Raw genomic sequence first — 114,831 nt, 5'->3', positions numbered from 1 at the left:
CGGAGCGGCCTCGTCTCCGACGGTGGCCCTGTCGGAGACCGTGGCGCTGTCGGCAGCGGTGGCGCCGCCGGAGACGGCCTCGCCGTCCGGGACGGTCCTGCCCGAGGCGGTGCCGTCCGAAGTGATCTTTCCTGGGGTGACGCCCTCCGAGATGATCCCGGCGGGGGCCGCGGCCGGAACCGCTCCGCCGGGCTCCCCGGTGACGGGGGCGCCCTCCACCGGCTCGGCCTGGTCCGACGGGTGGGCCGGATCGACCGAGTCTCCGGCCGTGCCCGAGCCCTCGGCCGCGAGCGTCGCCGAGGCGGGCCGCGACGTGGCGTCCTGCCCGGTCTCGCCGTCGTTCTCCGCCTGGTCGGCCTGGTCGGACGGGTGGGCCGGATCGACGGGGTCCCCCGCGCCGTCTCCCACGCCCGACGCGGCCAGGGCCGCGGCCGGTGCGGCGGCGTCCGCGTCCTTGTCACCGTCCTTCGCCGAAGCCGAAGCCGGATCCGCGCCCGCGCTCTCCTCGTCCCCGGAAACGGCGGCCCCGCCCGTGAGGTCGGCGGGATCGGTCACCGGGGTGACCCGCTCCTCGCCGGTCTTGTTCCTGGTGTACCAGAAGTAGGCCATCGCCCCGATGAACACGATGATCGAGGTCCACTGGTTGAGCCGCAGGCCGAGGATGTGGTGGGCGGTGTCGATCCGCAGGCCCTCGATCCAGAAGCGGCCCACGGTGTAGCCGGCGACGTAGAGCGCGAACAGGCGGCCGTGGCGGAGCATGAGCTTGCGGCCGATCCAGATGAGGACCAGCGCCAGGCCCAGGTCCCAGATCGACTCGTACAGGAACGCGGGGTGGTAGGTGTCCTCACCCGGCACCGTGCCCGGCCGGTCGGGGTCGATCTCCAGGCCCCACGGCAGGTCGGTGGGACCGCCGAACAGCTCCTGGTTGAAGTAGTTGCCCCAGCGGCCGATGGCCTGGGCCACCGCGATGCCGGGGGCCACGGTGTCGGCCACCGCGGTCAGGGAGATGCCCCGGCCGCGGCAGCCCAGCCAGACGCCCACGCCACCGAGCGCGACGGCGCCCCAGATGCCCAGGCCGCCGTTCCAGATGAAGAGCGCCTCGATCGGCTCGTTGGGCGCGTCCGGCCCGAAGTAGAGCTGCCAGTCGGTGATGACGTGGTAGAGGCGACCACCGACCAGGCCGAACGGCACGGCCCAGACGGCGAGATCCACGATCGTTCCAGGGACACCGCCGCGGGCGCGCCAGCGGCGCTCGCCGATGGCGACCGCGACGACGACGCCGAGCACGATGCACAGTGCGTAGGCCCGGATGGGGACCACGCCGAAGAGATGCCAGACCCCCTGGGAGGGGCTGGGAATCGAGGCGAGGGGCATGTCAGGTGACGTTACCGTGTCGCGCGCTACTTGGCGGCATCAAGAACGGCCTGGCGTAGTTCCGCCGGTTTGAAAGCCACCGCGGTGTCCATCTCGGTGCCGTTGAGTTTCAGCGTCGGGGTGCCCGTGAGCTTCTGGCTCTTGAGGACCTCGGCGCTGTAGGCGAGGTGCGCGGACGCCTTCTCCTGGCTGGTCACGCACTTCTCGAAGTTGGGGTCGGTCACCCCGGCGTCCTTGCCCCAGGCGATCAGGTCGGGGATCGCGAAGCCCTCCGCGGTCTCCGACGGCTGCTCCTCGAACAGCTTGTCGTGGAACCTGCTCCAGGGGGCTCCTCCAGGGATGCAGCGGGAGGCCGCCCCCGCGCGCAGGGAGTTACCCCGGGTGACGCCCTTGTTGGTCTGCTCCGAGAAGATCGTGATCGGGTGGTAGACCACCTTGGCCTTGCCCTCGGCCGCCAGGTTCTTGATCGTGGCGCCGCTGGTCCTCTCCAGTGCCTCGCAGGCGGGGCACTGGAAGTCCTCGAAGACGTCCAGGACCGGCTTCTCCACGCCCGCCTTGGCCATGACCACCGAACCGTCCGAGGTGACGGTGACCGGTGCGAGCGAGGCGCCGACCTTCTCGGACCTGCTGCTCTGGGCGGCGAACCACCAGCCCGACCCGACTGCGGCGACCGCGACGACGGCGACCGTCCCGATGGTCACCATGCGCTTACGCCTCTCCTTCACCAGCTGCTCTTCGCGCTGCGCCTTGATCCGATCACGCGCCGACTGCTCCCGCGCGGCCTTGCCCATCAGACAGTCTCCTTCTCCTGGTGCTCCTCCTCGTCGTCACCGCCGGTGTCGCCGTCGGGATCGCCCTCGGGGTTGCCGTCAGAGTCGCCGTACGGCTCCTGTCCCGGGGTGAGGCCCAGGGCGGAGTCCAGCGCGAGGCGGCCCGGAGGGAACCAGGCGACGAGCACGCCGAGCCCGAAGAGACCGAAGTCACGCAGGATGTCGATGAGGTAGTCGGGCTCCACCCCGGCCGCCAGCTGACCGCCGCCGCCGAAGCAGCCGCAGTCGATGCGCAGCCCGCGCGCCCACGCCGAGGCGATCCCGATGACGAACGCCAGCATGAGCAGTGCCGAGATGACACCCGCCGCCCGGGTGAGCAGCCCGACGACCAGCAACACCCCCACGACGATCTCCAGGATCGGCAGGCCGTAGCCGACCGCCGTGGCGAGCGATTCAGGGAGCAGTTCATATGCCTCGACCGCCTGAACCGAGAGCACCGGGGTGCCGATCTTGCCCCAACCCGCGACGATCAGCACGCCCGCCAGCACCAGCCGCGAGACGGTCGTTACCCAGGGTAGCGCCGAAATCACGAAACGCGACCTATTGGGCGCGGGGTTGTCAGAGGTCACGAGTACCATTCTCCTATTCCAGGCCCGGGCGCGGACGTCTCCGGCGAACGCAAGGTATCCGAAGGAAACCTCATCACGGGCTGGATAAGCGTCGAATAAGCCTGTCCGACAGGCACGAAACCCGGCCGCGACCCCTCGTGGGAGGGATCGCGCCCGGGCGGGTCTCCTCAGCCTCGGACGCCCGCCGCCAGCTCGGCGCCCAGCTCGCGGACGGCCGCCAGACCCGAGGTCTCGTCGGGGGCGTCCAGGACGCGACGGATGAACGCCGACCCCACGATGACGCCGTCGGCGTAGCCGGCGACCTCGGCGGCCTGGCGGCCGGTGCCGACGCCCAGGCCGACGCACACCGGCAGGGAGGTGTGCCTGCGGGTGCGCTCGACCAGGCCCTGCGCGGCCTCGCCGACCGATTCGCGGGCACCGGTGACGCCCATCAGCGACGCCGCGTAGACGAAGCCGGTGCAGCTGTCGACGACGGCCTCGATGCGGGCCTCGGTGGAGCTGGGCGCGACCAGGAAGACCGTGTCGATCCCGGCCGCGGCGCTCGCCTCGCGCCAGGGGCCGGCCTCCTCGGGGGTGAGGTCGGGGGTGATGGTGCCCACCCCGCCCGCGCTCGCCAGGTCCCGGGCGAAGCGGTCGGCGCCGTAGCGGTCGATCGGGTTCCAGTACGTCATGACCAGGGTGGCGGCGCCGGTGGCGGCCACGCCCTCGACCGTGCGCAGCACGTCGGCGATGCGGGTGCCGTTGGTCAGCGCCCGGTGGACGGCGTCCTGGATCGTCGGACCGTCCATCAGGGGGTCCGAGTAGGGCAGACCGATCTCGATCACGTCGCAGCCCGCCTCCACCATGGCGGTGGCGACGGCGATCGCACCTTCCTTGCTGGGGAACCCGGCGGGCAGGTATCCGATGAGGGCGGCGCGGTCGTCCGCCTTAGCCTTGGCGAACACCGTCTGGAGAGTCGTCATCGTTACTTCCGTTGCGGTTCGTCCCCTCCGGGCCGCCGGAGAGGAAGCAAGTCGGTCGTCAGAGGTTCAGAGGTTGAAGTACTTCATCGCGGTGCCCATGTCCTTGTCGCCCCGGCCCGAGAGGTTGACCAGGATCGTCGCCTCGGGACCCATCTCCCGGCCCAGCTTGAGGGCTCCGGCGAGCGCGTGCGAGGACTCGATCGCGGGGATGATGCCCTCGGTGCGGGCGAGCAGCGCGAAGGCGTCCATCGCCTCGGCGTCGGTGATGCCGTGGTAGGTGGCGCGGCCGCTGTCCTTGAGCCAGGCGTGCTCGGGGCCGACGCCGGGGTAGTCGAGGCCGGCCGAGATCGAGTGCGACTCGATCGTCTGGCCCTCGTCGTCCTGCAGCACGTAGGTGCGCGAGCCGTGCAGCACGCCGACGGAGCCCGCGGTGAGGGTGAGGGCGTGCTCGCCGCTCTCCAGGCCCCGGCCGCCCGCCTCGTAGCCGTGCAGCTGGACGTCCTGGTCGTCGAGGAAGGCGTGGAAGATGCCGATGGCGTTCGATCCACCGCCGACGGCGGCGGCGACCGCGTCGGGCAGCCTGCCGGTGAGCTCCAGCATCTGGCGGCGGGCCTCGACGCCGATGATCCGGGCGAAGTCGCGGACGATCTCCGGGAACGGGTGCGGGCCCGCGATGGTGCCGAAGAGGTAGTGCGTGCGGTCGACGTTGGCGACCCAGTCGCGGAACGCCTCGTTGATGGCGTCCTTGAGGGTCTGGCTGCCGTTGGTGACCGGGACGACGGTGGCGCCGAGCAGCTTCATGCGGGCGACGTTGAGCGCCTGGCGCTCGCAGTCGACGGCCCCCATGTAGATCACGCACTCCAGGCCCATCAGGGCGGCGGCGGTCGCGGTGGCGACGCCGTGCTGGCCGGCGCCGGTCTCGGCGATCACCCGCGTCTTGCCCAGGCGCTTGGTCAGCAGGGCCTGGCCGAGCACATTGTTGATCTTGTGGGCGCCGGTGTGGGTGAGGTCCTCGCGCTTGAGGACGATCCGGGCGCCGCCCGCCTGCTCGGCGAAGCGGGGGACGTCGGTCAGCGTGGTCGGCCGCCCGGCGTAGGTGCGCAGCAGGTGGTCGAACTCCCGCAGGAACGCGACGTCGTTCTTCGCCCTGTCGTACTCGGCCGCGACCTCGTCCAGCGCCGGGATGAGCGCCTCGGGCACGTAGCGTCCGCCGAAGACGCCGAACTTGCCGTGGATGTCGGGATCGTTGCCGTGGGCGGCGTTCCCCGCGAGGTCGGCGGTGGTGATGACGGTTCCCTCGTGCGTTGTCACTGCTTACTGCCCCTCGGGTCGGGATGCTGGGTGGGCACCGGCGGTGACCAGGTCGACCACGGCGGCTCGCGGGTCCTTGCCGGTCACCAGGCTCTCGCCGACCAGGACGGCGTCGGCGCCCGCCCTGGCGTAGGCGAGCAGGTCGTGGGGGCCGCGCACGCCCGACTCGGCGATCTTGATGACGCCGTCGGGGATCTTGGGAGCCAGCTTGGCGAACACCTCGCGGTCGACCTCAAGGGTCTTGAGGTTCCGTGCGTTGATACCGATGATCTTGGCTCCGGCGGCGAGCGCCCGGTCGAGCTCCTCCTCGGTGTGCACCTCGACCAGCGGGGTGAGCCCGATCGACTCGGCCCGCTCGATCAGCGAGACCAGCGCGTTCTGGTCGAGCGCCGCGACGATCAGCAGCGCCAGGTCGGCGCCGTAGGCACGGGCCTCCCACAGCTGGTACGAGGTGACGATGAAGTCCTTGCGCAGCACCGGGATGTCGACGACGGCGCGCACGGCGGCCAGGTCGTCGAGGCTGCCGCCGAAGCGCCGCCGCTCGGTGAGCACGCTGATGACGTGGGCGCCGCCCGACTCGTAGTCACCCGCCAGCGCGGCGGGGTCGGCGATCGCGGCCAGAGCCCCCTTCGACGGGCTGGAGCGCTTGACCTCGGCGATGACCGCCACCTGGTCGCCGCCCAGCGCCGCGTACGCGTCGCGGGGGGCGGGCGCCCGCCCGGCCCGCTCCTTGAGCTCGGCCAGCGTCACCCTCTCCTGCCGCTCGGCCAGATCGGCGCGGACTCCTTCGAGGATCTCCTCGAGCACGCTCACTTGCCCTCCTCGCGAAGCTCCGGGGCCAGGTTCGCGAACGTTGCCGTGTCCGTGGTTCGCTCGCTCCGCTCGCTCACGAGTTAGGCCCCTCCCGAATCGACTGCCCTTGTTCCGCCGATGCTATCGGCCCTGCCGGGGTCGCTCCGCCACGGGGTGAGACCTATCGGTGACTATGGGGCCAGGAATTCCCCAAAAGGAAGATTTCGCGCTATCCAAAACACGACCATCAAAGCGAGCAATAACCACACGTACGCCGGGCGCATGGATTTCCCCGCGGGCACGCCACCGGACTCGCCGCCCGACCAGGCACGCAGCGTCCACCGGCCCCAGAGCGCGACCAGCACCGGGATCACGAGCACGACGAACGGGTTGAGTCCCAGGGCCGTCACGGGATCGCCGTGGACGAGCGCGTACACCGTTCGCAGGCCGCCGCAGCCGGGACAGTAGAGGCCGGTGAGCATGAGGAACGGGCAGGTCGGGTAGTGGCCGGGCTCGTTGGGGTCCACCGCCCCCACGAACGCCACCGCCGCGCCCGCCGCCAGCGCGGTGCCGAGCGGCGCCAGCACGGCCACCGCACGCGACCCGCGCGAAACCCCGGTCTTCCCTGTCACCACGCCGTCACCACGCCGTCACCATGCCGTCCCCACACGGTCACCGTGCCATTCCCGTGCCGTCTCCGTGCCGTCTCCGTGGCCCGTCAGCACCTCTCACCGGCCACCCTACTCACGGCCTCGCCCCGCCCCCGGGACTCCGGGGCTCCGGACGCGAGCCCCGCGTGAAACCGGCACCGGACGCCCGGCCCCGCGTCAGTAGTTCAGGCCGCTGCCGGCCAGGGCGCCGAAGCCGATCAGCCAGACCAGCAGCGCCAACCCCACCCAGCACAGGACGCCGAAGTAGGACAGGACCAGGCCCGCGATGGCCATGCCCCGGCCCTCCTCGCCCGTCCGCTTGATCTGTCCCAGCGAGATGTGTCCGAGCACCACACCCACGATCGAGGTGAGGCCGCAGATGAACAGCCCCGCGATGCCCATGATCAGCGCGGCGACGGCCATGCCGTTGTTGCCCCTGTGGGGCGGCGGCGCGCCGTAGCCGCCGTAGGGGTCGTAGCCGCCGTCGGGCGGGCCGTACCCTCCGTACCCCTTGGCGCCGTAACCGCCGGGGGAGCCGTAACCGCCGGATGGGTCGTAGCCACCCGAGGAACCGTAGCCGCCACCTCCTGGGGGCTGGCCATAGCCATCCGAGTGATTGCCATAGCTCATGAATGACCCCCAATTATCCGAGTTGCGGGCGAAATCCTAGCGAAAATGCTCCAGGAAGGAGAGGATCCGTTCACGGTTGTAAGCGCGTTGTGAGCAAGTCGTAGCCGAAAGCGCTCATCCTCGACACACTTGAGGCACTTGACGTTTCCGGCGGCCCGGCGTTCCACCGGAGGTCGGCGTCCGCGGAAATCGGAGCCCACCAGGACCGGCGCTCGCGGAGATCGGCCTCGCCGGAGGCCGGCGCTCACCGGGGGTCAGCGTTCGCGGGGGTCCGGGTCGGCCGTCGGGTCGGTGCCCTCGTCGATGGCGTCCCACAGTGCCCGCTCGCTGGGAGCGCTCTCGGTGGGGGCGGGACGGTTCGCGGTGCCGGCGGGACCGGGCCCCTGCCGGTCGTACCGGCCGGACATGCCCGGCCAGCGCCCGCCGCGCAGGATCGCCGCCACGCCTCCGGCGAGCAGCAGGAGCCCCCCGGCGGAGGCGAGGATCGGCCAGACGACGGCCGACGCGACCTGCGGGGCGGTGCCGGCGGACATCGGCGCCCGCTCGGCGGCGATCCGCAGCGCGGCGCCCGCGCCGCTCCCCCACCAGGAACCGGCGATCATCCCGGCCCCGCCGAGCGCCATCACCGCTCCGACGAGCCCGCGCCACACGCCTCCCGTGGCGAGGACGGCGACCACCGCGGCGAGCGCGGCCCAGGCGGCGGGGCCGAGCGCGGGGACCAGTTCGGCCGCGGAGACCGCCACCTCGCGGGTGTCGTACGTCACGGTGAACCAGTCGCGCCCGGCGGCGAGGAGCACGAGGGCGGCGCCCGCCACGCACACCGCGAGCCAGGTCCACAGCTCCCGCCTGGCCGTCACGCCCGGGTCACCGTCAGCTCGTCGGCGTCGAAGCAGGTCCGGTCGCCGGTGTGGCAGGCGGCGCCCACCTGGTCGACCTTGAGCAGGATGGTGTCGCCGTCGCAGTCGAGCGCGGCGGACTTGACGTGCTGGACGTGGCCGGAGGTGTCACCCTTCACCCAGTAGGCTCCGCGGCTGCGCGACCAGTAGGTGGCCCTCCCGGTGGTGAGCGTGCGGTGCAGCGCCTCGTCGTCCATCCAGGCGAGCATGAGCACCTCGCCGGTGTCGTACTGCTGGACGACGGCGGGCACCAGCCCGTCGGCGGTTCGCTTCAGCCGGGCCGCGATGGCGAGGTCAAGGGACATGCGGCAATTGTGCCGCAACCGGGGAGAGGGGTCGTGCCCGGCTCCGCCGTAACCGGTCAGGCCGGGCGCGGCGGCCGGAGGGCCGGAACCGGGAAAGGAGCGGGGACGGAAACACGGAGGGGGCACAGGGGCGGCCCAGGGGCGGCGTGGGAGCCGGCTCAGTGGCTGCGGTCGTCGTCGAGCACGTCGGCGGCGTGGACGACGATCCTGGGGTCGGGGGTGCCGACGATCTCGTGGTCCTTGTTGTCGTACTCGAACAGGCTCAGGACGTGGCGCATCGCCTCGATCCTGGCCCGCTTCTTGTCATTGCTCTTGATCACCGTCCACGGGGCCTCCTCCGTGTCGGTGTGGATGAACATGTCCTCCTTGGCGGCGGTGTAGTCCTCCCACTTGTCGAGCGACTCCAGGTCCATCGGCGAGAGCTTCCACTGCCGCACCGGGTCGACCTGGCGGATCACGAACCGGGTGCGCTGCTCGCTCCGCGAGACCGAGAACCAGAACTTCACCAGGTGGATGCCGTCGCGGACGAGCATCCGCTCGAACTCGGGGGCCTGCTCCAGGAACTCCAGGTATTCCTCGGGGGTGCAGAAGCCCATCACCCGCTCGACCCCGGCGCGGTTGTACCAGGAGCGGTCGAAGAAGACCATCTCACCGGCGGCGGGCAGGTGGGAGATGTAGCGCTGGAAGTACCACTGGGTGCTCTCGCGCTCGCTCGGCTTCTCCAGCGCCACCACGTTCGCGCCCCGGGGGTTGAGGTGCTCCATGAAGCGCTTGATCGTGCCGCCCTTGCCCGCGGCGTCGCGTCCCTCGAAGAGGACGACCATGCGCCCCCCGGTGTCCTTGATCCAGTACTGGAGCTTGAGGAGCTCGATCTGGAGGAGCCGCTTGAGCCGGTCGTACTCCGCCCGGTCCATCCGCTCCCCGTAGGGATACTTCTCCCGCCAGGTGTCGACCGGGCTGCCGTCCTTGCGGACCAGCACGGGATCGTCGTCGTCATCGTCGTTGACCCGCAGATCGGTCAGCTCGTCGAGCAGGTCGCTGCGGTCTATCGCCGCGTGGACGTCCACCACGGGGAACTGGCCGTCCGACGTTTCCCCGCCAACCAACTCTGCCATCGGTCCCTTCCCTCGGGCGGGCGTGGGGCCCGCCTCTGCCCTGCCTCTACCTCGCCCTGAGCAGGCTAATCCTTCCTGAGCGCCCCTTTCTTCGCGGGTGATCCGTCCCGTTCTTTGCCGGTCGATCCGCCCCGATTAAAAACCTACTAAACAAGTAGGTCTTGACGGGATTGTGAACGTGTGTTGAAGTGATGCCGTGCGCCCAGAGTTCCCGCCGGTGGCGGGCGAGCACCTCGCCCCCCGCCGCGCCCGCCCTCTCCCCTGTCGTCGCTGACCCGCGTCCTCCCCTGTCGTCGCCGATCCGCGTCGCCACCGCCCTCCCGATCTTCCGGCGCCCCTCCGGTCTTCCGGCGCTGCGCACCACCCCCACGCCCCCACGCCCGGTACGACCAGCCAGAAAGGCCTCAGCCATGCCCGTCGAATTCTCAGGCGCCGACGGCGGTGACACGCACGATCCCCCCGCGGCCCCCGCGGCCCCCGCGGCCCCCGCGACCCACTCAGCCCTCGCGATCCCCGCGAACGCCGTGACCTCCGTGACCTCCCCGGCGGCGCCGTCCTCGATGACGGGCCGCCGGGAAAGCGGGCCCCGCGGGTACGCGTGGAGCAGGGCCCGCCTCGTCCCCGCGTCCGCCCCCGGCGGGTCCGCCGGGGGCGCCGGAACCACTGCCGGACCCCGCGTGATCCTGGCCGCCACTCCCCCCGCGGGCGGGCCCCCCGGCGACCCGGGAGACGCGGCGGCCGACGAGCGCCCGCTGAAGGTGGTCACCACCCGTCACCCCGGGCGATGGGTGGCCGCCCTGGGCGTCGCCGTGCTGCTGTCCATGGCGGTCAGCGCGCTGGTCACCAACCCGGCCTGGGAGTGGGAGGTGGTCGGGGAGTATCTGTTCGCGCCCTCCGTGCTGCGGTCGGTCGTGTTCACCCTGGAGCTGACCGCGCTGGGAATCGTCTTCGGCTTCCTGCTCGGCACGGTCCTGGCGCTCATGCGGCTGTCGGGGAATCCGCTGCTCAACTCGGTCGCCTGGGGCTACATCGCCCTGTTCCGATCGGTGCCGCTGATCCTGCAGCTGCTGTTCTGGTACAACCTGGCGTTGCTGTACCCGAGGATCTCCTTCGGCGTGCCGTTCGGCCCGGCGTTCTTCGACATCGGGACGATGGACCTGATCGGCCCGGTCACCGCCGCAGCGCTGGGCCTCGCACTGCACCAGGCCGCCTACGCCGCGGAGATCGTCCGGGCCGGGCTGCTCTCGGTGGACCACGGCCAGCGGGAGGCGGCCGCGGCGCTGGGCATCCCCAGGACCAGGCAGCTGTTCCGGATCGTCCTGCCGCAGGCCATGCGGTCGATCGTGCCGACCGCGGGCAACGAGATCATCGGCCTGGTCAAGGGCACCTCGGTCGTCTACATCATGGCCCTGCCCGAGCTCTTCTACCAGGTCCAGGTGATCTTCAACCGCAACGGCAGGGTCATCGCCCTGCTGCTGGTGGCGACCATCTGGTATCTCGTCATGACCTCCGTGATGTCCGTCGCGCAGCACTACGTCGAGCGGCACTACGGGAAGGGCCGGGCATGAGCGCCGCGATGGTCGAGCTGCGGAGCGTGCACAAGAGCTTCGGGTCGCTGGAGGTGCTGCGCGGAGTGGACCTGCGGGTCGCCGCGGGCGAGGTCACGGTGATCCTGGGCCCGTCGGGATCGGGAAAGTCCACGCTTCTCCGTACCGTCAACCACCTGGAGAAGGTGGACAGCGGCTCGGTGAGCGTCGACGGCGAGCTGGTCGGCTACCGCAGGTCCGGCGACAAGCTGTACGAGCTGCCCGAACGCGAGATCCTCCGGCAGCGGACCAAGATCGGCTTCGTCTTCCAGAACTTCAACCTCTTCCCGCACCTGACCGTGCGCCAGAACGTCACCGAGGCGCCCCGGTCGGCCCAGCGCAGGCCGAAGACGGAGGTGGACGCGCTGGCGACCCGGCTGCTGGAGCGGGTCGGGCTCTCCGACAAGGCGCACTCCTACCCCCGCAAGCTCTCCGGCGGGCAGCAGCAGCGGGTGGCCATCGCCCGCGCCCTGGCCCTGGAGCCCAAGGTCATCCTCTTCGACGAGCCGACGTCCGCGCTGGACCCGGAGCTCGTCGGCGAGGTGCTCGACGTGGTCAAGGGCCTCGCCGGGAGCGGGACCACCATGATCGTCGTCACCCACGAGGTCGGTTTCGCCCGCGAGGTCGCCGACACCGTGGTCTTCATGGACGAGGGCCGGATCGTCGAGCGGGGCACTCCGGCCGAGGTGCTGGACGCCCCCCGGCACGAGCGCACCCGTCTCTTCCTCAGCAAGGTCCTCTGACCCCTCGCGAAGCCCCTCTCGCGAAGCCCCTCTCGCGAAGCCCCTCTCACGAAGACCCCTCACAAAGCTCCTCCCTGAGGCCCCTTCGCGAAAACCCTCAAAGTCCCCTCACGAACAACCTCCCGCACCACCCACCACCCACCGCTCACCCGTCACCCCCGCACCCACCACCCGAGCAAGGACCGACATGTCGTTCATATCGAGGCTCGCCCCCGCCATCGCCGCCCTGCCACTCCTCCTCGCCGCCGCCTGCGGCGGTGCCGGAACCTCAGCCGGTACGACGGACAGGGCGGAGGCCGCCCCGGCCGCGGCCCCGTCGGGAACCGGCGGGGTGAAGATCAACATATCTCCCGAGCAGAACCGCGTCCGCGCCGAGAAGGTGGAGGCGATCGCCGCCAAGGTCCCCGAGGCGATCCGGTCCAAGGGCGCGCTCACCGCCGGATTCAACGGCGAGGGCGCGCCGCCCCTGGTGTCCCTCGCCGACGACGACACCACCCTGATCGGCGTGGAGACCGACCTCGCCCACCTGATCGCCGACGTGCTGGGCCTGCCCCTGAAGGAGGAGAACACCTCCTGGGAGAACCTGTTCCTCGCGGTCAAGTCCGGCAAGTACGACCTGGTGCTCAACAACGTCACGGTGACGGAGGAGCGCAAGGACATCTACGACTTCGCCACCTACCGGGTGGACCAGCTAGCCTGGCAGGTCGGCAAGGACAGCCCGATCACCAAGATCGAGAAGGCCGCCGACATCGCCGGGCTGAACGTCTCCGTCGGCTCCGGCACCAACCAGGAGAAGATCCTGCTCGAGTGGGACGCGCAGAACCAGAAGGCCGGGCTCAAGGCCGCGAACATCCAGTACTACCAGAAGTACGGCGACGTCCTGCTCGCGCTGAAGTCCGGCCGCGTCCAGGCCTACCTGGGCCCGAACCCCACCATCGCCTACCAGGTCGCGGTGGGCGGCGACAGCAGGATCGTCGGCACGCTCTCGGGCGGCGGGTCGGTCGACGGCCTGATCGCGGTGATGACCCTGAAGGGCAACGGCCTGGTCCAGCCGGTCAACGAGGCGATCAACACGCTCATCGAGAACGGCAAGTACGCCGAGGTGCTCAAGCGCTGGGGCCTGGACAACGAGGCTCTGCCCACCTCGAAGATCAACCCGCCCGGCCTGCCGAGGCAGCCGAAGTGACGATCGACTCCGCGAGGCCCGCCGCCCCGGGCACCGAACGTCCCCGTCCCCCGGCCCCGGAAGCCTCCCTCCAGGTGCGGTACGTGGCCGTCCGCGACCCCGAGGTCAGACCGCTCCTGGAGGACCTGCACCACGAGTACGCCAGCCGGTACGGGCCCAACGAGGAGATGAGCCGCTACCCCGACGAGCGGTTCACCCCCGAGCACGGGGGCGCGTTCCTCGTCCTCGTCGAGCACGGGCGGACCGTCGCCGGTGGCGCGTTCTTCCGTCACGACGAGGAGACCGCCGAGCTCAAGCGGATCTGGGCCCATCCGGACCACCGCAGGCGCGGCCTGGGCGTCGCCGTCGTACGGGAGCTGGAGCGGGAGGCCGCGCGGCAGGGCTACCGCAGGATCTACCTGACCACGGGCCCCCGGCAGCCCGAGGCGGCCGGGCTGTACCTCGCGACCGGATACACCCCGCTCTACGACCTGGGGGCCGACCCCGAGAAGGTCGGCCCCCACCCCTTCGAGAAGATCATCCGTGGGTCGGCGTGAACCGCTAGGAGCGGGCGGCCGAGACCCAGGAGGCGTGCAGGTCCGCGTAGACGCCGGGCCGGCGTACCAGCTCGGCGTGCGGGCCGCGCTGCACGATCCGGCCCTTGTCGAAGACGAACACCTCGTCCGCCGCCTCGGCGGTGGAGAGCCGGTGGGCGATGGAGACGGCGGTGCGGCCCCGGGTCGCGCCCTCCAGGGCGCGGGCCAGCCGCACCTCGGTCGCCGGGTCCACCGCGGAGGTGGCCTCGTCCAGCAGCAGCAGGTCGGGGTCGGCCAGGTAGGCGCGGGCGAGCGCGACGAGCTGGCGCTCGCCCGCCGACAGCGACTCGCCGCGCTGGCCGACCCTGGTCGACAGGTCGGCGGGCAGCCCCTCCAGCCAGTCGGTGAGCCCCAGCTCGGTCATGGCGAGCCGGATCTCCGCCTCGGTCGCCGAGGGGCGGCCGAAGGCGATGTTCTCCGCGAGGGTGCCGTCGAACAGGAAGCCGTCCTGCGGCACCATGACGATGCGGCTGCGCAGCGAGGAGAACCGGACGGTCCGCAGGTCGTGACCGTCGACCGTGATCCGCCCCGAGACCGGGTCCATCAGGCGGGTGAGCAGCTTGGCGAAGGTCGTCTTGCCGGAACCGGTCTCCCCCACCACCGCGATCCGCGAGCGCGGCGGGATGTCCGCCGAGACCCCGTGCAGCACCGGGACCCCTCCGGGATAGGAGAACCCCACGTCCTCGAAGGAGACCGAGATGGGACCGCGCGGCAGCTCCACCCCCTCCGGGCCCGGGTCGGCGACGTCGGCGGGGGTGTCGAGCACGCCGAGGATGCGCCGCCACCCGGCGACGGCGTTCTGCGCCTCGTTGAGCACCTCGGTGGCGATCTGCATCGGCGAGACGAACAGCGTGATGAGGAAGAGGAAGGCGACCAGGCGCCCCTCGGTGATGTCCTCGGCCAGCCCGAGCCGTACCCCGACCAGCACCACGGCCGCCAGGGTGACGGCGGCGACGATCTCGGTCAGCGGGAACACGGTCGCGACGATCCGCTGGGTGCGGGCCTGCGCCGCCATGTTGGCGTCGATCGCGACGTCGAGCCGCTCGGCCGTACGGGCCTCGGAGCCGTGGGCCCTGATCACGGCCGCGCCCACGACCGACTCGCTGACGGCCGAGAGCATGTCGCCGGTGCGCTCGCGGACCCGCGTGTAGGCACCGGAGAGCCACCGCTGGAAGCGCGGCAGGACGACCATGAGCGGCAGGAAGCACAGCCACACCAGCAGGGCGAGCTGCCAGGAGTAGACGAACATCAGCCCGGTGGCGACCAGGAGCTGGCCCAGGGCGATGATGATCATCAGCCCGCCCCACTGCATGAACACGCTGATCTGGTCGACGTCACCGGTGACCCGGGAGACGAGGGCGCCGCGCCGCTCGGAGTTCTGGGTGAGCACCGACAGGTCGTGCACGTGCCGGAAGCCGCGCACCCTGAGCGTGGCGAGCGAGGACTCGGTGGCCCGGTAGAGGCGGACGTTCATCAGGTACGCGCACAGCGCGGTGAACACCACGGCGGCGGCGCACAGCAGCACGGCGGTGCGGACGTAGGCCACGTCCGGGGCGCCCTCCGCGAGCCCCGTGTCGATGGTCTGCTGGACCGCGATCGGCACAATGATCTTGCCGACCGTGGCCACCACGGCGAGCGCGAGCGTGCCGGCCAGCCCCTTGCGGAACTCCGGCGTGAGCGACAGGCCGTGCCTGACGGTGGCCAGCCCCGATCGCTCGACCCCCTGGAACGAGCTCACCGGCACCGTCCCCCCAGCCCCGGTTCCAGGTTCAGATCCAGCTCCAGCGGACCGCGGCCCCGCGTCGGCCCGGCGGGGCGCTCCCCCGGCCGGTAGTGCTTCCTCACGCGCTGACCTCTTCCTCTTGCTCGGCTTGCTCGGCGTCGAGCGCCTCGCGCTCGGCGCCCTGGCGTTCGTAGGCGGTGACCAGGTTGCGGTAGCCCTCGCAGCGGGCGAGCAGCTCCGCGTGACCGCCCCGGTCGACGACCCGGCCGTGGTCGAGGTAGACGACCTCGTCGGCCAGGGCGATGGTGGCCATCCGGTAGGCGATGACGACCACGGTTGAGACCTGGGCCGCGTCCCGCAGCCCGTACAGGATCCTCGCCTCGACCTGCGGGTCGACGCTGGAGGTGGCGTCGTCCAGGACGAGCAGCCGCGGGCGGCGCACCAGCGCGCGGGCCAGGGCGATCCGCTGGCGCTGGCCGCCCGACAGGGTGGTGCCACGCTCGCCGACCCGGGTGTCCAGCCCCGAGGGCAGGGCGCTGACGAACCCCTCGGCCTGGGCCAGGCGCAGCGCCGCCCAGACGTCCTCGTCCCCGATCGGCCGGCCGAGGGTGACGTTGCCGCGTACGGTGTCGTCGAACAGGAACGTCTGCTGCGGCACCAGCGCCACCGCGTCGCTCACCCCGTTCCTGGCGACCTCGCGCAGGTCCGTGCCGTCCACCAGCACGGCGCCCTCCGCCGGGTCGACCAGGCGGACGAGGGCCTGGGCGAGCGTCGACTTGCCCGAGCCGGTGGGGCCGACCAGGGCGACGGTACGGCCGGGCCCGACCTCCAGGCTCACCTCGCGCAGGACGGGGAACTCGCCGTCGCCGTACGCGTAGCCGAGGTCGCGGACCTCCAGCCTGGCCGGTTCGGTGCCGGGCAGCTCGACGGCGCCGTGCTCCATGGAGCCGGTGGCGTCGAGCACGGCCTGGATCCGCTCGTAGCCGACGACGGCCCGGGGCAGCTCGGCGAGCACCCAGCCCAGCGCGCGGATCGGGAAGGCGAGCAGGGTGAACAGGTAGGCGACCTGGACGAGCACCCCGGAGCCGATCGCGCCGCTCTCCAGCCGCATCGCGCCGATCAGCAGCACCGCGAGCACGCCCAGGGTGGGCAGCGCCTCCAGCATCGGGTCGAACAGGCCGCGGACCCGGCCCACGGCGATGTTGGCGTCGCGCAACTCGCCTGCCTTGGCCTGGAACCTGGCGGTCTCCTCGTCCTCGCGGCCGAGGGTCTTGACGACCAGGGCGCCGTCGAAGCTCTCGTGGGCGATCTCGCTGACCTCGGCCCGCAACTGCTGGGCACGGGTGGCCAGCGGATTGAGTTTGCGCTGGTAGACCAGGTTGAGCACGGCGATCGCGGGAAAGACGAGGAACCCGACGAGAGCGAGGATCGGATCGGTGATCACCATCGCGACGGCGGCGGTCACCAGCATCACGACCACGCCGACCGCCATCGGCAGCGGGGCGAGCGGCGCCCAGGCGGCCTCCACGTCGGACCCGGCGTTCGACAGCAGCTGCCCGGTCGGATGCCTGTGGTGCCAGGCGAGGGGGAGCCTCAGATACTGGCGGGTGACGTCTCGGCGGGAGCGGGCCTGCATCCGATACTGCATGACCCCGGCGAAATACCGGCGTCCGGCCACGCCCAGCGCCTTGAGCAGGGAGACCCCGAGGATGAGGAGCGCGCCGAGGGTGAGCGTGCCCGTCGTGATCCGCCCGTCCCTGAAGGCCGGGAGCACGACGTGGTCGGTGGCCCAGCCCAGCGCCCACGCCGCGGCGACGGTCATCACGCCGTACAGGGCGCTGGACAGCACCGCGGCGGAGAAGATCGACTTCTCCGCCCGGATGGCGACCCCGAGGACCCCGAGTCCCCTGCGCATGACTGCGGTGGTCATCTTGCTCGCCACGCGGGGGGTGTCCTTTCGACGGGGAACGTTTCTACCTAAGTCCCTATCACTCTGGATCATCCGGTTATTCCCGAACCACCTTCGGTTAGTGTCACGTTCACACCTCCGGTTGCTCGCACAACGGCTCGTTAGGATCTGAAATGAACTACGCCCGCGCCGAACGATCCGCGCTCAGCGACCTGTTCGCCCAGCTCGGCCCGGACGCGCCCACGCTCTGCGAGGGCTGGACCACCTTCGACCTCGCCGCCCACCTCGTGGTCCGCGAGAGCCGCCCCGACGCCGCCGGAGGCATCCTCCTCAAGCAGCTCGCCGGGTACACCGCCAGGGTGCAGGAGTCCGTGAAGACCAGGAAGGGGTACGCGGGCCTCGTCGAGCTCGTGCGTTCCGGGCCCCTGGGGCCCTACCGTCTGCCCGGCCTGGACAAGGCGGTCAACACGACGGAGCTCTTCATCCACCACGAGGACGTGCGGCGGGCGCAGCGGGTCTGGGAGCCCCGGGAACTGCCCGCCGAGCTGGAGGAGAGGTTCTGGAAGCAGATCCACGGCGGCGCCCGGCTGTTCCTGCGCCGCTCTCCCGTCCGGGTGGTCCTGCACCGGATCGGCGGGGGTGTCGCGATCGGCGGCCCCAAGGACGGGCCGCAGGTCGAGGTGACGGGCACGGCCGGGGAGCTGCTGCTGTTCTGCTTCGGCCGCCAGTCGCACGCCAAGGTCGACGTGAGCGGCGACGAGGAGGCCGTGGCCAAGCTGATGGACGCCTCCCTGGGTGTCTGAGCCGGGGATCCTCCCCGGACGTCGTCTGGCCGGGGATCCGAGCCGGGGCCCGAGCTGGGCCTGAGCCGGGATCTGAGCCGGGGCCTGAGCGCGCCCGAACGGGACCGCTCCCCGGAGGTGGGGAGAAGATCGCAGGCGGCGGCCCGGACCCCGCGGTCCGGGCGGCGGCACGCCGCCGCACCGGCCCGGCCGCCGGGCGACCACCGTCCGGCGGCCCGGCGCCGAACGGCCGTCGATCAGCCGACGGCCGACCGGCCGGTCAGGCAGTCGGCCGGTCAGTTGGTCAGTCGGCCGGTTGGTCGGTTGGTCGGCCGGTCGGTTGGTCGGCCCGAGAGCCGGAAAGCCGGAAAGCCGGAAAGCTAGCGGATGCTGTCGCCCCGGTCCCAGCTCCCGGCCTTCGCCAGACCTCGAGCGATCATGTAGCCGACCGTGAGGATGGTGATGTACCTGATGGCGTGCTCCGCCCCGAAGGGGTCGCCGTAACCGCGCGCGTCGCCGCCGACCGCGAAAGCCGTGATCACGATCGCGATCAGGATGACGATGTAGGCGATGAACTCGGTTGTCTGGAACGCTGGTTTTGTTTCCGTGCCCAACCCGCGAGAGCCGACGTTCCGCGGCCGATCACCTGGCTGGCCTGATCCGACGGGCGATGTCATCGTCCTCACTCCTCGCTTCTGAATAATTACCTATAGTTACGATACATCGACCAATTCCCCTCTTTTTGTAACGACAAACGCCGCACCAGCCGCCTAGGCGCCGCCCGTCCCGCGCGGTGACCTGGGCGGGAGCGGGAAGAACCCGCTGGTGCGGCGGACGTAGTCGGCGTAGCCGGGACGGGATCGCGACAGCTGGCTCTCCAGCAGCGGCTTGCCCGTCTTGCCCGCCAGGAAGTACGTCATGAGCACCGGCGACAGCACGGTGAGCACTCCCGGCCACTGGTCGGCGGCGACGAGGAACAGGCCCCACCACACGCAGGCGTCACCGAAGTAGTTGGGGTGGCGGGTGTAGCGCCACAGCCCCGTGTCCAGCACCTTCCCCCGGTTTCCCGGGTCGGCCCTGAACCGGGCGAGCTGCTGATCCCCGACCGCCTCGAACAGGAACCCCACCAGCCAGAGGACGGCCCCGGCCCAGGCGATCCAGCCCGGCGGCTCCGTGCCGAGCATGGCCACCTGGACGGGGAGCGAGACGAACAGCAGGATGACACCCTGGGTGAGGTAGACGACGCGGACGGCGTACAGGGTCCGGTTGCCGGTGGCACGGCCGAGCATCCGCTCGTAGCGGGGGTCCTCGCCCTCCCCGACGTTGCGCCGCCCGATGTGCAGGGCCAGCCGGACCCCCCAGACCACGGTGAGCGCCAGCGCGAGCAGCCGCCGGGCGGGATCCCCGTCGGACAGCGCGTAGGACACCATGGCGACGAGCGCGAACCCGAGCCCCCAGGCCACGTCGATCACCGAGTGGCGCCCCACCCGCAGCGCCGCGGCCAGGGTGAGCGCCAGCAGCACGGCGACGGCGGCGGCCGAACCGAGCAGGGACCAGCCGAGGGCCGACAGGTCAAACATCTCGTACCTCCGATCGCCCGGACGAACCGGGCACGGTGGGCGACGCGGAGCCGGTCGCCGGATCGGACCCCGTGGAAGGCCTGGCGGGTGACGCCGCAGGAGGAACGGCGGAGAACGCGGAGCCGGGCGGCGCTCCGGACCCGGCCGAAGACCCGTCAAGAGACCCGGCAGGAGACGACGCGATGGGAGAAACGGCGGGGGGCGCGGAGCCGGGCGGCGCGCCTGGCCCGGTGGGCCGTCTCAGCAGGATCTGGTGGACGTCCATCCTGCCCTGCTCGAAGGCGAGGGCGCCGCCGACCAGATAGAGCCGCCACACGCGGGTCATCTCCTCGCCGACCATCGCGACGGCCTCGGCGTGACGGGACTCGAAGGTCCGGTACCACTCGTTCACGGTCGTGACGTAGTGCCCGCCCATCGCCTCGGCGTGCTCGAACACCAGTCCCGACGCCTCCAGCAGCCCGATCGTCGCCCCGACCGGGCGCATGTGCATGTCGGGGGCGATGTACGTCTCGATGAACGGGCCGCCGCCCGGGTGGCCCGCGCCGCGCGACATCTGCTGGACCAGCACCCGCCCACCGGGCCGTACCAGCCGGTGCAGGGCGGCGGCGTAGACCGGGTAGTTGTCCTGGCCGACGTGCTCGCCCATCTCGATCGAGGCGATCGCATCGTAGGGACCGCCGGGAGCGCCGGGAGCGCCGGGAGTACTGTCGACGTCGCGGTAGTCCCGCAGCCGCACGGTCACGTCCAGCCCCTCCGAGCGCGACTCGACGAACGCCTTCTGCTCCCTCGACAGCGTCACCCCGGTGGCCGACACCCCGTACTCGCGGGCGGCGTGCAGGATCAGCGAGCCCCACCCGCAGCCCACGTCGAGCAGGCGCATGCCGGGCCGCAGGCGCAGCTTGCGGCAGACCATGTCGAGCTTGCGGCGCTGGGCGGCGGCGAGGGTGTCGCCCGGCTCGAAGTACGCCGAGGAGTAGGCCATCGACTCGTCCAGGATCAGCGAGTAGAAGTCGTTGGACAGGTCGTAGTGGTGGGAGATCGCCGCCCGGTCCCTGCTCCGGCTGTGGGCCCTGCCGCCGAGCCTGGCCTCGGCGGCAGGCGGCGGCAGCGGGCGGCCGAGCGCACCGCGCACCCTCACCAGCGCCCGCGCGGCGCGCAACGGGGCGACCGCGCGGGCCATACGAGCCGTGCGGGCCCTGTGGGCCGTGGCCCAAACCCGGCGCAGCCCGTCGGCCAGGTCGCCCTCCACGTCCAGTTCCCCGGTCACGTACGCCCTCGCCAGGCCGAGCTCCCCGGGGCTCCACAGCAGGCGCCGCAGCGCGCGGGGCGAGCGCAGCACGACGGCGGGGGCGTCCGGCGGCCCGTACGCGCCGCCGTCCCAGGTGCGCAGCCGCAGCGGCGGCTCCCCGCCGAACAGGCCGCGCAGCAGCGGCGCGAGAACGGCCGCGGCGCCGGTGGCCGCGGATGCGGGGGTGGATGCGGTGACGGTCATGCTTCCCTCCCGAGGGTGAACTGCCAGACGTCCAGGTAGCGTGAGCGGAAACCCGCCTCCGAGTAGGCGAGGTAGAGCGTCCACATCCGGTGGAAGACCTCGTCGAAGCCGAGCGCGCCGATGGCGTGGACGCGCTCCAGGTAGCGTTCCCGCCACAGCCGGAGCGTCTCGGCGTAGTCCTCGCGCAGCGAGAGGCGGTCCACGACGCGCAGGTTCCCGAGGTTCTCCTCCACCGCCCGCACCGAGGGCAGCATGCCGCCGGGGAAGATGTACTTCTGCACCCAGGTGTGGGTGTCGAGGGTGGCCAGCATCCGGTCGTGCGGCATGGTGATCGCCTGGATCGCGATCCGGCCACCGGGGGCGAGGAGTTCCTCCAGGGCGCGGAAGTAGACGGGCCAGTAGCGCGCGCCGACCGCCTCGATCATCTCGACGCTGACGATCGCGTCGTAGCTGCCGCCCACCTCGCGGTAGTCGGCCAGCAGGATCTCCACCCGGTCCGACAGGCCCGCGTCCGCGGCCCGCGCGGTGGCCAGCGCCCACTGCTCCTGCGACAGCGTGACGGTGGTGACGGCCGCGCCGCGCGAGGCCGCCCGCAGCGCGAGCTCGCCCCAGCCGGTGCCGATCTCCAGCAGCCGGGTGCCCGGCCCCACCCGCGCCTGGTCCAGCAGCCGGTCGATCTTGGCCCGCTGGGCGTCCGCGAGCGTCGCCCACGAGGCGGGCCCGTCGAACAGGGCCGCGGAGTACGTCATGGTCTCGTCGAGGAACTCCGCGAACAGCTCGTTGGACAGGTCGTAGTGGCGGTGGACGTTGCGCCGGGTGTCCTCCTCGGCGCCCAGCTCGTCTCCGGGCATCCTGCGCACGGCCAGCCGCCGCAGCCGCTGCAGCGCGGGCGGGACGAGCGTGGTCAGCCGCTCGGCCATCACGGTGAGCACCGCGACCAGGTCGTCGGCGTCGTCGGCGTCGCCTGCCTCCCAGTCGCCCGCCATGTACGCCTCGCCGAAGCCGATCAGCCCGGAGGCGCCGAGCCTGCGGTGGAAGTCGCCGGGGCGGCGTACCCGCATCACCGGGCCGCCGGTGCCGAGCCGCTCACCGCCGGGCAGTTCGACCGTGAGCGGCAGCCGCCGTACGGCGCGCAGGAAGAGCCGGCGGGCGAGGGCGCCACGCAGGCGCGAGGCGGGAACGGCGGAGACGTCGGGCCAGAGCGCGGGGGCGCGTCCGGTCGTCGTGGTCATCTGGGTCCTCCGGGGGGAATGATCTTCAGGCCGCGCAGGTACAGGGAGACGCCCTGGCGGCGGATCCTGGCGCTGCCCGCCAGGGGGGCCATCGGGTACCGGGCGGCCAGCCGGTGGAGCCAGGCCCCGGTCGCCGGCCGGCGGCGCCCGCGCACCCCGGCCACGAAGGGCGGCAGCCCGTCGCGGTGCAGGACGACACTGAGCGCGAGCCGCTCACCGGGCTCGGGGAGACTGAGCCGGTAGCGGCCGTCCACGCCGTTGAACGGCGAGACCCGGAACTCCTTGGCCACCTCGCGCTCGCCGGGGCGCAGCAGGTAGCGGTGGCGCCCGCCGTAGGTGTTGTGCACCTCGGCGACCACGGCCGTGCCTTCGGCGGTGTCGCACCAGTAGACGCTCAGCGGGTTGAACACGTGGCCGAGCACCCGGGCGTGGGTGAGCATCCTGACGCGGCTCGCGGCGATCCCGTGCCCGGCGAGGAAGGCGTCGACGTTCTGCCTGATGCTCAGCGCGGGGTCGCCCGCGTGGTCGCGCGCGTGGAACGCGGCCAGCCACCGGTCGCGCGGCATCCGGTCCAGGTCGACCAGCCACATGTAGGAGCCGTAGGCGAACTCGTTGCGCACCGGCGCCGACCGGACATGAGTGATCACGCACTCGTACAGCGCGCTCTCGTACGGCGCGCTCTCCAGCGCTTCCGGCGTCGCGGGGACCTCCGGCGTCGCGGGAGCCTCCGGCATCGCGTGCGTCTCGGGGACCTTGGGCGCCTCGCGCGGCGCGGGCGTCTCGCGCGGCGCGGGCGTCTCGCGCGGCGCGGTCACCAGCGCGCCCCGAGCGCCTCGGCCGCGCGCACGCCCGAGCGGCAGCCGTCCTCGTGGAAGCCCCAGCCGTGGTACGCCCCCGCGTAGGCGACCACGTTCCCGCTGAGGCCGGGAAGCCTCTCCTGGGCGGCGACCGACTCGGGGGTGTAGATCGGGTGCTCGTAGACCATCCGGGCGATCACGTGCTCGTCGGGGATCTCGTCTCCGAGGGTCACCAGGTGCGGTCGCGGCGCGTCGAGCCGCTGCAGCCGGTTCATGTCGTACGTGACCCGCACCCCGCCCGCGCCCGCCGCGCCCTCTCCGCTCTGCCCGCTCCCCCCGCTCCCCCCGCTCTCCCCGCTCTCCCCGCACGATTCCATCCGGTAGTTCCACGAGGCCCGCGCCCGCCGCGCCCCGGGCAGTACCGAGGGGTCGGTGTGCAGGGTCGCCGGGTTGCGGGAGTAGCGGAACGCGCCGAGGATCTCGCGCTCGTCGGGGGTGGGGTCGGCGAGCAGGCGCAGCGCCTGGTCGGGATGGGTGGCGACCACCGCCGCGTCGAACCGGTGGACGGCCCCGTCCGCGTGGAACTCCACCCCCTCGCCGGTGCGGCGCAGCGCACGCACCGGGGCGGAGGTGCGCACCGCGGTGAGGGACTTGGCGATCCTCTCGACGTACTCGCGCGAGCCCCCGGTGACCGTACGCCACCGCGGCGAGCCCGAGACGCCGAGCATGCCGTGGTTGGCCAGGAACGCGAACAGGTAGCGGGCCGGGTAGCGCCCGGCGACGGACGGGGGGCACGACCAGACCGCGGACACCAGCGGTGTCGCGAAGTGGGCCACGAAGTACGGGGAGAAGCCCGCGACGAACTCCCCCAGCGTGCGGTCGTCACCGCGCTCCAGCGCCTCGCGGGCCAGCCGGTGGAAGCGCGGCACCTCGGCGAGCATCCTCAGGTACGCGGGACGGGCCAGGCTGGAGGGCCGCGCGAACAGTCCCGGCGCCTTCCTGCCGCCCGCGTACTCCAGCCCGCAGCCCCCGCACGAGACCGACATGCTCATCTCGGACGGCTGGGTCCGCACGCCCAGCTCCGCGAAGAGCCGGACGAGGTGGGGGTAGGTCCGCTCGTTGTGGACGATGAACCCGCTGTCCACCGCCAGCGTGCGGCCGTCGCCGGACGGCACGTCGTGGGTGTGGGCGTGCCCGCCGATCCGGTCGTCGGCCTCGAACACGGTGACGTCGCCGCTCCGCCGCAGCACGTACGCCGCGGTCAGCCCGGCCACCCCGCTGCCGACGACGGCGATCCTGCGTCTTTCCATCAATGTCCTCTCACCTGGGGGTTCGGTCGAAGCTCTCGTTGGGCCGGCCGAGCCGGAACCGCGTACACCGGCGTCCCGGGACGCTCAGACCGTCTGCCGGGACAGCCCCGCCGCGGCTCCGCGGAAGGCGTCCGTCACCGGTCCCGCCCCGGTCGGCCCGTCGAGCGACAGGAGGGTGAACTCCGCCGCGAGCCGGTGCCAGAGCGCGGCCCGGCGGAGCATCGCGTGCCCCTCCCCCGCCACCTCGATCGCGGCCACCTCGCCCGCGGCCCCCCGCTGGGAGGCGGGCGCCCCCGCACCGGGGACGAGCCCTCCCGAGGTGGGCGCCCCTGCGCCGGAGGCGAGCCCTCGCGAGGCGGGCGTCCCGGCACCGGGCCCCGGTTCTCGCGAGGCGGATCCCCCCGCGCCAAACGTCCCGCTCCCGTGCGCCCGCACGGAGCCGCGCCGCAACCGCTCGGCGTAGGCCCAGGTGGCGCGCGGATCGGTGACGGTGTCGCGGTCGCCGTGGGCGAGCAGCACGCGCGTGCCGCCGAGGTGTCCGGCCGGCTCGCCCGCGGGCAGCCAGGGCGCCAGCGCGGCGACCGCGACCACCAGGGGATGTCCCACCATCCGCAGCGCGGCCCGCGCGCCCATCGAGTGACCGATGAGCACGGCCGGCACGCCGAGCCCCTCGACGAGCTCGTGCAGGTCCGCGACCGGCGAGGCCTCCGCGCCGTTCCATCCGCGCACCCGGAACCTGGGCCGCGAGACCACGACGTCCCGCCCGCGCACGGCACGGCGCACGGCCCGCTCGAAGGGAATCATCCGCAGGACGGCGAGCTGGGTCGGCGTCGTGGGCTCGTGGCCACGGGCACGCCCGCCGTGCAGGACGACAACGGCACCGGCAAATCGGGTCATACAGGGCCCCTCGGGTCGGTTCGACCCTTCATTCGGAGCGGCCAGGTGATCGGATGCCCCAAATTACTAAGTTCCCTTAGTTTTTTCCGCGGGCCCGACACCTCGCCCGCCGGGGCGTCTCCTGGCGTCACCGGGGATCGGACAAGGGGGCTCCCGGCCGCCGCCGGTGGGCAAGGCCCCGCACTCGCCGACACCGGCCGGTCATACCGGACTTCCGACCGCGAACGACGCGTCCGGGCGGTCACCGATCGGTGGTGGGCGGCAAAAACAATCCCCGTGATCGGCGTACGCGCGGCGCCGGGCTAGCCCTACCGGTATACCTGGCAGTGAAGATTGGACAGGAGCGTCTCGCGACCGCACGATGGCGGATGTGACCTATGCCAAACTCGCGACCAGACCGCGGCTCGCCGCCGCGTGACGGGTATGATCATCAAAATCCGGGAGCCACCCGGGCCGCAGATGCCAAAGATCGATAAAATTCGGGTATATACGGCTGGGATTGGAACTGCCAGGAGGCCCCCATGCAGGTCAAGAAGATCCTCACCTACCTCGCGGTAGCTTTCGTGGTCTTCTATCTGTTCACCAAGCCCGCCGAGGCGGCGAGCGCGGTCAACGGAGTCTTCGACGGGATCATAAGGGGAGCAGACCAGTTGGCTCTGTTCTTCACCCGAGTGCTCACCTAACCGCCCGGCGGGGGTCCCCCGCCCTGAACCGCGCCACCCGCGTTCCCGGCTGACCCACAGGGGAGCGCGCACCCCGCACCGAACGCCATGCCGTCGGCCCCGCCGATCCCGGAAACGCATCCGGCTCCGCTGATCCCGGAACCATGCCACCACGATCACCGGAAGCCGCCACGGCACCCCCGCCCCCGCGAGCCCAGCCACGAGGTCACACCCGCGCCCCGCCGCCCGACGTCGCGCGGCCCCGCCGTACAGAGTGGTACGGAACGCCGTACAGCGTGGTACGGAATCAGGGCGGTACGGACGACACTCATATGACGTGACACGAAGACCACCCGTACGGCGAACGCCCTGACCCGATCATGGATGACCACGGAAGACATCACGGCACTCCCTTGATGATCTTTCCGGCACCCTGTGGGGAAGTCCGTTTCTCGTACGGGGGATCGTTCATGCGTGGCAAGCGAGGTTTCCCCGGGACCGGGGCCGTCGTCGCCGGGACCGTCGCGTGCGGCGTGCTGGCGACTCCAGGAGTCGCCTTCGCGACCCCGCCGCCGTCCCCGCCCCCGAGCCCGACGCCGCGTCCCGTCCAGTCCTCCGCCCAGACATCGGCCGGCGGCGGGTCCGGACGACCTGCCGCGGGAAACCCAACCGCAGGAAGCTCCGTCGCGGGAAGCTCCGTCGCAGAGAGCCATGCCTCGGGAGGCCCCGTCGCGGGCGGTTCCTCGTCCCTCTCGGCCTACCCCTCCCTCGGCCACTTCGGCGTCGCCGTCGGCCGTCCGCTGAGGGGAAGGATCACGCTGGCCAACCCGACCGGCGGGAGGCTCGCCTTCAGGGTGGTCGACCCCACCCTCCTGCCCGCCGGGATCACGCTCGACGCCGACGGCCTGCTCGGCGGCGCCTCCCGGGTGTCCGGAACCTGGACGGTCCCGGTGGAGGCGTGCGTTCCCTCCGGCGGCTGCGCCACCGGCACGGTGACGATCACCATCACCTGCGAGTGCGCCCGCTCGCTCCCTCCGTCCCCCTCCCTCACCGGCGCGCCCTGCTCCGCCGGTGACGTGGTCACCGAATGACCGCGGACCGCGACCTCGCGGCCACTCCGGACCACTCCGGAGCACACCGGAGCACTCCGAATCGCCCGGGACCACCCCGGAGCCCCCCGGACCGCTCCCGGTGCTTCCCCTCCCCCCGAGGACGTGTTACGCAGGAGGCATGGGAGATCAGCAGGCCATGACCGGCCCCCACCCGCTCGACACCGCCGCGGCGCGTCGCGTCGTCGAACGCGCCGACACCGAGGGCGTCGAGCTGGTCCGCTTCCTGTACGCCGACCACGGCGGCGTGATCAGGGGCAAGGCCACCTCCCGCCCCCGGCTGGCCGAGCGGCTGCACACCGGCATCGGGCACACCGTGGCGATGATGGCGATGAACATGCTCGACGAACTCCAGGACGTCGAGAGCCTCGGTCCGGTGGGAGAGGTCCGTCTCGTCCCCGATCCGGCGACGTTCGTCCACCTGCCCTACGCTCCCGGCGCCGCGGCCATGCTGGCGGACCTGCGCCAGGTCGACGGCTCTGCCTGGCCCGTCTGCCCGCGCACCTTCCTGCGCGAGGCCGTCGCCGCCCTCGCCGCCGAGGGACACGCCCTCGTCGCCGCCTACGAACCCGAGTTCACCCTGGGCCGCCGCGAGCCCGCCCCCGCGGGCGGCCTGGACCGGCTGGTCCCCGCCGACGACAGCCTGTGTTACTCCTCCGTCGGTTTCAACCAGCTGCACGACTACACGATGACCCTGATCCGCGCCCTGGAGAGCCAGGGACTGCGGCCCGAGCACTACCACCCCGAACTCGGCCACGGCCAGCACGAACTGTCGATCCGGCACGCCCCCGCCCTCCGGGCCGCCGACAACCACGTGGTCTACCGCGAGACGGTCAGGGGCGTCGCCGCCCGCATGTCGATGTGGGCCTCCCTCGCTCCCAAGCCCCTCGCCGACCAGGCGGGCAACGGGGCCCACCTCCACCTCTCCCTGTGGGATCCCGGGCTCCGGGCCAACGCCTTCGGCGACCCCTCCGACCGGTACGGCATGTCGGCCACGGCCTATCACTTCATCGGCGGCCTGGTCGCCCACCTCCCGGCACTCACCGCGCTCACCTGCGGCTCGGTGAACAGCTTCCGGCGCCTGACACCGAGGTCGTGGTCGAGCGCGTACGCCTGCTACGGCATGGACAACCGCGAGGCCGCGGTGCGGATCTGCTCGCCCACGGGCCGCGACGCCGCGGCGTCCGCCAACCTGGAGCTCAAGCCCTCCGACTCCTCGGCCAACCCCTACCTGTCGCTGGGCGCCGTCATCCACGCGGGCCTGGACGGCCTCCGCCGCGGCCTCGACCCCGGCGACCCCGTCGACGTCGACCCCGCGACCCTCCCGGCCGGACGCGTCCGCCGCCTCCCGGCCTCCCTGGACGAGGCCCTCGACGCCCTGGAGGCCGACGACGTCCTCATGGACGCCCTCGGCCCCCTCCGCGCCTCCGCCTACCTCGCCGTCAAACGCTCCGAGGCGAGGTCCTTCGCCGCCCAGGACGCCGCCTACGAGATGTTCCACCACTTCCGGGTCTTCTGAATCCTCCAAGCCCTAATATCGCCACACATCCCCACATATGCGGGAGTACGCGATAAAAAACAGAACCGGAACGGCCCTGGCACTCGTCCTCCTGCTCGGCGGATGCAGCCTCGGAGACGGACGGGACGCGTCTCCGGCCCCGTACGTGACACCGTCGGCGCTGCTCCCCGAACCGCCGCCACCGCCACCGCCACCACCGCCACCCCCACCGTCGCCGTCCCCCCGGCCCGCGTCGCTACGGTCGCAGGCATCACCGCCCCCCGAGGGAAAGGGCGGCCGCGATCCCGGCGACGTCAACGGCGACGGCTTCGCGGATCTGACCCTCGTCATGTCTCACGACTCCTGGTCACCCGACCTCGTGATCGTGTACGGCTCGAAGGGCGGCCTGAACCCCCGGACCAGAACGGTGGTGCCCGGCATCCATCTTGAGTTCGGCGGGTCCACGAGCACGGCCGACCTCGACGGCGACGGCTTCGCCGACGTCCTCGTCCACGGCCACGTGGCGAGGGCGGGCAGCCCCCCGGACATCCCGTACATCCTGTGGGGCGGCCCGGAGGGGGTGGATCCGGAGGCGCCACCGACCGCCGTCCGAACCCCCGTACCCCCCGACAACTTCCGCGCGGAAACGGTGCCGGGCGACTTCGACGGCGACGGCGCGGCCGATCTGGCGCTGTGGACGCCCGCGACGCAGGGAGCGAGCGGGAACGAGCTGACGATGAAGAACCTGGCCGTGCTGTACGGGCCGTTCACCCGGGAGGGCGTCCCCCACCGTCGCGTCGTCCATCCCTCGGAGGTCACCCTGGACTCCGGCGGCCTGGTCGCGGGCAGGATCGGCGGAAGGCGCGCCACCGACCTGCTCGTGCGCGAGTCGAACGACGGCGGGCAGTCGGCGTCGTGGCTCCTCAGGGGCGGCCCCGGCGGGCTGCCCCACCGGAGCCGGCGGCTGAACGAGGGCAACGCCGTCGCGTTGGGGGACTTCGACGGGGACGGCAGAGGCGACGTCGTGGTCGCCGACAGCGGCGGCCGCAACAACGAGCCGGGGTACGAGACCGAGCCGCCCCACGTCGACGGCGTGATGACCGTCTACTTCGGCGGGGCCCGGCGCGTGCCACAGGTGTTCAGGAACTTCAAAGCCGCGCGGACGACGGTGGCAGGAGATTACGACGGCGACGGGACCGACGACCTCGCGATCGCCCGTCTCCCCGACAGCGTCGAACTGCTCCAGGGCGGGGGAAGCGGGCTGCGACGCGGCGGGAGGACGATCCGCCGGCTCGGACCGGCCACGGACCCGACCGGCCAGAAGCTGCGCCCCGACGAACGCCCGGCGTTTCCCCGAACGTCGGCCGACTACGACGGCGACGGCCGGGACGAACTGCTGCTGACCTGGTCCCCCGTCAATCACCTCCCGGAATGGGGCTCGGCGCTGTCCCTGTGGTGGGTGACGGACGGCGACCGCGACGAGAACATCTTCAGTACCAGCGGGTGGTGAGGCACCGGGACTCGACGAGACCTCGGGGCGTGGTGACCATGGCTACCGGTGAGTCATGGCATGGCCGCGAGGGTCATCCCTTGGCGGTGAAGACGATCTCCACTCTGCGGTTCCTCGCCCGGTTCTCCTCCAGCGGCCGGCCCTGGACGACGTTGGGCACCCGGGGCCGCCTCTCGCCGAAGCCCGCCACCTGGAAGGCCACCCCCGTCAACGTCCCCTGGAGGGACCGGCGCACGGCCTGCGCCCGCCTGAGCGACAGCGCGGCGTTGTAGGCGTCGTCGCCCTGGTCGTCGGTGTGCCCCTCGATCCTCACCGTCCCGCCCGCGGAGTCCGCCCGCACCTTCGCGGCGACCCGTCCCAGCCGCTGCCGCGCCCGCGGCGTCAGCACGGCCGTATCGAGCGCGAACAGCACGTCGCCGGCGAGCGCCACGGTGACCCGCTCGCCCTGCCGCGACTCGCTCTCGGCGCCGTCGAGCGACTCCACCTCGGCGACGACGTCCTCGACGGGGGCGACGACGTCCTCCACCCCGGCCACGGCGTCGTCCCCCGGATCCGCCCACGCGGCCGTCGCGGGGCCCGCGAGCAGGGCGAGCCCGAGTGCCAGGATCGTGAGGCGCTCAGGAGATCGGGACATCGGTGAACACACCCAGCACCTTGAGGTCCACATTGATCTTCGTGACGTCCGGCGGCGGGGCGGCGAACGTGGCGTGCAGGGGCAGCACCTCGCCGGCCTCGGTGAACACGTCGTAGTCGGAGCACAGGCACTTGGCCCGGGGATACTTCCCGGTGCGCGCGACGACGTACCGCTTGCCGTTGACCGGGTCGACCAGGCTGATCCCTGCCACGGTCAGCCCGAGGCCGCCCGGGGTGTCGCCCATGTCGCTGTTCATCTGCCACCGGTCGTCGCTGTTGTTGGTGACCCTCCAGGTCAGCGTGGACAACCGGCCCTGGCGCCTGAGACCGGTGATCTCCACGGTCAGGTCGGCGCCGCTCGCCTTGACCTCCCTGCGGGCGATCGCCCGCTCGGGCTCGGCGGGCACGTCCGCCTGCCCGGAGGGCTCGGCGGGGTCACCGGTCTCCGTGACCTCCGTCGTCTCCGTGACCTCCGTGACCTCCGTGACCTCCGTCGTCTCCGTGACCTCCGTGGCCTCCGTCGGCTTCGCGGTGGCTGTGGGGTCCATGGGGTCCGCGACGTCCGACGTCCCCGTCACCCGTTCCTCTCCGCCTCCCCCCTGCTGCCCGGGAAGCATCCCGCAGCCACTCACCAGGGCCGCCAGCACCACCGCGACCGCCCCCGGCGTGAACCCTCTTCGCACAGCATCCCCATTCCCCGTCGTGGATCGCGTCGAGCCCGACCGTACGCGGGCCACCTTCAGAACCCGCATAGAGCCGCGTAGAGCCGCGTAGACCCACGCGGACCCGGACGGCGCGCTATACGCGCAGGCCACGGCGCCGCGACGCCTCGCGGGCGAGCTCCTCGGCCTCGGCGAGGCCGTGCCGGTCACCAAGAGCGTCAAACTCTCCCACAGCACCCGATACGGCATCAACCGCCTCAGCCACCTCGTCGAGATCCAGCAGGGCCGCCGCCAGGGCCAGCAGCGCCCGCGCGGCGCCCCGGCGGTCCGCGTACTCGCGGAACGTCCCGAGCGCCTCCTCCGCGGCCCCGCGAGCGGCGTCGGGTCGTCCCTCGGCCAGGGCCACCCTGGCCATGAGCACCAGTCCCGCGGCCTCGGGGAGCCGGTCCCCCAGGCGCCTGACCAGGCCGAGGCCGCGTTCGGCCCGCTCACGCGCCTCCGAGGGGCGTTTCCGGTCCAGGTAGAGCCCGGCGAGGTCAAGCGAGACGGCCGCCTCGCCGCGCGGATCGCCCAGCTCGCGGTAGACCGCGAGGCTCCCGTGCAGCAGGTCCTCGGCCCGCCGCGACCCGCCGAGCGCGCGCAGCGCGTCGGCCCGGCCGCGCCGGTCCCCCGCCGCCGAGAACGCGGCCAGGCAGGCGACGAAACAGGCCTCCGCCTCCGGCCGCCGTCCCTGGGCGAGGCGCACCAGGCCGAGCCGGTGCCGGGTACGGGGCACCTCGTGCGCCTCCGCCAGCGGAAGCGCCCGCTGGAGGAGGTCGGCGGCCTCCTCCAGGCGGCCCTCCGTACGGTGCAGGTCGGCCAAGGAGCGCAGCAGCAGCGCCTCGCCGTGACGGTGGCCCGTGCGCCGCGCGGCCCGCAGGCCGAGCTCCACGACCGCGTGCCAGTCCTCGCGGTGCCCGCCCAGCTCGAAGAACGGGGTCAGGTAGAAGGCCAGCCGCCAGGTCGCCTCGTCCAGGCCGGCCCGCTGGAGGTCGGCGACGGTCGCGACCAGGAAGCCCCGCTCGGCGGCGAGCCAGCGGGCCGACTCCCGCAACCGCGCGGTGTCCAGGTCCGCGGCCTGCTCCGCCGTACGGGCCACGGTCCGGCCGGAGCCCGGTTCGGCGGGCAGGAGCAGCGCCCTGGCCCGCCGGGCGCGGTCGAGGATCTCCCCGCCGGCCGCGGCGAGGACCCGGGCGGGCGGACCCTCCTCCGCGGCCAGCCGCTCGGCGGCGTAGAGCCTGGTCAGGTCATGCCAGTCGTACCTCTCCTGGCCGCTCGCGTCGAGCCCGCGCGCCCGCAGCAGACCCGCCTCGGCCAGCGCCTCCAGCGACCGGTCGGCGGGTTCCCCGAGAACGGCGGTGGCCGCCCACGAGGCGACGTGCGGCGCGGACAGCGCGCCTAGACGGCGCAGCAGCAGGCGTTCGCGATCCGGGAGCGCGCGGTAGCCGAGCGCCAGGCTGCCGCGTACGGCCAGGTCCCCCGCGCTGAGCTCGTCGAGGCGGCCGCGCTCGTCCTCCAGGCGGCCGGCCAGGTGTTCCAGCGTCCAGCTCGGCCGCCGCGCGAGCCTGGACCCGGCGATCCTGAGCGCCAGCGGCAACCCGCCGCACAACACCGCGATCCGCGCGGCCGCCTCCGGCTCGGCCCGCACCCGCCGCTCTCCCGCCACCCGCGCCAGCATCTCCACGGACTCGTCCGTGCCGAACACACCGAGCTCGAAGGCCCGCGCCGCCTCCAGGCCGGACAGCGGCGAGCGGCTGGTCACCAGCGTCAGGCAGCCGGACCCCGCGGGCAGCAGCGGGCGTACCTGGGACTCCTCGGCCGCGTCGTCCAGCACCACCAGCAGCCGCCGGCCGCTCACCAGGCTGCGGTAGAGGCGCGTCCGCTCGGCCAGGCCGGCGGGCACCGCACCCGGCGGGCAGCCGAGCGAGCGCAGCAGGTCCTCCAGCACCGCGCCCGGCGTCCTGGCCCCGAGCGAGGCGTGCAACCGCCCGCCGGGGAAGTCCAGCCCGGCGGCCGCGTGAACCGCCACCGCTGACTTGCCCGTCCCCGCGGGGCCGTGCAGCACCAGGTGGACGGGCGCGCTCCCGGCGACGGGCACGGACCGCCGGATCCAGTCCAGCACGTGCTCGCGCCCGGTGAAGTCGGCGACGTCCGGAGGCGTCTCGTTCGGCACGGCCCGCGCGGGCTTTACCTCCGCCAGCACGCGTGCGTGCGCCTCCCGCAGCTCGGGACCCGGCTCAAGACCGAGCTCGCCGACGAGCAGCCGCCGCGCCTCCCGGTAGGCGCCCAGCGCCTCCGACCTGCGCCCCGCCTGGCCGAGCGCGAGTACGAGCTGCGCCCACGCCCGCTCCCGCAGGGGATGCGAGGCCACGAGCGCGCGCAGCTCCCCCGTCACCTCGGCGCCCCGGCCGAGCGCCACGTCCAGCTCGACGCGCTCCTCCAGAGCGGTCAGCCGCAGCTCCTCCAGCGGTACGGCGTACGCCCGCCGCAGCTCGGCCGAGTCGACACCGTCCAGCGCGGGCCCTCGCCACAGTGCCAGGGCGGCGCGCAGGCCGTCGGCCGCCTCGGCGGTCCTGCCCGCGTCCCTCGCCCGCCGGTTCGCGGTCACCAGGCGCTCGAACCGGTGCGCGTCCACCTCGTCGGGATCGACGTCGAGGAGATAGCCGCCGGGCACGGTGCGGATCCCGCCGACCACCTTGCGCAGCGCGCTCACGTACACCCGCAGCACCGGTTCCGCGGAGGCGGGCGGCTCCTCGCCCCACACCTCGGCGATCAGCCGGTCGACGGTCAGCGTCCGTCCCGGCCTCAGCAGCAGGGCGGCCAGGAGCGTGCGGTGCTTGGCGGGGCCGGGCGTCAGGTCACGCTCCCCCTCGACGACCCGCAGCGCCCCCAGCACACCGAACCGCACGTTCATCCCGCCACCGGCTCGACGACCCACAGCGCCCCCAGCGCACCGAACCGCGCGTTCATCCCGCCACCGGGCGGACCTCGAACGTGCGGAACCCGACCCGGACGGGCGTGGCCGCGTCCGGCGCCGCGTAGACTCCGGTCGCCCCCGGACCGTAGGGGGCCTCCGTGTCGGCGGCCTCCCCCACCGGCTCCTCGTTGAGCCACATGCTGAGCACGACCCGCTCGCCCCGCTGCGCGCACTGGACGACGACGCGATTGTCGGCCGCCTTCCTCATCCGCACCGGTCCGTGCAGGACGACGCCCCGCCCGCCGCGCCGCTTGGTGATCGAGGCCTCGCCCGAGGCGGTGACCGCGAACTCGTAGCGGTCGCCGGTGCCCACGTCGCCGCGGCACCACACGCCGAACTCCCCCGACCCCTGCTCCAGTCGCATTCTGGAGCTGACCACGACGCCCTCGGCGGACCCCCCGTCGAAGGGGGCCGACTTCCACAGCCGCCATCCGGGGTTGGCGGTCAGCAGGTAGGTCCCGCCGTCCAGCCGGGCCCCGCCGCCGTCGGACGCGCCGACCGCCCAGGAGTCGGCGAAACCGGCACGGTACGACGACGCGGACGTGCCGAGACCGGCGTAGAACGTCCACCCGCCCGCCAGCACCACCACGAGCGCGGCGACCCCCGCGACCCACGGCCACCGCCGCCTCGCGGCCACCGCACCGACCCCGGCGGGCACGGCGGGCTCCCCGGACACAGCGGATCCGCCGGGTACGGCCACTCCCCCGGAGACGGCGGATTCCCTGGGCACGCCCGGCCTCCTGAGCACACCCGGTTCCCCGGGCAGGGCCGCTCCCCCACCTCCACCGGCCCAGGCGCGCTCGACGGCCTGGCTGGCCGTCGCCGGGGTCGGCCGGCCGCCGACCAGCTCGTCCAGCAGCCGCTGGGCGCTCGGGCGGCGCTCGGGGTCCTTGGCCATGGCCCCCTCGACGACGGCACGCACGCGCTCGTCGAGCCCCTCGAGGTTCGGCCCGTCGTTGACGATCCGGTAGAGGACCTCGGACGGCGCGCCGCCGCCGAACGGCAACCGTCCCGTGCCGGCGAACGCGATCACCCCGCCCCACGCGTAGACGTCGGCCGCGGGCGTCAGCGGCTCACCGCGCACCTGCTCGGGCGCCATGAACGCGGGCGTGCCCATGATCGTCTGGCTGGCCGGGCTCTGGGTGTCGACGAGTTGCGCGATGCCGAAGTCGATCACGCGCGGGCCGAGCGGCGACAGCAGCACGTTCGACGGCTTCAGGTCGCGGTGGATCACTCCCGCCCCGTGGATCGCGTGCAACGCGGTCGCGATCCCGACCGCGAGCGCCTCCAGGTTGGCTCCGGTCAGCGGCCCCTGCTCGCGTACGGCCTGCGCCAGGTCTGGTCCTTTGACGTACTCGGTGACGAGGTAGGCGACGCCGTCCTCGACCCCGGCGTCGAGCACCGGAGCGGTACAGAACCTGGCCACCCTGCGCGCCGCCGCCACCTCGCGGTCGAAACGCCGCCGGAAGGCCGGGTCACGGGCCAGCCACGGATGGATCACCTTCACCGCGGCCAGGCCCCCCGTCGGGGTCGTGGCGAGGTGCACCACGCCCATACCGCCCTGGCCCAGCTCACGCCTGAGCACGTAGCCGCCGATCATGTCCACCGGAGCCACCTTATGCCGTCAAATCCGCGCACACCGGCATTTTGTACGCCAAAGAGTTCAGCCCTGAGCTCCTTTCCGCAGGGGCGCTTCAGCTACGGCGACCAGCCCTCGACCCACCCCGTACGAAGGCTTCAGCGCGGGAACGCACCCTGGGCGGCCGGAAACGGAGCGACTACGGTCCGTACCGCGCACGGACGGAGCCGCCGTGCGCGGAGGCGGGCCGGTGTTCCGGGCGGCTCAAGAAGAGCCCGCAACCAGCGCGCCCGAGCGGGCCGAAGGCCGGAATCACCGGACGTCAACCACGACGGCCGCCCGGAGCACCGGCCCGCCGCAGCGCGAACCAGGAATCCCGAACCAGGAATCCCGAACGCAGCGTGAACCGGGAACCTTCGACAGGACCGCCGAACCCGTGAGCGACCCACCGAGGGCCACGAACCTCCGTACCGGCAAACGCGCCGCCCAGCCACGCTATGGGGCACACGGCGACCCCGATACCGTCCCGCATGACCGTCCCGCATGGCCACGAACCCCGCGGAGCGCTTCCGTGGGCTCCGCGTCACCGGAACGCGGACGAGTTCATCGACCACGACTTCGGCGACGTCGGCCGCCGCTTCGAGGTCGATCACGTGCGGGGCGCGTCGGGGTAGCGGGCCCACAGGGGGGTGCGCCACTGCTGGTGGTTGTCCGTGCGATCACAGGCCCGGAGGGTGAGTTCCGTTCCGGCCTCGTACGACTCGCCTTCCACCCGGAGGCAGCGGCCGGTCAGGCGATGCCTGATCTCCCAGTACTGCCACTCGCGCCTGGTGTCCCGCGCGCCGAAGTCCCAGATCGCGTCGGCCGGAGGGTCCCCTCTCGGGCAGATCGGCCGCCGGACGACCCCCGCCGCGTCACCGCCCGCCTGGGGGACCACGCAGCCGGACCCGTTGCGGATCACGTACGCCCCCGGCCCCGGGGAGACCTCCTGGTAGGTGAACGCCTGGTTGGACTCGCCGTGGCAGTCCCAGCGCAGGAGCCGGCCGCCGGTGAAGGGAACGTCGACGCAGTCCCCGTTCTGGGCACTGGCGATCGCGCTGCCCGTGCCGGGCGGCAGGCCCTTGGTGATCTGCCAGTACTGGCCGGCCCGGCCGGAACAGGTTTGCAGGACCAGCGCGACCCCGGGATCGCGGACCGTCTTCTCGATGTCGATGCAGAGTTCACCGCCGTAGGAGGCGATTCTGCCCTGGGAGGTGCCGTCGATCAGACGCCACAGTTGCCCGTCAGAGGCTTCGTCGCACAGGGAGTTGGTGAGATAGGAGGACTGGCGAGGGAGCCTGGCCTCCACGTCCAGGCAGAGCCTCGATTCGGCGTTGACGATCCGGTGGTGCAGGACCCCCTCGCGCCGGACGGGCTGGAGATCCCAGCTGCGTTCGGGGGTCGGCTCCTTGTAGGCCAGTGACTCGCCGATCCGGACCCGCTTCACCCACTCGCCGCTGTAGACCATGGGCTGCCCCACCGCGAACCGGGAGACGACCGTGACCCCCCGCGCCTCGAAGTCGGGCGCGGACAGCGACCGGGACACGGCGACCGCACCCCACAGCGTGAACGCCACCGCCCCGGCGACGCAGAGCACGACGGCGCCCTGCCGCGACACGCCGAACGACACGGGCACCACCGCCCCGCCCCCCGCCACCGCCCCCGGCTCAGGGCTGCCCCGATCCCGCTCCTGCCACCAGGCCAGGACTCCGGCCAGGATCAGCGCGCAGAGGAAGAACCCGACCCGGAACTCGACGTCACCGGTCGTCCAGTTGACGAACAGATTACCCAGGGTAACAACAAGCGCGCATTTCCCGATATCGACAAAGCGTCGATCCCACGCGAATCCTCTCTTTTTTCTGGAATCCGCTGGAGCAGGCATATATAATCGCACCTGACATCATTAGACAAGAAACCCGGGCATCCGGAAAATCGCCGGAGACAATGTCACCCGGCCGAGGCCGTCACCATTCCGGCACAGCACACGATACGCCGCCCCGCCTCGCCCCAACCGGCGGTTCCGCAACGCCGACCAGGCCGAACCCGGCCATCGCGTACCGCCGAGGCGCTCGGCCACGCGGAAGCGGACCGCGCCACGCGGCGCCCAGGGACACGACGAGGTCGCGGGCGAGACATAAAGCCGCTCGCGGAACGCGCCCGCCGAACGCCGCCCACAAACCCGCTGTAACGCCGGCAAACCATTTGGCGATCTACAGATCCGGTACGGCCGGCAACACCGCCGTCAGGCCGGGTGGCGCCAATTCCCGCGTTTCCCCCCGAGCAAAGGAGCACGCTGTGCCCGAAACCCCCCGGGAGATCTTCGAGCGATACGTCTGGGCCGGAGCCATGACCCGGAACGCCGCGGCACTGGCCGAGCTGTTCACCGTGGACGGCGTCATCGAGGCGCCGCTCGTCCCGGCCGGTCACACCTATCCCAGGCGCCTTGAGGGGCGCGAGGAGATCCGCGAGGCGATGGCCGCGCACTACAGGCGGCCGGTGCGCACCGACCGCACGTTGAATGCGGCCGGGACCCGGTACGCGCTGCACACCACCACCGACCCCGACGTGTTCGTCGCCGAGATCGACACCGCCTTCGACGGAAGCGCCGGGCCCACGACCGTGTCGCTGGTGCAGATCTTCCGCCTCCGTGACGGGAAGATCGCTCTGCTACGCGACTACTTCGCACCCGAGGAAGTGGACTGAGGGCATCTGCGGCACTCGACGACGTCAGCGAACCGGATGCCCCGCCCTCCGCAGCGCGTCCTTGACGTCACCGATCTTGAGCTGCCCGAAGTGGAACACCGACGCCGCGAGCACCGCGTCCGCCCCCGCCTCGACCGCGGGGGGGAAGTCCTCGACCGAACCGGCCCCGCCGCTGGCGATCACCGGGACCGACACCGCGGCCCGTACGGCCCGGATCATCTCCAGGTCGTAACCGTTACGGGTGCCGTCACCGTCCATGGAGTTGAGCAGGATCTCACCGACCCCGAGCTCCTCGCCCCGCCGGGCCCACTCCACCGCGTCGATCCCGGTGCCCCGGCGACCGCCGTGCGTGGTCACCTCGAAACCGGACGGCGTCGCCGGGCCGTCGACGACCCGGCGGGCGTCCACCGACAGCACGATGCACTGCGCCCCGTACCGCCGCGACGCCTCGGTCAGCAGCTCGGGCCGGGCGATCGCCGCCGTGTTCAGGCCCACCTTGTCGGCACCCGCCCGCAGCAGCCTGTCGACGTCCTCGACCGAGCGCACTCCCCCGCCCACGGTCAGCGGGATGAACACCTGCTCGGCCGTCCGGCTGACCACGTCGTACATCGTCGACCGGTCGGAACTGGAGGCCGTGATGTCCAGGAACGTCAGCTCGTCGGCCCCCTCCGCGTCGTAGCGGCGGGCCAGCTCGACCGGGTCGCCCGCGTCACGGAGGTTCTCGAAGTTGACGCCCTTGACCACCCGCCCGGCGTCCACGTCCAGGCAGGGGATCACTCGTACCGCGACAGCCATCTGCGAACCCCTCACGAACTCACGGCGGCGACGGTGGCGAGGGCGTCCTCGAGGGTGAAGGCCTGCGCGTACAGCGCCTTGCCCACGATGGCCCCCTCGACGCCGATCGGGACCAGTGAGGCCAGGGCGCGCAGGTCGTCCAGGGACGAGACGCCGCCGCTGGCGACCACCGGCTTGTCGGTGCGGGAACAGACCTCGCGCAGCAGGTCGAGGTTGGGACCGCGCAGCGTGCCGTCCTTGGTGACGTCGGTGACGACGTAGCGGGGACAGCCGTCGCCCTCCAGGCGGGCGAGGACCTCCCACAGGTCACCGCCCTCCTGGGTCCAGCCACGGGCGGCCAGGGTCGTCCCCCGCACGTCCAGCCCGATCGCGATCCGGTCACCGTACTCAGCGATGATCTTGGAGCACCAGGCGGGGTTCTCCAGCGCCGCGGTGCCGATGTTCACCCGGCGGCAGCCGGTGGCCAGCGCGATCTCCAGGGAGGCGTCGTCACGGATGCCGCCGGACATCTCCACGTTCACGTCGAGCGCGCCGACCACGGTGGCGAGCAGCTCGCGGTTGCTGCCCCGGCCGAAGGCCGCGTCGAGGTCGACCAGATGGATCCACTCGGCACCGGCCTCCTGCCAGGCCAGCGCCGCGGACAGGGGGTCGCCGTACGACGTCTCGGTGCCGGCCGCGCCCTGGACCAGGCGGACCGCCTGTCCGTCGGCGACGTCCACGGCGGGGAGCAGCTCAAGCGACATCGGTTCAAGACCTCCGGTCGAAAACAAGGGTGAGGAAAAGCGGTACCAACAGCAAAGAGATGACAAGAGCCCCGAACCGGGCCGCCCACGAGGACCACAGCAGCCAGACGATCACCTGGACGATCAGGAACAGCACCACCGCGACACCGTTCTGCGTCCGGCGGCGGCGGGCCATGATGCCGCCCTGGGACACGATGCGGACCGGCCTGCCCGGCAGCAGCGCGACCACCCTGCCGACCCGCTCGCGCCGACGCGCCAGCCGCGCCTCCCGCTCGGCGCGCAGAGCCGCCTGGCGCGCCTGCTCGGCCTCCCGCTCGGCGCGGCGCCTGGCCCGCTCCTTGCTCATCGGGAGCTCACCGGGAACCCGCCCGGAGAGCACACCGGAGACCCGCCGGAAACCCCCGCAGGAGCCCCGGACGAAACCCCGGACGCGGCCCGCGAGATCATGTGACGGTCCCGAGCCAGTTCGTGAGCAGCTGCGCCCCGGCGTCGCCCGACTTCTCGGGGTGGAACTGGGTGGCCGTCAGCGGGCCGTTCTCCACCGCCGCGACGAACGGCACCCCGTGCTCGGACCAGGTGATCAGCGGGTCGTCGAACCCCGGACCCGCCTGGAGCTCCCAGGAGCGCACACCGTAGGAGTGCACGAAGTAGAAGCGCGTGTCGGCGTCGAGCCCGGCGAACAACACGGTCCCGGCGGGCGCCTTCACCGTGTTCCAGCCCATGTGCGGCAGGACCGGGGCCTCCAGGCGCTCCACCGTGCCCGGCCACTCCCCGCAGCCCTCGGTCGTGACGCCGTGCTCGACGCCCGTCTCGAAGAGGATCTGCATGCCGACGCAGATGCCGAGCACCGGCCGCCCCGCCGACAGGCGCCGCGCGACGATCCGCTCGCCCCGCACGGCGCGCAACCCCGCCATGCACGCGGCGAACGCCCCCACCCCCGGCACGACGAGGCCGTCGGCCTCCATCGCCGCCTCGTAGTCGGCCGTCACCGTGACCTCCGCGCCGACCCGGGCCAGCGCGCGCTCCGCCGAACGGAGGTTGCCCGAGCCGTAGTCGAGAACGGTTACCTTCTTCACCACCAGAGCACCGCCGCCGTGGTCGCCAGGGCCGCGAGGGCGGCGAGCAGCACCGCGCCCTTCCGCAGACCCTGTTTGAGGAATGAGACGATCCCGCCGACGAGGAAGAGGGCCACGAAGGCCATCGCGACGGCCGTCCAGTTGTCACTCACCGGCGCGCCCTCCCCACGCGAGAACGGGAAACGGTCACAGCACGCCCTTCGTGCTGGGCACCCCGGTGGCGCGCGGGTCGCGCTCCGAGGCCGCCCGCAGCGCCCTGGCCAGCGCCTTGAACTGCGCCTCCACGATGTGGTGGGCGTTGCGGCCGTACGGGACGCGCACGTGCAGGCAGATCGCGGCCTGGGCGACGAACGACTCCAGGATGTGCCTGGTCATCGTCGTGTCGTACTCCGGCCCGATCATGGGGGCCATGCCCTCGGGCTCGCTGTGCACCAGGTAGGGGCGCCCCGACAGGTCGACCGTGACCTCCGCGAGCGACTCGTCCAGCGGGCAGGACGCGTTGCCGAACCTTCGCAGGCCCGACTTGTCGCCCAGAGCCTCGCGGAACGCCGCCCCCAGCGCGAGCGAGGTGTCCTCGATCGTGTGGTGGGCGTCGATGTGCAGGTCGCCCTCGGTCTTCACGGTCAGGTCGAACAGGCCGTGCTTGCCGAGCTGGTTCAGCATGTGGTCGAAGAACCCGACACCGGTGGACACCTCGACGTTCCCGGTGCCGTCGAGGTCGACCTCGACCAGCACCGAGGTCTCCTTGGTGACACGCTCGACGCGACCGCGACGCGGCGCGGTCTCGATACCGGTGCCGCCGGTGATGCTGCTCACAGGATCTCCTCCAGGGCGGCGCGGAACGCCGCCATCTCCTCAGGGGTACCGATCGAAACTCTCAGCCACTCGGGCGGGCCCACCTCGCGGATCAGCACCCCGCGGTCCAGCATGCCCCGCCACACCGCGTGCCTGTCCTCGAAGAGGCCGAACAGCACGAAGTTGGCGTCCGAGTCGGCGACCGTCAGCCCCCGGCCGCGCAGCCACTCCACCGTGGCGTCCCGCTCGGCCCGCAGCGCGTCGACGGCACCGAGCAACTCGGCGCCGTGGGCGAGCGCGACCCGCGCCGCCGTCTGGGTGAGCGTGGACAGGTGGTACGGGAGCCGGACCAGCAGCAGCGCCTCGATCACCGCCGGGTGGGCGGCGAGGTAACCGAGCCGGGTCCCGGCCATCGCGAACGCCTTGGACATCGTCCGCGTGACGATCAGCCGGGGGTTGTCCGGCAGCAGGGTCAGCGCCGACGGGGTGCCGGTGCGGGCGAACTCGAAGTAGGCCTCGTCCACCACCACCATGCCCGGCGCCGCCTCGACGATCCCGGCGATCACCTCCGGGTCCAGGGCGGTGCCGGTCGGGTTGTTGGGCGACGTCAGGAAGACGATGTCGGGCCGGTGCTCCTCGATCGCGGCGACGGCCTTGCCGGGGTCGATCCCGAAGTCGTCCTCACGCGCCCCGGAGACCCACTCGGTCGAGGCGCCGGTGGTGATGATCGGGTGCATCGAGTAGGAGGGCTCGAAGCCCATCGCGACCCGGCCGTGGCCGCCGAAGGCCTGCAGGATCTGCTGGAGCACCTCGTTGGAGCCGTTGGCCGCCCACACCCGCTCCACGGTCAGGCCGTGCCCCAGATACGAGGCCAGCTCCCCGCGCAGGGCGAGCGCGTCGCGGTCGGGATAGCGGTTGAGCTCGCCCGCCTGGGCGCGTACGGCCTCGGCCAGGTCGGCGACGAGGGACGCGGAGGGCCCGTAGGGGTTCTCGTTGGTGTTGAGCCTGACCGGGACGTCGATCTGGGGGGCACCGTACGGCGTGCGCCCCCGAAGGTCGTCGCGGATCGGCAGATCTTCAAGCCTCACGACGAAGTCTCCCAGCGGAATCGAACACGGACATCCCCGGTGAGCACCGGCGGGAGGGCCCCTCCCGGTCGAGCCGGCACCGGCGGGAGGGCCCTCACGAGGGCACCTCCCAGCCGAAACGCGCGCGGATCGCCGCACCGTGCGCCGGGAGGTCCTCGGTGTCGGCCAGCACGCACACGTGGGCGGCGGCACCGGCGAGGGCCTCGCGGCTGTAGTCGACGACGTGGATGCCGCGCAGGAACGTCTGCACCGACAGCCCCGAGGAGTGGCAGGCACAGCCACCGGTGGGCAGCACGTGGTTGGAGCCGGCCATGTAGTCGCCGAGCGAGACCGGCGCGTAGGAGCCGACGAAGATCGCTCCGGCGTTGCGCACCCGGGCGGCCAGGGCGTGCGCCCCGGCGGTGTGGATCTCCAGGTGCTCGGCGGCGTAAGCGTCGACGACGCGCAGCCCGGCCTCCATGTCGTCGACCAGCAGGATGCCCGACTGGCGCCCCGACAGGGCCTCGGTGATCCGCTCGGCGTGCTTGGTCGCGGCGACCTGGCGGGGCAGCTCCCGCTCGACGGCCTCGGCCAGCTCCGCCGAGTCGGTGACGAGCACGGCGGCGGCGATCGTGTCGTGCTCGGCCTGGCTGATCAGGTCGGCGGCGACGTGCACCGGGTCGGCCGTGGCGTCGGCGAGGATCGCGATCTCGGTGGGACCGGCCTCGGAGTCGATGCCGATGCGCCCCTTGAGCAGGCGCTTGGCGGCGGCGACCCAGATGTTGCCGGGGCCGGTGACCATGCTGACCGGCGGGCACTCCTCGGTGCCGTACGCGAACATCGCCACCGCCTGGGCGCCGCCGACCGCGTAGACCTCGTCCACGCCGAGCAGCGCGCACGCCGCCAGGATGGCCGGGTGCGGCAGCCCGCCGAACTCGCGCTGCGCGGGCGAGGAGACCGCCAGGGAGGGCACCCCCGCCTCCTGGGCGGGAACGACGTTCATGACCACGCTGGAGGGGTAGACCGCCCGGCCACCGGGGACGTACAGCCCCACGCGGTCGACGGGCACCCACCGCTCGGTGACGGTGCCGCCGGGCACGACCTGGGTGGTGACGTCGGCGCGCCGCTGGTCGCGGTGGACGAGACGGGCGCGGCGGATCGACTCCTCCAGCGCCGCCCGCACCTTCGGGTCGAGCGCCTCCAGCGCCCCGGTGATCGCCTCGGCGGGCACCCGGGTGGACTCCAGCTCGACCCCGTCGAACCCGGCGGTCAGCTCGCGCACGGCGGCGACCCCGCGATGACGCACGTCCTCGCAGATGGACCGCACCTTCTCCAGGGCGGCTTCGACGTCGAGGTCGGCACGGGGCAGCACGTCGCGAAGGTCCTCAGGCAGAGGCCCTCGCAGGTCGGTACGCGAAATCACCCGTTCAGTCTACGGAGGTCCGCCACCCGATATCGTCTCGTCCATTATCCGGACGACGCCTTTACTATGTAGATTTTAACCAGCCGCTACGCTTCCCCCGTGAGCAAGAGCAAGAACAAGGGCGGTCAGGGAACCCCCGCGACGGTGGCCCTCACCCAGGCCAAGGTCGACTTCACCCTGCACCCCTACGAGCACGACGCGAACGCGCAGGCCTACGGCGAGGAGGCGGCCGACGCCCTCGGGGTGCCGTACGGGCAGATCTTCAAAACGCTGGTGGCCGAGGTGGAGAGCGGGCTCGCCGTCGCGGTGGTGCCGGTGGCCGGCAAGCTCGACCTCAAGGCGTTCGCGGCGGCGATGGGGAGCAAGCGGGCGGCGATGGCCGACGCGGCCAAGGTCGAGCGGGTCACCGGCTACGTGGTCGGCGGCATCAGCCCCCTCGGGCAGCGCAAGCGCCTGCCGACCGTGGTCGACGCCTCCGCGCTCGACTTCGCGACGATCTACTTCTCCGCCGGGCGGCGCGGGCTGCAGATCGAGACCGCCCCCTCGGAGCTGGTCCGGCTCACCCAGGCCGTCACCGCCCCCATCGGCAAGACCGGCTGACGACCTCACGGGGCTCACAGGACCCACCTCGCGGATCCCGCGGGAACCACCGCGTGGGCCCCGCAGGAACCACCGCGTGGGGTCCCACAAGACGGACCCGCTCCCCCCGCCGGGTCCTGTCGAAGGTTGCCGACGCGGCGCGCGCCGGCGTTCGGTCAGACTCGGTACGACAGGACACACCTGACCAGGGCCATCGGGGGGAAGATGCACTACTTGACCGCTACCGAGATGATCGAACTGCTGCGTACCAGGCAGGTCGGCGCGGTCGAGCTGCTCGACGCGCACCTGCGGCGGATCGAGGAGGTCAACCCGCAGGTCAACGCGATCGTCACGCTGGTGGCCGAGCGCGCCAGGCGGGAGGCCGAGGAGGCCGACCGGGACCTGGCCCGCGGCCGGTGGCGGGGGCCGCTGCACGGCCTTCCGGTCGCGCACAAGGACCTGGCCGACACCGCGGGAATCCGCACCACGTACGGCTCCCCGATCTTCGCCGACCACGTCCCCCACGCCGACGCGCCGATCGTGCGGCGGATGCGCGAGGCCGGGGCGATCACCCTCGGCAAGACCAACACCCCGGAGTTCGGCACCGGCTCGCACACCGTGAACGAGATCTTCGGCGCCACCCGCAACCCCTACGACCTGTCGAGGTCGGCCGGGGGCAGCAGCGGCGGGGCCGCGGCGGCGCTGGCGACCGGCATGGTGGCGCTGGCCGACGGCTCCGACATGGGCGGCTCGCTGCGCAACCCGGCCTCCTTCTGCAACGTGGCGGGGCTGCGGCCCACCCCGGGGCGGGTCCCCTCGCCGTCGCCCGTCGCGGCCTGGTTCACCCTCGGCGTGCCGGGCCCGATGGCCCGTACCGCGGAGGACCTGGCGCTGCTGATGAGCGCGGTGGCGGGGTTCGACGTCGCCTCCCCCCTGTCGATCATCGGGAGCGGCTCCGCCTTCGCCGAGCCGCTGGACCTCGACCTGACCGGGCTGCGGGTGGCCTGGAGCCCTGACCTGGGCGGGCTGCCGGTCGACACGGAGACGGCGAAGGTCACCGCGGACGCCCCCGCCGCGCTCGCGGAGCTGGGCGCGCGGGTGGAGCGGGTGGACCTGGACCTGTCCGCCGCCGAGGACGCCTTCCGGATCTACCGGGCGTGGTACTACGCGCTCTCCTTCGGCGACCTGCCGCAGGAGAGCCTGGGAGCGAACGTGCGCTGGAACGTCGAGCGGGGCCGCGAGGTGACCGGCGCCGACCTGGCCCGCGCGGAACGGCTGCGCAGCGGCCTCTACCAGCGGATGAACTCCTTCTTCGACACCTACGACTTCCTGATCGCGCCGGTCAGCCAGGTGCCGCCGTTCCCGGTGGACGACCCGTACGTCTCGGAGATCAACGGGGAGGCGCTGCCCGACTATCTGGCGTGGATGCGCTCGGCCTACTGGGTCAGCGTGCTGCACGCCCCGGCGGCGTCGGTGCCGTGCGGGTTCACCCCCGGAGGGCTGCCGGTGGGCGTGCAGATCATCGGGCGCCCCTTCGCCGACATGGCGGTGCTGCGGCTGGCCCACGCGTTCGAACGCGCCACCGGCCACGGCTCGCGCAGACCGCCCCTCTGACCCGGCTCGCCGCCCCGGCCCGCTCTCCCACGCCTCCGCCCGCCAACCCGGCCACGCCGCCCCCGTACGTGATCTCGCCATCGGCCCCCCGCCCCCCCACCCCCCGGGAGCGCGGAGCGGCGGGCGCGCCTACCGGTCGCCGAGCCGGTCGCTGATGTCGTACGACGACAGCGGCCCGTAGGGGTCGTTCCCGCCGAACGGCCGGCGCAGCGGGGAGTCGCGGTAGCCCGCGATGCCCTCCAGGGCGAAGAAGAGACCGGCGGCCAGCGTCGGCCACGCGAACAGCACCCCCCTGGCGGTCAGCACCAGCGGCCCCGCGATCAGCGGCCTGGACGTCCCCGAGGCGGTGACGCTCACCGCCCCGAGATTGACCGTCTCCCCGATCACCAGCGCCAGGTACGCGCCGGCCAGCCCGCCCGCGGCCAGGCCCACCACCACCGGCAGCGGGCGGCCCCCGCGCGACACGCTGTAGCCGACGGCCCCGCAGAGGAGCCCGAGCACGCCGGTGATCACGGCGAACCAGCCGTCGGCGGCGATCAGCGCCTGGGTGGAGGGATCGGCCAGCAGCGGCCCGTCGCTCGTCGCGACGTACGGGGGGCGCGGCGCGGCGAGCGACCACAGGATCCCGGCGACGACCCCGGCCACTGCGAGCACCAGCACGGTGATCACAAAGTCACGCACGGCGCGCACCATGGTTCCCTCACCCTCTGTGCAGATGTGCCCGATGTTACATAGCCTTCGGCCCGGCGCCAGCCGAGGCTTCGACCGAATCCCGTTACTCTGGCGGTGTGAATGAAGAGGTATGGCTGATCGAACCCTCCGGGCCGCTCCGCGGTGATGTCGAGGTCCGCGGCTCCAAGAACGGCGTCTCCAAGCACATGGTCGCCGCGATGCTGGGCACCGGCGAGAGCACGATCCAGAACGCCCCCGACGTGGGCGAGGTGGGGATCACCGCGCAGATGCTGAGGGCGCTCGGCATCGACGTGGAGATCAGCTCAGGGGAGATCTCCGTCGCTCCGGGGAAGCAGATCAACCCGCACGTCCCCGCGGCGTTCACCGGTCTCAACAGGATCCCGATCCTGATGCTCGGCCCGCTGCTGCACCTGGCGGGCGAGGCGTTCGTGCCGCTGGTGGGCGGCGACCCGATCGGCCGCCGGCCCGTCGACTTCCACGTCGAGGCGCTGCGCGCGATGGGCGCCGAGGTCGAGGTGAGCGACACGGGGGTGTACGCCAAGGCCAAGCGGCTGCGCGGCACCCGGATCGAGCTGCCCTACCCCAGCGTCGGAGCCACCGAGACGATCCTGATGTCGGCGGTGCTGGCCGAGGGCAAGACCGTGCTCAAGGGCGCGGCGATGGAGCCCGAGGTGGTGGAGCTCGCCCTCTTCCTGCAGCGCATGGGCGCCCGCATCGAGCTGAGCCCCGACCGGCGCATCGTGATCGAGGGCGTGGAGCGCCTGCACGGCGCCTCCACCTGGCTCAACGGCGACCGCATCGAGGCGTTCTCCTACCTGGCGGCCGGTCTGATCACCGGCGGGCAGGTGCGGGTGCACGGCTGCCCCCAGGACCGGCTGGTGACCGCGATCACCACCCTGGCCAGGATGGGCGCCGAGGTCGACATCACCGACGACTACCTGTCGGCGTCCGCGCCGCACGGGCTGCGGGCCGCGGCGGTGCAGACCGACACCCACCCGGGGTTCATGACCGACTGGCAGACGCCTCTGATGGTGCTGTTCACGCAGGCCCAGGGCATGTCGGTGCTGCACGAGACGGTGTTCGAGAACCGCCTGGTCTACGTGCCCGCGCTGCAGAAGATGGGCTGCGAGATCGAGGTGTTCGACGTCTGCCTCGGCGGCCCCGCCTGCCGGTACCACGACACCAACGCCAAGCACTCGGCGGTCGTGCGCGGCGTGTCCAGGCTGAGCGGCGCCGACGTGACGCTGCCCGACATCCGGGCCGGGTTCTCGGCCGTGCTGGCCGCCGCCGCCGCCGAGGGCACCTCCACGCTGCGCGGGGTGCACCACATCGAGCGGGGTTACCACCGGCCGTTCGAGCAGTTCGCCTCGCTCGGGCTGAAGATCAGTCGAGAAAAGGTGCAGGACGGGTAAGGATTGGCAATCGGGCGTTTGTAGGTGATCACCCGGTCGCACGTTACTATGCGTGACATCGCGCCCAGAGGTGAGACGTGGTCCCGGCGCGTGCCTGCGCCGGCTGCTGGCCTGCGGGGTGTTCGGCGGGCTGCTCGCCGCCCTGGCCGCGCTGCCACTGGTCGGCACGGTCGGGCTCACCGTCAACAACGTCACGAGGACCCTCACCGACCTGCCCCCGAGCCCCCGGGAGAACCCGCTCCCCCAGCGCACCGTGCTGCTGGACAAGAACGGCGAGCGGTTCGCCCAGTTCTACACGGAGAACCGGACGGTCGTGACGCTCGCCCAGGTCGCCCCCGTCATGCGTGACGCGATCGTGGCGATCGAGGACTCGCGTTTCTACGAGCACGCGGGCCTGGACATCAAGGGCACCCTGCGCGCCCTGATCACCAACACCAAGGCGGGCGAGGTGCGGCAGGGCGGGTCCTCGCTCACCCAGCAGCTCGTGAAGAACATCCTGGTCGAGAACTCCGAGAGCGACACCGAGCGGGCCCAGGCCCGCGCGCCCAGCGTCCAGCGCAAGATCACCGAGCTGCGGTACGCGCTGGCGATGGAGCGCAAGTACAGCAAGGCCGAGATCCTGGAGCGCTATCTCAACATCGCCTACTTCGGCGCGGGCGCCTTCGGGGTGGAGGCCGCCGCCCAGCGGTTCTTCTCGGTCCCGGCCGCCCGGCTCACCCTGCCCCAGGCGGCGACGCTGGCGGGCGCGGTCCGCACGCCGTACGCCACCGACCCGTCGCTGGACGTCAGGCGCAGGGAGCGGCTGCGCGAGCGCAGGGACATCGTCCTGGACCGGATGGCCCAGCTGTCGTACGTCACCCCGGCGCGGGCCGAGGCCGCCAAGAGACGTCCGCTGGCCATCCGCCTCAAGCCGGAACCCGGCGGCTGCGAGGGCAGCGACTACCCCTACTTCTGCCTCTACGTGCACCGGGAGCTGCTGACCAACCCGGTCTTCGGCCCCACCCGCGCGGAGCGGGAGCGCCGCCTGGCCAGGGGCGGCATCGTGCTGCGCACCACCCTGGCGCCGAAGGCGCAGCGGGCCGCGCAACGCGCCATCGCCGCGCGGGTCGGCAGGAGGGACACCGAGGTCGCGGCCGAGGCCATGATCCAGCCGGGCACCGGGCGGATCCGGGCCATGGCGGCGAGCAAGCGGTACGGCAGCAACGCCGGTAACACCAAGAACGGCCCCGACACCACCTACAACCTGGCCGCGGACATGGCGCACGGCGGCGGCCAGGGCTTCCAGGCGGGGTCGACGTTCAAGGTGTTCACCCTGGCGACCGCGCTGGCCCAGGGCTGGCGGTTCGACCAGGGCTTCATGACGCCCGGCAGTTTCGTCCCCGACAGCGGTTTCGTCGACTGCAAGGGCCGCAAGGTCAACGACCCCAACGCGGAGATCTTCAACGCGAGCGGCGAGGGCACGGGCGGCCCGCAGAGCCTGTCCACCGGCACCTGGAAGTCGGTGAACATCTTCTACATGATGCTGGAGCAGCGGGTGGGCCTGTGCCCGGTCGTCACGACCGCCAGGGCGCTGGGCATCGCCCGTGCCGACGGCACCCCGCTGCGGGAGGTGCCGACCTTCACCCTCGGCGTGAACGAGATGGACCCGGTGACCGTGGCGGCCGCGTTCGCCGCGTTCGGGGCGCGGGGCCGCTACTGCCGCCCGATGGCCATCGCCGAGATCGTCGAGCGGGACGGCGGGCGCTTCAAGGTCCCGCCCAGTTGCGCGCGGGCGATCGAGCGCGACGTGGCCGACGCGGTCAACCACCTGCTGTCCGGGGTGTTCACCAAGGGCACCATGACCGGCCAGGACATCGGCCGCCCGGCCGCGGGCAAGACGGGCACCAACAACGGCTACACGTCGGCCTGGTTCGCCGGTTACACCCCCGACCTGGCCGCGGCGGTCAGCGTGGGCGACATCCGGGGCTCCTACCGCTACCCGCTGACCGACGTCGAGATCGGCGGCGAGTACTTCGGCGCGGTCCAGGGAGCCTCCCTGCCGGGACCGATCTGGGTCTCGTCGATGTCGGCGGCTCTCGACGGTACGCGCGAGCGCGGCTTCCACCACCCCGACATGGGCCGTTTCGGCGGCGGGTTCACCCCCGGCCTGGAGGAGGCCCTGGCCAGGGAACGCGAGGAGGAGGGCGCCGAGGGCACTGACGCCGACGGGCGTCGCGGCGCCCGAGGGGACCGCGGACGCCGCTTCCGCGAGGAGTACAGGTACCGAGACGGACCCGGTTACCGGGACGGACCCGGTTACCGGGAGGAGCGGCGCTACCGGCAGGAGCGGCGCTACCGCGGGAACGACACCCACCGCCGGTACCGCGCCCCCCACTGGCGCGACCGCCCACGCTGACCACCGGCCACCCCGTCTCCGCACCTGGACGCCGGTGGACCGGCCGGCCGACGCTCACCCGCCGGACCGGCGCCTGACCGGCGGGTGAGCACCTGATCGGTGGAGCGGCCGACCGGCGGATCACCGACCGGTCGGCGGACCGGCGGCCGGCCGGCGGGTCAGCGCTTGACCAGCACCTGCTGGGTCGGCAGGAGCACCGGAGGCCGGGAGCCCTTCGCCGTCGCCGCGGACGGCCCGCACAGCGCCTGCATGAAGTGGCTCCCCATCGCGTAGTCGATCGCGTGCGGCTGCGGGTAGCCGTTCGCGTCGAGCCGCTGGTACTTCATCAGGTTGAACCCCAGGGAGAGCTGGCGCCCGCCGTCCTGGCTGGACAGGGAGACCGTGCCCATGCCGAACACGGCCCCGTCGTGGCCCCAGAACCGGCCGCAGGGCAGGTCCTGGGCGTAGATGCCGAGACCGTAGTTCATGACGACGTTGCCCTCGGCATCGGTGACCGGCACCGTCGTCCGCATCTGGGCGAGCTGCGCGGGGGCGAGCAGCCCGCCGCCCAGCAGCTCCCGGTAGAACCGGTTGAGGTCCTCCATGGTCGAGACGACGGCGCCGGCCGTACTCGCCCACGACATGTCGTAGACGCTGTAGTCGCGCGGCGGGTCGATGTAGCCGTACAGCGCCTCGTACGCCTTGGAGTGCGGCCCGGGGATGACCGGGGTGCGCGGGAACGACGTGTCGCGCAGCCCGGCGGCGTGGATCACGTGACGGGTGATGTACGCCTCCGCGCCGGTGCCGGTCACCTTCTCCAGGAGCAGGCCGGCGATCACGTAGTTGGCGTTGGAGTACGACCACACCTGCCCCGGCTCGCCCGTGCGCGGTGCCTCCAGCGCGAACCTCACCAGCTCCGGCGGGCTGATCCTGCGGAACCGGTGCTCGTCGAGGCTCTGCGGGGACGCCTGGACGAGGGAGGGGAAGGCGCCCGCGACGTAGTCGCCGATGCCGCTGGTGTGGTTGAGCAGCATCCGGACCGTGGTCCGCCGGCCGAGGTCGTCCGGCAGCAGGCCGGGGAGATAGCGGGCGACGGGCGCGTCCAGTTCGACGCGGCCCCGCCCGACCTGCTGGAGGATCGCCACGGCCGTGAAGGTCTTGGTGATGCTGCCCACCCGGTGGACCATCCGGGGGTGGACGGGCCGCCGGGTCCGCACGTCGGCGACGCCCGCCGCCCCGAGCCACTTCGCCCCGCCGTCCCGGACGGCGGAGTAGGCGCCGTACATGCCGGCCTCGTGGACCGAGTCGAGGCTCCGCCGCAGCGCCTCGCGGTCGAGCCCGGTCTCCTGCCCGGCGGAGGCGGACGCGGGGACCGGTTCGGCGGACGCGGGAGGCGCGACGGTCCCGGTCACGAGTATCGCGCTCAACCCGAGGCCGGCGATCGTCCGCCCACGGTGGGGAGGTCGCGCGAGAGTCATCGGCTGTCAACTCCTCAGATCCGGAATGTACGACATGTCGATCATCGCAACTCCAGCCCGGCCCTCCCTCCTCACCGCGGACGACCTGTTCCTGGTCCGCCAGGACGAGAGCCGGGGGCGCGCCCCGATGCAAAATGTCACCTCGGGCGCGTACCGGGGGAGGGACCGTATCCCGGCGCTGTCGTACTCCCTCTCCCGCGGGTGTCCGCGCCCAGCCACAGACGTGCGCCGCGCCCGCCGCGCCGTCCCCGGCGCCGAGCGGCACCCGACACGGCCGGCGCCTCCTTGAGGCTCAGCGCGACACCGCCGGCGAGGACGCGCCCCGTGCCAGGAGAGCCGGGGTGCCGGAGCCGTCGGCGGGGACCGACCAGACGTCCGGCCCCTTGGCGTACATGACCGTGTGCCCGTCGAGCCAGGCGACCTGGTCGTCGACACTGGCGGGCTCGGCCAGGGGCGTCTCCCGCATGGTGGCCAGGTCCAGCAGGTGGAGCCGCCACATCCGGTCAGGATCGGCGGAGACGCGTTTCTTGAACACCAGGCGGGTCCCGTCGGGGGACAGCGACGGGCACTCGGCGTTCTCCCTGAGCGCGCGGGCCTGCCACCTGCCGTAGTCGCCCTCGACGAGGTACGTCCTCCCCTTGGTGGACACGGTCGCGTAGAACCTGTTGTCGTCGGCGGCGAAGGTGACCCCCCAGTAGTTCACGTCGGCGGCGTGGTGGCGGCGGCCGTTCAGGGTGAGCGGGATGTCCTCGATGTTGGTCACCGCGTAGCCGGTGCGGGTGTCCAGGATCCCGGTCCAGGTGGAGAAGCCGCCCTCGCTGTAGGACTCACCGGTGACGAACACCGTCCACGACGCCATCCGGCCGCTCTGCGACATCCCGGCCCGATTCGGGATGCCGGCCAGCTTGACCCGGCGGGTCTCCCGCATCGAGCGGTCGAGGATCACGGCGTGCGTGGTGACCACCGGTCCCGGCCGGGCCACCAGGCAGATCGAGGTCCCGCCGCCCGTGGAGAAGCGGTCACAGGCCGGGCCGCCGCCGACGGGCGCGGCGGAGGTGTCCCGCAGCGGCACCCCGGCGACCCGGCCGGTCGCCGTGCGGAACATCAGCTGCCCGGGACGGAGCACGCCGTCCTGTCCCGCCCGCGCCGGGGCGGGGTCGCGGCGCGCGGTCCAGGCGGCGTAGCCGGCCGCCGCGCCGCCGAGGACGGCGAGGGCGGCCAGCAGCACCAGCAGGCGGCGCACCGGGGTCACGGACGCCTCCCCGTCACCGGGCGGACGCCGGGGCGCCCACGTCAACGGCGGTTTCACACGTGCCTCCTCACGACGGACCAGGCGCCGAGCACGCACACCGCGAGCCCGGCGGCCATGGCGGCGAGCCCCTGCGTGCTCCCCCACACCGTCCAGACGGCGCCGAACAGGACCGAGGAGAACAGCCGGGCGGTCGCCTGGCCGGTCTGGAGCAGGGCCAGGCCGCTGGTACGCAGGTGGGCGGGGAGCATCGGCCCGGCCACGGCCATCAGCACGCCGTCGGTGGCGGCGTAGAAGACCCCGTGCAGGGCCAGCACCGCGACGAGCCATCCCGGCCCGATCAGCAGGAGGTAGGCGGCGATCAGCGCCACGTGCCCGGCCAGGAAGACCGGGATCCGGCCCAGCCTGTCGGCGAGGCGGCCGACGGGCACGGCCAGCAGGAGGTAGACGGCGGCCGTGCCGATCGGCAGCAGCGGGAAGTACTCGGCGCCGAACCCGCCGCGCTTCTGCAGCAGCAGGTAGACGAACGCGTCGCTGAGCGTGACCAGGCCCAGGGCCGCGGCCACCACGCACACCCGCCGGAACGCCGCGTCGCGCAGCAGTCCGAACGCCGCGCGCGGCGAGGTCGCCGACCGCGGACCCGGCAGCGGCATGCGCCGGTCGCGGACATACATGACCATAAGCAGGACGCCGAGCACGGCCACGCAGAAACTGACCACGAACACCGCGTCGTAGGCCCCGCCGGTGGCCGTCAGGACGGCGAACGCCACCAGCGGGCCGAGCAGCGCGCCGAAGGTGTCCATGGCGCGGTGCACGCCGAACGCCTGCCCGAGCCCGTCCGGCGGGACGCTCAGCGAGATCAGCGCGTCACGCGGAGCCGTCCGCAGCCCCTTGCCGGTCCGGTCCACGGCGATCACCGCGCCCAGCGCCGCGACGGAGCCGCCGGCGGCGAGCAGGGCCGGTTTGCAGAGCGCCGACAGCCCGTATCCGATGCCGGCGACCAGCTTGCGCCGCTGCCACCGGTCGGCGAGGTTGCCGCCGGCCAGCCGGACCAGCGCCGTCACCCCGAAGGAGAGCCCGTCCAGCAGGCCGAACTGCAGCAGGTTGAGACCGAGGGAGAGCGTCAGGTAGAGCGGCAGCACGGCCGTGACCATCTCCGAGGAGATGTCGGTGACCAGGCTGACCGCCCCGAGCGCGAGCACGTTCCCGGGGACCGCCCAGGAGAGCCGGGACCGCGGACGTGCTCCGTCCGCGGCCCGGCTTGCCGAGATGTACATCTAGTGGCAGGCGTAGGTGGGGCCGGTGTCCTTCACCGCGCCGTCGGTCCCGATGAGCTGCCAGGAGAACGCGGCGGGGGCGAAGGTCAGCTTGAGCACGCCGTAGACGCCCTGCAGCCGCCTCTGGCTGTTGGGCTGGACGTTCTCGATGTCGTACGGGGAGGCGCCGCCCATGCCGCCGAGGATCTCCACGATGCCGCCGGGGTCGGCCTGGGCGTCGGGGTTCTGCGGGGCGAACCGCTCGTAGTGGTGGTCGTGGCCGTTGAGCACCAGGTCGGCCCGGGCGTCGTAGAGGATCTTCCAGACCGGCCTGCTCACCGGGTCGTTGCCGTGCTCACCGGAGCTGAACAGCGGGTGGTGCCAGTAGGCGGCGATACAGCCCCTGGTGTTCGCGGCCAGGTCGGCCTTGAGCCAGTTGATCTGGGCCGCCTGGTCGAAATAGTTGGAGTCGAGGGCGATGAAGTGCCAGTTGCCCCGGTCGTAGCTGTAGTAGGTCTTGCCCTGCGGGGTGGCGAGGGAGCCGAAGTAGCCCTTGTATCCGGCGTAGGTGCCGGCCGGGTCGTAGGTCTCGTGATTGCCGGCGACCGGGCGCGTCTTGCTCTTGAACCTGCCCCAGGTCTTGTCGTAGTAGTTCTTGAAGTCCGACAGCCGGGCGTCGTCGTACTGGTTGTCGCCCATGGTGATGACGAACTCGGGGTTCATCGCCTGGACCTGCGCCGCCGTCTTGGGGTGGGCGCAGGAACTGGAGCTCGCGGTGCACTGGGCGGCGATGTCACCGGCCGCCGCGACGACGAAGGTCTCGCCCGGGGGCACCGTCGGGGTCGGGCTGGGCGTGGCGGTGCCGCCGCCGAACACCTGGAACTCGTACAGGGAGTAGCCGTACTCGGTGCCCCGGGCCGTGCCGTACATGCGGACGTAGCGCCCGGAGCCCGACAGGCCCGTCAGGTCGTCCTCGCCGCCGTCGCCGCCGGTGGTGGAGTGGATGGTCGTCCAGGTGGCGGCGTCGGCGGAGACCTGGATCTGGTAGGCCTCGCCGTAGGCGTCCTCCCAGAACAGCTTGACCCGGGAGATCGGGAGGACCGCGCCCAGGTCGACGCGGATCCACTGCGGGTCGCTGCCCTCCAGGGAGGCCCAGCGGGTCGAGGTGAGGTCGCCGTCGACCGCCTTGCCCGAGCTGTAGGAGGAGCCCTCCTTGGACGAGGAGGCGGCGGGCCTGCCCTGCGACAGCAGGGTCTCGGCCGCTTCGGCGCGGCCGGTGGCGACGAGGACGCCGGCGAGGAGGGCGGCGAACGCCACAAGGATCGGCAGGAGGTGGTGGGGGACGGATCGGGACGTCGTTGAAGACACGTGCTGTCTCCTGAGGGGACGAGAGGGAGGCCACGGCGCCGACCGCGGTGCCGTGCGAAACGCGGCCGGGGCAGCACATCTCTCGTAGTGAGCGCGTCACGTCCCCGTGGGGACGCCGCGCCAAGCCGCTCACCGGCATACTCGCAAGCGGCCGGGGGTGGTGTCAACGGAAGTTAGGAAGGTTTCCTAACCTGCCCTCGATTCTCAGGCCCCCAGGCAGGCGGGGCCGAGCAGCTGCTTCAGGTCGCCCATCAGGGCCGGGGACGGTGACACCCGCAGGCGGTCGTCGAGGCGCACGATGGTGGTCTTCGGACCGTTGTGGACCTGCAGGTGCACCTCGGTGGTGCCGGGGTGCGCGGTCAGCACCTCCTTGAGGCGGCCGACCACCGGCGGGGTGCAGCGGGCCAGGGCGAGGCTGACGGCGAGCGGGCCACCGGCCTCACGGGTCAGGTCGGGGGCCGTCACCTCCATCGCGATGATCTTCCCGACGTCCTCACGCTTGTCCAGGCGCCCCTTGACGAACACGATGGCGTCCTCGGCGAGCACCGTCGCGCAGAGCTGGTACGCGGACGGGAAGATCATCACCTCGATCGCGCCCTCCAGGTCCTCCAGCTGGGTCAGGACCCAGGTGTCGCCCTTCTTGGTGACCTTGCGCTGCAGGCCGCTCAGGATGCCGCCGACGGTGACGACCTGGCCGTCGGCACGGTGCTCGTCCTGCAGCGAGGCGATCGAGCAGTCGGCGCCGGAGGCGAGGATGTGCTCCACGCCGAAGAGCGGGTGGTCGGAGACGTACAGGCCGAGCATCTCCCGCTCGAACTGCAACAGGGTGTTCTTGTCCCACTCGCCCACCGGGATCTGCACGTCGAAGGTCTCGTCCTCGGCGCCCTCGACGGCGCCGAACAGGGAGTCCTGGCCCTGGGCCTCGTTCTTCTTGATCCCGATGATGCTGTCGACGGCCTGCTCGTGGATCATCACCAGGCCCTTGCGCACGTGCCCGAAGGAGTCGAAGGCACCGGCCTTGACCAGCGACTCGATGACCCGCTTGTTGCAGACCACCATGGGGACCTTGCGCAGGAAGTCCTTGAAGTCGGCGAAGCGGCTCTTCTCCCGGCGCGCGGCGATGATCCCGTCGACCACGTTGCCGCCGACGTTGCGGATCGCCGACAGGCCGAACCGGACGTCGGTGCCGCGCGGGGTGAAGTCGAAGTCGGAGTCGTTGACGTCCGGCGGCAGCACCTTGATGCCCATCCGGCGGCACTCGTTCAGGTAGAGGGCCGACTTGTCCTTGTCGTCCTTGACCGAGGTGAGCAGGCCCGCCATGTACTCGGCCGGGTAGTTGGCCTTGAGGTAGGCGGTCCAGTAGGAGACCAGGCCGTACGCGGCGCTGTGCGCCTTGTTGAAGGCGTAGTCGGAGAAGGGCAGCAGGATGTCCCAGAGCGTCTTGATCGCGGCCGCGGAGTAGCCGTTGTCCTTCATGCCCTGCTCGAAGGACTCGAACTGCTTGTCCAGCTCCGACTTCTTCTTCTTGCCCATCGCGCGGCGCAGCAGGTCGGCCTTGCCGAGCGAGAACCCGGCGACCTTCTGCGCGATGGCCATGACCTGCTCCTGGTAGACGATCAGGCCGTACGTCGTGCCGAGGATCTCCTGCAGCGACTCCTCGAACTCCGGGTGGATCGGGACGATCTCCTGCTGGCCGTTCTTGCGCAGCGCGTAGTTGGTGTGGGAGTTGGCGCCCATCGGGCCCGGCCGGTACAGCGCGCCGACGGCGGAGATGTCCTCGAAGTTGTCGGGCTTCATCAGCCGCAGCAGCGACCGCATGCCGCCGCCGTCCAGCTGGAACACGCCCAGGGTGTCGCCCCGGCCGAGCAGCTCGTACGTCTTGCGGTCGTCCAGCGGCAGCTTGAGCAGGTCGATGGCCTCGCCGGTGTTGGCCTCGATCATCTTCAGGCAGTCGTCGATGATCGTGAGGTTGCGCAGGCCGAGGAAGTCCATCTTCAGCAGGCCGAGCGTCTCGCAGGTCGGGTAGTCGAACTGCGTGATGATCACACCGTCGGAGTCGCGGCGCATGATCGGGATGTAGTCGGTCAGCACCTCCGCCGACATGATGACCCCGGCGGCGTGCACGCCGGTCTGCCGGATCAGGCCCTCCAGGCCCCTGCCGAGGTCCATCGCCGACTTGACGTCGACGTCCTCCTCGTACAGCCTGCGCAACTCGCCCGCCTCGTTGTAGCGCGGGTGGTCCTTGTCGAAGATGCCCGACAGCGGGATGTCCTTGCCCATCACCGCGGGCGGGAACGCCTTGGAGACCTTGTCGCCCAGCGCGTACGGGTGCCCCAGGACGCGAGCCGCGTCCTTGATGGCCGCCTTCGCCTTGATGGTGCCGAAGGTGGCGATCATCGCGACCTTGTCGGCGCCGTACTTCTCCGTCACGTAGCGGATCACGTCGCCGCGCCTGCGCTCGTCGAAGTCGATGTCGACGTCGGGCATGGAGACGCGGTCGGGGTTGAGGAACCGCTCGAAGATCAGCCCGTGCGGCAGCGGGTCGAGGTCGGTGATGCCCAGCGCGTACGCGGCCAGCGAGCCGGCGGCCGAGCCTCGCCCGGGGCCGACCCGGATGCCGTTGTTCTTGGCCCACATGATGAAGTCGGCGACCACGAGGAAGTAGGAGGGGAACCCCATCTGCAGGATGACGCCCATCTCGAACTCGATCTGCGCGCGGTGCTCCTCGTCGACGCCCTCGGGGAAGCGCCGCTCCATGCCCGACCAGATCTCCTTGCGGAACCAGCTCTCCTCGGTCTCCCCCTCGGGCAGCGGGAAGGTGGGCATCAGGTTCTTGAAGCCGAACATGCCGCTCGGGTCGACCTTCTCGGCGACCAGCAGGGTGTTGCGGCAGCCCTCGGCCCACAGGTCCGAGGAGTCGACGGCGCGCATCTCGTCGGCGTTCTTGATGTAGTAACCGCTGCCGTCGAAGCGGAAACGGTCGGGGTCGGACAGCTGCTTGCCGGTCTGGATGCACAGGAGCGCGTCGTGCGAGGTCGCGTCCGACTCGTAGGTGTAGTGGGAGTCGTTGGTGACCAGCGGCGGGATGTCCAGCTCGCGTGAGATGCGGGTCAGGCCGTCACGGACCCGGCGCTCGATGTCGAGCCCGTGGTCCATGATCTCCAGGTAGTAGTTGTCCTTGCCGAACAGCTCCTGGAACCTGGCCGCCGCCGCGACCGCCTCGTCGTACTGGCCCAGGCGCAGGCGGGTCTGCACCTCGCCCGACGGGCAGCCGGTGGTGGCCATCAGGCCCTCGGCGTGCTCGGCGAGGATCTCGGCGTCCATCCGGGCCCACTTGCGGACGAAGCCCTCGGTGTAGGCGCGCGAGGAGAGCTTCATCAGGTTGCCCAGACCCGTGGCGTTCTTCGCCCAGATGGTCATGTGGGTGTAGTAGCCACCCGCGGAGACGTCGTCGCGCTTCTGGTGCGGCTCGCCCCACAGCACCGGCTTCTTCTGGTGCCGGGAGGCCGGGGCGACGTAGGCCTCGATGCCGATGATCGGCTTGATCCCGGCCCCGGTCGCCTGCTTGTAGAAGTCGTAGGCGCCGTGCATGTTGCCGTGGTCGGTGATCGCGATGGCGGGCATGCCCAGGTCACCGACCTGCTTGAACATCTGCTTCAAACGGGCGGCTCCATCCAGCATGGAGTATTCCGTGTGAACGTGCAGATGCACAAACGAGTCTGACATGCGGCCCCGTCCTCCCCTAGTCGCACCGTCGGCGGGGAAAGCGTATCCAAATCTGAGTTTCGAAAGTGACTCATGCGCTTCGGGTGTCACTCCGGATCGCCTCTCCCCCGCGACGCCCCGGACCTCCCGGCGCGAGGTCTACCCTTGACCCATAGTACGAGTAACGATATATATCGCCTATGGCGCTACGCGAGCAGAGTTACCTGATCCTGCTGGCCCTGTCGGAGGGCCCGCTGCACGGATACGGCGTGATCAAGACGGTGCGCGAGCTGTCGGAGGGCCGCGTGCGGCTCGGCGCGGGCACCCTCTACGGCGCCCTGGACCGGCTCTCGGGAGAGGGCCTGATCGGCGTGGTCAAGGAGGAGGTCGTCGACGGCCGTCACCGGCGCTACTACGACCTCAGGGGCGAGGGGCGCACGGTCCTGGCCGAGGAGACCGCCCGGCTGACCCGCCTCGCCGCCACCGCCCGGCAGCGGCTCAACCTCCTGCCGGGCGCCCTGTGACCCGGGCGACCCTGTGACCCGGGCGACCCGGCACCGGCCGGTCCCGGGCCGTCCGGTTCTGAGCCGCCCGGTCCCGGATCACTCAGTCCCGGGGGGCTCAGTCCTGGGTCGCCGACCGGCGCTCCTCGGCGAGGTGGAGGCCCGCCTCGATGACGGCGTTCATGATGGGGGCGAGCCTGGCCTCGCCCAGGACGGGGGCGCGGCGGGCCATCTCGGCGACCAGCCGCCGCTCGCGATCGGCGTCGCGACCGGCGAAGCCCCCGACGGGCTTGAGACGCTGGATGGTCCCGGCCAGCTCGGCGCGGCGCTCCAGGAGGACGGCGAGGGCGGCGTCGACGCGGTCGATGGCCTCACGGGCGGCGCGCACCGAGTCGGGGGTCTCCCTGCGGGTGAGGGCACCGACGATCTTCACGGCCTCGCGCGCGGCCAGCGTGTCCCGCTCGGTGGCGGCGGGGTCGAGGAGCAGGCCGTCGGCACCGGCGGCGATCGCCGCGGCGGCCAGCGCGGGGTCGGCGCCGAGGCCGGCCAGCACGGGACGCCCCGACCTCTCGCACGCGGCGCGCAGCAGGGCCAGGTCGAGAGCGGCGCCCCCCGGGTAGGCGTGGCCGCCGCCCTCGCAGAGCACGATCCCGTCGTTGCCCTCCGCCGCACAGTGACCGGCGGCCTCCAGCCACTCCTCCAGCGTCGCGCGGGGATCGCGCTGGACGAGCACCGGCAGGCCGAGCCCGGCGGTGGCGCGTACCAGCCCCGAGTCGCGCATCCAGGCCGCGCCGACCACCGCGCCGTCGGCACTCTCGGCGATCAGCGGCAGATCCTCCGCCGAGGACGGCTCCACCAGGACCGGCCCCGCCCCCTGGGCGCGGGCCTCCGCCACGGACGCGGCCACGGAGGCTCTCGCGCGGCCGCGGCCTCGGTGGTCTCGCAGGCTGATCCAGTGGGCGTCCGCGCCGGGCCCGCCGATCACCACGGCCGGTCCGGCGCCCACCGTGAGCGCGCCCAGCCGTACCGCCGCGCGTTCCGGATGGGCCGCGTGCCGTGCGGTGGACGACATGAGGCTCCCATGTTCGGCCGACGCGCGTCCCGCGAGCCGGCGGCCGTTCGGAAAGGGACTTCGGACAGAGAAAGAGGCAGAGACTTCGCGTCTCCGCCTCGTGCCTGCTCCGGCCGGTCGCTAGTTCAACCCTGTCACGATCGGCTCTCCGGAGCCGAGTCATTGGACACAAAGTGACAGGTCATGCGGCCAATCTTAGGTCATCTTCCCGACATCTGCCACGTACTGGACATCGGATCTCAAGATATGGACCTTTCCAGACGCGGGTGAGTCGATCACTTTACCGGGCTATGAGAGTATTCGGGGGTTCAGAAGGAGGTAAGCCGGTTGATGGCCGAAGCACAGCCCGAGGGGCGCCGTATCGCCTCCCGCTACCACCTGCTCGAAGCCATCGGCCGGGGTGGCATGGGCATCGTGTGGCGGGCCCATGACGAGCTCCTCGACCGTGAGGTCGCGATCAAGGAGGTCCGCTACGCCGACATGCTCGGCGAGGACAACCAGGAGGACTTCAACCGGCGCACCAAGCGCGAGGCGCGTGCCGCCGGGCGTCTGACGCACCCGAACGTGGTCGTCGTCCACGACGTCGTCGAGGAGGACGGGCGTCCCTGGATCGTCATGCAGCTGGTGGAGTCGCGCTCCCTCGGCAAGGTGCTGCGCCAGGACGGGCCGCTGCCGCCGCGCCGGGTCGCGGAGATCGGCCTCAAGCTGCTGGAGGCGCTGCGCGCCGCCCACGCGCAGGGAGTGCTGCACCGCGACGTCAAGCCGGAGAACGTGCTGCTGGCCGACGACGGCCGGGTGGTGCTCACCGACTTCGGCATCGCGACCCTCGAGGCCGAGACCGCGCTGACCATGACCGGCATCGCGGGCACCCCCGCGTTCATCCCGCCGGAACGCATCAAGGGCGGCAGCGCCCAGCGCGAGTCCGACCTGTGGTCGCTCGGCGCGACCCTGTACGCCGCCGTCGAGGGCAAGCCCCCGCACGACCGGGGCGGGGCGCTGCCCACCATGCACGCCATCCTGAACGACGAGCCCGAGCCCCCGGCCCACGCCGGGCCGCTCACCCCGGTCCTCGAAGGGCTGCTCCGCAAGGATCCGGCGCTGCGCATGCCCTACAAGGAGGCCGAGCGGCTGCTGCGCCGGGTGGCCGAGGGCGAACGGGACCGGCCCGCCAGGACCGCCGTCATGCCGGCCGTGAGCCCGGCGGACGAGACCGACCCCGGGATCGGTTTCCAGCCCGGCGCCGTCCCCGAGACGGGCGCGAAACTGGACGCCGTCCCCCCGGGTTCGAAGAAGGACGCCCCTCCCCCGCCCGCGCGGCGCGAGGAGCAGCCGAAGGCCGCCCCGAAGGCGCCCGCCGCGGGCGCACGGCAGGAGCCCGCCCCCGCGGCGGCGGCCGGGTCCGTAGCGAAGAGCGGGAAGGCCGAGAAGGCACCGGAGAAGGACGCACCTGCCGCGAAGGGCGGCCGGGCTTCCGGGGCCGGAGCCCCCGCTTCGGACGCCGGAGCGGGTTCACGGGTCTCGGAGCAGGTCTCCAAGCAGGACTCGGAGCAGGCGTCCGACGCGGAAACGGACCCAAAGGCGAGCCGTCCCGCCGCCGAGGGTACGCCCGTTCCCCCGGCTGCCCCCGCCGGGTCCGCGCCCCCGATCCTGGCCAGGTTCGCCCCCAAGCCGAGGCCCGCCACCACCCCGAAGCCCGAGCCCACCCCGGAGCCCAAGCCCGAACCCCCGATCCTGGCCAGGTTCGCCCCCAAGCCGAGGCCCGCCACCACCCCGAAGCCCGAGCCCGCCGACGTCGCGCCGGCCCGCGAGGCGAAGCCGGGCGCGGCGCCCTCCGCGTCCCCCGGCGCGGTGGCTCCGGGCGCCACGGCCGGGACGGCCGGGAAGAGGCCCGCGCCACAGGCGAGCCGTGAGAGCGCCCCGCCGGCCGGGGAACCGGAAGCCGCGCGGCAGAAGCCCGCCGCGCGCCCCAACCCCTTCCCGCCCGTGGGACGCGAGCCCGCGCCGAGACCGGAACCCGCCGCGGAGCCCGTCTCCGCCTCCAGGGCCGAGCCCGCCTCGCGCGAGGAGCCCTCGCCCCCTTCCCACGCGGGGGACGACGGCGCCTACTCCGGGAACCACGACACGCTCGCCTCGCGAGGGCCGGGTGGCTCCCCGATGAGGCGGGGGCTGCTGGTGCTCGTGCCCGCGTTGCTGATCGTCGGCGGGATCGCCGGCTGGCTCGGCATGCGCAGCGGCGACGGTGAGGAGACCCCGCAGGCCAGGTCGGGCGAGCCGAGCGCGTCCAGCGCGTCGAACGCCCCGAGCGGTACCGCCGAGACGACCCCCGAGAGCTCGCCGGACCCGGAGACGTCGCCGTCCTCCTCGGCCTCCTCCTCGGAGTCGCCTTCGGCGTCCCCCTCGTCCAGCCCGAGCCCCACCAAGACGGAGAAGAAGTCCGCCCTGCCCTCCGGCTGGCGGATGCACAAGGACGGCAACGGCTTCTCGATCGGCCTGCCCAAGGGGTGGGCCGTGGACCGGCGGCCCGGCCAGCAGGTGTGGTTCCGCGGCCCCGACCGGGTGAGCTACGTGATGGTCGAGTACGTCGACAAGGCGGGCCCCGACCCCAAGCAGGACTGGCTCGACTACGAACCGTCCGTCCGAAGCCGATTCAACGGCTACGAGCGGATCCGGATCGCGAACGTCAAGTACATGGAGAAGGCCGCCGACTGGGAGTTCACCTGGAACACCAGCTCAGGCAAGGCTCGCGTGATCAACCGGGGGTTCGTCACCAAGGGCGGCCGGGGGTACGCGATTTACTGGCATACCCTGGCCAAGGACTGGAAGAAGAACATGCGTCTCTTCGAAGGGTTCACCGCGACCTTCTCCTCGAAAAAGTGAGCGGAGTTCTACCGCCTGCGGTCAATGAGGTGATCCCAGCGAGACCAGGCCGAGCATCTGCGATGTTCTGCCGCCAAGTGTCATTGGCGCGTACGAACCGGGATACGGCGCGATGTCCCTAAAATGAGCGTGGAGCCCCGTTTCGCAACCGCACCGACCCGCGCCATGGGGCATCTCACCGTCTATCGCTACCAAGGTTTCGTCACCCATCAGCCCCGACCGGCAGCCACCCACCAAGCCCTGAACGATCCCGCTGACAGTCACCGAGATCAAACGCCTGTTCAATGCCACGGCCACCCATATGTTGTCGTTAGGGCACATCGCCCGCCGGTCGGCCTGGCGCCACCGCCATCAAGCACGCGTTCGCTGGTTTCACCGCCGCGCCCGCCTGACCACCGCGCATACCCGGCTCAGCCAACAAATGGCGGCCGCCATACCAGTGAAGTTCATATGAGGCCGATCCCGAACTGGAGAAGCTTCCCTATTTTCAAGCCTTCAAAAAATATTCCATTTCAAAGAATGGACGCCCCGTTCAATTCATCTGACCGCCCGACCCCATGGGCGTCATGCCCCGCCTCGAATTTCTGATGACTCTCGATCGACCTGGAGATTCGACTCACTGGCCACGGCCCACTGCAGAGAAAAACCACCTGCACGCCTGCGGCCATCGCGCCGCCTTCGGATGCACACACCGAGGCAACACGCGATGGCCACAGCCACACCCTTTCAGCCGGCGAGGGCACGAACCCTCACGGGAGCATCAGGGGAATCAGATCAGAAGGGTGCGTTGTACCAGCCACGACACGAGACGTTGTTCTCGCAGATTCGCGCTCTCGACACGATGCCGATCTCGCCCTGCCCGCAACCGCCGCCGCCCCCGTCCAAGTCCCAGAGCTTATAAGTGCCCGGGACCCCATATAGCTGATACTCCAGATAGACGGCGTTACCTGCCTCCTGGTCACAGACTTCGGCATATATGACACCACCTCCGACATCATCAAGATATGCGTAGTCGGATTCGTGATACATAATCGTGGTGGCACTTGCGGGCGTCGAGAAGGCCACCAGAGAACAGATGATGGCGATGGTGGCGAGAATCGCGCTCAGAACATGTTTTTTCATATCTAAAATATAATAAACAAATAATCGATCATCAAGACTTGACATTTACCTTAAAGTAATGTAAGCGTCAAGCTGACAAGAAACTTCATATCGACACAGAACGCAACACGAAATTAACTCTCTGCTACCTTAAACTACCGAAGCCGAGCCTTTTCTATGACTCGGCTATCATGGACAAATCTTAAAGAATAGCCGACAAGAAACGTCTCAGGTTGAGTACGTCAGGACTGTCGCGCTTGTCACCGCTCTAGGGCGCGGTTGTCGTAGGTAGTCGGGTACCTCGGCATGCGAAACTGCCGTACCACCGGGACGGCCGGACGGATCCACCGCAGAAGGTCGACGTTGCTGTTCAGGGGATTCGATCGATCCTTCTCCTGGAAAGAAGCGGACCCTGCCTGAACGGCTACGATTCGTGGGGCTGGGAGGAAGGCGGGGAGATGGCGGAGAGGAAGGTGGCGGGCCGCTACCGGCTGCTCGAACACATCGGCGAGGGCGGCATGGGCATCGTCTGGCGTGCCCATGACGAGCTCCTCGACCGGGTGGTGGCCGTCAAGGAGGTCCGCCACCGGGGGGTCGACGAGGCCGCGCGTACCGACCTGAACCGGCGCACCATCCGCGAGGCCAGGACGGCGGGACGCCTCGACCACCCCTCCGTGGTCATCGTGCACGACGTGGTCGAGGAGGACGGGCGGCCCTGGATCGTCATGCAGCTGGTCCGGTCCCGGTCGCTGGGCGAGATCGTCCGCTCGGGCGGGCCGCTCCCGCCCGAACGGGTCGCCTCGGTGGGCCTGCACGTGCTGGGCGCGCTGCGGGCCGCGCACGCCGCGGGGGTGCTGCACCGCGACGTCAAGCCGGAGAACGTGCTGCTGGCCGACGACGGCCGGGTGGTGCTCACCGACTTCGGCATCGCCTCCATGACGCAGGAGACCGGCATCACCCGTACGGGCGCGATGGTCGGCACCCCCGCGTTCCTGCCTCCCGAGCGGCTGCACGGGCTGCCCGCCACCGCGGAGTCGGACCTGTGGTCGCTCGGCGCGACGCTGTACGCGGCGCTGGAGGGCCGTCCTCCGTTCGAGCGGGCCACGGCCGCCGCCACCATGATGGCCGTCCTGCACGGCGAGCCCAGCCCCATGTCCCATTCCGGGCCGCTGTCGGTGGTGATCCTCGGCCTGCTGGCGAGGGACCCCGCCGCCCGGATGGTCCCCGACCAGGCGGAAGCCCTGCTCGGCCGCGCCTCCTCCCCCTCCTCCCCCGGCCCGGTCGCCGGGCGGGCACCGCACCCAGGGCCCGTCCCCGAGCGGGCACCGCATCCCGGGCCTGTCCCCGGACAGGCGTACGCCTCCCCCGGGTTCCCCGCCGACCCGCCGCGCGCCGACCCGCCACCGCGTCAGGACGTGGGACGGGGCGCCTGGCAGCCGGGGTACGGGGACTCCCCGAGCGGCCCGGGGCGGCCTTCGCACCCGGCCACGCCCGCGCCCGCTCACCCGGGACAGTCGCCGTACGAGGCCGGGCACACGCGGCCCGAGCAGTCCCGCCTCCCGGCCTCGCACACGCGACCCGAGCAGCCCCCGTACACACAGCCCGAGCAGTACGCGCACCCCCAGTCATACGCGCGGCCCGAGCCGTACGCGCACCACGAGCAGCCTCGGTACGCGTCCTCCCAGTCATACGCGCAGCCCGAGCAGTCTCCGTACGCCCACCACGAGCAGCGGTCCCCGTACACGCATCCCGGACAGCGGGCGTACGGCTCCGAGCCCTCGTCTCCTCCCGGTTCCTGGCCGGGACGGGAGCAGCCCACGGACACGGGAGGCGCGCCCCCGCCCCGGCGGGCGCGGACGGGGCGGCTGGCACTCCTGGCCGGGGTGCCCGTACTCGTGGTGGCGGTCGGGGTCGGCGGCTGGCTGCTCGCGCGGAACCTGGGCGACACGGCGAACACCGGTGACGACCAGGCCGAGGCCACGCTCCCGGTCACCGACCCCACATCCACCACCCCGCCGGAGACGACCCCTACCCCCGAGCCCACCCCGACGGTGACGCCGCGTCCTTCCCGGACCGTCCCCGCGGGCTGGCGGCTGCACCGCGACCCGATGGGCTTCTCCGTCGCGGTGCCCGGGAACTGGCGGGTCAAGCGGTTCGCCGGCCGTGACAGGGTGGAGTTCCGCGCCCCCGGCGCGAGCGGTTTCCTGTGGATCGAGTCCACCGACGACCCGGAGAAGAATCCGGTCAGGCACTGGCAGAAGGTCGAGAAGGCCGGGACGGCCGACAACGTCTGGCCCGGCTACCGGCGGATCGGCATCACCTCTCTGGTGTACCGGGGGGTGCCGGCCGCCGACTGGGAGTTCACCTACCTCAGGAACGGGGTCCGCACCCGCGTCCTGGACCGGGGCTTCCGCACCGTCGCCGACAAGCCGTACGCGATCTACTGGGAGAGCCCGGCGTCCGGGTGGGACCGCTCGTTCTTCGACACGTTCACCAGGACCTTCCGGCCATGAGCGGCCTGGAGAGGGCGCGTTTCTGGCGTACTCCGGCCCTGCCGGGGGTGGACCTCCTCAAGGCCAGATACGTGACCCACCGCTTCCCGCCGCACGCGCACGACAGCTACGCGATCGCGATGGTCCTGTCCGGGGTGGAGGAGTTCGCCTACCGGGGCACCGTCCACCGCGCGGGGCCGGGCAGCCTCAGCACGCTCAACCCCGAGGAGGCGCACGACGGCTACGCGGGCGTCCCCGGCGGGTGGTCCTACCGGGTGCTGTACCCCTCGGTCGAGTTCGTCTCCGGGATCGCCGCCGAGCTGATGGCCGGGCACGGCACGCCCTGCTTCCCCGAGACCGTCACCTACCACCGGCCCACCGTCGAGCTGCTGCGGGCCGCGCACGACGCCGCGGAGGGTGGCGACGACCTCGCCTCCTCGACGCTGGCCCGCACGGCCTTCGCCGCCCTGCTCAGCCGGTACGCCTCCCGCCGCCCCGCGAGCGCGCCGCACCCCCGGGAGGGCGACCCGGCGGTGCGGCGTGCCCGGGAGATCCTGCACGAACGGCTCGTCGACCCGCCCACGATCGAGGACCTGGCGCGGGCGGTGGACGCGAGGCCCTTCACCCTGATCCGGGCCTTCAAGGCGGCCACCGGGCTTCCCCCGCACGCCTACCTGAACACGCTGCGGATCATCAGGGCCCGGCGGCTGCTCCAGTCGGGCACCCCTCCCGCGCAGGTCGCCGGGGACGTGGGGTTCACCGACCAGGCCCACCTGAGCAGGCACTTCACCCGGACGGTGGGCGTGCCGCCGGCCGCGTACCAGCGCGCAGGAACGTACAAGACCGGGGCTTGAGGCCGACCGTAGGCTCACCTGCCATGGAAACAACCACTCGTTCCTCCGCGATCAGGGACGGACTGGGCGTGGGGATCGCCGTCGGCCTGGCGGGGGTGGCCTTCGGCGCCGCGGCGGTCACCGCGGGGCTCAGCGTCGCGCAGGCGTGCGTGCTGAGCCTGTTCGCCTTCACCGGTGCCTCGCAGTTCGCCCTGGTCGGCGTCGTCGCGGGCGGCGGCAACCTGGTCGCGGGCACGGCCGGCGCGATGCTGCTGGGCGCCCGCAACAGTTTGTACGGCCTCCGGATGGCCGGGGTGCTCGACATCCGGGGCTGGCGCAGGCCGCTGGCGGCCCAGGGGGTGATCGACGAGACGACGGCGGTCACCTTGGCCCAGCCGGACGAGGAGTCGGCCAGGACGGCGTTCCTGGTCACCTTCGCCAGTCTCTATCTGACCTGGAACGCCACCACCCTGGCCGGCGCGCTGGGCACCTCCTGGGTGGCCGACCCCGCGGTGTTCGGCCTGGACACGGTCGGTCCCGCGACGTTCCTCGCCATCCTGTGGCCCAGGCTCACCGGGAGCGGCGCCGAGGCCCGCTCGCTGCGCCTGATCGCGGGCTGCGGCGCGGCGGTCGCGCTGGCCGCGACCCCGTTCACCCCGCCGGGCGTGCCCGTGCTGCTCGCGTCCGCGGCCGTGCTCGCGGTGATCCTGAGGAGACCGAAGTGACCATCTGGTGGGCCGTCGTCGCCACCTGCGCCGCCTGTTACGCGCTGAAGCTCGCCGGGCTGTCGGCCCCGCGCCGGGTCCTCGACCACCCCGGGGTGCAGCGCTTCGCGACGCTGGTCCCGGTGGCCCTGCTGGCGGCGCTGATCGCGGTGCAGACCTTCGGTGACGGGCAGGCGCTGCACCTCGACTGGCCGCGTACCGCGGGGATGGGCGCCGCCGTCGTGGCGCTGCTGCTGCGCGCCCCGTTCCTGGTGGTGCTCGCGGCGGCGGCCGGCGCCACCGCCGCGCTGCGCCACCTGCTGAGCTGAGGCCGTCACCGGCGCGCCACGCTCCGGCCACCGGGGCCGGGAACGCCCCCCGCGCACGCTCCGGGCCGTGCCGGGAAGTTCCCCCGCTCGCGCTCCGGATCGTGCCGGGAAGTTCCCCCGCTCGCGCTCCGGGCCGTGCCGGGAAGTTCCCCCGCTCGCGCTCCGGATCGTGCCGGGCGTCAGCTCCGGGCCGTGCCGGGAACGTCGCCTCGCGCCGCGTCCAGGGCGGGACCAGAACCGGGACCGGGGCCGGGGCCGGGGCCGGGGCCGGCCGTGCCGCGCGGGAACCGTACGCGGAAGGTGGCGCCGGCTCCGGGGCGTGAGGTCACCGTGGCCTCGCCGCCGAGCGCGGCGGCGACGGCGGCGACGATGGACAACCCGAGGCCCGCGCCCCCCTGGCGGGCGCCGTCGCGGGGGTGACCGGCCCGGTGGAATCGTTCGAAGACCAGGGCGCCCTGCTCCGCGGTGAGGCCGGGCCCCTCGTCGGCCACCTCGACCACGGCGTGCTCGTCGTCCACCCGGATCCTGACGACCGCCGGGGTCCCCTCGGGGGTGTGGCTGAGCACGTTGGCCAGCAGGTTGCCGACGATCTGGCGGATCCTCGCGGCGTCGCCGGGCACCTCGACGGGCCCCTCGCACTCCAGCGAGAGCGGCCTGAGCGGCTCGATGGCGAGGGTGTCGGCCACCGCGTCGGCGGCGAGCGAGGTCAGCTCCACCGGGGAGCGCTCCAGCGGACGGCCCTGGTCGAGGCGGGCCAGCAGCAGCATCTCGTCGACCAGGGAGCCCATCCGGGTGGCCTCGGCCTCGATCCTGCGCATCGCCTTGGCCAGGTCCTCGGGCCGGGTGGCCGCGCCGCGCCGGAACAGCTCGGCGTAGCCGCGGATGGAGGCGATCGGGGTGCGCAGCTCGTGGGAGGCGTCGGCGACGAAGCGGCGCAGCCGGTCCTCCGACGCCTCCCGCTCGCGGAACGCCTCCTCGATCTGGGCGAGCATCTGGTTGAGCGCGTGGCCCAGGCGGCCCACCTCCCCGGTGGCGGGCGCCGCCTCGATGCGGCGTTCCAGGTTGCCCTCGCCGATGGCCGCCGCGGTCTCGACGATGCGGTCCAGCGGGCGCAGCCCCCGGCGGATCAGGTGGGTGGCGAGCAGGGTCAGGCAGGCGAGCGCGAACACCGAGGAGCCGATCATGACCAGGGCGACGCGTTCGGTCAGCTCGTCGGAGGCGGCGACCAGCGCCTCGGGGGTGGTCAGGGCGAGCAGCCGGGCGCCGCCGGGGCCGCGCCAGTCCTGCAGCGCGCCGAACGTCGCCCCGGCCGCCGTCCCGAGGGCGAGGGCGACCAGGCCCACGACGGTGAGCACGAGGCGGGTCCGCAGCGACATCAGTCTTCCCTCGGCAGGCGCACGACGTATCCCACCCTGGGCACGGTGTGGATGAGCGGCGGGTGCGACGCGTCGACCTTGCGGCGCAGGTAGCTGATGTAGGTCTGCACGACCCCGTCGTTGCCGCCGAAGTCGTACTCCCACACGTGGTCGAGGATCTGCCGCTTGGAGACGACCTTGCCCGCGTTGGCCACCAGGAAGCGCAGCAGCTTGAACTCCGTCGGGGTGAGGTCGACGCGCCGGCCGTCGCGCCACACCTCGTGGGCGTCCTCCTCGATGACCAGGTCGGCGAAGGTCACCCTGCCGCCCTCGGCGCCGGTCCGCCGGGTCCTGCGCAGCACGGCGCGGATCCTGGCGATCAGCTCCTCCAGGCTGAACGGCTTGGTGACGTAGTCGTCACCTCCCACGGTCAGCCCGCCGATCTTGTCCTCGGTGGCGTCGAGCGCGGTGAGGAAGACCACCGGCACCTCGGAGCCCGTCATCCTGATCCGGTGGCAGACCTCCGTGCCGAGCACGTCGGGCAACATCACGTCCAGGACGATCAGGTCGGGCTCGAAGGTCTCGGCCAGCGACACCGCCGCGGCACCGGTTTCGGCGATCGCCGTCTCGAACCCCTCGTAGCGAAGGGCGGTTGCGACCAGATCGGCGAGATATGGCTCGTCATCTACGACCAGTATGCGGCTCACCTGACAAGTTTCACTCAGAGGATCTTTGAAAGACCATAGAAAACTCTGTGAAGAGTGATTCACAGGCCGTTCCAAGGGCGGGCACACGAACATCGAAGATCTTTTTGTTGCACTGGACGGCATGGAGAGAATCTCGGTTTTCGTACTGCGACGCAAAGGGCTCGTCGCCCTGCTGGCCGTGCTGGGATTCCTGGTGGGTATGGGCGCGACGCCGTTCGCGATTCAGCGGCTCTCCGAGGAATACTCACATCCGGGAATGCCCGCTTTCGAGGCCAATCGGGAAATTGTCAGAATTTATGGGAATGGCGGCTACCAGCGGCCGTTCGTCCCTGTCGTCGTGCTTCCTGAGGGAATGCGGGCCGACGAGCAGAAGGCGGCTCTCGGGCGCGCCTTCGCCGCCGTCTCCGCCAGGCTTCCCGAGGCCCGCGTGGTCTCGTACGCGAGCACCGGCGACCCCCGGCTGATCGGCACCGACGGCCGGACCACGTTCGGGCTGGTCTTCCCCGGCACCTACTCCGACGGCAGCCCGCCGGGCGGCGGCCTCGGCGAGACGCCCAACGAGAGCCCGGTCATCGTCGAGGCGATGACCCCGGCGCTGCCGCCGGGCGCGAGCGTCCACGTCACGGGGCTGGACACCCTCGCGCCGAGCGTGGACGCGGGCGGCGTGGACGTGCCCGCCAAGATCGGCATCGGGGTGGTCGCCGCGGTGCTCGTCCTGCTGCTGGTGTTCCGCTCGGCGCTCGCCTTCGTGCCGCTCCTCATCGCGGTCCTGTCCATCTTCGTGTCGTTCATCGTGATCCTGCTGCTGACGCTGGTGATGACCGTGCACGACGTGGCCCTCACCACCATGCCCCTGCTGGGCCTGGGCATCGCGGTCGACTACTCGCTGCTGCTGGTGGCCCGCTGGCGGGAGGAACGGGCGGGCGGGCACCGCGGCGACGAGGCCGTGCACCGGGCCATGGCGGGCGCGGGGCGGGCGGTGCTGTTCAGCGGGGTCGCGGTCGCGATCGGCCTGGTGACCATGGTGGTGCTGCCGGTGCCGTTCCTGCGCAGCCTCGGCCTCGCCGGGATGATCATCGCGGCGGTGAGCGTGGCCACGACGCTGACCGTGCTGCCGGTGCTGCTCGCCCTCACCGGGCGGCGCCTCGACCGCAGGCGCGCCCGCGACGGCCGGGCCGAGCCCCCCTTCCGGCGCGAGGCGCGGGCCGGGCGGGCCTGGTCGGCGTGGGCGCGCGGCGTGGTGCGGCTGCGATGGCCCGCCGCCCTGCTCACCGGCGGCGTGCTGGTCGCGCTGACGGTGACCGCCCTGGGCGTCAACCTCGGCCTGCCGGAGAGCAGGAACCTGCTGACCTCCGGGTCCGGCCACGAGGGGCTGTCCGCGCTGCGCCGGGCGGGCGTCCCGGCCGGCTCGATCACCCCGTTCGACGTCCTGGTGACCGGCGACCCCGCCCGGACCGCCGAGAGGTTGCGGGGCGTGGAGGGCGTGTCGGCGGTGCTCGCCCCCGACGGCCCGTCCTGGCGCCGCGACGGCACCGCCGTCGTCACCGTGCTCCCGGCAGCGGAGAACGGCACCGTGGAGGGCGAGGCGACCATCACCCGGGTGCGCGAGGCGGCACCGGCCGGCGCGCGGGTCGGCGGCAACGCGGCGCAGAGCATGGACTTCCAGGAGCGCACCTACGGGGCGTTCCCCTGGATGCTCGGCCTGATCGCGCTGGTCACGTTCGTCATGCTGGCGCGGGCGTTCCGCTCGCTGCTGCTGCCGCTGAAGGCGATCGCCCTCAACCTGCTCTCGCTGGGCGCGGTGATCGGCGCGATGGTGCTGCTGTGGCAGTTCGGCTGGGGGACCAGGGAACTGCTGGACATCCAGCCCACCGGCTCGATCGGCGAGTTCGTGCCGCTCACCATCTTCGCCTTCCTGTACGGCCTGAGCATGGACTACGAGGTGTTCATCCTCGCCAGGATGCGTGAGGAGTACGACAGGTCGGGCAGCACGGAGCACGCGGTGATCGAGGGCGTGGGCCGCACCGGGCGGCTGGTCACCTCGGCGGCGCTGATCCTGTTCGTCTCCTTCGCCGCGCTGGCCATGACCCCCGAGCTGGACGTGAAGGTGTTCGCCAGCGGCCTCGCCCTGGGCATCCTCCTGGACGCCACCCTGATCCGCGGCGTCCTGGTCCCGGCGGTGGTCGCGATGATGGGCCGTTGGAACTGGTGGCTGCCCGTCTGGACCGCGCGGCTCCTGCGGGTGGAGCCCTCACCGCTGAGAGGGGAGAACCCCGAGCCGGTCAGGATCCCGGAACCGGTCTAGGGTCCCGGAACCGGTCCGGGGTTCCGCGGACGGCGAGACGGCCACCGCCTCGGGGAGGCGGTGGCCGTTCGCGTTCTCCTCACCGAACCATCGGACGGTCTTCCCGGACCGTCAGACGGCCTTCCCTTGCCGTCAGACGGCGGTCAGCAGGGCCGCGGAGTTGAAGCCACCGGAGCCGCGGGCCACGACCAGCGCGGCCGACAGCCCGTCCACGGGCCTCGCCTCGGTGACCAGGTCCACGTCCTCGACGGCGGCGGTGCCGACGGTCGGCGGGATCATCCCGCCGGCCAGCGACAGGGCCGCCCACGCGACGTCGAGGGCCGCGCCGCCGGAACACAGGCGGCCGGTCATCGTCTTGGGCACCGTGACCGGCACGCGGCGACCACCGAACACCTCCCGCAGCGCGGCCACCTCCTGGGCGTCCCTGACCGGGTCGCCGGCACCGTCGGCGAAGACCACCCCGACGTCGTCGGGGCCGAGCCCGGCGCGGGCGATCGCCTCGCGCATGGCCCTGGCGTACTGCCGGTGACCGGGGGCCGGGTCGCTCACGTGGTGGGCGTCGTGGGTGGAGGCGGTCCCGGCGATCTCGGCGTAGACCGTCGGGGCGCACCGGCCGAGGGCGCTGTGCCGGTCCTCCACGACGAGCATCGCGCCACCCTCGCCGGGGACGTGGCCGCCCGCGTCGGGAGCGAAGGGCCGGTAGGCCGTGGCCGGATCGCTCCCGCGGCCGGCCGTCGCCTCACCTGCCTGGCAGGCCAGCGCGTACGGCGACAGCGGCGCCTCGGTGCCGCCGGTCACGACGACCTCGGTGCCCCGGCGGATCAGCCGGGCCGCCTCGGCCAGCGCGTCGATCGCCCCGGCCGCGTCCGCGACCAGCACCCCGCAGGCGCCCTTGAGCTGGTGCCTGATGGACAGCTGGCCACTGCTGGCGGCGTAGAACCAGCCGATGGACTGGTAGGCGCTCACCGCCCGCGGGCCCTTGCTCCACAGCGCCTGGATCTCCCGCTGCCCGAAGGCGTTGCCCCCCGAGGCCCCCGCGGTCACCACCGACAGGTCGAACGGGTCCTCCCTCGCGGGATCGAGGGCGGCGTCGGCGAAGGCGAGCCCGGTGGCGGCGAGGGCGAACCAGGTCCACCGGTCGGTCTGCACCAGCAGCTTGCTGTCGACGAACTCGCGCTCGTCGAAGCCGGTGACCTCCCCCGCCAGCCCGATCGGCGCCCCGGTGGCGTCGAACGACGTCACCGGGCCGATCCGGCTCCGCCCGGTCAGGGACTCCTCCCAGTGCTCGGCCACGCCGATCCCCGTCGGGGCGACCACACCGATCCCGGTGATCACGGCTCTACGGTTCCCGGTGATCACGGCTCTACGGTCGCTCATCGGCTCGCCCCCGGCTCGGAGAAGATCATCGCGGACTGGAAGCCGCCGAAGCCGCTGCCCGCCGAGAGCGCGTGCCTGGCGGACACCTCGCGTGCGACCAGGGGCGTGTAGTCCAGGTCGCACTCGGGGTCGGGAACGGTCAGGTTGGCCGTGGGCGGGACCACGCCCCGCTGCAGCACCAGGGCGCAGGCGGCCATCTCGATCGAGCCGATCGCGCCGAGCGAGTGGCCGATCACCGACTTGATCGAGCTGATCGGCACCCGCCGGGCGTGGTCGCCGAGGCTGCGCTTGTAGGCGGACGTCTCGTGCAGGTCGTTCTGCTTGGTCCCCGACCCGTGGGCGCTGACGTAGCCGATGTCCCCGGGGTTGAGCGCGGCCTGGCCGAGCGCGTCGCGGATGGCCTCGCCCAGCTCGTGGCCGTCGGGCCGCAACCCGGTCATGTGGTAACCGTTGGCCCGCGCGGCGTAGCCGGTGACCTCGCAGTAGACGCGGGCGCCGCGCCTGCGGGCGTGCTCCAGCTCCTCCACCACCAGCACCGCCGCTCCCTCTCCGAGGACGAAGCCCTTGCGTCCGGCGTCGAAGGGCCGCGAGGCCGCCTCGGGCTCGCCGTTGCTCGGGCTGGTGGCGCGGATCGCGTCGAAGCACGCCACGGTGATCGGGGAGATCGGCGCGTCCGACGCCCCCGTGATCATCATGTCCGCCTCGCCGTCCTGGATGAGCCGGTAGGCCCGGCCGATCGCGTCGATGCCGGAGGTGCAGCCGGTCGAGACGACGGCGGCAGGGCCGTTCACGCCGAACCGGACCGCGAGCTCGGCCGCCGCGCTGGAGGGCACCAGCGCCTGGTAGAGGAACGGCCTGAGGTGGCGGTGGTCCACCTCCCAGTCCCTGCCGCGGTCGCTGGCGACCACGTACTCCTCCTCCAGGGTGATGGTGGCCCCCACCGCCGAGCCGAGGCTGATCCCGGCCCGCTCGGGATCGGCCGTGCCGAGGTCGAGGCCGGAGTCGGCCACTGCCTCGTCGGCGCAGGCGACGGCGAGCTGGGTGAAGCGGTCCATCCGCCGGACCTCGCGCGGGGTGAGCCCGTGGGCGGCCGGGTCGAAGTCGACCTCGGCCGCGATCTGGGAGCGGAACGGGGACGGGTCGAAGGCGGTGATCCGGCGGACGGCCGGTTTGCCGTCCACGATCCGGTTCCAGAACTCCTCCCGGCCCACCCCGCCCGGGGCGATCACCCCGATGCCGGTGACGACGACCCGTCTCACGTTCCCACCTTCCCGGGGTAGGGCTCGGTGTCCACGTGCCCGAGTTCGGGCCTCGGGGCGAGCGGGCTGAGCTGGAAGACCACGAGCACGTCGTCCTCGCCGACGTTGGTGAGACGGTGCCTGACGTGGCGGGGGACGAGCAGCGCCTGCTCGGCGCCGACGGTGAGCGGCTCGCCGTCGAGGTCCACCCTGAGCGTCCCGGTGGCGACGAACACGTACTCCTCTGAGTAGGGGTGGTAGTGCTCGGAGACCCCCTCACCCGGCGCCAGCCGCACGGCCCCGCAGAAACCCGACGAGGAACCGCAGGTCGCCGGGGAGACCAGGGTGCGCAGGTCGCCGCCGCGCCTGGTGTTGGACGGCACGTCGTGGAAGCCCACGACGCGGCGGCGGCGCCGCTCCACCTTCTCCTTGATCAGCGACATCTGGGTCGCGGAGCCGGCGTTGATCCGCTCGGTCATCCCCCGGGTGTCGACCGGGGCCCCGGGCCTCATGCGGAAGTCCTGCACCCAGCGCATGCGGGTGCGGTCGGGGCCGAGCTCCTCGTAGACCCAGGTGATGTTCATGAACTCGAACGGCCCGGTCTCCACCCGCCGCGCCCGGACCGTCCAGGTGTCGCGGTCCCAGGAGCGCTCCGAGACCCAGGACCAGACGCGGTCCTGCTCGTCGGGGTGCATGGTGAGCCGGAAGGTCACCGAGTCGTCCGACTCGGCGAGAACCTCCACCTTGGCGTACTCGGAGAAGAGCTCCGGCCAGGTCTGGACGTCGTTGGTCTGGTCCCAGACGAATCCGATGGGCGCGTCGATCTCGATCGCGTTGTCGGTGTGTCCGATCATGATGTGCGTTCTCCCCCTCAGGCGCCGGTCGCGGCGAGCCGCTCGGTCACGAGTTCTCTCATCAGGGACGGCGTGGCCTCGGCCGTCAGCTGTTCCTCCACGTCCACGCCGAACCGGTCCTGGATCCGGGTGGCGATCTCCACCCGGGCCAGCGAGTCGAGGTCCAGCTCGTCGAAGCTGAGCTCCAGGACGTCGTCCCCGGTGGCGGGGTCCAGGCCCACGGCGATCAGCAGTTCGCGCACGTTCTCGTCGGTGAATGGCATCGTCGTCGTTTCCTGTCGTCGGTCGGTCTCTCCGGACTCTCTGGAGTGCGGGCCGGTGTCACGGAGGTGCGGCGCGGTGTCTCCGAGGTGCGGGTCGGTGTCTTTGGGAGGCGGGTCGGTGTCTCTGAGGTGCGGGTGGATGTCTTTGGAGTGCGGGCCGGTGTCGCGGAAGCGCGGGTGGATGTCTTTGGGAGGCGGGTCGGTGTCGTGGAGGTGCCCGCCGGTGTCGGGGGAGGCCCGGCCCGGCGTCCACGGGTGGCGGCTGTCGTCGCGCAGGGCGTCGACGAGCCAGATCCGGGCCCGGCCGACCACCCGCGGGTCCGCCATCGCGGGGACGGGACGGCCCAGCTCCCGGGCGAGGTCGGCCTGGCGGGTCACCGAGGCGCGCCAGCCGTACCCGGCGAGCCACGCCTGCGGGTCCTCCACGGCGGACCGCCAGGCGGCCCGGGTGGAGGTGAGCCTGCTCATGGCGGGACGCATCTGCGGCAGCTCGGCGTACGCCCGGTTGACGTGCTCGACGGCGAGCCTGCTGCCGGGGGGCGACAGCTCGGAGACCCGGCCGAGGACACGTGCGCCGTCCTGAGGCGTGAGGTACATCAGCACGCCCTCGATCAGCCAGGCGATCGGCTCGTCCGGGTCGAGACCCGCGGCGAGCAGCGGCGACGCCCAGTCCTCACGCAGGTCGGCGGGGACGACCGTACGGTCGCAGGCGGGCCGGGCCCCCCGGTCGGCCAGTGCCTTCTCCTTGAAGGAGATCAGGTCAGGCAGGTCGACCTCGAACAGGCGGGTGCCCTCGGGCCAGTCGAGCCGGAACGCGCGGGTGTCCAGGCCCGCGGCGAGCAGGACCACCTGCCGCGGTCCCGCCGCCACGGCCTCGCGCAGCCGGTCGTCGAAGAAGCGGGTGCGCAGGACGAAGTGCTCCCCGGCGCGGCGGCCCGCCTCGCTGATCCCGGTGATCCGACCCGCGGCGTCGGCGAGCGGACCCGCCAGCGGGTCGTCGAAGAGCCGGTCGGGCCGCGCGCTCTCGGCCTCCCTGGCCTGGGCGATCACCACCGCGGTGCGGCTCACGCCGGTGGGCGGGCCGGGTTCTCCGGCGGGTCGGGTCATTCCTCGCTCCTGTCTCCGGTGAGGCCGGTGAAGTCCGTGAAGCCGGTGAAGCCGGTGGCCATGGTGAGCCGGTAGGTCTCGCGGTAGACCAGCCGGTCGAAGGTGAGGCGCATGAACGCGTCGCGTGCCGCGCAGGCGACCGGGTGCCGCCAGCGGGTGAGCTCGCCGTTGGCCCGCGACCGCCGGACCATCCGGGTGGTGCGGTCCACCCGGCGGGCCTCGTAGCCGGCCAGTGCCCGCGGCACGTCGCCGCCGGTGAGCTCCTCGGCCAGCACGAGGGCGTCCTCGATCGCCTGGCCCGCGCCCTGGCCGAGGTTGAACGTCATGGGGTGGGCCGCGTCCCCCAGCAGCGTCACCGGGCCGTGGCTCCAGCTCCGCAGCGGGGGCCGGTCGAAGACGTGCACCGGGGTGACGTCACCCTCCCCGGTGGCCGCGATCAGGCCGGGGATCGGGTCGGGCCAGCCGGCGAACTCCTCGGCCAGCATGTCGAGGGCGCTCACCCCGAGCCTCGGGACGACCCGGTCGCCGAGCACCCCGTCCCAGTAGACGTGGTCGCCGCCGAGCCGGTAGCAGACGAACCACCGGCCGCGGCCCCACGTGCTGAGGAAGGTGTGCTCGGGCACTCCGGAACCCGGCAGCCGGATCACTCCCTGGAAGGCGGTGAACCCGGCGTAGCGGGGCGGCGGGTCGCCGGGGAGCAGCGCGGCGCGTACGGCCGAGCGCAGCCCGTCCGCGCCGACGAGCAGGTCCGCCCGTTCCTCGCGTCCGTCGCCGAACCGGGCGACGACACGCTCACCCGTCACGGTGAGGCCGGTGAACCGGGAGCCCGTCACGAGGTCGTCCCCCACCCGGCCGGCGAGGAGGGCGTGCAGTTCGGGGCGGCTGACGCCGTGGACGGGTGCGCCGAGGGGGCCGGCCATGCGCGCCATGGACCACTCCGCGATCCGGCGGCCGCGCGCGTCCCTGAACAGGTGCCGGTGCAGCTCGTGACCGATCTCGCGGACCCCGGGCTCCAGCCCGAGCTCGCGCAGCGCGAGCACGGCGTTGTGCCAGAGCACCAGCCCGTGTCCCGCCTGCGCCGCGTGTAGCCCGGGGGCACGTTCGTGCACGCTGACCTCGGCTCCCGCGGCCCGCAGCGCCAGCGCCGCGGTCAGCCCGCCGATGCCGCCCCCGACGACGACCACCCTCACGCGGGTCCCCGCGCGACGGCCGCCGCGGCGGGCTCCACCTCCACTTCGGGTGAGATGCTTGCTTTATCCTCTGAGGATGTTTCGTCCCCCGAGGACGCTCCCCCCTTTGAGGGCGCATCCTCCCCGGATGACGCTTCCTCCCCGACCGGCGCGCCCGCCTCCGTCTCGGTCGTCTCCGTCGTCTCGGTCGTCTCTACCGTCGCCGTCGTCGTCGTCTCTACCGTCGTCGTCGCCACCGTCTCCTCCCGGATCAGGAAGCGCAGGGAGCGGGCCTCGGTCATGCACTCCCGCATCGGCCGGACGAGCTCGCGGTGCTCCTCGCCCGCCTCCCAGGCGAGGAAGTCGGCCAGCCGGCGCCACTCGCTGGTGATCAGCCACTGCTCGGGGTCGGTGGCCGACTGGCAGACCTGGTCGCCGAGGTGCCCGGGTACGCCGCCGGAGACCTGGTACCGGATCCTCTCGTAGGCGGCGAGGAAGTCCTCCCGGCGCTCGGCGGGCACCCTGACCAGGAAGACGATCCTGGCCCTCACCGGGGGCCTCCCACGCCGGGCGGCGGCCCGCCGCCGAGTTCGGACGTGAACTCGAACCTGCCCAGCACCGGTACGCGGCTCCCGTACAGGCCGTCCGCGGCCTCGCTGGTCAGGAAGGCCACGACCCTGGCGACCAGGTCGGGGGTGACGGTGTGGTCGAAGTTCATCCCCGGGCGTTCCCGGCGCTTGTCCGGGGTGTCGGCCATGGTCATGACGACCGTGTTGGCGTGGATGCCGCTCCGCTTCACCTCGTGCGCGACGGAGCGGACCCAGGCGGCGAGGGCCGCCTTCGCCGCGGCGTACGCCGACAGGGCGGGCAGCGGCTCGTCGGCGAGCGGGGTGCTGAAGTAGACCAGCCGCGCGCCCTCGGCCAGGTGCGGCAGGACCGCCTGGGTGGCGGTGACGGCCGACAGGAAGTTGTCGCGCAGCATCCGCTCGTAGGCGCCGGTGTCCGTCAGGAACAGCGGCCCGGCCAGGAAGCCGCCGACCATGTGGACCAGCCCGTCGAGCCGGCCGAAGCGCCCGACCGCCTCCTCGGCGGCCAGGCGGGCGCCCTCGGGGTCGGAGACGTCCGTGGCCAGCGTCTCGACGCGCCCGGCGACGCCGTACCGCCGCTCCAGCGCGGCGAGGCGGTCCTTGTCGCGGCCGGTGAGCAGCAGCCGGTCCCCCCGCGCGCCGAGCAACTCGACCACGGCCTCGGCGAGCCTCCCGGTGGCTCCGGTGACGACGAGGACGGGGGCGGTCATCGGACCGGCTCCGCGACCCGGGTGGTCACGTGGTCCATCAGGGAGGACAGGAAGAAGGACCGCGCTCCATCGGGACTGCCCATGTCGCGGGGGACCGCGAGGTAGCGGTCCAGCTCGCGCTCCAGCCTCTGGATGCCCGGCTGCCTGGACAGGTGGGCCATCACGCTCGGCAGGTTGCCGTCGATCTCGATGACCCGGATGACCGTGGTGCCCTTCATGAAGATCGAGGTGCTCAGCAGCCGGGTTCCGTCGGGGGTCTCCCACTCGGGGGGAGCGTAGCTCGACAGCAGTTCCCTCACCGCCGCCTCCGCACCGGGCCTGATCTGGAAGGTGATCGCGTAGCGCTGCATCGGGCTTCCCTGGGGTCGGGGGCGGCCGTCCGCCGCCTTCTGCGACCAGCCTGTTCGTGAGGGAGCGGGCTGTCTTCCGCCGTGCGGCCCGACCTGCGCTCCCCCGGCGGTGGGGTCGTCTCCGCCTCGGGCGGGAGCCCGCCGCTCCTCACCGGAGCCACCCCGCCGCCGGCCGCGCGGCGCGGAACCGCACGAGACCAAGCAACCATTTGCTCTACGGTTGACGGAAACCCTCGCCGAAAGGAATTGCGGACGCCGCCGTTCATGAATGTCACCGCACATCGAGCGTTCGCAGATAATACGATTTATCCCGTTACTCCTTAGGGATTCCTGAGCCACCCCTGTGAAAACCCATAGAACGGCCGGACGGCACCGGCACCGGTGATACACGCCGCCAGGAGGCCCTCAGGTCCCGCGACGTGCGAAAGGAAGGGATTCGGCAGGGCCCCGGTAGACGCCCTCAATGGCCAAAGAATAGAATCTTAATGAAGTCTGTGACAGCCCATATGATTTGCTTGATATAGTCACTTTTTCTGACTACGCTCACCTTTCATGGGGGAACGACGGGGCAAAACAACCCAAGGATGCAAGCACCTCTCATGTTCAACGAGTAGCCGATCTCAGCGGACCCCAACGGGGTGGGTTCGATGAGCACCTTCCTCGGCTATCTCGTCTCGGAGCTGAGCTGGACCGACCTGCTGTGCTCGACGGTGGCGGCGCTTCTGGCCGTCACGTCGTCCACACTCGGCACCCGCCGGCACACCAAGTCCATACTGGCCAGGAGCGAGAACGCCGCCGCACTGCGCGAACGGCGCCGGATCGCCCGCGACCTGCACGACGGGGTGGGCCACGGCCTGACCGTGATCGCCCTCCAGGCCCGGCGGCTGACCGGCTCACCCGCGACGGGTGGCCACGTGGCCCAGATCATCGAGGAGACGGCCCAGGCGACCCTGGCCGACCTGCGAAGGACCCTGACCGACCTGCGGCACGACCCACCTCCCCCGGGAGGGCGGCGTGACCTCCCCCCGCGGGAGGAGCCGCGACGCCACGACGGCGCGCTCCTGTCGGCCAGGCTGACCGAGCTCGCCGGGCGCTTTCCCTTCCCCGACCTGGCCGTACGGCTGCGCAACGTCGCCGCCGAACGCCACGTACCGCCCGAGGTCGCCAGGACGGCGTTCCGCGTCGCCCAGGAGGCCCTGACGAACGCGCTCAAGCACAACACCGGCCCGGTCCACCTGGAGGTCTGCTTCGGCGAGAAGCTGAGCGTCTCGGTGGTGAACGAGACGCGCTCCCCCGGTGTGATGACGGTGGCCATGCCCCTTCCCCGCAGGCAGGGCGGCGGCACGGGGCTGCGGGGCCTGTCGGAGCGCGTCGCCGAGCAGGGAGGCCACCTGGAGTCAGGACCGCTGACCGGGGGCGGGTTCGTCACCCGGGCCGTCATCCCGGTGACTCCCGCCATCTTCAGAGAGGACGAGCCATGCGGAAGATCCGCGTCCTGATCGCCGACGACCAGCCGCTGATCCGCAGCGGTCTGCACGCCGTCTTCGACGGGGTGCCGGACATCGTGGTGGTCGGCGAGGCACGGCACGGGGTGCAGGCGGTGCAGTCGGTCAAGACACTCCGCCCGGACGTCGTGCTGATGGACATCAACATGCCGCGCATGGACGGCATCACCGCCACCAGGGAGATCTGCAAGCTGGGTGCCGACTATCCCGCGAAGGTCGTCATCCTGACCATCTACGACCAGGACGAGCACGTCTTCGAGGCGCTGCGCAGCGGGGCGAGCGGCTTCATCCTCAAGCACACGCCCACCGAACGGCTGGTGGACGCCGTGCGCGAGGCCGCCGAGGGCGACGCCCTGCTGTCGCCCTCGGTGACGCGCAAGCTCATCGACGAGTTCGCCAGGCGCCCGGTGCTCTCGGCCGCGCCGACCGCCGTGCTCGACCAGCTCACCGAGCGGGAACGCGAGGTGTTCCAGCTGCTCGTACGAGGCTACGGCAACGACGAGATCGCACGCGCGCTCGTGCTCGGCGACAGCACGATCAAGTCACACGTCCAGCACCTCTACCAGAAGCTCGGCGTGCGCGACCGGGTGCAGATCGTGATCTTCGCGTACGAGAACGGCCTGGTCGCGGCCACCCCCCGGGGCTGACGCGACTCCGGCGCGCGAAGGCGGCCGTCTCCCTCGCGGGGGGGGCGGCCGCCTCACGTCCGCCCGCCTCCGCGAGAGCGGGCAGGCTCCCGCCGCGGCTTCGCGACAGCGGGCGGACTCCCCTCCGGGCCTTCGCGAAGGCGGACCGCCCCCGGAGTCCCACGAACGCGGCCCGCCCCCCCGCAGGACTTCCCGCAGGGCTTCCCGCAGGACTTCGCGATGGCGGGCGGGTGCTCCCGGAGCCTCACGAACGCACCCCGGCTCCCCTCCGGGAAGGAGACGGTCCCCTCCCCGGAGGAGGCCAGGGTTCACGCCGGCGGCGGGCGACACCGGCCGGGAGGGGTTCCTACGGTGGGACGGACCCGACCGACCGGCCACCGAGGAGTGCCCGTGCCCGACCAGATCCTGATCGTCGCCCGCCTCAGTCCCGGCGGTTCCGGCGAGGTCTCCCGCCTCTTCGGCGAGTCCGACGCGGGCGAGCTGCCCCGCGCGCTCGGGGTGACGCGTCGCGACCTGTTCCTCTACCGGGACCTCTACCTCCACCACGTCGAGTTCGAGGGCTCCGCCGCCGAGGCGATGGCCCTCGCCCGCGAGCGGGAGGACTTCCTGCGGCTGAGCGCGGACCTCGACCCGCACGTCAGGCCGTACGACCCGGACACCTGGCGCGGCCCCGCCGACGCGATGGCGCGGCGGTTCTACCACTGGACTCCCGAGGAGCGCGCCCTGTGACGACCTCACCCGCCGCCTCACCCGCCGCACCGGCCGGCGTGCCCGTACCGTGGGCGCGCTGCCCAGGCTGCGCCGCCATCGTGTACGCCCCTCGCCTGGCCCGTGCGCAGCGCGTCTGCCCCGAGTGCGGCCACCACCACCGGCTGAACGCCGTCGAGCGGCTGCGCACCCTGGTGGACGACGGCTCCTTCCGCGCCGCCGCCTCGCAGGTGCGCGGCGGCGACCCGCTGGGCTTCACCGACTCCCGGCCCTACACCGAGCGCCTGGCGCGGGCGCGCGGGCGCACCGGCCTGGACGACGCCGTCCTCCACGGCACCGCCACCGTCGGCGGCCATCGCGTGGCCGTCGCCGTCATGGACTTCTCCTTCCTCGGCGGCAGCATGGGCTCGGCCGTCGGCGAGGCCGTCACCCGCGCCTGCGAGCGGGCGCTGGACGAGCGCGTCCCGCTGGTCCTCGCCGTCGCCTCCGGCGGCGCCCGCATGCAGGAGGGCGGCCTGTCCCTGATGCAGATGGGCAAGACCGCCCAGGCGATGCGGCGGCTGCGGCGCGCGGGCGTGCTCAGCGTCTGTGTGCTGACCGACCCCACCTTCGGCGGGGTCACCGCCTCGTTCGCCACCCTCGGGGACGTGCTGATCGCCGAGCGCGGCGCGCTCGTCGGCTTCGCCGGGCCGCGCGTCATCGCCTCGGCGACCCGGGAGAGTCTCCCCCGGGGTTTCCAGAGCGCCGAGTATCTCGCCGGGCGCGGCATGCTCGACCGGGTCGAACCCCGCGACGGCCTGCGCCCCCTGCTCGCCCGGCTGCTGTCCACGACCTGCCGGGCCGGGGACGGGCACGCCCAGGAGCCCCTCCCTGCGGGCCTCCGGCGGTGATCCGCGATCCGGGCGGGCTGTCCAGCGGGCTGACCGCCCAGGAGACCGTGCGGCTGGCCCGCGACACCCGGCGCCCGACCGCCCTCGACTACATCTGGCACCTGTGCTCGGACTTCGTGGAGCTCCACGGGGACCGTACCCACGGCGACGATCCGGCGATCGTCGGCGGCCCCGGCCTGATCGACGGGACGCCCGTGATGGTCATCGGCCACCAGAAGGGCCACGACACCGGGGAACTGGTCGCCAGGAACTTCGGCCTCGCCCACCCCGAGGGTTACCGCAAGGCGCTGCGGCTGATGCGGCTGGCCGACCGGCTCGGCCTGCCGGTGGTGACCCTCGTCGACACCCAGGGCGCCGCCCCGGGGGTCGGGGCCGAGGAGCGCGGCCAGTCGTGGGCGATCGCCGAGTGCCTCGCCGGAATGTCGGAGCTGTCGGTACCGGTGGTCGCGACCGTCGTCGGCGAGGGCGGCAGCGGCGGGGCGCTGGCCCTCGCGGTGGCCAACCGGGTGCTGATGCTGCGCCACGCCGTCTACTCGGTGATCAGCCCGGAGAGCTGCTCGACGATCCTGTACGGCGACCCCTCGCACGCTCCCGAGCTGGCCGAGTCCCTGCGGATCACCGCGCCGGAACTGCTGCGGCTCGGCGTCGTCGACGGGGTCGTACCCGAGCCGCCGGGCGGGGCGCAGGAGGATCCGGCGGCGGCGATGGACGCGCTCAAGGCGGCCGTCCTGGAGTCGCTGCGCGAGCTGTCCGGGCTGAGCGGCGACGAGCTGCGCAAGCATCGCCACGAGAGGTTCCGCGGGTTGGGAGTGATCGAAGGTGGATGAGCGGACCTCCGGGAGACCGGCCCCCGAGACCACCGGAAAAGCGACCCCGGAGACCACCGGGAGACCGGCCTCCGAGACCGCCGGGAGAGCGGCCTCCGGGGAGGACGCGCACGCGGCGATGCGGCTGCTGCGCGAGGAGGTCGGCAACCTCGTCAAGACCGTTCCCGGCCCGGTGGCGGCCATCTCCCTGCGCATGGGCGAGTGCGCCCTGGAGGTGACCTGGGCCTTCCCGCAGCCCGCCGCGCCACCCCCGTCCGCCCCCTCGCCTCCGTGGCCCGTCACCGTGGCCGCCCCCGAGCAGGTCGTCGGCGAGCGGACCACCACCGGACAGACCGCCGCCTGGCAGACCGCCACCGGACAGGCCGCCACCGGGCAGGCCGCGCGACCGGCGGAGACCGCCCCCCTCGGCGCGGCCCGGGAGCACTCCTCGTCGCACGCGGTGACCGCTCCCCTGGTCGGCACCTTCTACGTCGCCGCCGAGCCGGGGGCGCCACCCTTCGTGCAGCCGGGCGACCGGGTGGACGCCGGTCAGACGATCGGCATCGTCGAGGCCATGAAGCTGATGAACCCGGTCGTCGCCGGACAGGCGGGCGAGGTCGTCGAGGTGGTCGCCGGCGACGGCGAGCCGGTGGAGTACGGGCAGGTCCTGGTACGGATACGGACGGACGACGCATGAGCTTCACGAGGATACTCATCGCCAACCGGGGCGAGATCGCGCTGCGCGTGGCCAGGACCTGCCGCGAGATGGGCATCGAGACCGTCGCCGTGTACTCCACCGCCGACCGGGACGCCCGGTTCACGGCCTACGCCGACCGGGCCGTCCACATCGGCCCGCCCCCGGCCCGGCGCAGCTACCTCTGCGTGCCCGCCGTCATCGAGGCGGCCCTGCAGACCGGGGCGGAGGCGATCCACCCGGGCTACGGCTTCCTGTCGGAGGACGCCGACTTCGCCAGGATCTGCGCGGACAACGGCATCACCTTCATCGGGCCCTCCCCCGAGGTCATGGAGTGCGTCGGCGACAAGGCGCGGGTGCGTTCCCTGATGGCCGAGGCCGGGCTTCCCGTCCTGCCCGGCAGCGACGGCGCCGTACCCTCGGCGGCCGAGGCCGAGCGGATCGGCGCCGAGATCGGCTACCCGGTCATCGTGAAGGCCGCCGCGGGCGGCGGCGGGCGGGGCATCGAGGTGGCGCGCGACCGGGCCGCGCTGCGCGACGTCTACCGGCGCACCACCGCGTTCGCCCGGCAGATGTTCGGCAACGGCGACGTCTACATCGAGCGGTTCGTACCCGTGGCCCGCCACGTGGAGGTGCAGCTGCTGGGAGACTCCGCCGGGACCGTCGTCCACCTGGGAGAGCGCGACTGCTCGCTGCAGCGGCGCAACCAGAAGCTCGTCGAGGAGGCGCCCTCCCCCGCGCTGCCCGAGGAGGTACGTAGGCGGCTCGGCGAGTACGCGGTGGCCGGGGCGCGGCATGTCGGCTACACCGGCGCGGGGACGATGGAGTTCCTGGTCGGCCCGGGCGGGGAGGCGACCTTCATGGAGATCAACGCCCGCATCCAGGTCGAGCACCCGGTCACCGAGATGCTCACCGGCGTCGACCTGGTCAGGGAGCAGATCCGGGTGGCGGCGGGCGAGCGCCTGTCCTTCACCCAGGAGCAGGTCCGCCTCACCGGCGCGGCCATCGAGTGCCGGGTGAACGCCGAGGATCCGGCGGCGGGGTTCCGCCCCGCCCCCGGACGCCTGGCGGTCTTCCGCCCGCCCGGCGGGCCCGGCGTGCGGGTCGACTCCGGGTTCGCCCAGGGCGACGCGATACCTCCGGACTACGACTCGATGATCGCGAAACTGGTCGTCTGGGCGCCCACCCGGCAGGAGGCCGTCGCCAGGGCCGACCGCGCGCTCGCCGAGTTCGCCGTGGAGGGGCCCGGGGTGGCCACCACCATCCCGCTGCTGCGCGAACTGCTCGCCCAGCCGCGGTTCGCCGCGGGTGAGCACAGCACCGGATTCGTGGAGAGTTTCATGATCAAAGAGGAGACCATGCGCTGGTCTGCGTAAACTATCCCGAATGTCAACGTGAATCCGGGGTACTCGCCACCACATGACCGATTCTCAGGGGATCATCGGAGCCCGCTACCGCCTGCTCGAACGCATCGGCCGAGGAGGCATGGGAACGGTCTGGAGAGCGCGCGACGAAGTGCTGGGCCGCGAGGTCGCGGTGAAGGAGGTCATCCCCTCCCCCGACCTCACCGGTCCCGAACGCGAGGTCTTCACCGTACGGACCCTCAGGGAGGCCCGTGCCGCCGGCCGGATCGGGCACCCGGGGGTGGCGACGGTCTACGACGTGATCGAGGAGTACGGGCGTCCCTGGATCGTCATGCAGCTGGTCGACTCCCGCACGCTCGGAGCGGTGATCAGGGAGGACGGGCCGCTGCCGCCGATGCGGGTGGCGCGGATCGGGCTGGAGGTGCTGGGCGCGCTGCTCGCCGCCCACCACGCGGGCGTCCTGCACCGCGACGTGAAGCCGGACAACGTGCTGATCGCCGCGGACGGGCGGGCCGTGCTCACCGATTTCGGCATCGCCGTCCTGGAGGGCGACTCGTCGATCACCAGGACCGGTTCGCTCATCGGCACCCCGGCGTTCATCGCGCCGGAGCGGGCGAGCGGCGGGCCGGCCGAGTTCGCCTCCGACCTGTGGTCGCTCGGCGTGACGCTCTACGTGGCCGTCGAGGGCCGCTCCCCCTTCGAGCGGGCCCACCCGCTGGCGACGCTCAGCGCCGTCATGCACCAGGAGCCGTCACCGATGCGGTTCGCCGGACCGCTCGCCCCGGTGATCTACGGCCTGCTCCACAAGGATCCCGCGCGGCGCATGTCCGCCCGCGAGGTGCAGATCCAGCTGACCTCGCTGGTGAACGGGACCGTGCCGCAGGCGACCATGCCCATCGAGATGCCCGCGGAACTGCCCGTCGAGCCTCCGGCCGAGGCGCGGGGCGGGCGGCCGACCGGGCCGTCCCCGGTGGTCCCCGTGGCCGCCGCGATCCCGGAGGGCGCTCCCACCACTCCGGCCGGGGCCGTACCGCCCCTGCCGCCCGCGGCGACCTGGTCCGGCCCCGAGTCCGAGCCGGACCCGGCCTTCGCCTCCCCGAGGCGGCGCCCGGCGATGGCCGCGCTGGTCGCGACGGCGCTCGCCGTCGCCGTGACCGCGGGAGGGCTGGCGTGGGTCGCCGCCAACCCCTCGTCCCAGGGTCCGAAGGAACCGCCGACCTCGTCGAGCGTGGCGCCCGAGGAGAAGCGTTCGGGTGACCCCGAGCAGGCGAAGGTGCCCGCGCGGAACGACCCCACGCGCGACGGCGGGGGCGGGACCTCGGAGCGCCCGGCCCCGGAGAGGCCGGGGAACGGCGACCCCGCGCCGCAGGACAGGCCTACGGGCAAGCCCTCGTCCAAGCCGACGGGCGAACCGTCACAGGCGCCCCCGGAGAAGCCGGAGGAGGACCCCGCCGACCAGGGACCGGACGAGGGCCCGGGCGACGGGGGCAGCGGCGGTGGCGGGGGCGACGAGGGCTCGGGCCAGGACGACGCGCCGGGTGAGGGGCAGCAGGGCGACTCTCCCGACCAGGTCGATCCCGGCGCCGGGGCGGTCGCGCCCGACACGAACGCCGGGGGCGAGGCGGCGAAGGCCGGGACGGAGGCCGGGGCGAGGCCCGTGAGGGCCGGGGCGACCGGCTGAACCGACCACGACGAGGGGACGACCGGCGACGGGACCGGGGAAAGCCCGAGCACGCGCGACGAAGCCGGCCGAACCCGGTGAGCGGCGGACCGCGCTAGGACTCGGCGGCGACGATCTCCAGGGCGCGGGCCAGATCGTCGGGGTAGGCGGTGCTGAAGGAGACCCACTCGCCGGTGGAGGGATGCTCGAAGGCCAGCGAGACCGCGTGCAGCCACTGCCGGCTCACCCCCAGGCGCGCGGCCAGGGTGGGGTCGGCCCCGTACAGCATGTCGCCCACGCACGGGTGGCGCAGCGCCGACATGTGGACCCGGATCTGGTGGGTGCGGCCCGTCTCCAGCTTGATGTCCAGCAGCGACGCCGCGCGGAACGCCTCGATCGTGTCGTAGTGGGTGACCGAGTCCTTGCCCCCGGCCACGACCGCCCAGCGGCCGTCCCCGACGGGGTGGCGGTCGATCGGCGCGTCCACGGTGCCGCGGTGCGGGTCGGGGTGGCCCTGGACCAGCGCGTGGTAGCGCTTGTCGACCGTACGCTCCTTGAAGGCCCGCTTCAGGTGGGAGTAGGCGTGCTCGCTCTTGGCGACGACCATCGCGCCGGTGGTGTTGGCGTCCAGCCGGTGCACGATGCCCTGGCGCTCGGCCGCGCCGCTGGTGGCCACCCGGTGGCCGGTGCCCAGCAGGCCGCCGATCACGGTGGGCCCGGTCCAGCCGGTGGTCGGGTGGGCGGCCACGCCGATGGGCTTGTTGACGACGACGATGTCGTCGTCCTCGTACACGATGTGCATGCCGGGCACCGGCTCGGCCACCGGCATCGGCGTGGTGGGCGGCGGCGGGAGGGTGACCTCCAGCCACGCGCCGCCGTGGACCCGGTCGGACTTGATCGCGGTCGAGCCGTCCACCAGCACGTCGCCGGCGACGATCAGCTCGGCCGCGCGCGTGCGGGAGAGGCCGAACAGGCGTGACAGGGCGGCGTCGAGGCGCTCGCCCTCCAGCCCGTCGGGGACGGGGAGGCTTCGCCGGTCAGCCATCGCTGTTCTCCTTCGTTTCCTGTGTGCTCTTCGTGTCCCGCGTGGTCTTCGCGGCTCCCGTGTCGCGCGTGCCGTCGATCTGGTAGCCCCGCCAGGCGAGGAGGACGGCGAGGATGCCGCCGCAGACGATCGCCGAGTCGGCGATGTTCCAGACCGGGAAGTGGCCGGGGAAGGTCTCGATGAAGTCGACCACGTGCCCCTGGAGCGGGGAGGGCCTGCCGGGACCGAAGCCCGAGGGCCAGCGGAAGATCCGGTCGGTGAGGTTGCCGAGCGCCCCGCCGAGCAGCAGGCTCAGCGTGATCGCCCAGGGCAGGCTGCGCAGGTTGCGCGCGGTGCGCAGGATCGCCACCACGACGGCGGCCGCGACACAGGTGAAGACGATCGTCATCCCGGTGCCGAGACTGAAGGCGGCCCCCGAGTTGAAGATCACCCGGAACTGGAGGAGGTCCGGGATGACCACGAGCGGTTCCCTGCCCTCCAGGGTCCTCAGCACGAGCGTCTTCGTGGCGAGGTCGAGGGCGTAGACGATGGGGACGATCGTCGCGAGCACGGCGATCCGCCGCCGCCTCGGGAGCGGGGCGGCCGGAACCGCCCCCTCCTCGGTGTCGCCGGTCAGCGGCGCTCCTCCCGCTGCTTGCAGGCCACGCACAGCGTCGCCCTCGGAAACGCCTGCAGGCGCTCCTTTCCGATCGGCTGATGGCACGATTCGCACACTCCGTAGGTCCCCGCGTCGATCCGGGCGATCGCTCGCTCGTTCTGCGCGACCAGGTCGCGCGAGTTCAGGGTAAGGGCGATTTCGCGCTCACGTTCATACGTCCGGGCTCCGGCGTCGGCCTGATCGTCTCCCGCACCGTCGGTGACGTCGCTGGACGCGATCTCCGTCTCGGCCTTCGCGATCTCCGCGGTGAGCTCGTGGATCTCCGCGGTCAGCTGCCCGCGGACCTCCTTGAGCTCCTCGGCCGACCAGGTGACGACGGCGCCGTCCTGGGACGGCGCCACCGGGCTGTTGTCTGCGCGCACGGTCGCGGCCATGGCGGCCTCCTTGCTCGATGGACCGTCTCCAATGTGGTAAACGGTGCGGGCAGCTTAGGTCTCCCATAACAGAACGGCAAACGACCCGCCGCAATCTTTACCACTCCCGTAACATCCGGTCGCTTCCCCCTGATTCCGCCCAGCAGACCTCAATACGGGGAAGCTTCCGGGGGGCGGGTGCGTTATCGTGTGAGCCTGCAAGGCGTTGATGGGGACAGCAACCTCCGCATCACCTCGCACGAGCGACCCGGGGACGGTGCGAGCCCGGGGCGAGGCGCGAAGGCACGATCACCCCGGAGCCGCCGGAAGAACGGCCGCGACGACCCGCCAGAGGCCCGCGGCGGCCCAGTAGACCCGGCAGCAGACCGAAGGAAGAGGGCCTTCCGCGTTCTCGCGAAGGTCAAGGAGGGTGGTACCGCGGGGCCCGACGGCCTCGTCCCTCCACGCCACAGCCGTTTCCAGCGTGGAGGTTCCAGCCCATCATGTCCGCCTATTTCCGTTCTCTGCCTGCGCAGGTCGATCTTCCCGCGCTTGAGCACGAGGTTCTCGACCGCTGGCGGGACGGCAAGGTCTTCGAGCGCTCGGTCGAGCAGAACGCCGGCGGTCCCAACTGGGTCTTCTACGAGGGTCCGCCCACCGCCAACGGCATGCCCGGCGTCCACCACGTCGAGGCCCGCGTCTTCAAGGACCTCTTCCCCCGCTACAAGTCGATGCGCGGCTTCAACGTGCCCCGCAAGGCGGGCTGGGACTGCCACGGGCTGCCCGTCGAGGTCGCCGTCGAGAAGGAACTCGGCCTCTCCGGCAAGAAGGAGATCGAGGCGTACGGCATCGCCGAGTTCAACGACAGGTGCCGCGAGTCCGTGCTGAAGCACGTGGACGCCTTCGAGGAGATGACCGAGCGGATGGGGTACTGGATCGACCTGTCCCAGGCCTACCGCACGATGGACCCGGCCTACGTGGAGTCCGTCTGGTGGTCGCTCAAGGTCATCTTCGACAAGGACCTGCTGACCCGCGACTTCCGCATCACCCCGTACTGCCCCCGCTGCGGCACCGGCCTGTCCGACCACGAGCTGGGCCAGCCGGGCGGCTACGAGACCGTCACCAGCCCGTCGGTCTACGTCCGCATGCCCGCGACCTCGGGGCCGCTCGCCGACCTCGGCGCCTCGCTGCTGATCTGGACCACCACGCCGTGGACCCTGGTCTCCAACACCGCCGTGGCCGTCCACCCCGACGTGACCTACGTCGCGGCCCGCCCAGCCGGGTCCGACGAGGTCCTGGTGGTGGCCGAGCCGCTGCTCGCCGCCGCGCTGGGCGAGGGCGCCGAGGTGCTGGCCGCCTTCCAGGGCGCCGACCTGGAGCACACCGCCTACACGCGCCCGTTCGAGCTGGTCGACATCCCCGGCGCGCACTACGTGGTGCTCGGCTACTACGTCACCACCGAGGACGGCACCGGCCTGGTCCACCAGGCGCCCGCCTTCGGCGCCGACGACATGACGACCTGCAAGCGGTACGGGCTGCCCGTGGTCAACCCGATCGGCCCCGACGGCCGGTTCCTCGACAGCGTGCCCCAGGTCGGCGGGCAGTTCTTCAAGGACGCCGACGAGGGGCTCACCGCCGACCTGCGCGAGCGCGGCCTGCTCTACCGGGGCAGCCACTTCGAGCACAGCTACCCGCACTGCTGGCGCTGCCACACCGCGCTGCTCTACTACGCCCTCCCCGCCTGGTACATCCGCACCACCGCGATCAAGGACCAGCTCCTCGCCGAGAACGAGAAGACCAGCTGGTACCCCGAGACGATCAAGTGGGGCCGGTTCGGCGAGTGGCTGCGCAACAACGTCGACTGGTCGCTGTCGCGCTCGCGCTACTGGGGCACCCCGCTGCCCCTGTGGGTGTGCACGGCCGACGAGTCCCACGTCACCTGCGTCGGCTCGCTGGACGAGCTGGGCCGCCTGTCCGGCCAGGACGTCTCCGCGCTCGACCCGCACCGCCCCTACGTGGACGACGTCACGCTACCCTGCCCCACCTGCGGCAACGAGGCGCGCCGGGTGCCCGACGTGATCGACGCCTGGTACGACTCGGGCTCGATGCCGTTCGCCCAGTGGGGTGCCCCGTACCTGAACGAGGAGATGCTGGAGAAGGCCTACCCCGCGCAGTTCATCTGCGAGGCCACCGACCAGACCCGCGGCTGGTTCTACTCGCTGATGGCGGTCGGCACGCTCGTCTTCGGCAGGTCCTCGTACGAGAACGTGCTCTGCCTCGGCCTCATCCTGGCCGAGGACGGCCGCAAGATGAGCAAGCACCTGGGCAACGTGCTCAAGCCGATGCCTCTGATGGACCAGCACGGCGCCGACGCGCTGCGCTGGTACATGGCCTGCTCCGGCTCGCCGTGGGCGGCCCGCAGGGTGGGACACGGCGCCCTGGAGGAGATCGTCCGCAAGGTCCTGCTCACCTACTGGAACACCACGTCGTTCTTCACCCTGTACGCCAACACCGAGTCCTGGTCGCCGTCCCGGCTCTCCGAGGCGCCCGCGTACGACGAGCGCCCGCTGATCGACCGGTGGGCCCTCGCCGAGCTGCACCGGACCGTGGCCGAGGTCACCGCGTCGCTGGACGTCTTCGACACCGCCCGCGTCGGACGGCGCCTCGCCGAGTTCCTCGACGACCTGTCCAACTGGTACGTGCGCCGCTCCCGGCGCCGCTTCTGGACCGGCGACCCCGCCGCGTTCGCCACGCTGTACGAGTGCCTGGAGACCGTCACCCGGCTGATGGCACCGGTGGTGCCGTTCACCACCGACTACGTGTGGGACGTCCTCCGCGACACCGGCGCCCCCTCCTCGGTCCACCTGGCCACCTGGCCCGAGGTCAACGGCGAGCTGCTGGACCCGGAACTGTCCGAGCGGATGGCGCTGGTCCGCCGCCTGGTGGAGCTGGGCCGCTCGGCCCGCGCCTCCAGCGGGGTCAAGACCCGCCAGCCGCTCGGCCGCGCCCTGGTCGGCGCCCCCGGCTGGGCCGCGCTCTCCCCGGAGCTGCGCGAGCTCATCGCCGACGAGCTCAACGTGAAGGACCTGGAGGACCTGTCCGGGATCGGGGCCGACCTGGTGTCCTTCACCGTGAAGCCCAACTTCCGGGCGCTGGGCAGGCGGTTCGGCTCGCGGACCAAGCTGGTCGCCTCGGCCGTCACCGCCGCCGACCCCGCCGAGCTCGCCCGCGCGCTCCGCACCGGCTCGCCGGTCTCGGTGGAGGCGGGAGAGCTGGGCACCGTGGAGCTCGGCGCCGACGACGTGATCGTCACCGAGCAGCCCAGGTCCGGGTGGGCGGTGGAGGCCGGCGCCGGTGAGACCGTCGCCCTCGACCTCACCATCACCGACGAACTGCGCCGCTCGGGCCTGATCCGCGACGTCATCCGCCTGCTCCAGGACACCCGCAAGTCCACCGGACTGTCGATCACCGACCGGATCGACGTGTGGTGGTCCACCGGCGACGCCGACCTGGCCGAGGCCCTGCGGACCCAGGGACAGTCGGTGGCCGACGAGGTCCTCGCGGTCTCCCTCACCGAGGGCGGCGCCGACGACCTCCCCGCCCACAGCGACGCCGAGCTGGGCCTGACCTTCCAGCTCCGCCGCACGACGGCGACGGTCTGACCTGCCCCGGACGGGTCTGACCGTCGAGACCGGTCGGCCCGTTCGGTCAGGCCCGATCAGTCAGACCTGTTCGGTCAGGCCCGATCAGTCAGACCTGTTCGGTCAGGCCCGATCAGTCAGACCTGTTCGGTCAGGTCCGCCTGGTCAGACCTGTTCGGAGCGGCCTGGGAAGGGCACGAGATCGGACACGGCCGGGGTCCCGGGGATTGTTCGTCCCCGGGACCCCGGCCGTCCTGGTTCAGGATTCCCGGCCCGCGACTCCTGGTCACGGCTCACGGCTCCTGCCCGCGACTCCTGGTTCACGACGATGACCGGCCCGATGCCCGGGTGACCCGAAGGTGGCCGGCCCGGCGCGGTCAGCTCACGTACGGCGGTCGATCCGGCAGATCGGGCAGTTGCTCAGACCGGCCTTCTCGGCCTCGGCCCGGGACATGGTCTCGATGCCGCTGCCGCCTATGCTGGCGCCCTTGACCAGGGGGCAGTCGGAGTCGTGGAAGCGTCGGGCGCCGACGATGACCGTGACCGTCTCGCCGTCCGCCTCCCGCCCCTGGGGCTCGGGACGCGGCCCGGCGGGCGAGGTGTCGTCGCCACGGCCATCGGGGGCGTCACGGTCGTCGGGGGCGTCACGGCCGTCGGGGGAGGAACCGGTGGCGGGTTCCTCCGCCACCGCGGCCTTGGGCTCGGGCTTCGCGGAGGTGGAGTCGGCCGCTACCTGCCGCCCGGCGCGCCCGGGTGCGGTCTCGGCCGGCTCCACCGGCTCGGGGGTGCCGCCCCCGGCGGTGGCCTCCCGCCCGGGACCCGAGGGATCCGGGGAGGCGTCCCGCCCGGCGGCGGTCGTGGTCTCCACCTTCGTGGCGGCCTCCGCCTCCGTGGAGGAGGTACCGCCCGCGGACACGGCCTCGGCGGGGGCCTTCCCGTCGGGGCGCTCAGTGGTGGCGGAGCCCGTCTTGGCCGGTCCGCTCCTGGCGGGCTCGGCCTTCGCCGTCTCCGTCTTCGTGGCCGGACGGGGGTTGGCGGGCCTGGTCGGCTCGGCCTCGGCGGGCTCGGGTTCGGTGGCCCCGGGCTTCGCGGGCACGGCCCCGGAGGTCTCTGGCTCGGTGGCCCCGGAAGTCCCTGGCGCCTCGGCCCGGCTCGCGGAGGCGGCTTCAGCGGACGTCCCCGAGGAGCCAGAGGCGCTGGGCCCGCTCTCGGCGGACCGGGCCGGGCCGGGCTTCGCGGCCTTGGCCCCGGCCTGCGCGGCGGTGTCCGCGGGCCCGGCGGAGGTCTCCGTGCTCTCCTGCCCGGACGCCCGCGCGACCACGTCGCGGCTGAACCAGCTGGTGGCCTCGGACGCGGCGTGCGGGATCTCGGGGATCCGCGGCAGCTGGATCGCGGCCGGGCGGGGCGGCTGCTCCGCGGGGCGCGCCGGCTGCTCCTTCGGGCGGGTCGAGGAGCCTGCGGGCTCCTGGGGCCGCGCCTGCGACTCGGGAGACTGGACGTAGGGCCGGGCGACCGGGACGACGGGCTCCTGCGGGGACCGGCGGTCCTCCTGCTCCTGCGGGGAGCGCCGGGCCTCCTGGCGGGACTCGGTGCTCTCGCGCCCGGCCCCGGAGACTTCCGGCCCGGTGGCGGGTGCGGCGTCGCGTCCGGCGGCCGGAGAAGTCGGAGACGCCGAGGACACCGGAGACGCTGGGGGCACCGGAGACTCAGCCCTGGTCTGCGAGGTCTCGGCCCCGGGCCGCTGGGACTCGCGCCGCTGGGACTCCGACCGCTGAGGTTCGGGCCGCTGGTAGTCGGGCCGCGAGGACTCGGGCCGCGCTCCGGGGGCCTGCTGCCCGCCGGACGGGGCCGCGGACTGCGCGGACTGCGCGGGGGGTCGCACGGGGCGGTAGGGGGCGGTGAAGCGGGCGGTGGCCTCCTGGGGGCCCGGCTCGCGGGCGTCACCGGGGGAGCCCGGCTCGTGGGAGACGTTCGGCGACGCTTCCGGCTCGCGTGCCCCGGGTGAGGTCTCCCGTGTCTGGGTTCCGAAGGTTCCGGAGGTTGCGGAGGCACCGGAGGTGGAGTCGACCGGCAGGCACGTGGTGCAGGGCGTGAAGCCCTCCTCCCGCGCCTCCTCGTAGGTGAGCTCCTCGTGCTCCCTACCGGCCAGCTGGCGGCATCCCGCGACGTGGTAGCGCTTGCGGCCGGGGATGACCAGCACGATCGCCTCGGGGTCCAGGGCGCCCCGCCTCGCCGCGGCGGCGGTGGCCGGCGCGGCCACCGGGCCGCGTCGCGGCTGGGTCGGAGCGGCGGGCACCTGCTGCATCCCGTGCCGCACCACCATCTGCTGTGGCGCGGACGGCTGGTTCGGCATCTGGGCCGGCACACCGTGCGGCCGGGCCGGCATGCCGTGCGGCGCGGGGAGTGGCCCGGCGGGCATCGGTCCCTTCGGAGGAAGGGGCGCGGAGGCCCCGGCACCCCCGCCGGGGAACAACTCGTGGCGGCGCAGCAACGCCCCGATCACCAGGAAGACTGCGGACAGCATGCTGACCGCGATCGACCAAATGACCAGAAATGGCTTGGCCAGCACGAACCCCGCGATGAGCAGGACGATGGCCGTGAGTACCAAACCGGCGCTGATGAGGATCACAGAGAGACTCCCGGATGCGGGTCAAAGGGATGACCCGACACCTTAGCGGCGGTCGTTGTGAGGACCGTCAACGCCCTGGAAGGCGCCGGAATGCTGCGAGGGGTCGCCGCCGAACGGGTTGGGCGCGCTCTGGAGGGTCGGCTGACCGCCCTGAGGCACCGCGTGGGACATGGCCGGAGGCCCGCTCACGATCGGGAACCCGCCGCTGCCCTCGGCAGCCACGTTCAGCTCGGCGAGCTGGTTCTCCAGGTACAGCTTCAGACGGCTGCGGTACTCGCGCTCGAAGCTGCGAAGCTCCTCGACCTTGCGCTCCAGCTCGTCGCGGGTCTGCACCAGGGAGCCCATCGCCTGACGGTGCCGCTCCTGCGCGTCGCGCTCCAGCGTCTCCGCTCGGGCACGCGCGTCACCGATGACCTGCTCGGCCTGGCGACGTGCCTTGCCGAGGATGTCGTCGGCCTCGCGGCGCGCCCGGGTCACCGTCTCGTCCGCCTCCCGGCGGGCGTCGGCGATGGCCTGGTCGGCGGTCTGCTGCGCGAGGGCGAGCACCCGGGCCGCGGTGTCCATGTTGTCCTCGGCCGGAGGCATTCCCATTCCGACGGGAACGGGCTGCTGATGCTGCACCGGCTCGGGAGCGCGCATCGGCTCCGGCTGCTGCATCATCATCTCGGGCTTGGGCTCGGCGATGGGGGCGGGCGCCATGGCCATGCCCATACCGCCGGGGACCTTGCCCCGCAGGCACTCCGCCAGCTTGGCGCGGAGCTCCTCGTTCTCCTGTATGAGACGGTCCAACTCGGACTCGACCTCATCGAGGAAGGCGTCTACCTCTTCCTCGTCGTAACCCGGCCGAAGGCGGGTCGTACTGAATTGCTTGTTCCGCACGTCGGCGGGTGTCAGCGGCATTTCGGTCTCCTTGGCGCGCTTGGAGTCTGTCCGGGGGGACGGTACCCGATCAACGAAGCGCGGACACGAGTTGGATCAAGACCAAGACCACAATGAACAGCACTGTGAAGCTTAGGTCAAAGGCCACCGTACCCAACCGGAGTGGTGGAATGAAACGGCGGAGGAACTTGAGAGGTGGATCGGTCACCGTGTACACGGCCTCCGCCAGCACCAGGACGATGCCGGTGGGGCGCCACTGACGTGCGAACGCCTGCACCGTCTCAAAGATCATTCTGCCGATCAGCAGGATGAGATAGATGGACAGGACGAAGACCAAGATCCCGCTAACGATCCCCACGGTCCGTACCCGCCTCCACTCCGCTCTGCCGTCCTCTGTCCTGTCGGGACCTGTCGGGCCGGTCACTGTTCATGGTGGAACTCTAGCTCTGGTTGAAGAATCCGCGTTCCGCGATTCGGGCCTTGTCCTCGGCGGTCACCTCGACATTGGCTGGGGACAACAGGAACACCTTGTTGGTAACACGTTCGATGCTGCCGTGTAGGCCAAAGACCAGACCTGCCGCGAAATCGACGAGGCGCTTGGCGTCGCTGTCAACCATCTCGGTCAGGTTCATGATGACCGGCGTGCCGTCACGGAAGTGCTCGCCGATGGTCCGCGCCTCGTTGTACGTGCGGGGGTGGAGCGTGGTGATGCGCGCCAGATCGGTCGTGCGGCGCTCCAGGAGGGCCGTCGCGGGCCTCGGAGCGGGCACGCCGGGATCGGTGTCGTCCTGGAGGTCGTGGACCGTGCCAGGGCGTTCGTCGCCCTCGCGGCGAGCGTCGTCGAACTCCTCGTACTCGTCGTCGGGGTAGCTGTCGTATCTCTCGTAGCGGTCATCCTCAACAAGACCGAGGTAGACCGCCATCTTGCGCATCGCGCCGGCCATCGCTACTTCTTCCTCCGTCTTACTTCAGATGTGCCCGAGGGGGCCGGCCCGACCGCCTTGAGCTCACCACCGTTCGACCGTTGTCCGGATACGCGGACGCCAAGGTCCACTTGAAGGGACATTACCTGACGAAGGGCTTCCTGCGACCGAGCAACGCCGTACCAACACGCAGGTGTGTCGCACCGTTGGCGATGGCCTGGGACATGTCCCCGCTCATACCCGCCGAGATGACGCCGGCGCCCGGGTGGGCCTTGCGCACGGACCGCGCGATCTCCCGCAGCCTCGCGAACGCCTCGCCCGCCTCCTCGCCCAGTGGCGCGACCGCCATCACCCCACCCAGTTCGAGCCCCTCGGCTCCGGCGACGGCGTCGGCCAGGGCCTCCACGTCCTCGGGCCTCGCCCCGCCCCGCCCGGGATCGCCGTCGAGCGCGACCTGCACCAGGCAGGTGATGGAGCGTCCCGCCCCGAGCGCCTCCCTGCTGAGCGCGGTGACCAGGCGCGGGCGGTCGACCGAGTGGACGACGTCCGCGTAGCCGGCCACCGAGCGGACCTTGTTGGTCTGCAACTGGCCGACGAAGTGCCAGCGGAGACCGAGCCCGGCGCATTCGCGGGCCTTGGCGGAGGCCTCCTGGTCGCGGTTCTCCCCGACGTCGGTGATCCCGAGTTCGGCGAGGATCCGTACGTCGGAGGCGGGGTAGGTCTTGCTCACCGCGATGAGGGTGAGCTCCTCGCGGTGACGGCCGGCGGCCCGGCAGGCTTCGGCGATCTGCGCCTCGACCCGGGCCAGCCCGGCCGCGATCTCGTCACGTCGTGTTGTTTCCGTCACATCTCCGCCGCTCGGACACTGGCAAACCGGCGGGGCCCATTCTTCCCGGCACGGCCGGGCGGTCCGTCACCGCCCCCACCGTGAGAGACGTCACTTCAGGAAGTCGGGGACGTCCAGCTCCTCCTCCTGCTCCTCGAAGATCACCGGTCGGCGCCTGGCCGGGTCGGTGGCCCTGGCCGAGATCGGCGTCGGCTGCGAGGGCTCGGGAGCCGGGCGCGGGATCGACAGCGGCGGGGAGTGGGGCTCCTCCACCCGGTGCGGCTCGGCGTGCTCCGCCGAGGGCTGCGCCTGGTGGACCGGGTAGATCTGCTGCGGCTGGGGCGCCGGCTCCGCCTGGGAGGGCTGCGAGCTGGAGACCGGCCGCATCGGCGGGGGCGGCGCGTGCTCCACCCTGGGCTCGGGGCGAGGCTCGGGACGGGGCTCGGCCTTGACCGTGGGCGACAGCGGGCGGACCGGCGGGGCCGCGGAGGGCGGCGGGGCCTGGCGCGAGACGGCCTGCGGACGCGCGGCCGGCTGCGGGAGCGGCTTGGGCTCGGGAGCGGGCTCGTCGAACCCGGCCGCGATCACGGTGACGCGCACCTCGTCGCCGAGGGCGTCGTCGATGACCGTACCGAAGATGATGTTGGCGTCCGGCGCGGCGGCGGTGGAGACGAGCTGGGCCGCCTCGTTGATCTCGAACAGGCCGAGGTCGGAGCCACCGGCGATCGACAGCAGCACGCCGTGCGCGCCGTCGATGCTGGCCTCCAGCAGCGGGCTGGAGACGGCCATCTCGGCCGCCGCGACCGAGCGGTCGTCGCCGCGGGCGTGGCCGATGCCCATCAGGGCGGAGCCCGCCCCGGACATGACCGACTTCACGTCGGCGAAGTCGAGGTTGATCAGGCCGGGCGTGGTGATCAGGTCGGTGATGCCCTGGACACCGGAGAGCAGCACCTGGTCGGCCGCCTTGAAGGCGTCCAGCACGCTCACCTGCCGGTCGGAGATCGACAGCAGCCGGTCGTTCGGGATCACGATGAGGGTGTCGACCTCCTCGCGGAGGGTCTCGATGCCGGCGTCGGCCTGCATCGCCCTGCGCCGCCCCTCGAAGCTGAAGGGCCGGGTCACCACGCCGATGGTCAGCGCGCCGAGCGTGCGGGCGATGTTGGCCACCACCGGGGCGCCGCCGGTGCCCGTGCCGCCTCCCTCACCGGCCGTGACGAAAACCATGTCGGCCCCCTTGAGGACCTCCTCGATCTCCTCGCGGTGGTCCTCGGCCGCCTTGCGCCCGACTTCGGGGTTGGCTCCCGCGCCGAGGCCGCGGGTGAGTTCGCGCCCGACGTCGAGCTTGACGTCGGCGTCACTCATCAGCAGCGCCTGGGCGTCGGTATTGATGGCGATGAACTCGACGCCCTTGAGTCCCTCCTCGATCATCCGGTTGACGGCGTTGACTCCGCCTCCGCCGATTCCTACAACCTTGATGACCGCGAGGTAGTTCTGCGGTGCTGCCACGACGAGGGGCCTTTCCGCTCGTTGACTTGCAATTTCATGCGGCACGGGGCCCGTGCCGTCGTTTCCAAAACCCTCACCCTCAAGTTGAGATTTAGCTTTATGTCAACCTGAGGAGTGATACGGACAGTAGGAGTTGCGCTCCTGGCGGGTCAACTAACCGCGCCGCAGCGCGTTCAGCGTGTCGCGGGACCGCCCTTTTCCGGGAACGCTCCGGGAACGCCCGCCATCCGATGAGATCACCTGACCGTCACGACGTCAGGCGAACTGACGTCATAGGTGTCGGCCGGACGCTTGAGCAGCGTAACAAGGATCCGCGCCTTGTCCGCTGGACGGTCACCGCCGCCCCACACGACCGCGCGGCCGTCCTTGAGGCGCAGCGAGACCGTCTCCGCCGACGGCGCGAGCACCTCCGCGACCTTGCGGGCGAGATTCTCCGGCAACGCGGTGAGGACGGTGAGCGCCGCCACGGTCGCCGGATCCGCGGGTCCCGGGCGCGACACCCGCAGCACGGGCAGCGCCGGAGGCGCGACGTCCTTGACCTCGGTGACCATCCCGTGGCGGTCCATCAGCGCGGACCTCTCACCGACCGGCACCACCGCCACCGGCGAGCGCTCCACGACCTCGACACGCAGGGTGCCCGGCCAGGCGCGGCTCACCGTCACCGACTCGACCTGCGGGATCCTGCCGATCCTGCCCTCGACCTCGGCCACGTCGACGGTGGCGAGGGGCATGCCCGCGGGCACCTCCGCCGCCCGCCGGATCTGCTCCGCGGACAGGCCCGCGTTGCCGTCCACCTGGATCTCCCGCACCCCGAGCACCGGGGAGAAGAACACCAGCCACGCGGCGATGCCCACCACCCCCACGGTGAGCAGGGCCAGGAAGGCCGGCCGCCACACCCCGTTCATCGCCACTCCCCCTCGGGCGACCCGCGCCCGCCGACGTGGGTCACCGCGCGGCCAGCTCCGCCACGATCCTGGGGCCCAGCTCCGTCACGTCGCCCGCGCCCATGGTCAGGACGATGTCACCGGGCCTGGCCCGGCCCGCCACCAGTGCGGGCACGCCGTCGCGGTGGGGGGCGTAGGCCACCCGCTCCGCGGGCAGCGGCACCTTGCCCGCCACCAGTGCCCCCGACACGCCGGGCTCGGGATCCTCACGGGCTCCGTAGACGTCCAGGACGACGGCCTCGTCGGCGAGCCCGAGCGCGGCGCCGAACTCGTCGGCGAAGAACCTCGTGCGCGAGTACAGGTGCGGCTGGAAGACCGCGATGACCCTGCCGTCGCCGGAGAAGGACGCCACCACGTCCCGCGCCGCGCGCAGGTCGGCGGCGAGCTCGGTCGGGTGGTGGGCGTAGCTGTCGAAGACCGCCACCCCGCCCGCCTCCCCCTTCGCCTCGAAGCGGCGCTTGGCGCCGGTGAAGGCCGCCAGCCCGTCGCGGATCTCGTCGAAGGAGACGCCCAGCTCCTCCGCCACGGCGATGGCGGAGGCGGCGTTGAGCGCGTTGTGGCGGCCGGGCACCGCGAGCCTGACCTCACCGCGCCCCGCGATCGTGAAGGTGATGCCCAGCCCCTCGGGAACGATCCCGCTCACCCGCAGGTCGGCGTCCTCCGCCACGCCGTACGTGATCACCTTCAGCCCGCGCGCGCGGGCGATCGGGATGAGCGCGGCGGAGCCGGGGTCGTCGGCGCAGACGACCATGGTGGCGGTGACGCGCTCGACGAACCTGGCGAAGCTGTCGTGGACCGCGCGCGGATCGCCGTAGTTGTCCAGGTGGTCGGGCTCGACGTTGGTCACCACGGCGATGTCGGGGGCGAGCATCAGGAAGGAGCCGTCGCTCTCGTCGGCCTCGGCGACGAACACCCCGCCCGAGCCCTCGTCGGCGCCCAGGCCCGTCGTCACCAGCTGCCCGCCCACGCAGTAGGAGGGGTCGGCGCCGCACTTCTGCAGCGCCACGGTGAGCATCGAGGTCGTGGTGGTCTTGCCGTGGGTGCCGGCGAGCGCGACACCGGTCTTGCCCGCCATGACGGAGGCGAGCGCCGCGGCCCTGGGGATGACCCGCAGGCCCTGGCGGAGCGCCTCGCCCAGCTCGGGGTTGGAGTCGCGGATCGCGGTGGAGACCACGACGGTGTCGACGTGCTTGATGTGCGAGGCGGCGTGGCCGATGCTGACCCTCGCCCCCAGATCCCGCAGCTCCGTCACCATGTCCGAGCCCCGCGCGTCGCTGCCGGAGACCGGCACGCCCCGCTTGAGCAGGATGCGCGCGATCCCGGACATGCCGGAACCGCCGATCCCGATGAAGTGGACCCGTCCCAGGTCACCGGCCGCGACCGGATCCACCAGCTTGACCAGGCTCATCGGCCGCTCACCCCTCCTCGTGCGCCGCGCGGGCGTGTCCGCTCCGCGTCCGGCCCTCGTCCGCCTCCGGCGGCCTCGCGGTCGCCGCGCCGGATCCGCTCGGTGATCCCCTCCGCGGTCCCCGCGGTGATCCCCTCGGTGATCCCCTCGGTGCCCATTCAGCCCCTCCCCAGCGCCGCGATCTGCAACACCCTGCGTGCCAGCGTCACGTCGGCGTCCTTCCTGCCCATCCTGGAGGCCGCCTCCGACATGGTGACCACGCGCTCGGGGTCGGACAGGATGGGCAGCACGCTCCGGACGATCCACTCCGCCGACAGCTCCGCGTCGTCGATCATCAGACCGCCGCCGCCCTGCACGATCGGGGTGGCGTTGAGCCGCTGCTCGCCGTTGCCGTGCGGCAGCGGGATGTACGCGGCCGGCAGGCCCACGGCCGTCAGCTCGGCGCAGGTCATCGCGCCGCTGCGGCACAGGGCGAAGTCGGCCGCCGCGTAGGCCAGGTCCATCCGGTCGACGTACTGCAGCACGACGTACTGCGGGTCACCCGGCGGAGGCTCCTCCTCCAGGGTGTTCTTCGGGCCGATGACGTGCAGCACCTGCACCCCGGCCCTGCGCAGCGCGGGGGCGGCGGCGAGGGCCGCCTGGTTGAGGGAGCGGGCCCCCTGGGAGCCGCCGGTGACCAGCAGCGTGGGCAGGTCGGCCTCCAGGCCGAACCAGGACCGGGCCTTGTCGCCCATGGACAGCCGGTCCAGGTTCACGATCTCCCTGCGGAGCGGGATCCCGATGTGCTCGGCGCGGTTCAGGGGCGTGTCCGGGTGGCCGGTGAACACGTGCTCGGTGAGGCGCGCGCCCAGCCGGTTGGCCAGGCCGGGGCGCGGGTTGGCCTCGTGCACCACGATCGGCACGCCGCGCCGGCGCGCCGCGAGGTAGGCGGGGGTCGCCACGTAGCCACCGAAGCCGACCAGGACGTCGGCCCGGACCTGGTCCATGATGCCGGCGGCCGCGTTGATGGCACCCGCCAGGCGGCCGGGCACGCTCAGCAGCTGGGGCGTGAGGGCCCGGGGCAGCGGCACCGCGGGCACCAGTTGCAGGTCGTATCCCCGGGCGGGCACCAGCCTGGTCTCCAGACCGCGCTCGGTGCCGAGGCAGGTGATCCCGATGTTGGGGTCGAATTGGCGCAACGCGTCGGCCAGAGCCAGCGCCGGTTCGATATGACCGGCCGTCCCGCCACCGGCGAGGACCACCCTCATGTCGGTCCTTTCGCTTATCGTCTTCCGCGGCCCGGCCGTCGTTTCCCGGCCGGACCACCCAGGCCAAGCCAGCTTAGGCCCCGCGCCACCGGTCCGGGGCCATGGGCCGCGAGAGCCTCGCGGGCGCCGGGCTCCTGCTTGGCGAACGACAGGAGCATGCCGAGGGCCGCGAGGGTGGGCAGCAGGGCCGACCCACCGTAGGAGACCAGCGGCAACGGGATGCCGGTGATGGGCAGCACGCCGATGACCGCGCCGATGTTGACGATCGCCTGACCGGCGATCCAGGCGACCGCGGCGGCGGCGGCGAGCCGGACGAACGGGTCCTTGACCCTGGTCGCCACCCGCAGCCCCGCGTAGCCGAGCAGCCCGAAGAGGGCCACCACGACGAGCGTGCCCATCAGGCCGAGCTCCTCGCCGAGGATGGAGAAGATGAAGTCGCTCTCGGCGTGCGGGATCCAGCTCCACTTCTGCCTGCTGGAGCCCAGGCCGAGCCCGAACCAGCCACCGCTGCCCATCGCGATCTGCCCCTGCACGGCCTGGTAGCCGAGGTCCCGGGCGTTGCCCCAGGGGTCGAGCCAACCGGTGATCCGGTCCGAGCGGTATCCCTCCGTACTGATCATGACGATGGCCGCGAGCGCGGCCACCGCGAGGATCCCGCCGAACAGCTTCAGCGGCGCCCCCACCACCCACAGCAGCGACAGGAAGATCAGCATCAGCACCAGCGTGGTGCCCAGGTCGCTGCCCAGCATGACCATCACGGCCAGGATGGCGGTGCCCGGCATCAGCGGGATGAACAGGCTGCGCCACTCGATCAGGCCGTTGCGCGCCTTGCGGGCCAGCAGGTCGGCGCCCCAGAGCATCAGCCCGAGCTTGGCGGGCTCGGACGGCTGCAGGTAGATGGGGCCCAGGTCGATCCAGCGCTGGGCGCCGAGCTGGGAGGTGCCGACGAACAGCACCAGCACCAGCCCGAGGATCGACAGCGCCATCAGCGGGAGGCCGGCGAGCCTGAAGAACCTCGGCGGCAGCTGCGCGCAGATCCACATCAGCGGGAGGCCGAGCGCGGCCGAGATCGACTGCTTGAAGAACCAGTAGAAGGGGTCGCCCATCTCCTGCAGCGCCTCGATGCTGGAGGCCGACAGCACCATCATCAGGCCGAGGGTGAGCAGCAGCGCGCTGCACCCCAGGATCAGGTAGTACGAGGTCAGCGGCCGGTTGAGCAGCTCGCGGAAGGCGAGCAGGTGCTCGCGGAACCCGTCGGGGCGCGCGGGCGCCCCCTCCCGCGCGGGCGCGCCCTTGCGGGCCGGCGCCCCCTTGGGGGCGGGCGCCCCCTCCTGGGTCGTCGCGCTCACGCCGCTCCCCCGTCGTGCCCCTCGGCGAGACGGTGCACGGCCCGGGCGAACGCCTCCCCTCGGGCGGGGTAACCGGCGAACATGTCCAGAGAGGCGCCGGCCGGGGCCAGCAGCACGGTGTCTCCGGGGGCGGCGAGCCTGGCGGCTTCGGTGACGACACGGTCCATGACCCCAGTGTCTTGCCCCGCGACCTCCACCACCGGAACATTCCCGGCGTGTCGCGCCAGAGCCTCGCGAATTCGCTCGCGATCGGCGCCCAGGAGCACCGCGGCGCGCAGCCGGGGCGCGGCGCGGCGTACCAGCTCGCCGACGTCGGCGCCCTTGAGCTGCCCTCCGGCGACCCAGACGATCGACGGGTAGGCGGCCAGCGAGGCGGCGGCGGCGTGCGGGTTGGTGGCCTTGGAGTCGTCCACGTAGTCGACCTCGGCGACCCTGGCCACGTGCGCGATCCGGTGGGGGTCGGGCACGAAGTCCAGCAGTCCCTGGCGCACCGCGGCGGCGGGCACGCCGTAGGCCCTGGCCAGGGCCGCGGCGGCGAGCGCGTTGGCCACGTTGTGCGGGGCGAACGGGCGGACGTCGGCGAGCGAGGCGAGCTCCTCGGCGTTGCTGCGCGGCTCGGCCACGAACGCCCGGTCCACCAGCAGGTCCTCGACCACGCCCAGCTGGCCGGGCCGGGGCACCCCGAGGGTGAAGCCCACGCTCCGCACCACACCGGTGCTCCCGTACGGCGCGGCGAGGCGGGTCGCCCACTCGTCGTCGGCGTTGTGCACGACGGTCCCGGCCCTGGCGAAGATCTCCCCCTTGACGCGGGCGTACTCCTCCATGGAGCCGTGCCAGTCGAGGTGGTCGGGCGCCACGTTGAGCACCGCGGCCGCGTACGGGGCGATGCCCGGCGCGCGGTGCAGCTGGAAGCTGGACAGCTCCACCGCGAGCACGTCCGAGGGCCCGGTGACGGCCTCCACCACCGGGGTGCCGACGTTGCCGACGGCGAGCGCCCGGTGGCCCGCGGCCAGGAGCATCGAGGTGAGCATGCGCACCGCGGTGGTCTTGCCGTTGGTGCCGGTCAGCGCGAGCCAGGGGGCGGCGCCCTCGGGGCGGAGCCGCCAGGCCAGCTCGACCTCGCCGATCACCTCGATCCCGGCCGCCGCGGCGGCGGCGAGCAGCGGGTGGTGCGGCGGCCAGCCGGTGGTGACGATCAGGGAGGTGCCCGCGGGAGGTCCGGCGGGCTCGCCGAAGCGGACCTCGACGCCGAGCGCGGTCAGCTCGTCGGCGACCGCCCTGGCCCGCTCGCCGTCGCGGCCCTCCAGGACGACGACCTTCTCGCCGCGCCCGGCCATCGTGCGGGCCACGGCGACGCCCGAGACCCCCAGCCCCGCGACGCAGATCACGAGCCCTCCCCGGCCGCGCCCGACCGCTCCGCCCGCCGTGCCCGTCTCGTCCGCCCGTTCACAGCCTGGGCATCCATTCCACGTAGAAGATCCCCAGCCCGGCCGCGGCGCACAGGGCGGCGATCAGCCAGAAGCGGACCACGATCGTCGTCTCGGCCCAGCCCTTCAGCTCGAAGTGGTGCTGGAGCGGGGCCATCCTGAAGACCCGTTTACCGGTCATCTTGAAGAAGCCGACCTGGATGATCACCGACATGGTGATGAGCACGCACATCCCGGCGAGGATGATCAGCAGGATCTGGGTCCTGGTGGTGATGGCCAGCCCGGCGAGCACGCCGCCCAGGGCGAGCGAGCCGGTGTCACCCATGAAGATCTTCGCGGGCGGGGCGTTCCACCACAGGAACCCGACCAGCGCGCCGAGCACCGCGGCGGCGACCACGGCGAGGTCCAGCGGGTCGCGGACCCAGTAGCAGTTGGGCCCGAGCTGGGTGGTGCAGCTGTTGCGCAGCTGCCAGTTGCCGATCAGCACGTACGAGGCCAGCACCACGCCGGTGGCGCCGCTGGCCAGGCCGTCGAGGCCGTCGGTGAGGTTCACCGCGTTGGAGAACCCGACGATCATGATCAGCACCCAGATGGTGAACCCGATGAGGCCGATGGAGGGGCCGAAGTCCCTCAGGAACGACAGGCGCGTCTCGGCCGGGGTGATCAGGTAGGCGTTGGGGAAGCGGGTCACCAGGACCGCGAAGACCGCGCCGACGATGAGCTGGCCCAGCGCCTTGGCGCCGCTCCGCAGGCCGAGGCTGCGCTGCTTGTAGATCTTGATGAAGTCGTCGAGGAAGCCGACCGCGCCCAGTCCCGTCATCAGGAACAGCACGAGGACGGCCGAGACCGTGGGGGGCGTGAAGCTGTACAGGTGGGCGCAGGCGAAGCCGACCAGCGCGGCGATCACGATCACGGTGCCGCCCATGGTGGGGGTGCCGCGCTTGTCGTGGTGGCCGGAGGGTCCCTCCTCCCGGATGCTCTGCCCGTAGCCGCGCCGGGAGAACAGGCGGATCGCCAGCGGCGTGCCCAGCATGGACAGCAGCAGGCTCACCGCGGCCGCGACGAGGATCTCCCTCATCGGCGGTCACCTCCGAGCAGCGCCGCGGCCACGCGTTCGAGGCCCGCCGCGCGCGGTCCCTTGACCAGCACGACGTCGCCGGGTGCCAGCATCGCCGCCAGCTCCGCGCCCGCCTGGGCCGCGTCGGCGGCGTGCGAGACCCGGGTGACGGCCGGAGTCCCGCCCGCCGCGGAGCCCTCGGGGTCCCCGAACGCGGCGACGGGCGCGGGACGGCCGGCACGGCCTGCGCCGGGCGGCTCGCCCGCGCCGCCACCCGGCGGTCCCCCCGCTCCGTGGTACGCCCCCGAGGCGGCCGGTACGCGGCCCGCGGCCTGCACGGCGGCCCTGGCCCCGGCCAGGACCGGGTCGGCGTCGGGGCCGACGACGAACAGGCCCGCGAGGCCCGCGCTCCCGGCCAGGCGGCCCAGGCCCTCGTTGAGCGCGACGCTCTCGTCGCCCAGCTCGCGCAGCGCGGCGACGACCGCGAAGCGGCGGCGGTCGCCCGCGAGCGCGTCCAGCGCGCCGAAGGCGGCCCGCATGGAGTCGGGGTTGGCGTTGTAGGCGTCGTTGATCACGGTCACGCCGTCCGCGCGGTCGGTGACCTCCATCCGCCAGCGGCTGCGGGGCTCGGCCTCCGACAGCTCCTCGGCGATGGTGGCGACCGGCAGGCCGAGCTCGTAGGCGGCCGCGGCGGCGGCGAGCGCGTTCTCCACCGCGTGCTCGCCGTACAGGCGCAGGCCGACCGGGGCGGCGCCCGAGGGGGTGCGCAGCGTGAAGGAGGCGCGTCCCCGCTCGTCGACGGTGACGTTCTCGGCCCGCACGGTCGCGCCCTCGGCCCGGCCGTACCAGGTGACGCGGGCGCGGGTGCGCTCCGCCATCGCGGCCACCAGCGGGTCGTCGGCGTTGAGCACGGCCACGCCCTCGGCGGGCAGCGCCTCGACCAGCTCGCCCTTGGCCCTGGCGATCTCCGCCTTGCCGCCGAAGACGCCCAGGTGGGCGGTGCCGACGTTGAGGACCACGCCGATCCTCGGCGGGGCGACGCGGGCCAGGTGGGTGATGTGCCCCGCGCTCCTCGCGCCGAGTTCCAGCACCAGGTAGCGGGTGTCCTCGCCGGCCCTCAGCACGGTCAGCGGGTGGCCGATCTCGTTGTTGAACGAGCCGGACGTGGCGACCGTCGGGCCGATCCTCGCGGTGAGCCTGGCCAGCAGGTCCTTGGTGGTGGTCTTGCCCGCGGAGCCGGTGAGGCCGATGACCGTGGTCGCCGGCAGGGCCGCGCAGACCGCGGTGGCCAGGACCGTCATCGCGGCCACGGTGTCGCCGACGATGACGGCGGGGGCGTCGACGGGCCGGGAGGCCAGCACGGCGACCGCCCCGGCCGCGACGGCCTGGGCGGCGAAGTCGTGCCCGTCGACCCGTTCGCCCTTGATCGCGACGAACAGCGACCCCGGTTCGACGGCGCGGGAGTCGGTGACGACCGGGCCGCGCACCACCGCGCGTGGGTCGGCCATGCCCGCGAGGGCCCCCGAGGTGATCTCGGCGATCCTGGCCAGCGGCAACGGGATCATGATGCGTCTTCCCTACTCTCCATACGTGCTTCGGCGCCCGGTGCGGTCCCTGCGCCTGCCGATCGCGTCGGCCACGACCTGCCTGTCGTCGAAGGGAAGCACCTGGTCCCCGACGTACTGGCCCTGCTCGTGGCCCTTGCCGGCCACGACGACGACGTCACCGGGACCCGCCCGGCCGACGGCCAGGTCGATGGCCGCGGCGCGGTCCGGCTCAATGATCACATGTGCGCGCCCGTCCTGGGACACGCCGAGAACTCCGTCCATCATCTCCGCGAGGATCCGCAGGGGGTCCTCAGAGCGGGGGTTGTCGCTGGTGAGAATAGCCACATCTGCCAGCCTTGCGGCGGCTTCTCCCATCATTGGGCGTTTACCACGATCACGGTCACCTCCGCAGCCGAGCACGACGATGAGCCTGCCCTCGGTGACCTCGCGCAGCGAGCGCAGGACCGACTCGACCGCGCCGGGTTTGTGCGAGTAGTCGACGATGGCCTGGAAGTCCTCGCCGCCCGGGACCCGCTCCATCCGGCCGGGGACCCCCGCCAGCGTACCGACGCCCGCCACCGCGGCCCGCAGCGGCACACCCGCCTCCACCAGCGCGACGATCGCGCCCAGCGCGTTGGACACGTTGAAGGGGCCGGGCAGGGCGACCGACGCGGCCTCCTCGACGCCTCCGGGGCCCACGACCGTGAAGGCGCTGCCCTCGGGGCCCAGGCGCACGTCCACGGCCCGCCAGTCGGCCTCGACGGCGCCCTCGGCGGAGAAGGTGGTCATCGGGATCTTCGCGATGCCCAGCAGCTCCCGCCCGTGGGCGTCGTCGATGTTGACGACCCCCACGCGGCTCATCTCGGGGGTGAACAGCCTGGCCTTCGTCGCGAAGTAGTCGTCGAGGTCACGGTGGAAGTCGAGGTGGTCCTGGGACAGGTTGGTGAACAGCGCCACGTCGTAGAACACCCCGTCGACCCGGCCGAGCGCCAGCGCGTGGCTGGAGACCTCCATCGCGGCGGCGGTGACGCCCCGCTCGCGCATCAGGGCGAACAGGCCCTGCAGGTCGCTCGCCTCCGGCGTGGTGAGCTTCGGCGTGAAGCGCAGCTCGCCGACGTGGATCTCCACGCCCCCGACGAGCCCGGGACTGTGTCCCGCGGCCCGCAGACCGGCCTCCAGCAGGAAGGTGACGGTGGACTTCCCGCTGGTGCCGGTGACCCCGATGACCATCACGTCCGCCACCGGGTTGCCGTACACCCAGGCGGAGACCTGCCCGAGCAGGGCGCGCGGATCGGGCACGACGAGGACCGGCAGGCCGGTCGCGACCGCGGCCCGCCTGCCCGCCTCGTCGGTCAGGATCGCGCTGGCACCCGCGGCGAGGGCCTGGGCGGAGAAGTCGGCCCCGTGGGCCGTGGACCCCGGCAGCGCGACGTAGAGATCTCCCCGGCGCACCTGGCGCGAGTCGATGGTGATCCCGGACACGGCGGCCAGCGGGGCTCGCGACGTGCCCGAGGGCGCGCCGATGAGGCTCGCCAGCCCCGAGAGCGGACGGGGTGAACTGGTTGAGGGTCGCATTGACGACGGGGGATGCACGGCGAGAGCGTACCTTCACTCGTCACTCTCCGGCGCGTATCCGCACCGGGGACGGCTTGGTTCCGGTCGGCGGGATCTTCCCGCTCTTCAACGCGAACGTCATCACCTTCTTGAAGACCGGCGCGGCGATCTCCCCACCGTAGTGGCCCTCCTGGGGGTCCTGGAGCACCGCCAGGACGACGAGCCGGGGCTTGTCCGCGGGGGCGAAGCCAACGAATGTCGCGGTGTATCCGCAGTAGCCCTGACATCTGGTGTCGTAGCGCATCGCGGTACCCGTCTTGCCCGCCACCCGGTAGCCGTCGATCGCGGCGAGGTTGCCGGTCCCCTCCTCGCTCACGGCGGCCTCCAGCATGGTGGCGATCTCCCGCGCCGTACGCTCGCCGACCACCCGCGTCTGCTTGCCCGGCGGGGACGGCGTGAACGCGCCGTTCTCCCCCGTGGTGCCGGCCACGACCTGCGGGGTGACGCGCACCCCGCCGTTGGCGATGGTCTGGTAGACGCTGGCCGTCTGGAGCGCCGTCACCGAGACCCCCTGGCCGTACGCGATCGTGCAGCGCTGGCTGCCCGACCAGCTCTTCCAGTCGGGCAGGAGCCCGGCCTCCTCCCCCGGCAGCCCGGTGCCCGGCTTCGTGCCGAACCCGAAGCGCTGGAGCATCGAGTGGAGCTTCTCGTCGCCGATCTTCTGGGTGGCGAGGATCGTGCCCACGTTGCTGGAGGTCGCCACGATGCCGGAGAAGGTCAGGCGCTCGGTGGGGTGCGGGTGGGAGTCCTTCAGCACCCGGTCGGCGCACCTGATCTCGTCGGCGACCGTGAACAGGCTCTCCGGCCGCACGGCCCCCGACTCCAGGGCCGCCGCGGCGGTGATGACCTTGTTGGTGCTGCCCGGCTCGAACACGTCCGTGACCGACCGGTTGACCCGGTCGGCGTCGGGGGCGTTCATCCAGTTCTTCAGGTCGAGCTCGGGCGCGTTGGCCATCGCGAGCACCCGGCCGGTCCGCGTGTCCATCACGATGGCGCTGCCGGTGCGCGACCCGGTCGCCTTCACCTGCTCGCCGATCGCCTTCTGCGCGGCCCACTGGATGTCGCGGTCGATGGTGAGCCGCACGTCCCTGCCCTCGACGGGCGCCCGGACGGTGCTGCGGGTCATCGGGATGCGCTGCCCCTTGGCGCCCGTCTCGATGATCTGCTCGCCGTCACGGCCCGCGAGCAGCTTGTCGTAGGTGCTCTCCAGGCCGGCCAGCCCGGTGCCGTCGGTGCCGACGAACCCCAGCAGGGTGCCCGCCAGGTCACCGCCCGGGTAGTCGCGCC

99 protein-coding genes (2 of these 99 running past the window's edge) are annotated in these 114,831 nt (G+C 72.3%); 30 read left to right on the top strand and 69 right to left on the bottom strand.

Annotated features, from left to right (window positions below; all coding sequences use genetic code 11):
* The 11 genes from lgt to ppk2 form a co-directional block, all read right to left on the bottom strand.
* Window positions 1–1,374, bottom strand: the 5' portion of a protein-coding gene (lgt, locus tag ACFFRH_RS02750; RefSeq protein ID WP_344743805.1) for a prolipoprotein diacylglyceryl transferase. Its footprint begins 84 nt before the window's first position; 1,374 of the gene's 1,458 nt are visible here — the first part of the coding sequence; the start codon lies at window positions 1,372–1,374; the stop codon falls past the left edge of the window.
* 26 nt (window positions 1,375–1,400) lie between these two features.
* The gene (locus ACFFRH_RS02745) at window positions 1,401–2,165 is read right to left on the bottom strand and encodes a DsbA family protein (RefSeq protein WP_344743804.1); all 765 of its coding nucleotides are present in this window, start codon (window positions 2,163–2,165) and stop codon (window positions 1,401–1,403) included.
* Complete coding sequence (locus tag ACFFRH_RS02740) at window positions 2,165–2,734, bottom strand: MauE/DoxX family redox-associated membrane protein (protein WP_344743802.1); 570 nt, start codon at window positions 2,732–2,734, stop codon at window positions 2,165–2,167. The genes ACFFRH_RS02745 and ACFFRH_RS02740 overlap by 1 nt, the downstream gene beginning before the upstream one ends.
* A 206-nt stretch (window positions 2,735–2,940) precedes the next feature.
* A complete protein-coding gene (trpA, locus tag ACFFRH_RS02735; RefSeq protein WP_344743801.1) occupies window positions 2,941–3,735 on the bottom strand; it encodes a tryptophan synthase subunit alpha in 795 nt (264 codons plus the stop codon).
* Between the two features lie 66 nt (window positions 3,736–3,801).
* Window positions 3,802–5,022 (bottom strand): tryptophan synthase subunit beta, encoded by a 1,221-nt coding sequence (gene trpB, locus ACFFRH_RS02730; RefSeq protein WP_344743811.1) that lies wholly within the window; start codon window positions 5,020–5,022, stop codon window positions 3,802–3,804.
* Window positions 5,023–5,049: 27 nt separating this feature from the next.
* The gene (gene trpC / locus ACFFRH_RS02725) at window positions 5,050–5,859 is read right to left on the bottom strand and encodes an indole-3-glycerol phosphate synthase TrpC (RefSeq protein ID WP_344743800.1); all 810 of its coding nucleotides are present in this window, start codon (window positions 5,857–5,859) and stop codon (window positions 5,050–5,052) included.
* 170 nt (window positions 5,860–6,029) lie between these two features.
* The gene (locus ACFFRH_RS02720) at window positions 6,030–6,473 is read right to left on the bottom strand and encodes a DUF2752 domain-containing protein (protein ID WP_386153826.1); all 444 of its coding nucleotides are present in this window, start codon (window positions 6,471–6,473) and stop codon (window positions 6,030–6,032) included.
* Between the two features lie 192 nt (window positions 6,474–6,665).
* Window positions 6,666–7,118 carry a DUF4190 domain-containing protein gene (locus tag ACFFRH_RS02715; RefSeq protein ID WP_344743798.1) on the bottom strand — a complete coding sequence of 151 codons (453 nt, stop codon included), beginning with the start codon at window positions 7,116–7,118 and terminating at the stop codon, window positions 6,666–6,668.
* 254 nt (window positions 7,119–7,372) lie between these two features.
* Entirely contained in the window at window positions 7,373–7,975 is a 603-nt protein-coding gene (locus ACFFRH_RS02710) for a Trp biosynthesis-associated membrane protein (protein ID WP_344743797.1), read from the bottom strand.
* Window positions 7,972–8,319, bottom strand: coding sequence for a phosphoribosyl-AMP cyclohydrolase (hisI, locus tag ACFFRH_RS02705; protein ID WP_344743796.1), 348 nt, complete (start codon window positions 8,317–8,319; stop codon window positions 7,972–7,974). Before hisI ends, ACFFRH_RS02710 begins: the two co-directional genes overlap by 4 nt.
* 158 nt (window positions 8,320–8,477) lie before the next feature.
* Window positions 8,478–9,434 carry a polyphosphate kinase 2 gene (ppk2, locus tag ACFFRH_RS02700; protein ID WP_344743794.1) on the bottom strand — a complete coding sequence of 319 codons (957 nt, stop codon included), beginning with the start codon at window positions 9,432–9,434 and terminating at the stop codon, window positions 8,478–8,480.
* 410 nt (window positions 9,435–9,844) lie between these two features.
* On the opposite strand from ppk2, the gene ACFFRH_RS02695 reads away from it, so the two are divergent.
* From ACFFRH_RS02695 to ACFFRH_RS02680, 4 genes are all read left to right on the top strand, one after another.
* Entirely contained in the window at window positions 9,845–11,002 is a 1,158-nt protein-coding gene (locus ACFFRH_RS02695) for an amino acid ABC transporter permease (RefSeq protein ID WP_344743793.1), read from the top strand.
* Window positions 10,999–11,763, top strand: coding sequence for an amino acid ABC transporter ATP-binding protein (locus ACFFRH_RS02690; RefSeq protein WP_344743792.1), 765 nt, complete (start codon window positions 10,999–11,001; stop codon window positions 11,761–11,763). Before ACFFRH_RS02695 ends, ACFFRH_RS02690 begins: the two co-directional genes overlap by 4 nt.
* 187 nt (window positions 11,764–11,950) lie before the next feature.
* Window positions 11,951–12,949 carry an ABC transporter substrate-binding protein gene (locus ACFFRH_RS02685; protein ID WP_344743790.1) on the top strand — a complete coding sequence of 333 codons (999 nt, stop codon included), beginning with the start codon at window positions 11,951–11,953 and terminating at the stop codon, window positions 12,947–12,949.
* Entirely contained in the window at window positions 12,946–13,485 is a 540-nt protein-coding gene (locus tag ACFFRH_RS02680) for a GNAT family N-acetyltransferase (RefSeq protein WP_344743789.1), read from the top strand. The genes ACFFRH_RS02685 and ACFFRH_RS02680 overlap by 4 nt, the downstream gene beginning before the upstream one ends.
* A gap of 4 nt (window positions 13,486–13,489) precedes the next feature.
* Here ACFFRH_RS02680 and ACFFRH_RS02675 read toward each other — a convergent pair whose 3' ends face one another.
* The gene (locus tag ACFFRH_RS02675; protein WP_344743788.1) at window positions 13,490–15,262 is read right to left on the bottom strand and encodes an ABC transporter ATP-binding protein; all 1,773 of its coding nucleotides are present in this window, start codon (window positions 15,260–15,262) and stop codon (window positions 13,490–13,492) included.
* Between the two features lie 103 nt (window positions 15,263–15,365).
* Entirely contained in the window at window positions 15,366–17,177 is a 1,812-nt protein-coding gene (locus ACFFRH_RS02670; protein WP_344743810.1) for an ABC transporter ATP-binding protein, read from the bottom strand.
* Between the two features lie 152 nt (window positions 17,178–17,329).
* Here ACFFRH_RS02670 and ACFFRH_RS02665 point away from each other — a divergent pair, with 152 nt between their 5' ends.
* Entirely contained in the window at window positions 17,330–17,959 is a 630-nt protein-coding gene (locus tag ACFFRH_RS02665) for a TIGR03085 family metal-binding protein (protein WP_344743786.1), read from the top strand.
* A 359-nt stretch (window positions 17,960–18,318) separates the two neighbouring features.
* On the opposite strand, the gene ACFFRH_RS02660 is transcribed toward ACFFRH_RS02665, so the two are convergent.
* The 7 genes from ACFFRH_RS02660 to ACFFRH_RS02630 all read right to left on the bottom strand — a co-directional run bounded on the left by ACFFRH_RS02660 (window position 18,319) and on the right by ACFFRH_RS02630 (window position 25,246).
* Window positions 18,319–18,552 (bottom strand): hypothetical protein, encoded by a 234-nt coding sequence (locus ACFFRH_RS02660; protein ID WP_344743785.1) that lies wholly within the window; start codon window positions 18,550–18,552, stop codon window positions 18,319–18,321.
* A 156-nt stretch (window positions 18,553–18,708) separates the two neighbouring features.
* Complete coding sequence (locus tag ACFFRH_RS02655; protein WP_344743784.1) at window positions 18,709–19,518, bottom strand: DUF1295 domain-containing protein; 810 nt, start codon at window positions 19,516–19,518, stop codon at window positions 18,709–18,711.
* Window positions 19,511–21,010 (bottom strand): class I SAM-dependent methyltransferase, encoded by a 1,500-nt coding sequence (locus ACFFRH_RS02650; protein ID WP_344744402.1) that lies wholly within the window; start codon window positions 21,008–21,010, stop codon window positions 19,511–19,513. Before ACFFRH_RS02650 ends, ACFFRH_RS02655 begins: the two co-directional genes overlap by 8 nt.
* Window positions 21,007–22,242: a class I SAM-dependent methyltransferase gene (locus ACFFRH_RS02645; RefSeq protein ID WP_344744403.1), complete on the bottom strand. Its 1,236-nt coding sequence runs from the start codon at window positions 22,240–22,242 to the stop codon at window positions 21,007–21,009. Before ACFFRH_RS02645 ends, ACFFRH_RS02650 begins: the two co-directional genes overlap by 4 nt.
* Entirely contained in the window at window positions 22,239–23,057 is an 819-nt protein-coding gene (locus tag ACFFRH_RS02640) for a DUF1365 domain-containing protein (RefSeq protein WP_386153815.1), read from the bottom strand. Before ACFFRH_RS02640 ends, ACFFRH_RS02645 begins: the two co-directional genes overlap by 4 nt.
* Window positions 23,054–24,349 carry an NAD(P)/FAD-dependent oxidoreductase gene (locus tag ACFFRH_RS02635; RefSeq protein WP_386153812.1) on the bottom strand — a complete coding sequence of 432 codons (1,296 nt, stop codon included), beginning with the start codon at window positions 24,347–24,349 and terminating at the stop codon, window positions 23,054–23,056. The genes ACFFRH_RS02640 and ACFFRH_RS02635 overlap by 4 nt, the downstream gene beginning before the upstream one ends.
* Before the next feature lie 84 nt (window positions 24,350–24,433).
* Window positions 24,434–25,246 carry an alpha/beta fold hydrolase gene (locus ACFFRH_RS02630; RefSeq protein ID WP_344744405.1) on the bottom strand — a complete coding sequence of 271 codons (813 nt, stop codon included), beginning with the start codon at window positions 25,244–25,246 and terminating at the stop codon, window positions 24,434–24,436.
* A 521-nt stretch (window positions 25,247–25,767) separates the two neighbouring features.
* Between ACFFRH_RS02630 and ACFFRH_RS02625 the strand changes: the two genes are divergently transcribed.
* The 4 genes from ACFFRH_RS02625 to ACFFRH_RS02610 all read left to right on the top strand — a co-directional run bounded on the left by ACFFRH_RS02625 (window position 25,768) and on the right by ACFFRH_RS02610 (window position 30,025).
* Window positions 25,768–25,929: a hypothetical protein gene (locus ACFFRH_RS02625; protein WP_344744406.1), complete on the top strand. Its 162-nt coding sequence runs from the start codon at window positions 25,768–25,770 to the stop codon at window positions 25,927–25,929.
* Window positions 25,930–26,378: 449 nt separating this feature from the next.
* Window positions 26,379–26,999 carry a hypothetical protein gene (locus ACFFRH_RS02620; protein WP_344744407.1) on the top strand — a complete coding sequence of 207 codons (621 nt, stop codon included), beginning with the start codon at window positions 26,379–26,381 and terminating at the stop codon, window positions 26,997–26,999.
* A gap of 139 nt (window positions 27,000–27,138) precedes the next feature.
* Entirely contained in the window at window positions 27,139–28,536 is a 1,398-nt protein-coding gene (locus ACFFRH_RS02615) for a glutamine synthetase family protein (protein ID WP_344744408.1), read from the top strand.
* A gap of 37 nt (window positions 28,537–28,573) precedes the next feature.
* Complete coding sequence (locus ACFFRH_RS02610) at window positions 28,574–30,025, top strand: FG-GAP repeat domain-containing protein (protein ID WP_344744409.1); 1,452 nt, start codon at window positions 28,574–28,576, stop codon at window positions 30,023–30,025.
* A 73-nt stretch (window positions 30,026–30,098) separates the two neighbouring features.
* Here ACFFRH_RS02610 and ACFFRH_RS02605 read toward each other — a convergent pair whose 3' ends face one another.
* The 5 genes from ACFFRH_RS02605 to ACFFRH_RS02585 form a co-directional block, all read right to left on the bottom strand.
* Window positions 30,099–30,659 carry an OmpA family protein gene (locus tag ACFFRH_RS02605; RefSeq protein WP_386153806.1) on the bottom strand — a complete coding sequence of 187 codons (561 nt, stop codon included), beginning with the start codon at window positions 30,657–30,659 and terminating at the stop codon, window positions 30,099–30,101.
* Complete coding sequence (locus tag ACFFRH_RS02600; protein ID WP_386153803.1) at window positions 30,643–31,341, bottom strand: hypothetical protein; 699 nt, start codon at window positions 31,339–31,341, stop codon at window positions 30,643–30,645. Before ACFFRH_RS02600 ends, ACFFRH_RS02605 begins: the two co-directional genes overlap by 17 nt.
* A gap of 115 nt (window positions 31,342–31,456) precedes the next feature.
* Window positions 31,457–34,273: an AfsR/SARP family transcriptional regulator gene (locus tag ACFFRH_RS02595; RefSeq protein ID WP_386153800.1), complete on the bottom strand. Its 2,817-nt coding sequence runs from the start codon at window positions 34,271–34,273 to the stop codon at window positions 31,457–31,459.
* A gap of 52 nt (window positions 34,274–34,325) precedes the next feature.
* On the bottom strand, window positions 34,326–35,936 hold the full coding sequence (locus tag ACFFRH_RS02590) for a serine/threonine-protein kinase (RefSeq protein WP_344744469.1): 1,611 nt from the start codon (window positions 35,934–35,936) through the stop codon (window positions 34,326–34,328).
* Between the two features lie 628 nt (window positions 35,937–36,564).
* Window positions 36,565–37,836 (bottom strand): RICIN domain-containing protein, encoded by a 1,272-nt coding sequence (locus tag ACFFRH_RS02585; protein WP_344744413.1) that lies wholly within the window; start codon window positions 37,834–37,836, stop codon window positions 36,565–36,567.
* A gap of 413 nt (window positions 37,837–38,249) precedes the next feature.
* Here ACFFRH_RS02585 and ACFFRH_RS02580 point away from each other — a divergent pair, with 413 nt between their 5' ends.
* Complete coding sequence (locus tag ACFFRH_RS02580; RefSeq protein ID WP_344744414.1) at window positions 38,250–38,657, top strand: nuclear transport factor 2 family protein; 408 nt, start codon at window positions 38,250–38,252, stop codon at window positions 38,655–38,657.
* 24 nt (window positions 38,658–38,681) lie between these two features.
* Here the strand turns inward: ACFFRH_RS02580 and hisF are convergent, their stop codons facing one another.
* The 8 genes from hisF to hisD all read right to left on the bottom strand — a co-directional run bounded on the left by hisF (window position 38,682) and on the right by hisD (window position 44,556).
* Window positions 38,682–39,452 carry an imidazole glycerol phosphate synthase subunit HisF gene (gene hisF, locus ACFFRH_RS02575; RefSeq protein ID WP_344744415.1) on the bottom strand — a complete coding sequence of 257 codons (771 nt, stop codon included), beginning with the start codon at window positions 39,450–39,452 and terminating at the stop codon, window positions 38,682–38,684.
* Between the two features lie 11 nt (window positions 39,453–39,463).
* A complete protein-coding gene (priA, locus tag ACFFRH_RS02570) occupies window positions 39,464–40,195 on the bottom strand; it encodes a bifunctional 1-(5-phosphoribosyl)-5-((5-phosphoribosylamino)methylideneamino)imidazole-4-carboxamide isomerase/phosphoribosylanthranilate isomerase PriA (protein ID WP_344744416.1) in 732 nt (243 codons plus the stop codon).
* A 4-nt stretch (window positions 40,196–40,199) separates the two neighbouring features.
* Window positions 40,200–40,541 carry a hypothetical protein gene (locus ACFFRH_RS02565; protein WP_344744417.1) on the bottom strand — a complete coding sequence of 114 codons (342 nt, stop codon included), beginning with the start codon at window positions 40,539–40,541 and terminating at the stop codon, window positions 40,200–40,202.
* 97 nt (window positions 40,542–40,638) lie between these two features.
* Window positions 40,639–41,274: an imidazole glycerol phosphate synthase subunit HisH gene (gene hisH / locus ACFFRH_RS02560; protein ID WP_344744418.1), complete on the bottom strand. Its 636-nt coding sequence runs from the start codon at window positions 41,272–41,274 to the stop codon at window positions 40,639–40,641.
* Window positions 41,268–41,423: a CG2302 family histidine operon protein gene (locus tag ACFFRH_RS02555; RefSeq protein WP_344744419.1), complete on the bottom strand. Its 156-nt coding sequence runs from the start codon at window positions 41,421–41,423 to the stop codon at window positions 41,268–41,270. Before ACFFRH_RS02555 ends, hisH begins: the two co-directional genes overlap by 7 nt.
* A gap of 34 nt (window positions 41,424–41,457) precedes the next feature.
* Entirely contained in the window at window positions 41,458–42,078 is a 621-nt protein-coding gene (gene hisB / locus ACFFRH_RS02550; RefSeq protein ID WP_386154252.1) for an imidazoleglycerol-phosphate dehydratase HisB, read from the bottom strand.
* A gap of 5 nt (window positions 42,079–42,083) precedes the next feature.
* Window positions 42,084–43,154: a histidinol-phosphate transaminase gene (locus ACFFRH_RS02545; protein WP_344744420.1), complete on the bottom strand. Its 1,071-nt coding sequence runs from the start codon at window positions 43,152–43,154 to the stop codon at window positions 42,084–42,086.
* 94 nt (window positions 43,155–43,248) lie between these two features.
* The gene (hisD, locus tag ACFFRH_RS02540) at window positions 43,249–44,556 is read right to left on the bottom strand and encodes a histidinol dehydrogenase (protein ID WP_386153792.1); all 1,308 of its coding nucleotides are present in this window, start codon (window positions 44,554–44,556) and stop codon (window positions 43,249–43,251) included.
* Between the two features lie 99 nt (window positions 44,557–44,655).
* Here hisD and ybaK point away from each other — a divergent pair, with 99 nt between their 5' ends.
* On the top strand, window positions 44,656–45,156 hold the full coding sequence (ybaK, locus tag ACFFRH_RS02535) for a Cys-tRNA(Pro) deacylase (RefSeq protein ID WP_344744421.1): 501 nt from the start codon (window positions 44,656–44,658) through the stop codon (window positions 45,154–45,156).
* A 204-nt stretch (window positions 45,157–45,360) separates the two neighbouring features.
* Window positions 45,361–46,749: an amidase gene (locus tag ACFFRH_RS02530; RefSeq protein WP_344744422.1), complete on the top strand. Its 1,389-nt coding sequence runs from the start codon at window positions 45,361–45,363 to the stop codon at window positions 46,747–46,749.
* Between the two features lie 129 nt (window positions 46,750–46,878).
* Here the strand turns inward: ACFFRH_RS02530 and ACFFRH_RS02525 are convergent, their stop codons facing one another.
* A complete protein-coding gene (locus ACFFRH_RS02525) occupies window positions 46,879–47,430 on the bottom strand; it encodes a hypothetical protein (protein ID WP_386153787.1) in 552 nt (183 codons plus the stop codon).
* 107 nt (window positions 47,431–47,537) lie between these two features.
* Here ACFFRH_RS02525 and murA point away from each other — a divergent pair, with 107 nt between their 5' ends.
* Together murA and ACFFRH_RS02515 are read left to right on the top strand one after the other, a co-directional pair.
* The gene (murA, locus tag ACFFRH_RS02520; RefSeq protein ID WP_344744426.1) at window positions 47,538–48,854 is read left to right on the top strand and encodes a UDP-N-acetylglucosamine 1-carboxyvinyltransferase; all 1,317 of its coding nucleotides are present in this window, start codon (window positions 47,538–47,540) and stop codon (window positions 48,852–48,854) included.
* 52 nt (window positions 48,855–48,906) lie between these two features.
* The gene (locus ACFFRH_RS02515; protein WP_386153784.1) at window positions 48,907–51,249 is read left to right on the top strand and encodes a transglycosylase domain-containing protein; all 2,343 of its coding nucleotides are present in this window, start codon (window positions 48,907–48,909) and stop codon (window positions 51,247–51,249) included.
* Between the two features lie 158 nt (window positions 51,250–51,407).
* Here ACFFRH_RS02515 and ACFFRH_RS02510 read toward each other — a convergent pair whose 3' ends face one another.
* The 5 genes from ACFFRH_RS02510 to dnaE form a co-directional block, all read right to left on the bottom strand.
* Window positions 51,408–52,706 carry a serine hydrolase domain-containing protein gene (locus ACFFRH_RS02510; RefSeq protein ID WP_386153781.1) on the bottom strand — a complete coding sequence of 433 codons (1,299 nt, stop codon included), beginning with the start codon at window positions 52,704–52,706 and terminating at the stop codon, window positions 51,408–51,410.
* A gap of 292 nt (window positions 52,707–52,998) precedes the next feature.
* Entirely contained in the window at window positions 52,999–54,015 is a 1,017-nt protein-coding gene (locus tag ACFFRH_RS02505) for a TolB family protein (protein ID WP_386153779.1), read from the bottom strand.
* A complete protein-coding gene (locus tag ACFFRH_RS02500; protein ID WP_386153776.1) occupies window positions 54,012–55,232 on the bottom strand; it encodes an MFS transporter in 1,221 nt (406 codons plus the stop codon). Before ACFFRH_RS02500 ends, ACFFRH_RS02505 begins: the two co-directional genes overlap by 4 nt.
* A complete protein-coding gene (locus tag ACFFRH_RS02495; protein ID WP_344744432.1) occupies window positions 55,233–56,579 on the bottom strand; it encodes a discoidin domain-containing protein in 1,347 nt (448 codons plus the stop codon). It abuts the gene before it with no gap.
* A gap of 204 nt (window positions 56,580–56,783) precedes the next feature.
* Window positions 56,784–60,305 (bottom strand): DNA polymerase III subunit alpha, encoded by a 3,522-nt coding sequence (gene dnaE, locus ACFFRH_RS02490; protein ID WP_344744434.1) that lies wholly within the window; start codon window positions 60,303–60,305, stop codon window positions 56,784–56,786.
* Between the two features lie 179 nt (window positions 60,306–60,484).
* Between dnaE and ACFFRH_RS02485 the strand changes: the two genes are divergently transcribed.
* Entirely contained in the window at window positions 60,485–60,808 is a 324-nt protein-coding gene (locus tag ACFFRH_RS02485) for a PadR family transcriptional regulator (protein WP_386153771.1), read from the top strand.
* Window positions 60,809–60,905: 97 nt separating this feature from the next.
* Here the strand turns inward: ACFFRH_RS02485 and ACFFRH_RS02480 are convergent, their stop codons facing one another.
* Complete coding sequence (locus ACFFRH_RS02480; RefSeq protein ID WP_386153768.1) at window positions 60,906–61,859, bottom strand: chorismate mutase; 954 nt, start codon at window positions 61,857–61,859, stop codon at window positions 60,906–60,908.
* 330 nt (window positions 61,860–62,189) lie between these two features.
* Here ACFFRH_RS02480 and ACFFRH_RS02475 point away from each other — a divergent pair, with 330 nt between their 5' ends.
* Window positions 62,190–64,736 (top strand): serine/threonine-protein kinase, encoded by a 2,547-nt coding sequence (locus ACFFRH_RS02475; protein WP_344744438.1) that lies wholly within the window; start codon window positions 62,190–62,192, stop codon window positions 64,734–64,736.
* A 774-nt stretch (window positions 64,737–65,510) separates the two neighbouring features.
* Here ACFFRH_RS02475 and ACFFRH_RS02470 read toward each other — a convergent pair.
* Window positions 65,511–65,903: a hypothetical protein gene (locus tag ACFFRH_RS02470; protein ID WP_344744439.1), complete on the bottom strand. Its 393-nt coding sequence runs from the start codon at window positions 65,901–65,903 to the stop codon at window positions 65,511–65,513.
* Between the two features lie 392 nt (window positions 65,904–66,295).
* Between ACFFRH_RS02470 and ACFFRH_RS02465 the strand changes: the two genes are divergently transcribed.
* From ACFFRH_RS02465 to ACFFRH_RS02450, 4 genes are read left to right on the top strand one after another with little or no spacing between them, the layout of a single operon-like run.
* Window positions 66,296–68,350 carry a protein kinase domain-containing protein gene (locus tag ACFFRH_RS02465; RefSeq protein ID WP_386153764.1) on the top strand — a complete coding sequence of 685 codons (2,055 nt, stop codon included), beginning with the start codon at window positions 66,296–66,298 and terminating at the stop codon, window positions 68,348–68,350.
* A complete protein-coding gene (locus tag ACFFRH_RS02460; RefSeq protein WP_386153761.1) occupies window positions 68,347–69,183 on the top strand; it encodes an AraC family transcriptional regulator in 837 nt (278 codons plus the stop codon). The genes ACFFRH_RS02465 and ACFFRH_RS02460 overlap by 4 nt, the downstream gene beginning before the upstream one ends.
* Window positions 69,184–69,206: 23 nt before the next feature.
* Window positions 69,207–69,887: an AzlC family ABC transporter permease gene (locus tag ACFFRH_RS02455; protein WP_344744442.1), complete on the top strand. Its 681-nt coding sequence runs from the start codon at window positions 69,207–69,209 to the stop codon at window positions 69,885–69,887.
* A complete protein-coding gene (locus ACFFRH_RS02450) occupies window positions 69,884–70,195 on the top strand; it encodes a branched-chain amino acid transport AzlD family protein (RefSeq protein ID WP_386153757.1) in 312 nt (103 codons plus the stop codon). Before ACFFRH_RS02455 ends, ACFFRH_RS02450 begins: the two co-directional genes overlap by 4 nt.
* A 179-nt stretch (window positions 70,196–70,374) precedes the next feature.
* On the opposite strand, the gene ACFFRH_RS02445 is transcribed toward ACFFRH_RS02450, so the two are convergent.
* Both ACFFRH_RS02445 and ACFFRH_RS02440 read right to left on the bottom strand, forming a co-directional pair.
* On the bottom strand, window positions 70,375–71,571 hold the full coding sequence (locus tag ACFFRH_RS02445; RefSeq protein WP_386153754.1) for a sensor histidine kinase: 1,197 nt from the start codon (window positions 71,569–71,571) through the stop codon (window positions 70,375–70,377).
* Window positions 71,571–72,257 carry a response regulator transcription factor gene (locus ACFFRH_RS02440; protein ID WP_344744445.1) on the bottom strand — a complete coding sequence of 229 codons (687 nt, stop codon included), beginning with the start codon at window positions 72,255–72,257 and terminating at the stop codon, window positions 71,571–71,573. The genes ACFFRH_RS02445 and ACFFRH_RS02440 overlap by 1 nt, the downstream gene beginning before the upstream one ends.
* A 121-nt stretch (window positions 72,258–72,378) precedes the next feature.
* Here ACFFRH_RS02440 and ACFFRH_RS02435 point away from each other — a divergent pair, with 121 nt between their 5' ends.
* On the top strand, window positions 72,379–74,562 hold the full coding sequence (locus ACFFRH_RS02435; protein ID WP_386153751.1) for an MMPL family transporter: 2,184 nt from the start codon (window positions 72,379–72,381) through the stop codon (window positions 74,560–74,562).
* A 132-nt stretch (window positions 74,563–74,694) separates the two neighbouring features.
* On the opposite strand, the gene ACFFRH_RS02430 is transcribed toward ACFFRH_RS02435, so the two are convergent.
* From ACFFRH_RS02430 to ACFFRH_RS02395, 8 genes are read right to left on the bottom strand one after another with little or no spacing between them, the layout of a single operon-like run.
* Window positions 74,695–75,939 carry a beta-ketoacyl synthase N-terminal-like domain-containing protein gene (locus ACFFRH_RS02430; RefSeq protein WP_344744447.1) on the bottom strand — a complete coding sequence of 415 codons (1,245 nt, stop codon included), beginning with the start codon at window positions 75,937–75,939 and terminating at the stop codon, window positions 74,695–74,697.
* Window positions 75,936–77,198, bottom strand: a complete 1,263-nt coding sequence (locus ACFFRH_RS02425) for a beta-ketoacyl-[acyl-carrier-protein] synthase family protein (protein ID WP_344744448.1) — start codon at window positions 77,196–77,198, stop codon at window positions 75,936–75,938. Before ACFFRH_RS02425 ends, ACFFRH_RS02430 begins: the two co-directional genes overlap by 4 nt.
* Window positions 77,195–78,031, bottom strand: a complete 837-nt coding sequence (locus ACFFRH_RS02420) for a cupin domain-containing protein (protein WP_386153746.1) — start codon at window positions 78,029–78,031, stop codon at window positions 77,195–77,197. Before ACFFRH_RS02420 ends, ACFFRH_RS02425 begins: the two co-directional genes overlap by 4 nt.
* Window positions 78,032–78,048: 17 nt before the next feature.
* Window positions 78,049–79,401, bottom strand: coding sequence for an SAM-dependent methyltransferase (locus ACFFRH_RS02415; protein WP_386153743.1), 1,353 nt, complete (start codon window positions 79,399–79,401; stop codon window positions 78,049–78,051).
* Window positions 79,398–80,591, bottom strand: coding sequence for an FAD-dependent monooxygenase (locus tag ACFFRH_RS02410; protein ID WP_344744453.1), 1,194 nt, complete (start codon window positions 80,589–80,591; stop codon window positions 79,398–79,400). Before ACFFRH_RS02410 ends, ACFFRH_RS02415 begins: the two co-directional genes overlap by 4 nt.
* Window positions 80,588–81,121, bottom strand: a complete 534-nt coding sequence (locus ACFFRH_RS02405) for an antibiotic biosynthesis monooxygenase family protein (RefSeq protein WP_344744454.1) — start codon at window positions 81,119–81,121, stop codon at window positions 80,588–80,590. Before ACFFRH_RS02405 ends, ACFFRH_RS02410 begins: the two co-directional genes overlap by 4 nt.
* A complete protein-coding gene (locus ACFFRH_RS02400; RefSeq protein ID WP_344744455.1) occupies window positions 81,118–81,867 on the bottom strand; it encodes an SDR family NAD(P)-dependent oxidoreductase in 750 nt (249 codons plus the stop codon). The genes ACFFRH_RS02405 and ACFFRH_RS02400 overlap by 4 nt, the downstream gene beginning before the upstream one ends.
* Complete coding sequence (locus tag ACFFRH_RS02395) at window positions 81,864–82,217, bottom strand: SchA/CurD-like domain-containing protein (protein ID WP_344744456.1); 354 nt, start codon at window positions 82,215–82,217, stop codon at window positions 81,864–81,866. Before ACFFRH_RS02395 ends, ACFFRH_RS02400 begins: the two co-directional genes overlap by 4 nt.
* Window positions 82,218–82,864: 647 nt before the next feature.
* Here ACFFRH_RS02395 and ACFFRH_RS02390 point away from each other — a divergent pair.
* From ACFFRH_RS02390 to ACFFRH_RS02355, 8 genes are all read left to right on the top strand, one after another.
* Window positions 82,865–83,716, top strand: coding sequence for a sensor histidine kinase (locus ACFFRH_RS02390; RefSeq protein WP_344744457.1), 852 nt, complete (start codon window positions 82,865–82,867; stop codon window positions 83,714–83,716).
* Complete coding sequence (locus ACFFRH_RS02385) at window positions 83,695–84,369, top strand: response regulator (protein WP_344744458.1); 675 nt, start codon at window positions 83,695–83,697, stop codon at window positions 84,367–84,369. The genes ACFFRH_RS02390 and ACFFRH_RS02385 overlap by 22 nt, the downstream gene beginning before the upstream one ends.
* Window positions 84,370–84,759: 390 nt before the next feature.
* Window positions 84,760–85,098, top strand: a complete 339-nt coding sequence (locus ACFFRH_RS02380; protein ID WP_344744459.1) for a TcmI family type II polyketide cyclase — start codon at window positions 84,760–84,762, stop codon at window positions 85,096–85,098.
* Window positions 85,095–85,967, top strand: a complete 873-nt coding sequence (locus tag ACFFRH_RS02375) for an acetyl-CoA carboxylase carboxyltransferase subunit beta (RefSeq protein ID WP_386153735.1) — start codon at window positions 85,095–85,097, stop codon at window positions 85,965–85,967. The genes ACFFRH_RS02380 and ACFFRH_RS02375 overlap by 4 nt, the downstream gene beginning before the upstream one ends.
* Window positions 85,964–86,794 carry an acetyl-CoA carboxylase carboxyltransferase subunit alpha gene (locus ACFFRH_RS02370; protein ID WP_344744472.1) on the top strand — a complete coding sequence of 277 codons (831 nt, stop codon included), beginning with the start codon at window positions 85,964–85,966 and terminating at the stop codon, window positions 86,792–86,794. Before ACFFRH_RS02375 ends, ACFFRH_RS02370 begins: the two co-directional genes overlap by 4 nt.
* Window positions 86,787–87,470, top strand: coding sequence for an acetyl-CoA carboxylase biotin carboxyl carrier protein (locus ACFFRH_RS02365; protein ID WP_386153733.1), 684 nt, complete (start codon window positions 86,787–86,789; stop codon window positions 87,468–87,470). The genes ACFFRH_RS02370 and ACFFRH_RS02365 overlap by 8 nt, the downstream gene beginning before the upstream one ends.
* The gene (locus ACFFRH_RS02360; RefSeq protein ID WP_386153730.1) at window positions 87,467–88,843 is read left to right on the top strand and encodes an acetyl-CoA carboxylase biotin carboxylase subunit; all 1,377 of its coding nucleotides are present in this window, start codon (window positions 87,467–87,469) and stop codon (window positions 88,841–88,843) included. Before ACFFRH_RS02365 ends, ACFFRH_RS02360 begins: the two co-directional genes overlap by 4 nt.
* A gap of 43 nt (window positions 88,844–88,886) precedes the next feature.
* Complete coding sequence (locus tag ACFFRH_RS02355) at window positions 88,887–90,512, top strand: serine/threonine-protein kinase (RefSeq protein ID WP_344744464.1); 1,626 nt, start codon at window positions 88,887–88,889, stop codon at window positions 90,510–90,512.
* Window positions 90,513–90,606: 94 nt separating this feature from the next.
* Here ACFFRH_RS02355 and ACFFRH_RS02350 read toward each other — a convergent pair whose 3' ends face one another.
* From ACFFRH_RS02350 to ACFFRH_RS02340, 3 genes are read right to left on the bottom strand one after another with little or no spacing between them, the layout of a single operon-like run.
* Window positions 90,607–91,536, bottom strand: a complete 930-nt coding sequence (locus ACFFRH_RS02350) for an RluA family pseudouridine synthase (protein ID WP_344744465.1) — start codon at window positions 91,534–91,536, stop codon at window positions 90,607–90,609.
* Entirely contained in the window at window positions 91,529–92,185 is a 657-nt protein-coding gene (locus ACFFRH_RS02345; RefSeq protein WP_344744466.1) for a signal peptidase II, read from the bottom strand. Before ACFFRH_RS02345 ends, ACFFRH_RS02350 begins: the two co-directional genes overlap by 8 nt.
* Window positions 92,149–92,568, bottom strand: coding sequence for a TraR/DksA family transcriptional regulator (locus ACFFRH_RS02340; RefSeq protein ID WP_344744467.1), 420 nt, complete (start codon window positions 92,566–92,568; stop codon window positions 92,149–92,151). The genes ACFFRH_RS02345 and ACFFRH_RS02340 overlap by 37 nt, the downstream gene beginning before the upstream one ends.
* Before the next feature lie 482 nt (window positions 92,569–93,050).
* On the opposite strand from ACFFRH_RS02340, the gene ileS reads away from it, so the two are divergent.
* Window positions 93,051–96,209, top strand: coding sequence for an isoleucine--tRNA ligase (gene ileS, locus ACFFRH_RS02335; protein WP_386153724.1), 3,159 nt, complete (start codon window positions 93,051–93,053; stop codon window positions 96,207–96,209).
* Between the two features lie 361 nt (window positions 96,210–96,570).
* On the opposite strand, the gene ACFFRH_RS02330 is transcribed toward ileS, so the two are convergent.
* From ACFFRH_RS02330 to ACFFRH_RS02260, 15 genes are all read right to left on the bottom strand, one after another.
* Window positions 96,571–98,817: a hypothetical protein gene (locus ACFFRH_RS02330; protein ID WP_386153721.1), complete on the bottom strand. Its 2,247-nt coding sequence runs from the start codon at window positions 98,815–98,817 to the stop codon at window positions 96,571–96,573.
* Between the two features lie 42 nt (window positions 98,818–98,859).
* Window positions 98,860–99,717 (bottom strand): DivIVA domain-containing protein, encoded by an 858-nt coding sequence (locus ACFFRH_RS02325; protein ID WP_329093103.1) that lies wholly within the window; start codon window positions 99,715–99,717, stop codon window positions 98,860–98,862.
* Window positions 99,718–99,766: 49 nt separating this feature from the next.
* Window positions 99,767–100,054 (bottom strand): YggT family protein, encoded by a 288-nt coding sequence (locus ACFFRH_RS02320; protein ID WP_344748313.1) that lies wholly within the window; start codon window positions 100,052–100,054, stop codon window positions 99,767–99,769.
* A gap of 82 nt (window positions 100,055–100,136) precedes the next feature.
* Window positions 100,137–100,640: a cell division protein SepF gene (locus ACFFRH_RS02315; RefSeq protein ID WP_329093101.1), complete on the bottom strand. Its 504-nt coding sequence runs from the start codon at window positions 100,638–100,640 to the stop codon at window positions 100,137–100,139.
* Window positions 100,641–100,761: 121 nt separating this feature from the next.
* The gene (locus tag ACFFRH_RS02310) at window positions 100,762–101,466 is read right to left on the bottom strand and encodes a YggS family pyridoxal phosphate-dependent enzyme (protein ID WP_344748311.1); all 705 of its coding nucleotides are present in this window, start codon (window positions 101,464–101,466) and stop codon (window positions 100,762–100,764) included.
* 90 nt (window positions 101,467–101,556) lie between these two features.
* On the bottom strand, window positions 101,557–102,951 hold the full coding sequence (ftsZ, locus tag ACFFRH_RS02305; protein ID WP_386153718.1) for a cell division protein FtsZ: 1,395 nt from the start codon (window positions 102,949–102,951) through the stop codon (window positions 101,557–101,559).
* Window positions 102,952–103,187: 236 nt separating this feature from the next.
* Window positions 103,188–103,856, bottom strand: a complete 669-nt coding sequence (locus ACFFRH_RS02300; RefSeq protein ID WP_386153715.1) for a cell division protein FtsQ/DivIB — start codon at window positions 103,854–103,856, stop codon at window positions 103,188–103,190.
* Window positions 103,857–103,896: 40 nt separating this feature from the next.
* A complete protein-coding gene (gene murC / locus ACFFRH_RS02295; protein WP_344748308.1) occupies window positions 103,897–105,303 on the bottom strand; it encodes a UDP-N-acetylmuramate--L-alanine ligase in 1,407 nt (468 codons plus the stop codon).
* Between the two features lie 158 nt (window positions 105,304–105,461).
* Window positions 105,462–106,550 carry an undecaprenyldiphospho-muramoylpentapeptide beta-N-acetylglucosaminyltransferase gene (murG, locus tag ACFFRH_RS02290; RefSeq protein ID WP_344748321.1) on the bottom strand — a complete coding sequence of 363 codons (1,089 nt, stop codon included), beginning with the start codon at window positions 106,548–106,550 and terminating at the stop codon, window positions 105,462–105,464.
* 14 nt (window positions 106,551–106,564) lie between these two features.
* Complete coding sequence (ftsW, locus tag ACFFRH_RS02285) at window positions 106,565–107,899, bottom strand: putative lipid II flippase FtsW (RefSeq protein WP_386153711.1); 1,335 nt, start codon at window positions 107,897–107,899, stop codon at window positions 106,565–106,567.
* Window positions 107,896–109,287 (bottom strand): UDP-N-acetylmuramoyl-L-alanine--D-glutamate ligase, encoded by a 1,392-nt coding sequence (gene murD / locus ACFFRH_RS02280; RefSeq protein ID WP_386153708.1) that lies wholly within the window; start codon window positions 109,285–109,287, stop codon window positions 107,896–107,898. Before murD ends, ftsW begins: the two co-directional genes overlap by 4 nt.
* A gap of 58 nt (window positions 109,288–109,345) precedes the next feature.
* Window positions 109,346–110,404: a phospho-N-acetylmuramoyl-pentapeptide-transferase gene (gene mraY / locus ACFFRH_RS02275; RefSeq protein ID WP_386153705.1), complete on the bottom strand. Its 1,059-nt coding sequence runs from the start codon at window positions 110,402–110,404 to the stop codon at window positions 109,346–109,348.
* Window positions 110,401–111,948 carry a UDP-N-acetylmuramoyl-tripeptide--D-alanyl-D-alanine ligase gene (locus ACFFRH_RS02270; protein WP_386153702.1) on the bottom strand — a complete coding sequence of 516 codons (1,548 nt, stop codon included), beginning with the start codon at window positions 111,946–111,948 and terminating at the stop codon, window positions 110,401–110,403. Before ACFFRH_RS02270 ends, mraY begins: the two co-directional genes overlap by 4 nt.
* Before the next feature lie 12 nt (window positions 111,949–111,960).
* Window positions 111,961–113,505: a UDP-N-acetylmuramoyl-L-alanyl-D-glutamate--2,6-diaminopimelate ligase gene (locus ACFFRH_RS02265; protein ID WP_386153699.1), complete on the bottom strand. Its 1,545-nt coding sequence runs from the start codon at window positions 113,503–113,505 to the stop codon at window positions 111,961–111,963.
* 40 nt (window positions 113,506–113,545) lie between these two features.
* Window positions 113,546–114,831, bottom strand: partial view of a peptidoglycan D,D-transpeptidase FtsI family protein gene (locus ACFFRH_RS02260; RefSeq protein ID WP_446697418.1) — the 3' portion only. Its footprint extends 445 nt past the window's final position; the window shows 1,286 of its 1,731 coding nt (coding positions 446–1,731); the start codon falls outside the window, past its right edge; it ends in the stop codon at window positions 113,546–113,548.

The sequence above is a fragment of the Streptosporangium vulgare genome (genome assembly GCF_042428775.1).
Classification (GTDB): Bacteria; Actinomycetota; Actinomycetes; order Streptosporangiales; family Streptosporangiaceae; genus Streptosporangium; species Streptosporangium vulgare.
The sequence above is the reverse complement of the archived record's forward strand: the minus strand, read 5'-3'. Positions and strand labels throughout refer to the sequence as shown.

What these genes read in the sequence shown, in the direction of transcription:
- ACFFRH_RS02745 (WP_344743804.1), bottom strand. Translation starts at nt 2,165, where the DNA reads ATGGGCAAGGCCGCGCGGGAGCAGTCGGCGCGTGATCGGATCAAGGCG.
- trpA (WP_344743801.1), bottom strand. Translation starts at nt 3,735, where the DNA reads ATGACGACTCTCCAGACGGTGTTCGCCAAGGCTAAGGCGGACGACCGC.
- ACFFRH_RS02715 (WP_344743798.1), bottom strand. Translation starts at nt 7,118, where the DNA reads ATGAGCTATGGCAATCACTCGGATGGCTATGGCCAGCCCCCAGGAGGT.
- hisI (WP_344743796.1), bottom strand. Translation starts at nt 8,319, where the DNA reads ATGTCCCTTGACCTCGCCATCGCGGCCCGGCTGAAGCGAACCGCCGAC.
- ppk2 (WP_344743794.1), bottom strand. Translation starts at nt 9,434, where the DNA reads ATGGCAGAGTTGGTTGGCGGGGAAACGTCGGACGGCCAGTTCCCCGTG.
- ACFFRH_RS02695 (WP_344743793.1), top strand. Translation starts at nt 9,845, where the DNA reads ATGCCCGTCGAATTCTCAGGCGCCGACGGCGGTGACACGCACGATCCC.
- ACFFRH_RS02690 (WP_344743792.1), top strand. Translation starts at nt 10,999, where the DNA reads ATGAGCGCCGCGATGGTCGAGCTGCGGAGCGTGCACAAGAGCTTCGGG.
- ACFFRH_RS02685 (WP_344743790.1), top strand. Translation starts at nt 11,951, where the DNA reads ATGTCGTTCATATCGAGGCTCGCCCCCGCCATCGCCGCCCTGCCACTC.
- ACFFRH_RS02670 (WP_344743810.1), bottom strand. Translation starts at nt 17,177, where the DNA reads ATGACCACCGCAGTCATGCGCAGGGGACTCGGGGTCCTCGGGGTCGCC.
- ACFFRH_RS02665 (WP_344743786.1), top strand. Translation starts at nt 17,330, where the DNA reads ATGAACTACGCCCGCGCCGAACGATCCGCGCTCAGCGACCTGTTCGCC.
- ACFFRH_RS02655 (WP_344743784.1), bottom strand. Translation starts at nt 19,518, where the DNA reads ATGTTTGACCTGTCGGCCCTCGGCTGGTCCCTGCTCGGTTCGGCCGCC.
- ACFFRH_RS02650 (WP_344744402.1), bottom strand. Translation starts at nt 21,010, where the DNA reads ATGACCGTCACCGCATCCACCCCCGCATCCGCGGCCACCGGCGCCGCG.
- ACFFRH_RS02645 (WP_344744403.1), bottom strand. Translation starts at nt 22,242, where the DNA reads ATGACCACGACGACCGGACGCGCCCCCGCGCTCTGGCCCGACGTCTCC.
- ACFFRH_RS02635 (WP_386153812.1), bottom strand. Translation starts at nt 24,349, where the DNA reads ATGGAAAGACGCAGGATCGCCGTCGTCGGCAGCGGGGTGGCCGGGCTG.
- ACFFRH_RS02630 (WP_344744405.1), bottom strand. Translation starts at nt 25,246, where the DNA reads ATGACCCGATTTGCCGGTGCCGTTGTCGTCCTGCACGGCGGGCGTGCC.
- ACFFRH_RS02625 (WP_344744406.1), top strand. Translation starts at nt 25,768, where the DNA reads ATGCAGGTCAAGAAGATCCTCACCTACCTCGCGGTAGCTTTCGTGGTC.
- ACFFRH_RS02620 (WP_344744407.1), top strand. Translation starts at nt 26,379, where the DNA reads ATGCGTGGCAAGCGAGGTTTCCCCGGGACCGGGGCCGTCGTCGCCGGG.
- ACFFRH_RS02615 (WP_344744408.1), top strand. Translation starts at nt 27,139, where the DNA reads ATGGGAGATCAGCAGGCCATGACCGGCCCCCACCCGCTCGACACCGCC.
- ACFFRH_RS02610 (WP_344744409.1), top strand. Translation starts at nt 28,574, where the DNA reads ATGCGGGAGTACGCGATAAAAAACAGAACCGGAACGGCCCTGGCACTC.
- ACFFRH_RS02605 (WP_386153806.1), bottom strand. Translation starts at nt 30,659, where the DNA reads ATGTCCCGATCTCCTGAGCGCCTCACGATCCTGGCACTCGGGCTCGCC.
- ACFFRH_RS02595 (WP_386153800.1), bottom strand. Translation starts at nt 34,273, where the DNA reads ATGAACGTGCGGTTCGGTGTGCTGGGGGCGCTGCGGGTCGTCGAGGGG.
- ACFFRH_RS02590 (WP_344744469.1), bottom strand. Translation starts at nt 35,936, where the DNA reads ATGATCGGCGGCTACGTGCTCAGGCGTGAGCTGGGCCAGGGCGGTATG.
- ACFFRH_RS02585 (WP_344744413.1), bottom strand. Translation starts at nt 37,836, where the DNA reads ATGCCTGCTCCAGCGGATTCCAGAAAAAAGAGAGGATTCGCGTGGGAT.
- hisF (WP_344744415.1), bottom strand. Translation starts at nt 39,452, where the DNA reads ATGGCTGTCGCGGTACGAGTGATCCCCTGCCTGGACGTGGACGCCGGG.
- priA (WP_344744416.1), bottom strand. Translation starts at nt 40,195, where the DNA reads ATGTCGCTTGAGCTGCTCCCCGCCGTGGACGTCGCCGACGGACAGGCG.
- ACFFRH_RS02565 (WP_344744417.1), bottom strand. Translation starts at nt 40,541, where the DNA reads ATGAGCAAGGAGCGGGCCAGGCGCCGCGCCGAGCGGGAGGCCGAGCAG.
- ACFFRH_RS02530 (WP_344744422.1), top strand. Translation starts at nt 45,361, where the DNA reads ATGCACTACTTGACCGCTACCGAGATGATCGAACTGCTGCGTACCAGG.
- ACFFRH_RS02510 (WP_386153781.1), bottom strand. Translation starts at nt 52,706, where the DNA reads ATGACTCTCGCGCGACCTCCCCACCGTGGGCGGACGATCGCCGGCCTC.
- ACFFRH_RS02500 (WP_386153776.1), bottom strand. Translation starts at nt 55,232, where the DNA reads ATGTACATCTCGGCAAGCCGGGCCGCGGACGGAGCACGTCCGCGGTCC.
- dnaE (WP_344744434.1), bottom strand. Translation starts at nt 60,305, where the DNA reads ATGTCAGACTCGTTTGTGCATCTGCACGTTCACACGGAATACTCCATG.
- ACFFRH_RS02485 (WP_386153771.1), top strand. Translation starts at nt 60,485, where the DNA reads ATGGCGCTACGCGAGCAGAGTTACCTGATCCTGCTGGCCCTGTCGGAG.
- ACFFRH_RS02480 (WP_386153768.1), bottom strand. Translation starts at nt 61,859, where the DNA reads ATGTCGTCCACCGCACGGCACGCGGCCCATCCGGAACGCGCGGCGGTA.
- ACFFRH_RS02475 (WP_344744438.1), top strand. Translation starts at nt 62,190, where the DNA reads ATGGCCGAAGCACAGCCCGAGGGGCGCCGTATCGCCTCCCGCTACCAC.
- ACFFRH_RS02470 (WP_344744439.1), bottom strand. Translation starts at nt 65,903, where the DNA reads ATGTCAAGTCTTGATGATCGATTATTTGTTTATTATATTTTAGATATG.
- ACFFRH_RS02465 (WP_386153764.1), top strand. Translation starts at nt 66,296, where the DNA reads ATGGCGGAGAGGAAGGTGGCGGGCCGCTACCGGCTGCTCGAACACATC.
- ACFFRH_RS02460 (WP_386153761.1), top strand. Translation starts at nt 68,347, where the DNA reads ATGAGCGGCCTGGAGAGGGCGCGTTTCTGGCGTACTCCGGCCCTGCCG.
- ACFFRH_RS02455 (WP_344744442.1), top strand. Translation starts at nt 69,207, where the DNA reads ATGGAAACAACCACTCGTTCCTCCGCGATCAGGGACGGACTGGGCGTG.
- ACFFRH_RS02445 (WP_386153754.1), bottom strand. Translation starts at nt 71,571, where the DNA reads ATGTCGCTGCGGACCCGCCTCGTGCTCACCGTCGTGGGCCTGGTCGCC.
- ACFFRH_RS02435 (WP_386153751.1), top strand. Translation starts at nt 72,379, where the DNA reads ATGGAGAGAATCTCGGTTTTCGTACTGCGACGCAAAGGGCTCGTCGCC.
- ACFFRH_RS02430 (WP_344744447.1), bottom strand. Translation starts at nt 75,939, where the DNA reads ATGAGCGACCGTAGAGCCGTGATCACCGGGAACCGTAGAGCCGTGATC.
- ACFFRH_RS02420 (WP_386153746.1), bottom strand. Translation starts at nt 78,031, where the DNA reads ATGATCGGACACACCGACAACGCGATCGAGATCGACGCGCCCATCGGA.
- ACFFRH_RS02415 (WP_386153743.1), bottom strand. Translation starts at nt 79,401, where the DNA reads ATGACCCGACCCGCCGGAGAACCCGGCCCGCCCACCGGCGTGAGCCGC.
- ACFFRH_RS02400 (WP_344744455.1), bottom strand. Translation starts at nt 81,867, where the DNA reads ATGACCGCCCCCGTCCTCGTCGTCACCGGAGCCACCGGGAGGCTCGCC.
- ACFFRH_RS02395 (WP_344744456.1), bottom strand. Translation starts at nt 82,217, where the DNA reads ATGCAGCGCTACGCGATCACCTTCCAGATCAGGCCCGGTGCGGAGGCG.
- ACFFRH_RS02390 (WP_344744457.1), top strand. Translation starts at nt 82,865, where the DNA reads ATGAGCACCTTCCTCGGCTATCTCGTCTCGGAGCTGAGCTGGACCGAC.
- ACFFRH_RS02385 (WP_344744458.1), top strand. Translation starts at nt 83,695, where the DNA reads ATGCGGAAGATCCGCGTCCTGATCGCCGACGACCAGCCGCTGATCCGC.
- ACFFRH_RS02360 (WP_386153730.1), top strand. Translation starts at nt 87,467, where the DNA reads ATGAGCTTCACGAGGATACTCATCGCCAACCGGGGCGAGATCGCGCTG.
- ACFFRH_RS02355 (WP_344744464.1), top strand. Translation starts at nt 88,887, where the DNA reads ATGACCGATTCTCAGGGGATCATCGGAGCCCGCTACCGCCTGCTCGAA.
- ACFFRH_RS02350 (WP_344744465.1), bottom strand. Translation starts at nt 91,536, where the DNA reads ATGGCTGACCGGCGAAGCCTCCCCGTCCCCGACGGGCTGGAGGGCGAG.
- ACFFRH_RS02340 (WP_344744467.1), bottom strand. Translation starts at nt 92,568, where the DNA reads ATGGCCGCGACCGTGCGCGCAGACAACAGCCCGGTGGCGCCGTCCCAG.
- ileS (WP_386153724.1), top strand. Translation starts at nt 93,051, where the DNA reads ATGTCCGCCTATTTCCGTTCTCTGCCTGCGCAGGTCGATCTTCCCGCG.
- ACFFRH_RS02325 (WP_329093103.1), bottom strand. Translation starts at nt 99,717, where the DNA reads ATGCCGCTGACACCCGCCGACGTGCGGAACAAGCAATTCAGTACGACC.
- ACFFRH_RS02315 (WP_329093101.1), bottom strand. Translation starts at nt 100,640, where the DNA reads ATGGCCGGCGCGATGCGCAAGATGGCGGTCTACCTCGGTCTTGTTGAG.
- ACFFRH_RS02300 (WP_386153715.1), bottom strand. Translation starts at nt 103,856, where the DNA reads ATGAACGGGGTGTGGCGGCCGGCCTTCCTGGCCCTGCTCACCGTGGGG.
- murC (WP_344748308.1), bottom strand. Translation starts at nt 105,303, where the DNA reads ATGAGCCTGGTCAAGCTGGTGGATCCGGTCGCGGCCGGTGACCTGGGA.
- murG (WP_344748321.1), bottom strand. Translation starts at nt 106,550, where the DNA reads ATGAGGGTGGTCCTCGCCGGTGGCGGGACGGCCGGTCATATCGAACCG.
- mraY (WP_386153705.1), bottom strand. Translation starts at nt 110,404, where the DNA reads ATGAGGGAGATCCTCGTCGCGGCCGCGGTGAGCCTGCTGCTGTCCATG.
- ACFFRH_RS02270 (WP_386153702.1), bottom strand. Translation starts at nt 111,948, where the DNA reads ATGATCCCGTTGCCGCTGGCCAGGATCGCCGAGATCACCTCGGGGGCC.
- ACFFRH_RS02265 (WP_386153699.1), bottom strand. Translation starts at nt 113,505, where the DNA reads ATGCGACCCTCAACCAGTTCACCCCGTCCGCTCTCGGGGCTGGCGAGC.